85 protein-coding genes, 1 tRNA gene and 1 riboswitch are annotated in these 89,486 nt (G+C 69.6%); of the genes, 26 read left to right on the forward strand and 60 right to left on the reverse strand.

The window, feature by feature from the left end; genetic code table 11:
* Positions 1-152: 152 nt before the first annotated feature.
* The gene (locus ACWGSM_RS11420; protein ID WP_452323040.1) at positions 153-1,403 is read left to right on the forward strand and encodes a CoA transferase; all 1,251 of its coding nucleotides are present in this window, start codon (positions 153-155) and stop codon (positions 1,401-1,403) included.
* On the opposite strand, the gene ACWGSM_RS11425 is transcribed toward ACWGSM_RS11420, so the two are convergent.
* From ACWGSM_RS11425 to tyrS, 3 genes are all read right to left on the reverse strand, one after another.
* Positions 1,312-2,154 (reverse strand): DUF4184 family protein, encoded by an 843-nt coding sequence (locus tag ACWGSM_RS11425; RefSeq protein WP_452323041.1) that lies wholly within the window; start codon positions 2,152-2,154, stop codon positions 1,312-1,314. The genes ACWGSM_RS11420 and ACWGSM_RS11425 overlap by 92 nt on opposite strands.
* A gap of 23 nt (positions 2,155-2,177) precedes the next feature.
* Positions 2,178-3,713 carry an MFS transporter gene (locus ACWGSM_RS11430; protein WP_452323042.1) on the reverse strand — a complete coding sequence of 512 codons (1,536 nt, stop codon included), beginning with the start codon at positions 3,711-3,713 and terminating at the stop codon, positions 2,178-2,180.
* 94 nt (positions 3,714-3,807) lie between these two features.
* On the reverse strand, positions 3,808-5,109 hold the full coding sequence (gene tyrS, locus ACWGSM_RS11435; RefSeq protein WP_452323043.1) for a tyrosine--tRNA ligase: 1,302 nt from the start codon (positions 5,107-5,109) through the stop codon (positions 3,808-3,810).
* 74 nt (positions 5,110-5,183) lie between these two features.
* On the opposite strand from tyrS, the gene ACWGSM_RS11440 reads away from it, so the two are divergent.
* The gene (locus tag ACWGSM_RS11440) at positions 5,184-5,768 is read left to right on the forward strand and encodes a hypothetical protein (protein ID WP_452323044.1); all 585 of its coding nucleotides are present in this window, start codon (positions 5,184-5,186) and stop codon (positions 5,766-5,768) included.
* Positions 5,769-5,777: 9 nt separating this feature from the next.
* On the opposite strand, the gene ACWGSM_RS11445 is transcribed toward ACWGSM_RS11440, so the two are convergent.
* The 20 genes from ACWGSM_RS11445 to infC form a co-directional block, all read right to left on the reverse strand.
* Positions 5,778-6,419, reverse strand: coding sequence for a SatD family protein (locus ACWGSM_RS11445; RefSeq protein ID WP_452323045.1), 642 nt, complete (start codon positions 6,417-6,419; stop codon positions 5,778-5,780).
* An 82-nt stretch (positions 6,420-6,501) separates the two neighbouring features.
* Entirely contained in the window at positions 6,502-7,923 is a 1,422-nt protein-coding gene (gene argH / locus ACWGSM_RS11450; protein ID WP_452323046.1) for an argininosuccinate lyase, read from the reverse strand.
* Positions 7,920-8,855 carry an ornithine carbamoyltransferase gene (gene argF / locus ACWGSM_RS11455; protein WP_452323047.1) on the reverse strand — a complete coding sequence of 312 codons (936 nt, stop codon included), beginning with the start codon at positions 8,853-8,855 and terminating at the stop codon, positions 7,920-7,922. Before argF ends, argH begins: the two co-directional genes overlap by 4 nt.
* Positions 8,852-10,093: an acetylornithine transaminase gene (locus ACWGSM_RS11460; protein WP_452323048.1), complete on the reverse strand. Its 1,242-nt coding sequence runs from the start codon at positions 10,091-10,093 to the stop codon at positions 8,852-8,854. Before ACWGSM_RS11460 ends, argF begins: the two co-directional genes overlap by 4 nt.
* Positions 10,086-10,988 (reverse strand): acetylglutamate kinase, encoded by a 903-nt coding sequence (argB, locus tag ACWGSM_RS11465; protein ID WP_452323049.1) that lies wholly within the window; start codon positions 10,986-10,988, stop codon positions 10,086-10,088. Before argB ends, ACWGSM_RS11460 begins: the two co-directional genes overlap by 8 nt.
* Positions 10,985-12,142, reverse strand: a complete 1,158-nt coding sequence (gene argJ, locus ACWGSM_RS11470; RefSeq protein WP_452323050.1) for a bifunctional glutamate N-acetyltransferase/amino-acid acetyltransferase ArgJ — start codon at positions 12,140-12,142, stop codon at positions 10,985-10,987. The genes argB and argJ overlap by 4 nt, the downstream gene beginning before the upstream one ends.
* The gene (gene argC / locus ACWGSM_RS11475; RefSeq protein ID WP_452323051.1) at positions 12,139-13,209 is read right to left on the reverse strand and encodes an N-acetyl-gamma-glutamyl-phosphate reductase; all 1,071 of its coding nucleotides are present in this window, start codon (positions 13,207-13,209) and stop codon (positions 12,139-12,141) included. Before argC ends, argJ begins: the two co-directional genes overlap by 4 nt.
* Before the next feature lie 288 nt (positions 13,210-13,497).
* Positions 13,498-15,624 (reverse strand): bifunctional hydroxymethylpyrimidine kinase/phosphomethylpyrimidine kinase, encoded by a 2,127-nt coding sequence (locus ACWGSM_RS11480; protein ID WP_452323052.1) that lies wholly within the window; start codon positions 15,622-15,624, stop codon positions 13,498-13,500.
* Positions 15,621-16,484: a hydroxyethylthiazole kinase gene (gene thiM, locus ACWGSM_RS11485; RefSeq protein ID WP_452323053.1), complete on the reverse strand. Its 864-nt coding sequence runs from the start codon at positions 16,482-16,484 to the stop codon at positions 15,621-15,623. Before thiM ends, ACWGSM_RS11480 begins: the two co-directional genes overlap by 4 nt.
* Positions 16,476-16,569: riboswitch (TPP riboswitch) on the reverse strand. (Overlaps the previous gene by 9 nt.)
* A gap of 48 nt (positions 16,570-16,617) precedes the next feature.
* Positions 16,618-17,589, reverse strand: coding sequence for an NAD-dependent epimerase/dehydratase family protein (locus tag ACWGSM_RS11490; protein WP_452323054.1), 972 nt, complete (start codon positions 17,587-17,589; stop codon positions 16,618-16,620).
* Positions 17,590-17,716: 127 nt separating this feature from the next.
* Positions 17,717-20,215: a phenylalanine--tRNA ligase subunit beta gene (pheT, locus tag ACWGSM_RS11495; RefSeq protein WP_452323055.1), complete on the reverse strand. Its 2,499-nt coding sequence runs from the start codon at positions 20,213-20,215 to the stop codon at positions 17,717-17,719.
* Positions 20,215-21,255: a phenylalanine--tRNA ligase subunit alpha gene (gene pheS, locus ACWGSM_RS11500; RefSeq protein WP_452323056.1), complete on the reverse strand. Its 1,041-nt coding sequence runs from the start codon at positions 21,253-21,255 to the stop codon at positions 20,215-20,217. The genes pheT and pheS overlap by 1 nt, the downstream gene beginning before the upstream one ends.
* Before the next feature lie 96 nt (positions 21,256-21,351).
* Positions 21,352-22,269 carry an amino acid ABC transporter permease gene (locus tag ACWGSM_RS11505; RefSeq protein ID WP_452323057.1) on the reverse strand — a complete coding sequence of 306 codons (918 nt, stop codon included), beginning with the start codon at positions 22,267-22,269 and terminating at the stop codon, positions 21,352-21,354.
* Positions 22,266-22,922, reverse strand: a complete 657-nt coding sequence (locus ACWGSM_RS11510) for an amino acid ABC transporter permease (protein WP_452323058.1) — start codon at positions 22,920-22,922, stop codon at positions 22,266-22,268. The genes ACWGSM_RS11505 and ACWGSM_RS11510 overlap by 4 nt, the downstream gene beginning before the upstream one ends.
* 63 nt (positions 22,923-22,985) lie before the next feature.
* Positions 22,986-23,891: a glutamate ABC transporter substrate-binding protein gene (locus ACWGSM_RS11515; RefSeq protein WP_452323059.1), complete on the reverse strand. Its 906-nt coding sequence runs from the start codon at positions 23,889-23,891 to the stop codon at positions 22,986-22,988.
* A gap of 40 nt (positions 23,892-23,931) precedes the next feature.
* Positions 23,932-24,681 carry an amino acid ABC transporter ATP-binding protein gene (locus ACWGSM_RS11520; RefSeq protein WP_452323060.1) on the reverse strand — a complete coding sequence of 250 codons (750 nt, stop codon included), beginning with the start codon at positions 24,679-24,681 and terminating at the stop codon, positions 23,932-23,934.
* Between the two features lie 119 nt (positions 24,682-24,800).
* A complete protein-coding gene (locus ACWGSM_RS11525; protein ID WP_452323061.1) occupies positions 24,801-25,607 on the reverse strand; it encodes a TrmH family RNA methyltransferase in 807 nt (268 codons plus the stop codon).
* Positions 25,608-25,681: 74 nt separating this feature from the next.
* Positions 25,682-26,068 (reverse strand): 50S ribosomal protein L20, encoded by a 387-nt coding sequence (gene rplT / locus ACWGSM_RS11530; RefSeq protein ID WP_313356549.1) that lies wholly within the window; start codon positions 26,066-26,068, stop codon positions 25,682-25,684.
* Between the two features lie 36 nt (positions 26,069-26,104).
* On the reverse strand, positions 26,105-26,302 hold the full coding sequence (rpmI, locus tag ACWGSM_RS11535) for a 50S ribosomal protein L35 (protein ID WP_087133207.1): 198 nt from the start codon (positions 26,300-26,302) through the stop codon (positions 26,105-26,107).
* A 73-nt stretch (positions 26,303-26,375) separates the two neighbouring features.
* Entirely contained in the window at positions 26,376-26,993 is a 618-nt protein-coding gene (gene infC / locus ACWGSM_RS11540; RefSeq protein ID WP_452323117.1) for a translation initiation factor IF-3, read from the reverse strand.
* A 250-nt stretch (positions 26,994-27,243) separates the two neighbouring features.
* Here infC and ACWGSM_RS11545 point away from each other — a divergent pair, with 250 nt between their 5' ends.
* Positions 27,244-27,624 (forward strand): DUF1844 domain-containing protein, encoded by a 381-nt coding sequence (locus tag ACWGSM_RS11545; protein WP_452323118.1) that lies wholly within the window; start codon positions 27,244-27,246, stop codon positions 27,622-27,624.
* A gap of 46 nt (positions 27,625-27,670) precedes the next feature.
* Here ACWGSM_RS11545 and ACWGSM_RS11550 read toward each other — a convergent pair whose 3' ends face one another.
* A complete protein-coding gene (locus ACWGSM_RS11550; RefSeq protein ID WP_452323062.1) occupies positions 27,671-28,453 on the reverse strand; it encodes a FadR/GntR family transcriptional regulator in 783 nt (260 codons plus the stop codon).
* Between the two features lie 96 nt (positions 28,454-28,549).
* On the opposite strand from ACWGSM_RS11550, the gene ACWGSM_RS11555 reads away from it, so the two are divergent.
* The gene (locus ACWGSM_RS11555) at positions 28,550-29,443 is read left to right on the forward strand and encodes a proline iminopeptidase-family hydrolase (protein WP_452323063.1); all 894 of its coding nucleotides are present in this window, start codon (positions 28,550-28,552) and stop codon (positions 29,441-29,443) included.
* Between the two features lie 44 nt (positions 29,444-29,487).
* Positions 29,488-30,906, forward strand: a complete 1,419-nt coding sequence (locus tag ACWGSM_RS11560; protein ID WP_452323064.1) for an APC family permease — start codon at positions 29,488-29,490, stop codon at positions 30,904-30,906.
* Between the two features lie 69 nt (positions 30,907-30,975).
* Here the strand turns inward: ACWGSM_RS11560 and ACWGSM_RS11565 are convergent, their stop codons facing one another.
* The gene (locus ACWGSM_RS11565) at positions 30,976-31,773 is read right to left on the reverse strand and encodes an SseB family protein (protein WP_452323065.1); all 798 of its coding nucleotides are present in this window, start codon (positions 31,771-31,773) and stop codon (positions 30,976-30,978) included.
* Positions 31,757-32,503 (reverse strand): bifunctional 1-(5-phosphoribosyl)-5-((5-phosphoribosylamino)methylideneamino)imidazole-4-carboxamide isomerase/phosphoribosylanthranilate isomerase PriA, encoded by a 747-nt coding sequence (gene priA / locus ACWGSM_RS11570; protein WP_452323066.1) that lies wholly within the window; start codon positions 32,501-32,503, stop codon positions 31,757-31,759. Before priA ends, ACWGSM_RS11565 begins: the two co-directional genes overlap by 17 nt.
* Before the next feature lie 195 nt (positions 32,504-32,698).
* Here priA and ACWGSM_RS11575 point away from each other — a divergent pair, with 195 nt between their 5' ends.
* Complete coding sequence (locus ACWGSM_RS11575) at positions 32,699-33,949, forward strand: MinD/ParA family ATP-binding protein (RefSeq protein ID WP_452323067.1); 1,251 nt, start codon at positions 32,699-32,701, stop codon at positions 33,947-33,949.
* A gap of 48 nt (positions 33,950-33,997) precedes the next feature.
* Here the strand turns inward: ACWGSM_RS11575 and hisH are convergent, their stop codons facing one another.
* The 4 genes from hisH to ACWGSM_RS11595 are packed head-to-tail and all read right to left on the reverse strand — an operon-like array spanning position 33,998 to position 36,738.
* The gene (hisH, locus tag ACWGSM_RS11580) at positions 33,998-34,630 is read right to left on the reverse strand and encodes an imidazole glycerol phosphate synthase subunit HisH (protein WP_452323068.1); all 633 of its coding nucleotides are present in this window, start codon (positions 34,628-34,630) and stop codon (positions 33,998-34,000) included.
* Positions 34,627-35,229, reverse strand: coding sequence for an imidazoleglycerol-phosphate dehydratase HisB (gene hisB, locus ACWGSM_RS11585; protein WP_452323069.1), 603 nt, complete (start codon positions 35,227-35,229; stop codon positions 34,627-34,629). The genes hisH and hisB overlap by 4 nt, the downstream gene beginning before the upstream one ends.
* A complete protein-coding gene (locus ACWGSM_RS11590) occupies positions 35,226-36,317 on the reverse strand; it encodes a histidinol-phosphate transaminase (RefSeq protein WP_452323070.1) in 1,092 nt (363 codons plus the stop codon). Before ACWGSM_RS11590 ends, hisB begins: the two co-directional genes overlap by 4 nt.
* A gap of 43 nt (positions 36,318-36,360) precedes the next feature.
* A complete protein-coding gene (locus tag ACWGSM_RS11595) occupies positions 36,361-36,738 on the reverse strand; it encodes a LysM peptidoglycan-binding domain-containing protein (protein ID WP_452323071.1) in 378 nt (125 codons plus the stop codon).
* 304 nt (positions 36,739-37,042) lie between these two features.
* Between ACWGSM_RS11595 and lexA the strand changes: the two genes are divergently transcribed.
* Positions 37,043-37,729: a transcriptional repressor LexA gene (lexA, locus tag ACWGSM_RS11600; RefSeq protein ID WP_452323072.1), complete on the forward strand. Its 687-nt coding sequence runs from the start codon at positions 37,043-37,045 to the stop codon at positions 37,727-37,729.
* 70 nt (positions 37,730-37,799) lie between these two features.
* Here lexA and metE read toward each other — a convergent pair whose 3' ends face one another.
* Positions 37,800-40,112, reverse strand: coding sequence for a 5-methyltetrahydropteroyltriglutamate--homocysteine S-methyltransferase (metE, locus tag ACWGSM_RS11605; protein ID WP_452323073.1), 2,313 nt, complete (start codon positions 40,110-40,112; stop codon positions 37,800-37,802).
* Positions 40,109-41,059: a methylenetetrahydrofolate reductase gene (locus ACWGSM_RS11610; protein WP_452323074.1), complete on the reverse strand. Its 951-nt coding sequence runs from the start codon at positions 41,057-41,059 to the stop codon at positions 40,109-40,111. Before ACWGSM_RS11610 ends, metE begins: the two co-directional genes overlap by 4 nt.
* A 117-nt stretch (positions 41,060-41,176) precedes the next feature.
* On the opposite strand from ACWGSM_RS11610, the gene ACWGSM_RS11615 reads away from it, so the two are divergent.
* Positions 41,177-43,030, forward strand: coding sequence for a prolyl oligopeptidase family serine peptidase (locus tag ACWGSM_RS11615; protein ID WP_452323075.1), 1,854 nt, complete (start codon positions 41,177-41,179; stop codon positions 43,028-43,030).
* A 3-nt stretch (positions 43,031-43,033) separates the two neighbouring features.
* Here ACWGSM_RS11615 and smpB read toward each other — a convergent pair whose 3' ends face one another.
* Genes smpB through ftsE form a run of 3 tightly spaced genes read right to left on the reverse strand, consistent with a single transcriptional unit; the run spans position 43,034 to position 45,508 of the window.
* The gene (gene smpB, locus ACWGSM_RS11620) at positions 43,034-43,510 is read right to left on the reverse strand and encodes an SsrA-binding protein SmpB (RefSeq protein ID WP_313357028.1); all 477 of its coding nucleotides are present in this window, start codon (positions 43,508-43,510) and stop codon (positions 43,034-43,036) included.
* Positions 43,511-43,550: 40 nt separating this feature from the next.
* Positions 43,551-44,465 (reverse strand): permease-like cell division protein FtsX, encoded by a 915-nt coding sequence (ftsX, locus tag ACWGSM_RS11625; protein WP_452323076.1) that lies wholly within the window; start codon positions 44,463-44,465, stop codon positions 43,551-43,553.
* Positions 44,462-45,508 carry a cell division ATP-binding protein FtsE gene (gene ftsE / locus ACWGSM_RS11630; RefSeq protein WP_452323077.1) on the reverse strand — a complete coding sequence of 349 codons (1,047 nt, stop codon included), beginning with the start codon at positions 45,506-45,508 and terminating at the stop codon, positions 44,462-44,464. Before ftsE ends, ftsX begins: the two co-directional genes overlap by 4 nt.
* Before the next feature lie 160 nt (positions 45,509-45,668).
* Between ftsE and ACWGSM_RS11635 the strand changes: the two genes are divergently transcribed.
* Positions 45,669-46,715 carry a DUF2510 domain-containing protein gene (locus ACWGSM_RS11635; RefSeq protein ID WP_452323078.1) on the forward strand — a complete coding sequence of 349 codons (1,047 nt, stop codon included), beginning with the start codon at positions 45,669-45,671 and terminating at the stop codon, positions 46,713-46,715.
* Between the two features lie 80 nt (positions 46,716-46,795).
* On the opposite strand, the gene prfB is transcribed toward ACWGSM_RS11635, so the two are convergent.
* Positions 46,796-47,905: a peptide chain release factor 2 gene (gene prfB, locus ACWGSM_RS11640; protein WP_452323079.1), complete on the reverse strand. Its 1,110-nt coding sequence runs from the start codon at positions 47,903-47,905 to the stop codon at positions 46,796-46,798.
* A 134-nt stretch (positions 47,906-48,039) separates the two neighbouring features.
* Between prfB and ACWGSM_RS11645 the strand changes: the two genes are divergently transcribed.
* Entirely contained in the window at positions 48,040-49,263 is a 1,224-nt protein-coding gene (locus tag ACWGSM_RS11645) for an MFS transporter (RefSeq protein WP_452323119.1), read from the forward strand.
* Positions 49,264-49,271: 8 nt separating this feature from the next.
* Here the strand turns inward: ACWGSM_RS11645 and ACWGSM_RS11650 are convergent, their stop codons facing one another.
* From ACWGSM_RS11650 to ACWGSM_RS11680, 7 genes are read right to left on the reverse strand one after another with little or no spacing between them, the layout of a single operon-like run.
* On the reverse strand, positions 49,272-49,706 hold the full coding sequence (locus ACWGSM_RS11650; RefSeq protein ID WP_452323080.1) for a pilus assembly protein TadG-related protein: 435 nt from the start codon (positions 49,704-49,706) through the stop codon (positions 49,272-49,274).
* Positions 49,703-50,176, reverse strand: a complete 474-nt coding sequence (locus ACWGSM_RS11655; RefSeq protein WP_452323081.1) for a TadE family protein — start codon at positions 50,174-50,176, stop codon at positions 49,703-49,705. The genes ACWGSM_RS11650 and ACWGSM_RS11655 overlap by 4 nt, the downstream gene beginning before the upstream one ends.
* Positions 50,145-50,546, reverse strand: coding sequence for a TadE/TadG family type IV pilus assembly protein (locus tag ACWGSM_RS11660; protein WP_452323082.1), 402 nt, complete (start codon positions 50,544-50,546; stop codon positions 50,145-50,147). The genes ACWGSM_RS11655 and ACWGSM_RS11660 overlap by 32 nt, the downstream gene beginning before the upstream one ends.
* 11 nt (positions 50,547-50,557) lie before the next feature.
* Positions 50,558-50,743 carry a hypothetical protein gene (locus ACWGSM_RS11665; protein WP_452323083.1) on the reverse strand — a complete coding sequence of 62 codons (186 nt, stop codon included), beginning with the start codon at positions 50,741-50,743 and terminating at the stop codon, positions 50,558-50,560.
* Between the two features lie 30 nt (positions 50,744-50,773).
* Positions 50,774-51,712 (reverse strand): type II secretion system F family protein, encoded by a 939-nt coding sequence (locus ACWGSM_RS11670; RefSeq protein WP_452323084.1) that lies wholly within the window; start codon positions 51,710-51,712, stop codon positions 50,774-50,776.
* The gene (locus ACWGSM_RS11675; RefSeq protein ID WP_452323085.1) at positions 51,709-52,569 is read right to left on the reverse strand and encodes a type II secretion system F family protein; all 861 of its coding nucleotides are present in this window, start codon (positions 52,567-52,569) and stop codon (positions 51,709-51,711) included. Before ACWGSM_RS11675 ends, ACWGSM_RS11670 begins: the two co-directional genes overlap by 4 nt.
* Complete coding sequence (locus ACWGSM_RS11680; RefSeq protein WP_452323086.1) at positions 52,566-53,708, reverse strand: CpaF family protein; 1,143 nt, start codon at positions 53,706-53,708, stop codon at positions 52,566-52,568. The genes ACWGSM_RS11675 and ACWGSM_RS11680 overlap by 4 nt, the downstream gene beginning before the upstream one ends.
* A 120-nt stretch (positions 53,709-53,828) precedes the next feature.
* Here ACWGSM_RS11680 and ACWGSM_RS11685 point away from each other — a divergent pair.
* Positions 53,829-53,910: transfer RNA gene (locus ACWGSM_RS11685), tRNA-Leu, on the forward strand.
* A 58-nt stretch (positions 53,911-53,968) separates the two neighbouring features.
* Entirely contained in the window at positions 53,969-54,733 is a 765-nt protein-coding gene (locus ACWGSM_RS11690; RefSeq protein ID WP_452323087.1) for a DedA family protein, read from the forward strand.
* Positions 54,734-54,746: 13 nt separating this feature from the next.
* On the opposite strand, the gene ku is transcribed toward ACWGSM_RS11690, so the two are convergent.
* The gene (ku, locus tag ACWGSM_RS11695) at positions 54,747-55,670 is read right to left on the reverse strand and encodes a non-homologous end joining protein Ku (RefSeq protein WP_452323088.1); all 924 of its coding nucleotides are present in this window, start codon (positions 55,668-55,670) and stop codon (positions 54,747-54,749) included.
* 67 nt (positions 55,671-55,737) lie between these two features.
* Between ku and ACWGSM_RS11700 the strand changes: the two genes are divergently transcribed.
* A complete protein-coding gene (locus tag ACWGSM_RS11700) occupies positions 55,738-58,254 on the forward strand; it encodes an ATP-dependent DNA ligase (protein ID WP_452323089.1) in 2,517 nt (838 codons plus the stop codon).
* A 6-nt stretch (positions 58,255-58,260) separates the two neighbouring features.
* Here the strand turns inward: ACWGSM_RS11700 and ACWGSM_RS11705 are convergent, their stop codons facing one another.
* The 5 genes from ACWGSM_RS11705 to ACWGSM_RS11725 form a co-directional block, all read right to left on the reverse strand.
* Positions 58,261-59,181, reverse strand: coding sequence for a cation diffusion facilitator family transporter (locus ACWGSM_RS11705; protein ID WP_452323090.1), 921 nt, complete (start codon positions 59,179-59,181; stop codon positions 58,261-58,263).
* Between the two features lie 90 nt (positions 59,182-59,271).
* Complete coding sequence (gene rdgB, locus ACWGSM_RS11710) at positions 59,272-59,862, reverse strand: RdgB/HAM1 family non-canonical purine NTP pyrophosphatase (RefSeq protein ID WP_452323091.1); 591 nt, start codon at positions 59,860-59,862, stop codon at positions 59,272-59,274.
* Complete coding sequence (gene rph, locus ACWGSM_RS11715) at positions 59,859-60,677, reverse strand: ribonuclease PH (RefSeq protein WP_452323092.1); 819 nt, start codon at positions 60,675-60,677, stop codon at positions 59,859-59,861. The genes rdgB and rph overlap by 4 nt, the downstream gene beginning before the upstream one ends.
* Before the next feature lie 84 nt (positions 60,678-60,761).
* Complete coding sequence (gene murI / locus ACWGSM_RS11720; protein WP_452323093.1) at positions 60,762-61,631, reverse strand: glutamate racemase; 870 nt, start codon at positions 61,629-61,631, stop codon at positions 60,762-60,764.
* Between the two features lie 25 nt (positions 61,632-61,656).
* Positions 61,657-63,117, reverse strand: a complete 1,461-nt coding sequence (locus ACWGSM_RS11725) for a glycoside hydrolase family 3 protein (RefSeq protein WP_452323094.1) — start codon at positions 63,115-63,117, stop codon at positions 61,657-61,659.
* Positions 63,118-63,200: 83 nt separating this feature from the next.
* Here ACWGSM_RS11725 and ACWGSM_RS11730 point away from each other — a divergent pair, with 83 nt between their 5' ends.
* Positions 63,201-64,520: a nicotinate phosphoribosyltransferase gene (locus ACWGSM_RS11730; RefSeq protein WP_452323095.1), complete on the forward strand. Its 1,320-nt coding sequence runs from the start codon at positions 63,201-63,203 to the stop codon at positions 64,518-64,520.
* 73 nt (positions 64,521-64,593) lie between these two features.
* Here the strand turns inward: ACWGSM_RS11730 and ACWGSM_RS11735 are convergent, their stop codons facing one another.
* The 3 genes from ACWGSM_RS11735 to ACWGSM_RS11745 are packed head-to-tail and all read right to left on the reverse strand — an operon-like array spanning position 64,594 to position 68,492.
* The gene (locus ACWGSM_RS11735; RefSeq protein ID WP_071640714.1) at positions 64,594-64,860 is read right to left on the reverse strand and encodes a DUF3039 domain-containing protein; all 267 of its coding nucleotides are present in this window, start codon (positions 64,858-64,860) and stop codon (positions 64,594-64,596) included.
* A 33-nt stretch (positions 64,861-64,893) separates the two neighbouring features.
* Positions 64,894-66,459: a hypothetical protein gene (locus ACWGSM_RS11740; RefSeq protein WP_452323096.1), complete on the reverse strand. Its 1,566-nt coding sequence runs from the start codon at positions 66,457-66,459 to the stop codon at positions 64,894-64,896.
* Complete coding sequence (locus ACWGSM_RS11745; protein ID WP_452323097.1) at positions 66,435-68,492, reverse strand: ATP-binding cassette domain-containing protein; 2,058 nt, start codon at positions 68,490-68,492, stop codon at positions 66,435-66,437. The genes ACWGSM_RS11740 and ACWGSM_RS11745 overlap by 25 nt, the downstream gene beginning before the upstream one ends.
* Before the next feature lie 231 nt (positions 68,493-68,723).
* Between ACWGSM_RS11745 and ACWGSM_RS11750 the strand changes: the two genes are divergently transcribed.
* The 3 genes from ACWGSM_RS11750 to ACWGSM_RS11760 all read left to right on the forward strand — a co-directional run bounded on the left by ACWGSM_RS11750 (position 68,724) and on the right by ACWGSM_RS11760 (position 70,768).
* Positions 68,724-69,416 carry a phosphocholine cytidylyltransferase family protein gene (locus ACWGSM_RS11750; RefSeq protein WP_452323098.1) on the forward strand — a complete coding sequence of 231 codons (693 nt, stop codon included), beginning with the start codon at positions 68,724-68,726 and terminating at the stop codon, positions 69,414-69,416.
* Between the two features lie 87 nt (positions 69,417-69,503).
* Positions 69,504-70,385, forward strand: a complete 882-nt coding sequence (locus tag ACWGSM_RS11755) for a hypothetical protein (RefSeq protein WP_452323099.1) — start codon at positions 69,504-69,506, stop codon at positions 70,383-70,385.
* Positions 70,386-70,462: 77 nt separating this feature from the next.
* Positions 70,463-70,768 (forward strand): hypothetical protein, encoded by a 306-nt coding sequence (locus ACWGSM_RS11760; RefSeq protein WP_452323100.1) that lies wholly within the window; start codon positions 70,463-70,465, stop codon positions 70,766-70,768.
* Between the two features lie 17 nt (positions 70,769-70,785).
* Here ACWGSM_RS11760 and ACWGSM_RS11765 read toward each other — a convergent pair whose 3' ends face one another.
* The gene (locus ACWGSM_RS11765) at positions 70,786-71,097 is read right to left on the reverse strand and encodes a helix-turn-helix domain-containing protein (protein WP_452323101.1); all 312 of its coding nucleotides are present in this window, start codon (positions 71,095-71,097) and stop codon (positions 70,786-70,788) included.
* An 86-nt stretch (positions 71,098-71,183) separates the two neighbouring features.
* Between ACWGSM_RS11765 and ACWGSM_RS11770 the strand changes: the two genes are divergently transcribed.
* The 4 genes from ACWGSM_RS11770 (at position 71,184) to ACWGSM_RS11785 (ending at position 75,010) form a co-directional block, all read left to right on the forward strand.
* Positions 71,184-72,941, forward strand: a complete 1,758-nt coding sequence (locus tag ACWGSM_RS11770) for a type I restriction-modification system subunit M (protein WP_452323102.1) — start codon at positions 71,184-71,186, stop codon at positions 72,939-72,941.
* Positions 72,938-74,098 (forward strand): restriction endonuclease subunit S, encoded by a 1,161-nt coding sequence (locus ACWGSM_RS11775; RefSeq protein WP_452323103.1) that lies wholly within the window; start codon positions 72,938-72,940, stop codon positions 74,096-74,098. The genes ACWGSM_RS11770 and ACWGSM_RS11775 overlap by 4 nt, the downstream gene beginning before the upstream one ends.
* Before the next feature lie 325 nt (positions 74,099-74,423).
* Complete coding sequence (locus tag ACWGSM_RS11780; RefSeq protein ID WP_452323104.1) at positions 74,424-74,702, forward strand: type II toxin-antitoxin system RelE/ParE family toxin; 279 nt, start codon at positions 74,424-74,426, stop codon at positions 74,700-74,702.
* A complete protein-coding gene (locus ACWGSM_RS11785) occupies positions 74,636-75,010 on the forward strand; it encodes a HigA family addiction module antitoxin (RefSeq protein ID WP_452323120.1) in 375 nt (124 codons plus the stop codon). The genes ACWGSM_RS11780 and ACWGSM_RS11785 overlap by 67 nt, the downstream gene beginning before the upstream one ends.
* Before the next feature lie 5 nt (positions 75,011-75,015).
* On the opposite strand, the gene ACWGSM_RS11790 is transcribed toward ACWGSM_RS11785, so the two are convergent.
* From ACWGSM_RS11790 to ACWGSM_RS11800, 3 genes are read right to left on the reverse strand one after another with little or no spacing between them, the layout of a single operon-like run.
* Positions 75,016-75,381: a DUF5615 family PIN-like protein gene (locus ACWGSM_RS11790; RefSeq protein ID WP_452323105.1), complete on the reverse strand. Its 366-nt coding sequence runs from the start codon at positions 75,379-75,381 to the stop codon at positions 75,016-75,018.
* The gene (locus ACWGSM_RS11795) at positions 75,378-75,800 is read right to left on the reverse strand and encodes a hypothetical protein (RefSeq protein ID WP_452323106.1); all 423 of its coding nucleotides are present in this window, start codon (positions 75,798-75,800) and stop codon (positions 75,378-75,380) included. Before ACWGSM_RS11795 ends, ACWGSM_RS11790 begins: the two co-directional genes overlap by 4 nt.
* Before the next feature lie 33 nt (positions 75,801-75,833).
* Entirely contained in the window at positions 75,834-77,252 is a 1,419-nt protein-coding gene (locus tag ACWGSM_RS11800; RefSeq protein WP_452323107.1) for a DUF222 domain-containing protein, read from the reverse strand.
* Positions 77,253-77,425: 173 nt separating this feature from the next.
* On the opposite strand from ACWGSM_RS11800, the gene ACWGSM_RS11805 reads away from it, so the two are divergent.
* From ACWGSM_RS11805 to ACWGSM_RS11815, 3 genes are all read left to right on the forward strand, one after another.
* Positions 77,426-80,554 (forward strand): type I restriction endonuclease subunit R, encoded by a 3,129-nt coding sequence (locus tag ACWGSM_RS11805; RefSeq protein WP_452323108.1) that lies wholly within the window; start codon positions 77,426-77,428, stop codon positions 80,552-80,554.
* 189 nt (positions 80,555-80,743) lie between these two features.
* On the forward strand, positions 80,744-82,342 hold the full coding sequence (locus ACWGSM_RS11810; protein ID WP_452323109.1) for an acyl-CoA carboxylase subunit beta: 1,599 nt from the start codon (positions 80,744-80,746) through the stop codon (positions 82,340-82,342).
* Complete coding sequence (locus tag ACWGSM_RS11815; RefSeq protein ID WP_452323110.1) at positions 82,339-82,557, forward strand: acyl-CoA carboxylase subunit epsilon; 219 nt, start codon at positions 82,339-82,341, stop codon at positions 82,555-82,557. The genes ACWGSM_RS11810 and ACWGSM_RS11815 overlap by 4 nt, the downstream gene beginning before the upstream one ends.
* Before the next feature lie 245 nt (positions 82,558-82,802).
* On the opposite strand, the gene ACWGSM_RS11820 is transcribed toward ACWGSM_RS11815, so the two are convergent.
* From ACWGSM_RS11820 to ACWGSM_RS11835, 4 genes are read right to left on the reverse strand one after another with little or no spacing between them, the layout of a single operon-like run.
* Positions 82,803-83,798, reverse strand: a complete 996-nt coding sequence (locus ACWGSM_RS11820; RefSeq protein ID WP_452323111.1) for a hypothetical protein — start codon at positions 83,796-83,798, stop codon at positions 82,803-82,805.
* Positions 83,795-85,033, reverse strand: coding sequence for a sensor histidine kinase (locus ACWGSM_RS11825; RefSeq protein ID WP_452323112.1), 1,239 nt, complete (start codon positions 85,031-85,033; stop codon positions 83,795-83,797). Before ACWGSM_RS11825 ends, ACWGSM_RS11820 begins: the two co-directional genes overlap by 4 nt.
* A complete protein-coding gene (locus ACWGSM_RS11830; protein WP_452323113.1) occupies positions 85,023-85,685 on the reverse strand; it encodes a response regulator in 663 nt (220 codons plus the stop codon). Before ACWGSM_RS11830 ends, ACWGSM_RS11825 begins: the two co-directional genes overlap by 11 nt.
* A 46-nt stretch (positions 85,686-85,731) precedes the next feature.
* Positions 85,732-86,931, reverse strand: a complete 1,200-nt coding sequence (locus ACWGSM_RS11835) for a class I SAM-dependent RNA methyltransferase (RefSeq protein WP_452323114.1) — start codon at positions 86,929-86,931, stop codon at positions 85,732-85,734.
* Positions 86,932-86,981: 50 nt separating this feature from the next.
* Here ACWGSM_RS11835 and ACWGSM_RS11840 point away from each other — a divergent pair, with 50 nt between their 5' ends.
* Both ACWGSM_RS11840 and ACWGSM_RS11845 read left to right on the forward strand, forming a co-directional pair.
* Positions 86,982-87,629 carry a Maf family protein gene (locus ACWGSM_RS11840; protein WP_452323115.1) on the forward strand — a complete coding sequence of 216 codons (648 nt, stop codon included), beginning with the start codon at positions 86,982-86,984 and terminating at the stop codon, positions 87,627-87,629.
* Between the two features lie 67 nt (positions 87,630-87,696).
* The gene (locus tag ACWGSM_RS11845) at positions 87,697-89,466 is read left to right on the forward strand and encodes an acetyl/propionyl/methylcrotonyl-CoA carboxylase subunit alpha (protein ID WP_452323116.1); all 1,770 of its coding nucleotides are present in this window, start codon (positions 87,697-87,699) and stop codon (positions 89,464-89,466) included.
* Positions 89,467-89,486 lie beyond the last annotated feature (20 nt).

The following is an 89,486-nucleotide window of genomic DNA, read 5'->3' on the forward strand; positions in this document are numbered from 1 at the left end:
GCCTTCCGCTCAACCGCTTGGGGCGAACAAGTAATAAGTTACGCCGATCCCACGCATCCGGCAAATCACCACCCACCCCCGGGCGTGTCGCACCGCACCCGACCAACCGGATCGCCCGTGTTCGCCGGGATTTCCGGGCGTAGTGTCGGCCTATGCAGCAGATGGCACCCCGGCATCCCGTGCCGCTGTCCTCCCGGCTGGCGGCGGCTGAGCTCGCGTGGCGGAGTGTCTGCGCCGTGGGCGCGGCGCTCTCCCCCGATGACGTCGCCCCGCCCGACCCCGACAGGATCGCGGCCGCCTATCGCAGCGACCGGCACCTGCTCGTCGACGGCGAGGCGCCCGACGTGTGGTCGCCTCTGTCGCGGTTCTGGCGCACGGCCGATGGCTGGGTCCGCACCCACGGCAACTATCCTCATCACGCATCCGCGCTCCGGGCCGGCCTCGGGCTGCCGCCGGACGCCTCGCCGGAGGATGTCTCCACCAGGCTGGCGACCATGGCGGCCCACGAAGCCGGCCGAGACATCATCGGGGCGGGCGGACTGTGCGTGGTCGTGCACCGCGAGGATCCGCAGCGTGACTCGATGCTTCGAGAGCATCCGCTCGTGCAGGTGCGTCGCATCGCGGACTCCCCCGCGCGTCTACTGCCGTCCGACTCGATGACCGCTCCCCTGGCCGGTGTGCGCGTGCTCGACCTCACGCGGGTGATCGCCGGCCCCGTCGCCACCCGCACGCTCGCCTTCGCGGGAGCGGACGTGCTGCGTCTCGATCCGCCACGCATTCCCGAACCCGACTGGCAGCACTTCGACACCGGGCACGGCAAGCGCTCCGCGCTGCTCGACGGGGTGCTGGAAGCGTCCCGCCTCCACCGGCTGCTCGCCGATGCCGACGTCGTCGTGCTCGGCTACCGGCCGACGGCGATGCGCCGGCTCGGTCTGTCAGCCGAGCTGCTCGCCGAACGGCATCCGCACCTCGTCATCGCCCAGCTGAGCGCGTGGCCGGGTGAGGACTCACCGCGCGGTTTCGACAGTCTGGTGCAGGCCGAATCCGGCATCTCGTGGCTCGAATCGGCCGACGGATCCACGCCCGGCGCCCTGCCCGCTCAGGTGCTGGATCATTCCGCCGGCTATCTGCTCGCCGCCGCGATCGTCGACGCCCTGCATCGGCGCGCACGGAGAGGCGGCGGCTGGCACGTGGGCACTTCTCTGCGGCGAGTGGCAGCGGAGCTGCTCGGAATGCCGCGCGGCGAGCATCCGATGGTGCCGGCGCCCCCCGCGGTGCTCACGCAGGACTTCGATGTGGCCGGCCACGTCGTCACCACTGTCGCTCCGGCGGTGCGCTGGCCCGGGTCGCCGGAGTGGTTCGCGCCCCCTCGGCCGTGGGGCGGAGACCTCGCCGAATGGTGACGACCAGAACGCACAGTCCGAGTGTCAGCGCTCCCCACAGCCCGGATGCGGCAGGCAGGGTGCGATAGGCCAGCTGCTGCAGCGTGACGTCGGGCCCGGATGCCGCCGACCCGAGCATCCACGCGACGCCGAGCAGGGCGGGCAGCGCCAGCATCCACAGCCACCGCAGCCACCCGGGGGCGCGGTGCGGCAGCGGTCTCGCCGGGCGCTTGCGCAGCCACTGCAGCGCGAACCCGGCGAGCAGCAGCAGCCCGATGACGCTCGAGCCGTGCTGCAGCCACTTGTATCCCGGCATCGGTCCCCACATCTGCTGCAGCGCGGGGAGCGCCTCGACGCCCCAGCGCCCGTCGTGGGTGAACAGGTCCCAGCCGATGTGCGAGAGCACTCCGAGCACGAGTGACGCCGCGAGCAGCCACGGCCCGGCCCGGCCCCCGCGCCCGCGGAGCGCATCCCGTGCTGTCGCCGGCCCGGAGAGCGCCCACTCCGCCGGCAGGCGCCGCGCGAGGACGGCCGGTGCGAGGGCGACGAGCCCTGGCCGCAGCACCACCCGCCAGATCAGCAGCAGCACGAGCGCGAGCAGCGCGGTGTACGCGACGTTCGCCGCCGAGTGCGTGAACAGGTATCCCGGGCCGAGGCCGCGGGTGAACAGCGGCAGGTCGGGTGTCATCGCCCCGATCGCGAGGGCGGCCGGCACCAGCCGTGTGCGCAGCAGCGGCAGCGCCACGACGGCGTGACTGGGCGTGAACGGCATGCGGCCTCCGGTCGGGGCGTGGCTCAGACGTCGATCGGCCGCTCGCGTGCGTCGGCGCCGTCGGTCTCGGCGCCGACCACGGCGAGGGGCATCGTGCGGGTGTCGATGAACGGGTTCTCGTCCTGCCCCGCCACGAGCTCCTCCGCCTCCGCCACGCTCTCGACCGTCGGCACCGAACCCAGCAGCGGCCGCTGCGCGGTCTCGCGCATGCTCAGCAGCGCGATGCCGCCCAGTGCCGCGAAGAACATGATGTAGAACGCGGGCATGTACACGTTCCCGGTCAGCTCGATCAGCGCCTGACTGAACAGCGGCGTCGTGCCGCCGAACAGCGACACGGCGAGGTTGTACGCGATGGCCATCGCGCCGAACCGCGACGCCGTCGGGAAGAGCGCCGGCAGCGCAGAGGCCGAGATCGCCACATAGAACGCCACCGGGATGGCGACCATGGCGAGTGCGATCATGACGGCCCACTCCTCGCCGATCTGCATGACCGCGAACGCGGGCACCATGAGCAGGATCGTCGACCCGACGGCGATGCCGTACACCGGCCGTCGGCCGATGCGGTCGGACAGTCGCCCGATCAACGGCAGGCACGCGCTCATCACGACGAGCACCGGCACGGTGGCGAGCGCGGCCATGAGGTTCGACACGCCCACTTCCTTCTCGAGGTACGTCGGCATGTAGCTGGTGAGGGCGTACCCGGCGGTGTTCGTCGCCGAGACGAGGGCGACGCCGATGAGGATCTGACGCCAGTAGTGGCGGAAGATGCCCGCGATCCCCTGGCGCGCCAACGGGTCGTCGGCGTCGGTGCGGGTGAGCCCGGCGCTCTCCTCCGCTTCGTAGGCAGGGGTCTCGGGAATGCGCAGCCGGAACCAGATCGCGACCGCACCGAGCGGGATGGCGATGAGGAACGGAATGCGCCAGCCGTACTCGGTCATGGCGTCGGGGCCGGACAGGCTCTCGGTGATCCAGGTGGTCAGCGCCACGACGCTGGCTCCGGCCGCGAAGCCGACGTATGAGCCGACGTCCAGGAACGACGACCAGTAACCGCGGCTGCGGTCGGGTGAGAACTCCGAGACGTAGGTGGTCGCACCGGCGTACTCGCCTCCGGTCGAGAAGCCCTGCACCATCTTCAGCAGGTACAGCGGGATGATCGCCCACAGCCCGATCTGCGCCGAGGTGGGCAGCACGCCGATGAGACCGGTCGCCGCCGCCATCATCGCCATCGTGACGAACAGCACGCGCTGACGGCCGATCCGATCGCCCAGCGGCCCGAGCACGAGCCCGCCCAGCGGTCGCACGAGGAACGAGATCGCGAAGCCGAGCAGGGTGATCAGCAGCCCCCACGCGCCCGGCAGGTCGCCGGTGAAGACGACGGCGAGCGTGACGGCGAGGTAGCCGTAGACCCCGAAGTCGAACCACTCCATGAAGTTGCCGACGACGGTACCGGAGATCGCCGTTCTCAGACGGCTCTTGCGGACGACCAGAACGTCATCGACCTGCAGCCGGCGGGTGGCGCGGCGCGGGACGGTACGGCGGACATGTGCTTCCTTGGGCAAGGGGACCAGCTCCTCGAGTGCTTGCGGACAGCGTCAGCTGTCCGATGCTACTGCAGGCCCCCGCCGCCGAGCTGGGTCACCACGCCGAACGGGCTCAGTTCACGAAGACGCCCGCGAGGGTCTTCTTTCCGCGGCGCAGCACCGAGACGCCGCCGGGCAGCGTGCCCTGGACGACGGTCTCGTCGTCGACGACCTTCGCGCCGTCGAGCATGACGCCGCCCTGCGAGATGGCGCGTCTCGCCTCGGACGCACTGGCGACCAGACCGGTCGCGACGAGCGCCTCGACCACGGATGCTCCGGCCGGCACGGTCGCGTTCGGCAGCTCGCCGAGAGCCGTGCGCAGGGTCGCCGGATCGAGCTGGCTCAGGTCGCCCTGCCCGAACAGCGCCTCCGACGCCGCGATCACCGCGGCCGTCGCCTCGATGCCGTGCACCGTGACGCACACCTCGAGGGCGAGACGCTTCTGCGCCGCTCGGCGGAACGGCTCGCTCTCGACGAGAGCGGCGTACTCCTCGATCTCGGCGCGAGTCAGGAACGTGAAGACCTTGAGCCGCTCGATCACGTCTGCGTCGGCGGTGCCGAGCCAGAACTGGTACATCCGGTATGGGCTGCACATGTCGGCGTCGAGCCAGACCGCGTTGCCCTCGCTCTTGCCGAACTTCGTGCCGTCGCTGTTGGTGATCAGCGGCGTGCCGATGGCGTGCGCCGAGACGCCCTCGACACGGTGGATGAGGTCGGTTCCGCTGGTGAGGTTGCCCCACTGGTCGCTGCCACCGGTCTGCAGCACGCAGTCGTACGAGCGGTACAGCTCGAGGAAGTCCATGCCCTGCAGGATCTGGTAGCTGAACTCGGTGTAGCTGATGCCGGCATCCGAGTTCAGCCGCGCTGCCACGGCGTCCTTCTTGAGCATCGTGCCGACGCGGTAGTGCTTGCCGATCTCGCGCAGGAAGTCGATGGCGCTCATCGGCGCCGTCCAGTCGAGGTTGTTCACCATGCGGGCGGCGTTCTCGCCCTCGAAGCTGAGGAAGCGCTCGACCTGCGCGCGCAGCCGCTGCACCCACTCCTCGACCGTCTCACGCGTGTTGAGCGTGCGCTCGGCCGTGGGTCGCGGGTCGCCGATCAGCCCCGTCGAGCCGCCGACGAGACCGAGCGGCTTGTGGCCGGCGAGCTGGATGCGGCGCAGGGTGAGCAGCTGCACCAGGTTGCCCAGGTGCAGGCTCGGCGCCGTCGGGTCGAATCCGCAGTAATAGGTGATCGGGTCCCCGGCGAGAAGGTCGCGCAGCGCCTCCTGATCGGTGGACACGTGGACGAGGCCGCGCCACAGCAGCTCGTCCCACACGTTCTCAAAGGTGGGGTCGAGCGCCACGGGGGCGGTCGTCAGAGCGGGATTCGACACGCGTTCCAGGCTATCAGCGCACGACACGCGCCCCGACCCCGCCGGGTGTCGGACGCCCGTGCGATGCTGTCGACATGTCGCCGGTCGATCCCCTCACCTCCACCGTGCTCTCGGCGATGATCGTCGTCGTGCTGCTCGTCGTGCTCGTGTTCTCGGTGCTCGGCGTGCGCAGGCCGTCGACGGCGACGATGGTGCTGTGCGCCGTGCTGCTCGTGGCTGCGGTGACCACCGTCATCGTCATCCGCCCGATCGCGCTGCCCGCGATCGGTATGCCGATGACGGTGGTCGGCATCGGCGCCGCGACCCTCGGAGGCAACCCGTTCACTCGGCGGGCGCTGGACATCGCCACGGGCAAGCGTGTGCGGGAGACCGAAGACGGCGGCATCCTCATCATCGCGGCGCAGCACGCTGATCCTGCCCACGCGCGGACGCTCATGCGCGGGGGCACGGTGATCGGCTACCTCGAGCGGATCTGCACCGTGCTCGCCATCGCCGTCGGGTTCCCCGAGGCGATCGCGGCGATCATCGCGGTGAAGGGCATCGGCCGCTTCCCCGAGCTGGCCGAGGCCGAGGCCCGGGAGCGATTCATCATCGGCACCCTCGCCAGCCTGCTCTGGGCGGGCGCGATCGGACTGATCCTGCGCCTCAGCCTGGGCTGAGCCCGCCCGTCAGTCGATATCGAGCAGCCGGAATCCCTCCACCACGGCTGCCGACCCGGCGGCCGTCAGCGCCTGCGACACCGCGGACTGCGTGATCCCCTCCTGCTCGGCGAGCTCACGCTGGGTGCGGCCGAGGCAGCGGCCGTAGGTCAGCCGGCGCAGGCGCTCCCGCATCGCGCCGACGAGTTCGTCCCGTGCCAGCAGGTAGGCGTTCGCCCACCGCACCTGCTCCGGAGGCATCCGCGCGCTCTCATGCACGACGATCCAGCTGCGCGCTTCGGGCGCCGCGCGCCTCTGCAGCGCCTGCACGTGCTCGATGGCGCTGCGCGCGGCCCACCAGCCCGGCCCGTCGGAGATGCCCTCGCGCGACGCGGTCGAAGGGATGCGCCCCACATCGCCGACGCCCAGCCCGAAACGGAACTCGACGCCGTCCGGCAGCGCGAGACGGATCAGCAGCAGTGCGGCCAGGGCCGCATCCAGCGTGGGATACACGCCCTGCTGCTCATCGCCGACCGTGGGCCGGAGCGGCTGCGCGGTCAGAGGAAGATCGCGCTGCACGCGAGCGATCGCCGCGTCGAAGTGCCGCTGCGCCCCGACGCGGTCATCGAGCTGCCGGGATCCGATGATGTCGGCCGTGACTGCGATCACCATGGCATAAGGTTATCACTGATATCCCGAAGTAATAAGTCAATTGCTGATGTTCTCGGTTCATCAGCATCGAAGATGCCGAAGGTCAGAGGCCGAGGGCGTGCGCGGCGGCCTGCGCCCGCGCGACGAGCTCGGCGCGCTGCTCGGTCACGCGGTCCGGAGCCGTGCCGCCGACACCCGAGCGCGATGCCACCGATCCCTCGATCGACAGCACCTCGCGCACCTCGGCAGTCAGGTGACCGGACACCGAGCGCAGCAGCTCCTCATCCGCATCCTCGAGGCCGATGCCCCGCTCCTCGCACGCGCGCACCAGCGCACCCGAGATCTCGTGGGCGTCCCGGAACGGCACCCGGCGCTTGACCAGCCATTCCGCGACATCCGTCGCGAGCGAGAAGCCCTGGGGCGCGAGGGCCGCCATCCGCTCGGCGTCGAAACGCAGCGTGGCGATCATGCCGGCGAACGCGGGCAGCACCACCTCGAGCGTCTGCACCGAGTCGAAGACCGGCTCCTTGTCCTCCTGCAGGTCGCGGTTGTACGCGAGCGGCAGGCCCTTGAGCGTCGCCAGCAGCCCGGACAGGTTGCCGATCAGCCGGCCCGACTTGCCCCGGGCGAGCTCGGCGATGTCGGGGTTCTTCTTCTGCGGCATGATGCTCGACCCGGTCGAGTACGCGTCATCGAGCGTGACGAAGCCGAACTCGCGGGTGTTCCAGAGGATGATCTCCTCGCTGAGCCTGGACAGGTCGATGCCGGTCATCGCGGCGATGAAGGCGAACTCCGCCACGACATCGCGGGCCGAGGTGCCGTCGAGCGAGTTCTCAGCCGGACGGTCGAGCCCGAGCTCACGTGCCACGAGAGCCGGATCGAGGCCCAGTGTCGAGCCCGCGAGCGCTCCGCCACCGTACGGCGAGACTCCGGCGCGACGCCGCCAGTCGACGAGCCGCTCGAGCTCGCGCACGAGGGGCCAGGCGTGCGCCTGCAGGTGATGGGCCAGCAGCACCGGCTGCGCGTGCTGCAGGTGCGTGCGCCCCGGCAGGATCGCGCCGGGATGCGCTTCGGCCTGAGCGACCAGCGCGTCGATCACGCGCAGCAGGTGCCTCGCGATGATCCGGGCATGGTCGATGAGGTACATGCGCACGAGCGACGCGATCTGATCGTTGCGACTGCGACCGGCGCGCAGACGCCCGCCGATCTCGGCGCCGACCTCGGCGATGAGCGCCTTCTCGAGGGCGCCGTGCACGTCTTCGTCACCCGGGTCGGGCAGCAGCGTGCCGTCGGCGATCCGCGCGGCGAGGGCATCGAGTCCCTCGTGCATGATGCGGGCCTCGTCGGCCTCGAGGTATCCCGCGGCCTCCAGAGCCGTGGCGTGCGCGTGCGAGCCGGCGATGTCGTACGGGGCGAGGATCCAGTCGAAGTGCGTCGACCTGCTCAGCTCGGCGAGCTCCGGCGAGGGACCCCCGGCGAAGCGTGCACCCCAGAGTGCGCCGTCGTTCGTGCCGTTGCCGCTCATGCCGCTGCCTCCTGCTTGCCGAGCAGCCACACGAGCAGAGCCTTCTGGGCGTGCAGACGGTTCTCCGCCTCATCCCAGACGACGCTCTGCGGGCCGTCGATCACCTCGGAGTCGACCTCGTAGCCGCGGTCGGCAGGCAGGCAGTGGATGAAGATGGCATCCGGTGCCGCCTGCGCCATGATCTCGGTGGTGACCTTGTACCCGCCGAGATCGCGCAGCCGCTCGATCTTCTCCTCCTCCTTGCCCATCGACACCCAGGTGTCGGTGACGACCACGTCGGCGCCGACGGCGGCCTCGCGCGGGTCGGAGACCAGACTGAGGGAGCCGCCGCTCTGCGCCGCGCGGGCCTCGGCCGCAGCGACCACGTCGGCGCGAGGGGCGTAGGCCTCGGGCGAAGCGATGCGCACGTGCATCCCTGCGGTCACCCCGGCGAGCACGTACGAGTGCGCCATGTTGCTGCGCCCGTCGCCGAAGAACGACAGGGTGAGCCCCTTCAGGTCGCCCTTGTGCTCCCGGATCGTGAGCAGGTCGGCCAGCAGCTGACAGGGGTGGAAGTCGTCGGACAGCGCGTTGATGACCGGCACCCGGGTGCCGCGCGCCATCGCCTCCAGGCCTGCCTGGGCGTAGGTGCGCCACACGATGGCCGCGACCTGGCGCTCGAGCACGCGCGCGGTGTCGGCGGGTGTCTCCTTGCCGCCGAGCTGGCTGTTCGCCGTGGAGATGATCAGCGGCGATCCGCCCAGGTCGGCGATGCCCACCGCGAACGAGACGCGGGTGCGAGTCGACGACTTGTCGAAGATCACCGCGACCGTCTGCGGGCCGGCGAGCGCCTTGTTCGCCCAGCGGTCCTTCTTGAGCTCGAGAGCCAGGTCGAGGATCTCCGCCTGCTCGGCGGGGGTCAGGTCGTCGTCACGCAGCAGGTGGCGGGTCATGCGGAAGCCTCCGTGGGGGTCGTTGCGGTGTGTGCCTGAACCGTCTCGGCGACGGCCGCGAGCGCGGCGGTGAAGCGCGTGACGAACGCGACGACCTCGTCATCGCCGATCGTGTAGGCGGGGGCGATGCGGATGACGTCGGCCGTGGGCGCGTTCACGATGAGTCCGCGCTCGTGCGCCGCCGCGCGGACCTCGGCGGCGACCGGTGCGGTGAGCCGGATGCCGATGAGCAGTCCCGCCCCCGTGGTGCCGGCGACCAGGGGCAGCGAGGACACAGCGTCGCGCAGCTCGGCTCCGCGCGCGGTGACGTTCTCGAGCAGGTTCTCGCTCTCGATGTGTCCGAGCACGGCATTGGCCACGGCGCTCGCGAGCGGGTTGCCGCCGAAGGTCGAGTTGTGAGTGCCGGGGTAGAACAGGTCGCTGGCCCCGCCGAATGTGATGAGCGCGCCGAGCGGGAACCCCGCCCCGATGCTCTTGGCCACGGTCACGGCATCCGGCGTGATGCCCTCGCGCTGGAACGCGAACCACTCTCCGGTGCGGCCCGAGCCGGTCTGCACCTCGTCGAGGATCAGCAGCGCGTCGTTCTCGGTGGCGAGCGCGCGGGCACGGGCGAGGAAACCCGTCGGCAGCTCGACGACGCCGGCTTCGCCCTGGATGGGCTCGACGATCATCGCCGCGACGGCGTGCGACGAGAACGCCGACTCGAGGCTCTCTATGGAGCGCTCGATGGTCACCACATCGGGGATCGCGGGCTGGAACGGGTCGCGATACGCGGCCTTCGGCGTCAGCGACAGCGTGCCCATCGTGCGCCCGTGGAAGGCGCCCTCGACCACGAGGATGGTCGTGCGGGCCCTGCCCTCGGTCTCGGTGAAGCGCGCGCCGTGCAGTCGCGACAGCTTGATGGCCGTCTCGTTCGCCTCGGCGCCGGAGTTGGCGAGGTACACCCGCCCCTGCTCGCCGGTGCCGGCGAGACGCTTCAGCCGGGCGGCGATCTCCAGCTGAGCCGGTGACGCGAAGTAGTTCGACACGTGCGACAGCGTCGCCGCCTGCCGTGAGACGGCGTCGACGAAGACCGGGTGCGCGTGCCCGAGGCAGTTCACCGCGATGCCGCCGAGGAAGTCCAGGTAGCGGTTCTCATCGGCATCCCACACCCACGAGCCCTCACCTCGGGTCAGCAGCGCGAGGCGCCCGCCCAGGCTCATCAGATCGCGTGCGGCGTCATCGTTCCAGTCAGACATCCTTGACCACCTCCGTGCCGATTCCCTTGCTCGTGAACAGCTCGACGAGCACCGAGTGCGGCACCCGGCCGTCGATGATCGCGGCGGCGTCGACGCCGCCCTCGACGGCGTCGAGGCACGCCCGCATCTTCGGGATCATTCCGGACTCGAGCGTCGGCAGCATGTCGGCCAGCGCGCTCGAGGTGAGGTGCGAGACGAGGGAGTCGCGGTTCGGCCAGTCCGCGTAGAGACCCGGCACGTCGGTGAGGATCACCAGCTTGCGGGCGTCGAGCGCGACGGCCAGGGCGGATGCCGCGGCATCCGCGTTCACGTTCAGCGACTGGCCGGGGTGGTCGAGATCGGGGGCGATCGACGAGACGACCGGGATGCGCCCGGCGGAGAGATGATCCAGGACGGGCGTGGGATCGACCTGCACGACGTCGCCGACGCGGCCGAGGTCGACCTCTTCGCCGTCGATCATGACGCCACGACGACGACCGCCGAACAGACCGGCGTCCTCGCCGCTGAGCCCGGTGGCGATCGGCCCGTGCGAGTTGATCTTCGCGACGAGCTGCGGGTTCACCTGCCCGGTGAGCACCATGCGCACCACGCTGATCGCCTCGGTGTTGGTGACCCGGTAGCCGCCCTTGAACTCACTCGGGATGGCGAGCCGATCGAGCATGTTCGAGATCTGCGGGCCGCCGCCGTGCACGACGACGGGCTGTACACCGACGTAGCGCAGGTAGGCGATGTCCTGCGCGAATGCCTCCTGCAGCTCGTCGGAGACCATCGCGTTGCCGCCGTATTTCACGACGACGATCTGATCGCGGAACTTCTTCAGCCACGGCAGCGACTCGATGAGCGTGGCGGCCTTGACGGCCGCCTCTTCGGGCGGGGTGTCCTGGATGTCTGTCATGAGGCGTAGGCGCTGTTCTCGTGCACGTAGTCGTGCGTCAGGTCGTTGGTGAGGATGGTGGCCGTGGCGTCGCCCACCTTCAGGTCGATCTCGATGTGCACCTCGCGTGGCGTCAGGTCGACCTCCTCGCGGGGGCGATCCGGGCCGCCCGCGGTGCACACGCGCACGCCGTTCATCGACACGTCGACGTCGTACGGGTCGAACTGGGCGGAGGTGGTGCCGATCGCGGCGAGCACCCGACCCCAGTTCGGGTCGTTGCCGAAGATCGCCGCTTTGAACAGGTTGTTCCGCGCGACCGACCGGCCGACCTCGACGGCCTCGGTCTCGGTGACGGCGTTCTTCACCTCGATCGCGATGCTGTGGCTCGCGCCTTCGGCGTCGGCCTGCAGCTGCCCGGCGAGATCGCGGCACAGCTCGGTGAGCGCGGCGGCGAACCCATCAAGATCGGGACGGATGCCGCTGGCGGCGTTCGCGAGCAGCGTGACCTGATCGTTGGTCGACATGCATCCGTCCGAGTCGAGGCGGTCGAAGCTGACGGCGGTGGCCCTGCGCAGCGCTGCGTCGGCCTCGGATGCCTCGAGGTCGGCGTCGGTGGTGAGCACGACGAGCATGGTCGCGAGTCCCGGTGCGAGCATGCCCGCGCCCTTGGCCATGCCGCCGATGGTCCAGCCGTCGCGGGTGACCACGGCGGTCTTCGGCACGCTGTCGGTCGTCATGATGGCCGCCGCCGCATCGTCGCCGCCGTCGGCGGTGAGCGCCTCGATTCCGCGCTCGACGCCGTCGAGCACTTTCCCGCGGAACACCTCGTCGCCGGTGCCGATGAGGCCGGTCGAGCACACGAGCACGTCGCCCGCGCTGACTCCGAGCAGCTCGGCTGTCTTCTCGGCGGTGAGGTGGGTGGTCTGGAAGCCGAAGGCGCCGGTGAAGCAGTTGGCCCCGCCGGAGTTGAGCACGACGGCCTCGACCACGCGATCGGCGATGACCTGCTGCGACCAGATGATCGGGTTCGCCTTCGCCCGGTTGGTGGTGAAGACGGCGGCGCCGATCTTGCGGGGGCCGCGGTTGACGACCACGGCGACGTCGGGCTTGCCGGTGCTTTTCAGGCCTGCGGCAACTCCGGATGCTTCGAATCCCTGGGGGGCGGTGACGCTCACGGCGCGACTCCGTTCACGGTGAGGGCGCGGCCTTCGGGCAGACCGAGCGCGATGTTCATGGACTGCACGGCGGCGCCGGCCGTGCCCTTGATGAGGTTGTCGACGGCGGTGACGACGGTCACCCGGTTCGCCGCGCGGTCGATGGCGAGGCCCATCAGCGCGGTGTTCGCGCCGATGACGTCGCCGGTGCGGGGGAAGCGGCCTTCGGGAAGCAGCTGCACGAACGTCTCATCGCCGTACGCGCTCTGCCACGCGTCGCGGATCTGAGCATCGGTGGCGGTCGCGATGATCGGCGCGGTGGAGGTGGCGAGGATGCCCCTGGCCATCGGCACGATCACGGGAGTGAACGAGATGCGGATGTGCTCGGCCTGCGCCCCATCGGGCCCCTGAGCCTGCCGAAGGGCGGCCAGCGCCTGACGGATCTCGGGGATGTGCCGGTGCGTGCCGCCGACTGCGTACGGGTTCGCCGTGCCGAGGATCTCACTGCCCAGCAGATTGGTCTTCAGGCTCTTCCCCGCACCGGACGGACCGACGGCGAGCACGCTGACGATGTCGGACGGGTCGATCACTCCGGCCGCGACGCCGGGCGCGAGGCTGAGGCTCACCGTGGAGGCGTTGCAGCCCGGCGCGGCGATCCGGCGGGCGCCGCGCAGGTTCTCGCGCTGCTTGCCGGCGGCGGTGAGCAGCTCGGGAACACCGTAGGCCCACGGCTCGTGGAAGGTACCACCGTAGAAGGCATCCCATGCGTTCTGCGAGGTCAGCCGGTGGTCGGCGCCGGCGTCGATGATGAGGGGCGCGTCGCCCAGGGCATCCGTGTACTGCCCCGACTGACCGTGCGGCAGGGCGAGGAAGACGACGTCGTGTCCGGAGAGGATCTCGGGTGTGGTGTCCTGCAGCGTCAGATGCGCGAGGGAGCGCAGGTGCGGCTGGTGATCGATGAGGGGCTGACCGGCGTTGGAGTGCGCGGTCACGGTGCGGATCTCGATGTCGGGATGGGCGGCGAGAAGCCGCAGGATCTCGCCTCCCGCATAGCCGGATGCGCCGGAGACGGCGACGGAGTACGTCATGCTTCTACCTTAACGGTCGGTGCTCGGTCGGCCCCGACGATGGCGCGGGTTGCGAGCGCTGGGTGGGCCGGGGCGGCGACACCGGCTCTCTCCCGATATGGGCCCCTGAGCCTGTCGAAGGGCGGAGAGCGCGGGGGTCGCCTAGAGTCGGCGGCCGTCGCGGCGGCGTCGTCGCGCAGGAGCGACGCTGAAGACGAGCGTCTGCGAGGGCTGTGCGACCGGGGGCATGCGGCGAAGGTATCGCCGAGGGCTCGGCATCCGCAAATCCGCGCCCTCGGCGACCCGTCGTCAGCGGATGTCGAAGAACGCCCGCTCGTGCTCCGACGAGACGACGAACGCACGGTGCATGCGCTGGCTGAGTCGGTCGTCGGCACTCGCCGCCGCGGCGGTGACGAAGCCGATGGCGCGCTCGTTCGCTTCGGCGAAGCCGGGGTCGGCGTAGGTCGCCAGCCATGACGCGTACGGATGCCGGGGATCGAGCGCCTGCGAGCCGAGCTCCCCCGCGTGCAGCCGCGTGCCGAGGTCGGTGTACAGCCAGAAGCAGGGAAGCACCGCGGCGATCAGGGTCGCGTAGTCGCCCGAGAACGCCGCCGCGCGCAGGTGGTCGAGGTAGGCGGTGGTCACCGCACTGGGCTCGGCGGCGAACGTCTGCGCGCTGACGCCGGTGCGGGGCGTCAGCCACGACGCGTGCAGCTCGAGCTCGCCGACGATGCACCCCTGGGCCGAGGCCGCCCAGAACGCCTGCTCGGCCGGCGTGGGCGCCAGACGGGCGGCTTCTGCGAGCACGCGGGAGTACTCCCGCAGGTACAGGGCGTCCTGCGCGAGGTAGACGACGAACCGTTCGCGATCGAGCGAGCCGTCGGCGAGCGCGCAGATGAACGGCAGCGAGTCGATGCCCTGTCGAACCGTGGCGACGCTGCGCCACCAGTCGTCGCGGATCTCCTCGGCTGTCGGGCGGGTGCCCAGACCGCCGCGCTGCCACAGTCCGGCAAAGTGATTCACGGGTCCGTGTCCGCGCCCCACCACCAGGGTGTCGGCCGCGCGCAGCGATTCCCGCAGCCAGGCGCGAGCCTCGCGCAGGGCATCCGGCCAGTCCCGCCCCGTCGCGTGCAGAGCGGCGAGCGCCGACGAGAGCGAGCATCCGGTGCCGTGCGTGCTGGTCGTGTCGATGCGGGGACCATCGAACGCGGCGATGATCCCGTCGGGCCCGACGAGGGCGTCCGGCGCCGTCGGGCCGCCGAGGTGACCGCCCTTCGCGAGCACGAGTGCTCCCGTCTCGGTCGACAGCTGCTGCGCGGCGTCGAGTGCATCGTCCCAGCCGCGGATCCCCCGCCCGGCCAGCATGGCGAGCTCGTCGAGATTCGGCGTGATCACGTCTGCAAGGGCGGCGAGTCCGCGCAGTGCGGTCTCGGCCCGCGCGTCGAGCAGACGGTCCCCGCTGGTGGCGACCATCACGGGGTCGAGCACGACCGTCGCGGGGCGGTGCGCCTGCAGCCAGTCGGCGACGGTATCGATGATCTCGGCATCCGCCAGCATCCCGATCTTCACCGCGTCGATCGCGATGTCGTCCGAGAGGGCGTTCAGCTGCGCGCGCAGGAACGCGGCCGGCGGCACGTGCACATCGTGCACGCCGCGGGTGTTCTGCACGGTCAGGGCGGTCACTGCGGCCATCCCGTATCCGCCGTGCGCGGCGATCGATTTGAGATCGGCCTGGATCCCCGCACCGCCGGACGGGTCGCTGCCCGCGATGCTGAGCACACGCGGGGTGGTGCGCGCCGCCCAGTGACGCCGGAAGTCCCGCGCCGCCCGGCGGGCATCGGGTGCGGCGCAGATGGCGGAGACGACCGCGATCCCTGCGGCCCCCGCCTCGCGCAGCGCCGCGGCGTCGTCGATCCGGATGCCTCCGATCGCGACGACCGGCACCGGGCTCTCGGCGGCGAGCGCGCGCAATCCGTCGATTCCGAGAGCGGGCGGGTGATTCGCCTTGGTGCTGGTGGGCCGGATCACTCCGATGCCGACGTAGTCGACGGTGCCGTTCGGCAGGGCGCGCACGGCGTCGAGGTGGGCCGGTGTGTTCGCGGTGAGGCCGATCAGGGCGTCGGGTCCGAGCAGGCGCCGGGCCTCGGCGACCGGCATGTCCGACTGCCCGACGTGCACTCCATCGACTCGCGCGCCGCGCCGCCGCGCCTCGAGCGCGACCTCGACGCGATCGTCGACGACGAGCAGCGCCCGCCCGGCGAGCACGTCGCTGAGAACGACGAGCTGCTCGACGACCGATTCATCCGAGGCGTTCTTGTCGCGCAGCTGGACGACGCTCACCCCGCCCGCGACGGCCTCGCGGACGGTGTCGACGACGCCGCGGTCGCCGCACAGCTCGGGATCGGTGACCAGGTGGATCGACAGATCGCGGTTCATCTTGCGCCCTCCTCGACAGGCGCGCCCTGCTCGTCGACACGTGCCTCGGCGGTGATGTCGGTCTGGTCGATCCCGGCGAGGGCGTCGAGCAGTCCCACGGCGAAGCTTCCGGGGCCGTCGGCGACACGGGCGGCGTGCTCGGCCGCGAGCGTGTACACGAGGGTCGCCCCGGCCACTGCGTCCAGCGCATCCGCGTCGGTGTGGCGGGCGGCGCCGAGGAAGGCGGCCATGAGCGCGCCCAGGGCGCAGCCGCCGCCGGTCACCCTGGTGAGGAGGGCGTCGCCGTTCGCGATGCGGATCACGCGCTCGCCGTCGGTGAGCAGATCCACCGGTCCGGATACGGCGACCACCGCACCGGATCGCGCGGCCAGGGCGCGAGCCGCGTCGAGCGCGGCATCCGGAGCATCCACGGCATCCACCCCTCGCCCGCCCGCACCGGCGCCGGCCAGCGCGAGGATCTCGCTGGCGTTGCCGCGCACCGCCGTCGGGCGCATGCCCACCAGCTCGACCGCGAGTGCGGTGCGCACCGGGAGGGCGCCGACGGCGACCGGGTCGAGGACCCACGGCGTGCCTGCGTCGGTCGCGCCGGCGACGGCTTCGAGGCTCGCCGCACGCTGCTCGGGCGACGGAGTGCCGAGATTGATCAGCAGCCCCGAGGCGATTCGGACGAACATCCCGGCCTCTCCGACGATGTCGACCATTGCGGGCGACGCGCCGGTGGCGAGGAGGACATTCGCCGTGAATCCGGTGACGACCGCATTCGTGACGCAGTGCGTGAGCGGCGGAGCGTGCCGCACGCGGGCGAGCAGCGCGGCGGCGGCCGCCGGGATACGGGTGGATGGGCAGAGGCGATCGCTCATGGGCGACATCCCTTCGCTAGTACGAACTAGATCAGGTTCGACGGGTGTGTTCTCAGCCGCGGATGCGGCACCCCGTGTCACTGCGGGAGAGTCTAGCGAGGCGGTCGGCCGGCGCCGCTCATCCCGCCCCGTGTCAGGAAGACGTCAGCCGGTCGATGAGCGCGAGTTCGTCGTCGCGACGGAGCCCCGCGCGCCGCTCGCGCTCGAGTCCGCGGGCGCGCTCATCATCGAGCACAACGCGGATCGTCTTCTCCAGCGGGCGGAACGATCCGCCTGCCGCGCGGTACGCGCTGTTGTCGCGGCGCATGAACCCGGTCATGTCAGCGGGCAGCCAGAGCGGCAGCGACCGCTCCCCCATCCAGTACTGCACGCCGTGCGCCTCGAGCCACTCGTCGCTCGCCTCGAGCAGCTCCCCGGAGTGGCCGGCGGCGGCGCGGATGCCGCTGAGCAGCTCGACGAGGGGATGCACGTCTCCGATCGCGTTGACGATGCCGTGGCGCAGCCCGGCGGTGAGGAAGGCGGCGAGGTCGTCGACGTCGATGACCTGAGCGGAGCGTCCGGCCAGCTCGGGCACGAGCACGGGTTCGATGCCCGCTCGCGCGAACGCGGTCGCCCAGTACCCGAAGCGGTCGCTGGGATCGCCCGCGCCGACGATGAGTCCGGGGCGCACGATGAGCGCCCGCTCGGCGATCGTGATCACCGCGTCCTCAGCCGCGACCTTCTGGGCCGCGTAGTCGTACTCGTCACCGGGCTGGGCGGGCGTGTGCCTGGCGCCCGACTCGTCGAGCCCCTCGGTGACGTCGTCGGAGTACACCGACATCGACGACACGTACGTCCAGTGCGCGGCGCGGTCGCCCAGCGCGTCGACGGCCATCGCTGTGTGGTCGGCGCGGGAGGAGATGTCGACGACCTCGTCCCACTCCCGGCCGTGCAGCTCGTCGAACACATGCGGGTCGTCGCGATCACCGTGGAGCAGGGTGGTGCCCTCGGGCGCCGGTCGCGCGCCCCGTGCCAGACAGGTCACGTCGGCGCCGGCATCCCGCCACCGTCGCGCGATCCGCCCCGAGAGCCACCCTGTTCCACCGAGCACGAGCACCTGAGTCATGCGGCCATGACAGCACTGTCATCCGATGAGGGGAAGCGATTCCGCTCAGAGCAGACCGGACGCCGCGCAGACGAGAACGGAGCAGCCCTCCTGAGCCGATCGGCTCAGGAGGGCTGCGGCAGCAAGATCAGTCGCGGATGCTCGCACCGAACCGCTCGGCCGCGACGGCGACACCGGCGAGCTTCGCCTCGGTCGCCTCAGCCGCGGTGAGGGTGCGGTCGGATGCCCGGAACCGCAGCGCGAAGCTGAGGCTCTTCCGCCCCTCGGCCAGCCCGTCACCGCGGTAGTCGTCGACGAGTCGTGCGGACTCGAGCAGAGCGCCGGCGCCCTCGACGAGCGCGGCGCGGACCTCGGCGGCCGGGACCTCGACGCCGACCACGAGAGAGACGTCCTGCGTCGCGGCGGGGAACGTCGACAGCGACTCGGCCACGACGCGGTGACCGGCGAGAGTCAGCACCCGGTCGAGATCGAGCTCGAGCACGTACGCGCGCCCGGGCAGATCAGCGTCGGCCGACACCTGCGGATGCAGCTCGCCGACGTACCCGATCTGCTCGCCGCCCACGCTCAGCGCACCGGCGCGGCCCGGGTGCAGTGCTGCACGCTCGGTCTGGGCGACGTCGATCTCGACGCCCGCGGCGACCGCGATCACGCGGACCGCGTCGAGTGCATCGGACAGATCGACGTGCTCGGCGGCGCGACCCGGCTGCCGAGAGGTGATGTTCCCCGTCAGCACAGCCGAGACCAGGCGCGGCTGCGGCGGGATCGACGCGTTGAGCTCGGCGAGCGTCTCGTCGGAGGGGCGCTCTCCCAGCGGCGGGATGACCTCGGTGCCGTACGTGACGCCCTCCTCGGGCGCGAACACCGAGCCGACCTCGAACAGCGCCAGGTCGACGAGTCCGCGCGAGATGTTGCGGTGCGCGGTCTGCAGCAGGCCCGGCACCAGCGAGCGGCGCAGGAACGGCGCCTGACCGTCGAGCGGGTTGGCGAGGCGGATGCTGGGAAGGTGCGCTCCGGTGGCCGAGCCGTGCAAGTCGTTGTACTCTTCGGTCGTGAACGGGAACGAGGGGGTCTCGACGAAACCTGCCGCGGCGAGGGCGTCCGCCACCCGCTTGCGGCCCTGCTGCAGCGCCGTGTACCCGCGGCCGGACGGCGGGGTCGGCAGGATCGACGGGATGCGGTCCAGCCCGTGGATCCGCGCGATCTCCTCGACGAGCGTCCACTTGTCGGTCAGGTCGCGTCGCCAGCTCGGTGGGATGACGAACCATCCGCCGTCGGCCTCCGCGACCTCGGCGCCGATCATCTCGAGCGCGCCGACGATCTCCTCATCGGTGTAGTCGACGCCGACGACGCCCTGCGTGAAGCCGCGGGGCAGGTCGATGCCCGCGATCTCGACCTCGGTGTAGAGGGCGCCGCCCTCGTCGGTCAGCCGTCCCCCGGCGAGCTCGACCATCAGGTCGGCCACGCGGCGGGCGGCCACGAACGGGATCAGCGGGTCGACGCCGCGCTCGAAGCGCTTCGACGCCTCGCTGGGCAGCTTGTGCCGGCGAGCCGTACGGGCGATGGTGACCGGGTCGAAGGTGGCCGCCTCGATGAGCACGTTGCGGGTCGCCTCGCTCATCTCGGTGGCGCCGCCGCCCATCACGCCGGCGAGACCGATCGGCCCGGAGCCGTCGGTGATCAGCAGATCCTCGACGTGCAGGGCACGGTCCTGGCCGTCGAGCGTGGTCATCCGCTCGCCGTCGGTCGCACGTCGCACGACGATGCCGCCCTGCAGCTTGTCGAGGTCGTACCCGTGGATCGGGTTGCCGAGTTCGAGCATCACGTAGTTGGTGATGTCGATGAGGATGCCCAGCGTGCGCATGCCGGCGAGCGCCAGCCGCGCGATCATCCACGGCGGAGTGGGGCGCGACGGGTCGACATCGCGAACGACACGCGCGACGAACTCCGCGGCTCCCACAGCTCCGCGGATGGGTGCCGCGTCGTCCACGCGGATCTCGAACCCTGATCCGGGCTGCAGCTCTGCGAAGTCGCGCTCGGCCGGATCCCGGAACTCTCCGCCGGTGGCGTGCGAATACTCGCGGGCGAGGCCACGCAGCGAGAACGCGTAGCCGCGGTCGGGCGTGACGTTGACGTCGACGGCGAAGTCGTCGAGGTGCAGCAGAGCGATGGCATCCGTCCCGACCTCAGGGTCGAGACCGAGCGTCGAGAGCACGATGATGCCGTCGTGCTCGTCACCGAGACCCAGCTCGCGGGCCGAGGCGATCATGCCGTCGGAGACGTGGCCGTAGGTCTTGCGCGCCGAGATCGGGAAGGGCCCGGGCAGCACGGCGCCGGGGAGGCTCACCACGACCTTGTCGCCGACGACGAAGTTGTGCGCACCGCAGACGATGCCGCGCGGCTCGGCCTCGCCGACGTCGACCTGGCACCAGTTGATCGTCTTGCCGTTCTTCTGCGGCTCGGGCTCGACCGAGAGCACCTGCCCGACGACGACGGGGCCTGAGATCTCGAAGTGGTGGATGTCCTCCTCTTCGAAGCCGACCGACACGAACGAGGCCAGAACGTCCTCAGCCGTGGCCTCCGGTGCCACATCGACGTACTCGCGCAGCCACGAGATCGGAACGCGCATCACACCACCATCCCGAACTGCTCGCTGAAGCGCACATCGCCCTCTGCCATGTCGCGCATGTCCTTCACGTCGCTGCGGAACATCAGGGCCCGCTCGACGCCGATGCCGAATGCGAACCCGCTGTACACCTCGGGGTCGATCCCCGCCGCCCGCAGCACGTTCGGGTTGACCATGCCGCAGCCGCCCCATTCGATCCAGCGCGCGCCGCCCGTGAAGGTCGGGTGCCACAGGTCGAATTCCGCGGAGGGCTCGGTGAACGGGAAGTAGTTGGTGCGCAGACGCGTCTTCGCCTCAGCGCCGAACAGCTGCTTCGCCAGGTGGTCGAGCGTGCCCTTCAGGTGCGCCATCGTGATGCCCTTGTCGACGACGAGACCCTCGACCTGGGTGAACACCGGCAGGTGGGTCGCGTCGAACTCGTCGGTGCGGTAGACCCGGCCGGGACACAGCACGTAGATGGGGACCTCGCGGTCGAGCATCGAGCGCACCTGCACGGGGCTGGTGTGCGTGCGCATCACGAGGTGGCGCGAGGTCGGGTCGACGTAGAAGGTGTCCTGCTCCTGGCGGGCGGGGTGATCCTCGTCGAAGTTCAGCGCGTCGAAGTTGAACCACTCGTGCTCGAGCTCGGGTCCCTCTGCGACCTCCCACCCCATGCCGACGAAGATGTCGCTGATCTGCTCCTGCATGAGCGGCAGCGGGTGTCGCGCACCGACGCGGGAGCGCGACGCGATGGCGGTGATGTCGACGCGCTCGGCCTCGAGGCGAGCAGCGGTCTCGGCCTCGGCGAGTTCGGTCTCCTTCGCGGCGAGAGCCTGGGTCACGCGGCCCCGGCCCTGCCCGATGAGCTTGCCGAACGTCGCCTTGTGCTCGGGAGCGACCTGACGCATCGACGCGTTCAGGACGGCCAGCGGCGAGCCCTCGGCGACGTGGTCGTGGCGGGCCTGCTTCAGCGCGGCGGTGTCGGCGGAAGCGGCGATCGCGGCCAGCGCCGCCTCGACCGCGGCCTCGACCGCTTCGGGAGTGATTTCAGGAGACTCTGACACGAGAGAAGAGTCTACCGGCGCCCCAGCGGCCGACCCGTCCGCGGGGAACGAGGAAGGCGCCCCCGATCGGGGACGCCTTCGTCGATGAGGCGGGTGTCAGATCTGCGTCGAATCGAAGCGCCCTGCGCCCTTCTGCATGGCGATGACCTCGGTCACCGTCGACTCGTCGCGCATGCGGGGGTCGTCACCGGCATCCGGGGTGTAGCCCTTCAGCTTCGGCGAGTGCCGGGTCTTGACCTCGACCCACTTCGCCACGCCGGCGAGGATGAGGCAGAGCAGGATGTAGATGCCGCCGATGACGAACGCGGACTGCAGGATGGGCCGGCCCTGCTGCGAGCTGAGCAGCTTCGCGTAGTACAGCAGCTCGGGGTAGGTGATGATGAAGCCGAGCGCGGTGTCCTTGAGGGTGACGACCAGCTGCGCGACGATCACCGGGAGCATGGCTCGCACCGCCTGCGGCAGCAGGATGAGGCGCATGACGCCGCTCTTGCGCAGGCCGATCGCGTAGCCGGCCTCCTTCTGCCCCTTGGGCAGCGACTCGATGCCGGCGCGCAGCGCCTCGGCCAGCACGGACCCGTTGTAGACCGTGAGGCCGATGACGACCGCCCAGTACGGGTCCATGTCGACGCCGATGACGGGCAGGCCGTAGTACAGCAGCATCATGAACACGAGCACCGGCACGGCGCGGAACAGCTCGATGATCACACCCACCGGGATGCGCACCCAGGCGTGGTCGGAGAGGCGGCCGATGGCGAGCACGAAGCCGAGGATGAGACTCAGCACGGCTGCGAGCGCGAAGGCGCCGAGTGTCTTGCCCAGGGCTCCGAAGATGCCGTTCCAGACGTTGGCGAAGGTGAAGACGTACCACTTCTGCGGCTCGAACTGGCCGGTCGTGTACATCCGGAAGACGACGAAGCCGATCGCGGCCAGCACGACGAGGATGGTGATGACGGCGAGGATGCGGTTGCGAACGATCGCCCGGGGGCCGGGGACGTCGTAGAGCACTGAGGTCATCGTGCGATCCTCCACTTGTTCTCGAGGTGGCGCTGCACCGCGCTCATCGCGAGCACGAGCGCCACGAACACGACGGCGACCCAGAGCAGGACCTCCATCGGGTTACCCGGACGCCCCGGCGCGTCGTTGATGGTGGCGCGCAGCGCCGCGAGCTCGGCGATCGAGAAGCCGGCGGCGACGGTGGTGTTCTTGAGCAGCGCGATGAAGACGCTCATCATGGGCGGGACCACCGAGCGGAACGCCTGCGGAAGCACGATCAGCGTCATGACCTGCCCGAACGGGAGCCCGATCGCGCGTGCGGCCTCGGCTTGGCCGACCGGCACGGTGTTGATACCGGCTCGAAGCACCTCGGCGACATAGGTGGCGGTGTAGATGCCGATGGCCAGGATGCCGAGCACGGTGTTCGACAGGTCGGGAAGCCCGAGCTGCGGGTAGCCGAACACGAAGAAGAAGAAGACCAGCGTGAGCGGGGTGTTGCGGACGATGTTCACGTACGCCGTGCCCACGCCGCGGGCGATCGGCACCGGTGAGACGCGCATCGCGCCGACGATGATGCCGAGCACGAGGGCGATCAGCCCGCCGACGAAGAACACCAGCAGCGTGTTCGCGATCGCCCCACCCCAGAGGTCGAGGTTTCCGAAGATGACGTCCACGCCGTCTTCCCTTCTCAGGATGTGTGCGGGGCGGCCCTGCATTCAGGGCCGCCCCGAAGGTGATCAGTACGCGTCGACCTCAGGCTGCTCGACCTTGATCCCCGAGTCGCCGAGGTTCTTGTCGAAGATGGCCTGCCAGATGTCGTTGTTGTCGGTGAACAGGTCGTTGATGTGCGTGCGCAGCACGTCATCGCCCTTGGCGAGACCGACGCCGTAGCGCTCCTCGGTGAACAGTCCGCCGGTGACCTTGACCTCGTCCGGGTACTGGGCTGCGTAGCCGATCAGGATCGCCTGGTCGGTGGTCACCGCGTCGACCTTGCCGTCGATCAGGTCCTGCACGCAGGCGGAGTACAGGTCGTACTCCTGCGTCTTGATCTCGGGGAAGTTCGCCTTGATGTTCTGGATCGGGGTGGAGCCGGTCGCCGAGCAGACGGTCTTGCCGTTGAAGTCCTCGAGCTTGTCGGCTTCCGGTGCGTCCTTCGCGACGAGCAGGCCCTGGCCGGTGATGAAGTAGGGACCGGCGAAGTCGATCTGCTCCTTGCGCTTGTCATTGATCGAATAGGTGCCGACGTAGTAGTCGATGTCGCCGTTCACGATCGCCTGCTCGCGGTTCGCGGACGCGATCGGCTTGAACTCGATCTTCTCCTCGCCGTAGCCGAGCGAGGCGGCGATCCAGCGCGCGATGTCGACGTCGAAGCCGGTGCGCTCACCGGTCGTCGCGTCGAGGTAGCCGAGACCGGGCTGGTCCTCCTTGACGCCGATGGTGACCTTGCCGGCCTTCTCGATCTTGTCGAACGTGGGGCTGCCGTCGAGCTTGACGTCCTTCGCGACCTCGAACAGCGGCTTGTCGCCGCCGTCACCGGCGTCGGTGCCGCCCGGGTTGCTGGGGCTGCCGCTGTTGCAGCCGGTGAGGGCCAGCAGCGCCGCCGTGGCGATTCCGATCCCTGCGAGAGCTCGTGTGCGTCGCATGTGCGTCTCCTTCTGTGCTGTGATTGCGTATCGATGCGGGTCAGTGGGTGAGGAGTTTGGAGAGGAAGTCCTTGGCGCGGTTGCTCTTCGGGTTCGTGAAGAACTCTTCGGGCGCCGCCTCTTCGACGATCTGCCCGTCGGCCATGAAGACGACGCGGTTGGCGGCCTTGCGGGCGAAGCCCATCTCGTGCGTGACCACGATCATGGTCATGCCGTCCTTGGCGAGGCCCACCATGACGTCGAGGACCTCGTTGATCATCTCGGGGTCGAGGGCGCTGGTCGGCTCGTCGAAGAGCATCACCTTCGGGTGCATGGCGAGGGCGCGCGCGATCGCGACGCGCTGCTGCTGGCCGCCGGACAGCTGAGCGGGAAGCTTGGATGCCTGCTGCGCGACGCCGACGCGTTCGAGCAGCGCCATGGCCTCCTTCTCGGCCTCGGCCTTGCTCTTGCCGAGCACCTTGATCGGGCCGAGGGTGACGTTCTCGAGGATGGTGAGGTGCGCGAAGAGGTTGAACGACTGGAATACCATGCCGACCTCGGCACGCAGCTTCGCGAGGCCCTTGCCCTCGGCGGGTAGCGTCTTGCCGTCGATCCGGATCTCGCCGCTCGTGATCGTCTCGAGACGGTTGATCGTGCGGCACAGAGTGGATTTGCCCGACCCGGAGGGACCGATGACCACGACCACCTCGCCACGGTCGACCGTCAGATCGATGTCCTTGAGGGCGTGGAAATCGCCGTAGTGCTTCTGGACGTTCTCGACAACCACGAGGGCGTCAGTGCGCTCTGCCATGAGCTACAGACTAGGCCAGAGCAGGGTCGCGCCGCCGCCGTCCCACGCGGGTTTACCGATTCGTGATCGGTGCCCGGTCCCGGTCGGATGCCCGGTCCCGGTCGGATGCCGGCGGCCGCTCAGTCGGTCGCGCGCTGCGCGAACGCCGACTCGTAGAGGCAGACGCTCGCAGCAGTGGCGAGGTTGAGGGATTCGGCGCGGCCGAAGATCGGCAGGCGCAGCGCTCGATCGGCCTGCGACAGCGCATCGTCCTCGAGTCCGCGCGCCTCGTTGCCGAACAGCCAGGCTGTGGGCTGCGCGAGCAGGCCGGCTGCGCGAGCGGCGAGCAGGTCGTCGCCCTTCACGTCTGCGGCCACGACGTTCATCCCGGCGGCTTGCGCCCGGCGGATCACATCGTCGAGGTCTCCCCCGACCGAGACCGGCAGATGGAACAGGGAGCCGGTTGTCGAGCGCACGACCTTCGGGTTGTACGGGTCGACGGTGCGGCCGGTGAGCACCACGGCATCCGCCCCGGCCGCATCCGCGGCGCGGATGATGGTGCCGAGGTTGCCCGGGTCGCGCACCTCCTCGCAGATCGCGATGAGCTTCGGCCCGGCGGCGAAGATGTCCTTGATCGAGGTCGGGGTCTGGCGCGTGACGGCGACGAGACCCTGCGGGGTCACGGTGTCGGCCATGGCGGCGAGCACCGCCTCGGTGACGTACTCGACCTCGACATCGTGCTCGTCGGCGAGAGCGCGCACGTCGGCGTGCTTCTCCCACGCGGTGGGGGTCGCGAACAGCTCCACGATCGCGTCGGGCAGATACTGCAGCGCTTCGCGCACGGACTGCGGACCCTCGAGCAGGAACATCCCCGTCTCGACCCTGGCGCTGCGCTTGGTCAGCTTGGCGACGGCACGGACGCGGGGAGAGCGGGGGTTCTCGAGCACGAGCCCAGTCTATCGGGGCCGGAAATGCCGAAACGGGCGCCTCCCAGGGGAGACGCCCGTTCACATCACTCGGATCAGGCAGCGGCCTTCGGCGCGTTGACGTCAGAGGGCAGAGCCTTCTTGGCGACCTCGACGAGGGCGGTGAACGCACCGGCGTCGGTCACGGCCAGGTCCGCCAGCATGCGGCGGTCGACCTGCACACCCGCGAGGCCGAGCCCCTGGATGAAACGGTTGTACGTGATGCCGTTCTGGCGGGCAGCGGCGTTGATGCGCTGGATCCACAGACGACGGAAGTCGCCCTTGCGCTTGCGACGGTCGCGGTACGCGTAGACGAGCGAGTGGGTGACCTGCTCCTTGGCCTTGCGGTACAGGCGCGAACGCTGGCCACGGTAACCGGACGCGCGCTCGAGGATGACGCGACGCTTCTTGTGCGCGTTGACTGCGCGCTTGACTCTTGCCATTTTCGTGTGTTCCTATTCCTACGTTCAGTCCGGCGATCAGCCGCGACCGAGAAGCTTGTTCGCGACCTTGGTGTCGGCCTTGGAGAGGACCTGGTCCTGGTTGAGGCGACGGGTGCGCCGGCTCGACTTGTGCTCGAGGTTGTGGCGCATGCCGGCCTGCTGCTTCTTCAGCTTTCCGCTGCCGGTGATCTTGAAGCGCTTCTTCGCACCCGAGTGGGTCTTCTGCTTCGGCATCTTCTCTTCCTTCGTGTGGCGCCCTGGCGGGCGACGGTGGGTACCCGCTCGGAAGCGGGAGCGTGGGGGCGGCTTACGCCGCGGGCTCGTCGGACGGGTCGGAGTCCGTGCCGCTCTTGGCCTCGCGCGCGGCCTGCTTGTTCGCGGTGCGGACCGCGTTCTGCTCTGCCTTCGCCTCGGACTTGTTCTTCAGCGGAGCCACGACCATGACCATGTTGCGGCCGTCGATCGTGGGGTTCGACTCGACGGTGCCGAACTCGGCGACGTCCTCGGCGAACTTGCGCAGCAGACGCACGCCCTGATCAGGACGCGACTGCTCGCGGCCGCGGAACAGGATCATCGCCTTGACCTTGTCACCGGCCTTGAGGAAGCCCTCGGCGCGCTTGAGCTTGGTCGTGTAGTCGTGAGCCTCGATCTTCAGGCGGAAGCGCACCTCTTTGAGGATGGTGTTCGCCTGGTTGCGGCGTGCTTCCTTGGCCTTCTGCGCGGCCTCGTACTTGAACTTGCCGTAGTCCATGATCTTGACCACGGGCGGCTTGGAGTTGGGGGCCACCTCGACGAGATCGAGGTCCGCCTCCTGGGCAAGACGCAGCGCTGCCTCGATGCGGACAACGCCGATCTGCTCACCCGCGGGACCGACGAGGCGGACCTCGGGGACGCGGATGCGCTCATTGGTACGGGGATCGCTGATGCGGAGCTCCTAAGACGTGGGTTCTCGGCCACCGGGACGCGGGTCGCATCTCGGGCGAAATCGGAGTTCTCCCCACCCGCCGGCGTGATCAGACACACCGGCTTGTGACACCCTTTCCACCGGAACCGGCGGGGTGCTGAACCCGGTAGCCTGGAACGGCAAGCGCGGGTGGGATGAGAATCCTCTTTCGTATCGGAGCATGACACTCCGAAGCCCGCAGAAGTCTACCAGAAAGCATCTCGAAGTGACGATTCCTGCTGAGCACCACGATGACCGCCACGAGCGCTGGGAGCAGCAGGAGCAGGCGGCGAGCTCCGCGACGCGCGACATCGCGGATGTTCCCGCCGTCGAGGTGATCACGACGACCGCCGTGCACCTGATGAGCGCCGCGGCCGTGAAGGTCGGCCTGGCCGACTCCCCCGAGGAGCAGACCGACCTCGACGAGGCGCGCAAGCTCATCAACGCCCTCGCCGGTCTCATCACCGCGGGAGCACCCGAGATCAGCGACATGCACGCCCGCTCGCTGCGCGACGGTCTGCGCTCGCTTCAGCTGGCCTTCCGCGAGGCGTCGGTGATCCCCGACCCGATCGGCAAGGGTCCCGGCGAGAAGTGGACCGGTCCGGTCAACTAGGGCTCGGTCCGCTCGTGCGGAGCCGCACGAGGCAGCAGGCGGTGGGTCAGTGCGGACGCTCACCCCGCGCTCTCCGCCGAGCGTTCTCCAGCAGCTCCATATTGATCCGGGCGTGTCGGCGACCGACCTCGTGCGCCTCGGCGACATCGCGGGCGAGGATCGCAGCGATGAGTCGTTCGTGGTCCTGCAGGGACCTCGCCTCGAGCTCCGGCCACCCGGACGACTGCCCCCAGGGGTGTGCTGGCGCCGTGATGTGCATCTTCCGTTCGAGCGACAGCAGCACGTCGGAGAGGGTGGATGTGTGCGCGGCGGCCGCGATGGCGAGATGCAGCAGTCCGTCGGCCTCCCGCGCCGGTGCGCCGGAAGCAGCGGTGCGATACGCTTCCAGACGCTCCGAGAGGGTTCGGGCGTCGGTCGCGGTATGACGTTCCGCTGCCGCGGCGGCGATGGCCCCGTGCAACCAGCACTCGGCTTCATGCTGATCCAGCAGCCGGTTCCACGCCTGCGTCAGTGCGTGGTCGACCACGCGCCGCGCGCTCGGCGACTCGGGTTCGACGACGAATGTGCCGCCGCCTCGTCCTCGCTGCGAACGCAGCAGGCCGAGCTCGACGAGATTCGCGATCGCGGCCCGTACGGTCACGCGACCGACCCCCAGCGTCGCGGCGAGCTCACGCTCTGAAGGGAATCGCTCGCCGGGCGCGTACTCGCCTATCGCCACGGCTGTGACCAGCCGATCGAGGACGTCGTCGCGCAGCGGCTGCGCGACTCTGCCGTCGCGACGAGCCGGCGGGGTCGGATCGTCGGGCGCAGGGGCGGGTTCGGCTGACATGGAACCATTTAGACACATTCTCAAAGGTCTATGATCGAACCTTATGTGGCATGCTGGCGTGATCGTGCCGAAGACGAGGAGAGGTGCAGTTCTCGGATGACTGCTAATGACGACGCTCACGCTGGCGACATCATCGAGTCGGAGTGCCTGATTCCGACATCACACGGGCGCGTGTGGGCGCACAGCCGCAGACCAGCAACGGCCGCAGGTGTGCCGCTGGTCATCGTGCACGGCGGACCCGGTTTTCCGAGCGACTACCTGCAACCCCTCGACGCGCTCGCAGACGAGCGCCCCGTGATCCGCTATGACCAGATCTCGGCCGGGCGATCTGATCCGGCGTCAGACCGGTCCGCGTGGACGGTGGAAGCCCATGTGGAGCATCTGGAGCAGGTGCGCGACCACTTCGGCTTCACCGGATTCCACCTTCTCGGTCACTCCTGGGGCGGCTTTCTCGCGCTGAGCTACATCGACGCTCACCCTGACCGCGTGGCGTCCGTCACCCTCTCGAGCCCGCTGGTCGATTCCGACCGATGGATGCGAGATGCGGCGGTCCTGATCGAGCGTCTGCCGGATGCCGACCGCAGAAGCCTCATCGCCGGGCCGACCGATCCTGGTTACGCGGCCGCGGAAGCGGAGTACTATCGCCGGCACTTCTGCAGCATCGAGCCGTGGCCGTCACCGTTGCAGCGTGCGGCGGACAGTCAGGACACCGCCTCCTACCACGCCATGTGGGGACCCAACGAGTTCACCAACACGGGCGTGCTGCGCGGACAGAGCCGCGTGGATGTCGTACGAGACCTGACAGTGCCCAGTCTGTGGATCACCGGCGCCGATGACGAAGCCCGCCCGGAGACGATCAGGGAGATGGCATCGCTGACCACGAGAAGTGAAGTGCGCGTTCTGCCAGGCACGCACTGCACCCATCTCGAGAACCCCTCGACCTATGAGTCCACTCTCCGGAGCTTCCTGCACGTCGCAGATCGCGACTGACCCGCATACGGATCTCCCATACCCGAAAGGAACGTGCTGCGAAGATGCATCACACTCAGCAGAACGACGCGGAAACGCAGAACAACGCGGAATCGGCCTCCGAGCAGCTCGAGGATCTCGGCTACGAGCAGCAGCTGCGCAGGTCGATGTCGTTGACCGATGTCGTCGTCTACGGCCTGATCTACATGGTTCCCATGGCACCGATGGCCGTGTTCGGCATCATCTTCAACTTCTCCGAGGGCATGCCCGCTCTTGTCTACCTGGTAGCCGCATTCGCAATGGTCTTCAGCGCACTGAGCTACAAGGAGATGGCCAAGCGGTTTCCGGTTGCAGGCTCGGTCTACTCGTACGTCCGGCTCGGCCTGAACCGTGCCGTCGGCTTCGTCGCCGGATGGGCCATCCTGCTGGACTACCTTCTGCTTCCCGCGCTGCTTTCGGTCTTCGCGGCGGCGGCGATGACGAGCATCGTTCCCGCAGTGCCTGAGTTCGTGTGGGTGATCCTGTTCGTCGTCCTCGCCGCGGCGATCAATCTGCGCGGCATCAGACTGACATCGGGAATGAACAAGATCTTCCTCGCGACCCAGCTGATCGTGCTGGCCGTCTTCGTGGCCGGTGCGATCATCGCGGTGTGTCAGGGACGAGCGGAGCTGTCTCTGGCACCGGTGTTCGATTCGAGCAACTTCTCCTGGGGCATCGTCTTCGGCGCGATACCGATCGCTGCTCTCAGCTTCATCGGCTTCGACGCGATCTCCACGCTGAACGAGGAGGCGAAAGGCGGAGGTGCGGCGGTTTCCCGCGCCACCATGATCGTTCTGTTCGTCGTCACCCTCCTGTTCGTGGCGCAGGTATACCTGGCCGCGGTCTTCGTTCCGACCGGGACTCGATTCGCCGAAGGCGACGCGACCAACAACGCGTTCTACTACATCGCGGGCGACATCGTCGGACCGTGGTTCCAGGTGGTCATCACGCTCACGTCCGCGCTCATCGCGATCTTCGCAAACTCCATCGCATCGCAGGCGACATCCAGCCGGCTGGTGTTCAGCATGGCGCGCGACCGGCAGCTGCCGCGCTTTCTCGCCTTCGTCGACGGGCGCCAGGTCCCTCGAAACGCGATGCTCCTGATCGCCGCTCTGTCCCTGGTCGTCGGCATCACCGGCACAGCACAGCAGGAGCTGTTGACGACGCTCGTCACATTCGGCGCGCTGACCGCATACATCCTGCTCAACGTCGCCGTCATCGTGCACTTCGGCGTTCGCGGTCGGAGCAGACGGTTCTTCCTGCACTGGATCTCACCCGTCGTCGGAACGGCTGTCCTCGCTTACGCGCTGGCGAACGCCAACCCGCATGCGCAGATCCTGGGCGCGGCGTGGCTGTTGATCGGCGCGGCGATCTCCGCGTACTGGTGGTGGCGACGACCGTCCCGGTCGGTTCCGGATCGTCGGGCCGCCACCACGACGAGGTGATCCTTCCCCCGCCCCTCCCTGAGCGGGGAGAGCATCGGGGAAGCGATCCGGCGCAGCCGGGCCGGATCGTCAGCCCTCCGAGCGTGTCAGCTTCACCGTCAGGGAGTCGACGAGCACGGCCATCCGGTCGTCGGCCGCCCAGCGCTGCGCGAGCCGTGCGAGCACAGCGTCCAGGGTCTCGCGTTCCAGGCCGTCGACCAGTTCGAGCGTGACGATGAGCTCGGGGCCGCGCATCCTGGCATCCGGATCCCCCGCGGCGACCGACACGTCGATCACCGCCAGCTCGTGCGCGATGCTCTCACGCAGGGCGGTGAAGACCTCGGGCGAAAGGTGGCTGGGCTCCCAGCGCTGCGCCTGAGCGATCGCCCAGACCGCGGGACGGCGGACGACGAACTCGGTGTCGGATGCCGGGTCGAGCACGATCAGGTCGGTCTGCTCGCTCGACGCCGACAGCGCCACGCGGATCGCCTCGACGGGGATCGGACGCGCGGCGGCATCCCAGCGGCGCATCGTGTCGACGGATGAGAACACCGGCTGCACCCGACGACCGTCGGGAGCGGCCACCGTGACGATCGAGAGCTCCTGCGTCTTGTCCACCGTCAGGCCGGTCGGCCCCACACCCTCATCGCCCCTCTCGGCGATGAGCGGCACGAGCACGCGCGCGTCGCGGAAGGCATCGACCACCTCGACCTGCGAGCCCTCACCACGGCGGAATCGCAGCAGTGCGGCCAGCAGTGCGGGATCGGCCGAGCCGTCGTCGGCGGCGTGCGGGTTCGCCTGGAAGCTGCGCCCCTCCCACGGCATGCCGGCCGAGTCGCCTGAGTTCTCGTGCCCGTGGTCGCAGGCGTCGTCAGTCGCCGGCGACATCCAGCGCCTCGGCGAGGGTGAACTGCCCGGCATACAGCGCCTTGCCCACGATGGCGCCCTCGACGCCCAGTGGCACGAGCTCGCGCAGCGCCGCGATGTCGTCCAGACTCGCGACACCACCGGAGGCGATCACCGGCTTCGGCGTGCGCGAGGTGATCTCGCGCAGCAGGTCGAGGTTCGGACCGCGCAGAGTGCCGTCCTTCGTGACGTCGGTGACGACGTAGCGGCTGCAGCCCGCCTCTTCGAGACGCTCGAGCACCTCCCAGATGTCGCCGCCCTCCTTCGTCCAGCCGCGGGCGGCGAGCGTCGTGCCGCGCACGTCGAGACCGACGGCGATCGCCTCGCCGTAGCGGCTGATGACGTCGGCCGACCACTCCGGGTTCTCAAGCGCTGCAGTGCCGAGGTTGATGCGCGTCGCGCCCGCCTCCAGAGCGGCGTCCAGGCTCGCGTCGTCGCGGATGCCGCCCGAGAGCTCGATGTTCACGCCACGGTACTGCTTGATGACCTTGCGCAGGATCGCGGTGTTGCTGCCACGCCCGAAGGCCGCGTCGAGGTCGACGAGGTGGATCCACTGGGCGCCGGCGTCGACGAACTCGCCTGCTGCGTCGACAGGGTCGCCGTAGTTCGTCTCGGTGCCCGCCTCGCCCTGCGTCAGGCGCACCGCCTTGCCGCCGGCCACATCGACCGCGGGCAGCAGGATCAGCGAGGGGGACTGTGCGAAGTCGTTCATGTCGTCCTTCGAAAGGGGTGGAGGCGGCCCGAGCGGGCACGAGAGATCAGCGTAGCCGGGGAGGGAGACCGTCTCAAACGACGTGACGCCGGGCCACGGGCCACCGGGTATCTCGCAGGCCCCCGACGGTACGATCGGATGCGCACGAGCGGGGCATCTTCGCCCGTGTGCCATCGACACGGAGGGACGTGAGGCATGACCGACGCGTACAACGGCAGCGGCGCAGGTCCGCTGCGCCGGCGGACGGGCGCGACGCGCCGGTCATCGGCCGAGTCGGAGCCGCTGGTCTCGGAAGTGCCACTGACGCCGCCCGACGGGCCCGCCGAGGCGCCCCGGTATCACCGCGCGTCCAGCGCTCCGGAGCCGGCATCCTCGGCGGCTCCTGCAGCTCCAACAGTCCCGGCACCGGCATCCGTCCCCGATGCCGCATCCGTGCCTGCAACCGCGACGCCCGCACCCGCTCCGGCGTCGGCCTCCCCGTCCGTCGCGACCCCGGCATCCCCGGCGTCCGCATCGCGACGTGAACAGCGCGAGCGGCCGTCCTTCCTGCAGCACGAGCCCCACGAGGAGCCGGCCAAGACGGGCGCCCGCGGCATGCTGAACCGGATCGGGTTCTCGCTCGCCCCCGGCGCAGCGGAGCGCGCAGTGCGCGACAACGAGCTGCTTGTCAGCCAGCACTGGCCTGGTCCGCGCACGATCGCCGTGGTGAACGGCAAGGGCGGCGCGGGCAAGACTCCCTCGACGGTTCTGCTCTCCGCCGTCTTCGCGCGGTTCGGCGGGGCAGGAGTGCTCGCCTGGGACAACAATCAGACCCGTGGCACCCTGGGCTGGCGCACCGACACCGGCCCGCACGATCACACGCTGTTCGAGCTGCTCCCCGAGACCGATCGCCTGCTGGGCGCGGGAGCCCAGTCGGCCGACCTCGCCCGCTACGTGCATCACCAGGCGCGTGAGAAGTACGACGTGCTGCGTTCGAAGCCCATGCGGCTCGCGCAGGAGAACCGTCTGCGCTCGGAGGACATCGATGCGATCCACGCCGTGGCGGCGAAGTACTACCGTCTGATCATCATCGACTCCGGCAACGACGAGTCCGACCCGATGTGGCTGCGCATGATCGACCACGCCGATCAGCTCGTCGTGGCGACCACGACTCGCGACGATCACGCCGAGGCCGGTGCTCTGCTGCTCGAGGCGCTCGAGGACCGTGACGAGCGGTCGGCGCGGCTCGCCCGCCGATCGGTGGTCGTCGTCACTCAGGCCGACCCCAAGGCCACGGCGGCCGATGTCGACCAGGTGGTGTCCGGCTACCGCGACCTGGCACGAGAGGTGGTCGCGATTCCGTTCGACCACGAGATGGTCGACGGCCATCTGAGGCTGGGCGCCCTCGCGCCGGCGACGCAGTCGGCCTGGCTGGCGGCGGGCGCCGCCGTCGCACGCGGGCTCTGATCACGGGGACGAGCGCCCTTCGGTGCGCTCGTCACACCCGCGGTCCGATCAGAGCGATCCGATCCAGTTGCGCAGCAGCCGGATGCCCGCTTCCCCCGACTTCTCGGGGTGGAACTGCGTCGCCGAGAGCGGACCGTTCTCGACGGCGGCGATGAAGCGCTCACCGTGAGTCGCCCACGTCACGGCCGGCTGCGGGAACGGCGCGATGACGTCGAGCTCCCACGCGGTGGCGGCGTACGAGTGCAGGAAGTAGAAGCGCTCGTCCTCGATACCGTCGAAGAGCACGCTGCCCTCCCCCGGCTCGACCGTGTTCCAGCCCATGTGCGGCAGCACGGGGGCGTCCAGCTCGGCCACCGTGCCCGGCCACTCACCCAGCCCCTCGGCGGGCTGGCCGCGCTCGACGCCGCGCTCGAACATCACCTGCATGCCGACGCAGATGCCGAGCACCGGGCGTCCGCCGGCCAGGCGCCGGTCGATGATCTCGTCACCGCCGTGTGCGACCAGCGCGTCGCGAACCGCGGCGAAGGCGCCCACGCCGGGCACGAGCAGTCCGTCCGCCTCGAGGGCCCGGCTGCGATCACGCGTGAGCTCGACCTCGGCCCCCGCTGCGGCCAGAGCCTTCACGGCGGAGTGCACGTTGCCGGAGTCGTAGTCGAAGACGACGACACGACGCTCGGTCACAGCGCGCCCTTGGTCGAGGGGATGCCGTCGACGAGCGGGTCGACGGCCTTTGCCTGACGGAACGCGCGGGCGAACGCCTTGAATTCGGCTTCGGCGATGTGGTGCGGGTCGCGGCCCCCGAGGAGGCGCACGTGCACGGTCAGGCCGGCGTTGAGGGTGATCGCCTCGAACACGTGGCGCACCAGCGATCCGGTGAAGTGACCGCCGATGAGGTGGAACTCGAAGCCCGCGGGCTCACCGTCGTGCACGAGGAACGGGCGGCCCGAGATGTCGACCACGGCCTGAGCGAGAGCCTCGTCGAGGGGCACCAGCGCATCGCCGTAGCGCGAGATGCCCGCCTTGTCGCCGAGCGCTTCGCGGATCGCCTGGCCGAGCACGATCGAGATGTCCTCGACCGTGTGGTGCGCGTCGATGTGCGTGTCGCCGGTGGCGCGCACCGTGAGGTCGGTGAGCGAGTGCTTCGCGAACGCCGTGAGCATGTGGTCGAAGAACGGAACGCTCGTGTCGATGTCGCTGCGTCCCGTGCCGTCGAGGTCGATGACGACCTCGACGGTCGACTCGGAGGTGCTGCGGGTTCGGCGGGCGGTGCGGGTGGTCATGCGGGCGATCCAATCGACGCGAGGGCTTCCAGGAATGCGGTGGTCTCGGCTTCGGTGCCGGCGGAGACACGCAGGTGATGCGGGATTCCGACGTCGCGGATGAGCACTCCGCGGTCGTACAGTGCACGCCAGAGGGCCTGCGGGTCGTCGACTCCGCCGAACAGCACGAAGTTCGACCACGAGGCGTGCGGCCGGTATCCGAGGGCCTCGAGCGTGGCCGAGATGCGCTCACGCTGCTCGACGATCTCGTCGACCATCTGCAGCATGGTCGACGAGTTGCGCAGCGCCGCAACGGCTGCGGCCTGCGTGAGAGCACTGAGGTGGTAGGGAAGGCGCACGAGCCGCAGCGCATCGATGAACGCCGGGTCGGCGGCCAGATAGCCCACCCGGGCGCCGGCGAAGGCGAAGGCCTTGCTCATCGTGCGCGAGACGGCGAGCCGCGGCCGGCCGGCCAGCAGGCTCAGCGCCGAGGGGGCGTCGTGCGGGGCGAACTCCTGGTAGGCCTCATCGACGATCACGACGCCGCGCGTCGCGTCGTAGACGGCCTCGATGACGTCGAGTCCCAGCGGGGTGCCGGTGGGGTTGTTCGGGGTGCACAGGATGACGACGTCGGGGTCTGCCTCGGCGACCTGCCGCGCGGCATCATCGGGGTCGAGCGTGAAGTCGTCGTGCCGGGCGCCCGCGAGCCACTGCGCGCCCGTGCCCTGCGTGATCAGCGGGTACATCGAGTAGGTGGGCGCGAACCCGAAGGCGGTGCGGCCCGGGCCGGCGAACGCCTGCATGATGTGCTGCAGCACCTCGTTCGAGCCGTTGCCCGCCCAGATCTGCTCGGCCGTCAGCCCGTGACCGAGGTACGCGGCGAACGCCTCTCGCAGCTGCGTGAACTCACGGTCGGGGTAGCGGTTGACGTCGCGCAGCGCGAGGGCGATGTCGTCGAGGATGTCGCTGGCGACCTCGTCGGGAACCCGATGCGTGTTCTCGTTGACGTTCAGAGCGACCGGGAGCGGCGCCTGCGGGGCACCGTACGGCGTGAGCCCGCGCAGGTCGGCGCGGAGGGGCAGCTCATCGAGGGATGTCACATGCTCCATCGTAGGCCGCGCATCGCGCGCGCCGCCGCGGATGACGGCGCGCTCACCCGGAGTAGGCCGTCGGGATCGCGATCGACGTGCCTACCTGGATCATGCCGGTGGTGAGGTCGTTGAGACGCTTGATGTCGTCGATGACGTCGCGCGGATCGGAGGCGGGTGCTGCCTCGGCTGCGATAGACCACAGCGTGTCACCGGGCAGAACCGTCACGGTCTCGAAGGCGACCGGCTCACTCTCACCGGACGCGACAGCCGAGCCGCCGGCCAGAAGGGAGACGGCGATGCCTGCGATGACCGGTGCGGCGGCGAGGGCGGCGAGCAGACGACGACCGCGCGCCGTGAGGCGCAGCCGGGTCGAGACAGAACGCCGTGCAGCGGCCGTGACCGTGAAGGTCTCGGGGGCCTGGATGCTGGTGGTGCTCATGTGATGCTCCTCTTCGCTCTCCTCCGCCCTTCGGGCGGAAGGGGTGCAGCTTTCGCATCCGGCATCCGGCCGGGGATGCCGGATGCGAAGCTACGTTCCGAATGTATCTTCGATATCGAACATCTGTCAAGAATTCTTCGAATACCGTGCCGTCACTTCTGCGACACGCTCGAACAGATCTTCCGTTATCCGGGCGAACTCGGATACGGTTTCGATGAAGTCAGCCCACCATGGGCCACCGACATTCGAACCGGATCCCCGCGACGACGCGGATCCGACCGTGTGAGGGTATGAAGGAGCATCCATGAGCGACACCCCCGAGACCGCAGCCGAGGCTCCCCGCACGCGACGCCGCAAGAGCCTGAGCCCCAAGCAGATGGCGATCCTCGAGGTGATCCAGACCTCGATCGCCCGCCACGGCTACCCGCCGAGCATGCGCGAGATCGGCGACGCGGTGGGGCTGAAGTCGCTCTCGAGCGTCACTCACCAGCTCGGGCAGCTCGAGCTGAGCGGCTACCTGCGCCGCGACCCGGGCAAGACCCGCGCGATGGAGGTGCTGATCGACCTTCCCGGCAGCGGTACCGAGAACCCCGCCGACACCGCCCCGTCCGTAGGGGACGCCGCGCTGGTGCCCCTCGTCGGCCAGATCGCCGCGGGAGTGCCGATCACGGCCGACCAGCAGGTGGAGGAGATCTTCCCGCTGCCGAGGCAGCTGGTGGGCAAGGGCGATCTGTTCATGCTGAAAGTCAACGGCGAGTCGATGATCGACGCGGCGATCTGCGACGGCGACTGGGTCGTCGTGCGCACGCAGAACAATGCCGAGAACGGCGAGATCGTCGCCGCCATGATCGATGGGGAGGCGACGGTGAAGACCTTCCGCCGGCGAGACGGGCACACCTGGCTGCTGCCCCGCAACTCGGCGTTCGAGCCCATCCTCGGCGACGAGGCGGTCGTGCTCGGCAAGGTCGTCGCGGTGCTCCGCTCGGTCTGATCGCGCGCCTGCGACGGAGAGAGGCGCCGCTTCCCGGTCGGGAAGGGGCGCCTCTCTTGCTGGACGGGCGTCAGACGGCGACCGCGACGTCCTCACGGACGCGCCGGGTGGCCTCGACGATGTTGCGCAGCGACTCGACGGTCTCCTCGTAGGCGCGGGTCTTCAGACCGCAGTCGGGGTTCACCCACAGCTGCCGCAGCGGCAGCTCGTCGACGGCGCGGCGCAGCAGAGCCTCGATCTCGTCGACGCTGGGCACCCGCGGCGAGTGGATGTCGTACACGCCGGGGCCGACCCCGTGATCGAAGCCGAAGCGCGCGATGTCGGCGACGACCTCCATGCGGCTGCGCGCGGCCTCGATCGAGGTCACATCGGCGTCGAGGGCGCGGATCGCATCGATCACCACGCCGAACTCCGAGTAGCAGAGGTGCGTGTGGATCTGCGTCGCCGCAGCGGCACCGGCGGTCGCGAGGCGGAACGAGCGCACCGACCAGTCGAGGTAGTCGGCCTGATCCGCCGCCTTCAGCGGCAGCAGCTCGCGCAGCGCCGGCTCGTCGACCTGGATGATCGCGATACCGGCGGCCTCGAGGTCGGTGATCTCGTCTCGCAGGGCGAGGGCGACCTGATCGGCGGTCTCGCCGAGCGGCTGGTCGTCGCGTACGAACGACCACGCGAGAATCGTCACGGGACCGGTGAGCATGCCCTTGACCGGCTTCGCGCTGAGCGACTGGGCGTACGCGGCCCACGAGACGGTGATCGGCGCCGGGCGCGACACGTCTCCCCAGAGGATCGAGGGCCGGGTGGCGCGCGAGCCGTAGGACTGCACCCAGCCGTGCTGGGTGACGGCGAACCCGTCGAGGTGCTCGGCGAAGTACTGCACCATGTCGTTGCGCTCGGGCTCGCCGTGCACGAGCACGTCGAGGCCGAGCTCCTCCTGCAGGGCGACGACCTGGTCGATCTCGCGGCGCAGGAAGTCGTCGTAGTCGTCGGCGGGCAGCTCGCCGCGCAGGAACTGGGCGCGGGCCCTGCGGATGTCGCCGGTCTGCGGGAACGAGCCGATCGTCGTCAGGGGCAGTGCGGGCAGGTTCAGCGCCCGCTGCGCGCTCTCGCGCTCGGCATACGAGACGCGCGAGAACTCCGCCTCGGCGACCTCGTGCCCGCGCACCGCCCCGTCGCGCACGCCGGGGGCGGCATGCCGGTCGGCGAGGGCTGCGGATGCCGCATCCAGCGCGTCGGCGATGGCCTCCCGGCCCCGGCCCAGCCCCCGCGCGAGGGTGACGACCTGGCCGACCTTCTGGTCGGCGAAGGCGAGCCACGAGACCAGACGCGGATCGAGTGCCGTCTCGTCGTCGACGTCGTGCGGCACGTGCAGCAGCGAGGTCGAGGTGGATGCCGACACCGCGGCCGCGCCGAGCGCGCGCAGCGACTCGAGCTTCGCGAACGCCGCGTCGAGGTCGCCGCGCCAGATGTTGTGTCCGTCGACCACGCCGCCGACGAGGGTCTTCCCTTCGAGCGTGGGCAGTGCGGCGGGCACCTCGCCGCGGACGAGGTCGACGCCGATCGCCTCGACGGGCGCGGCGGCCAGCACGTCGAGCGTCGCGCCGAGCGCGGCGTACGGGGCTGCCACGAAGATCTGCGGGCGCGCGCTCGCGCCGCCGAGCACCGCGAGGGCGCGGGCTGCGGCATCCGCCAGGGTCGCGGTGTCGACCGGCAGCGACTCGCTGACCAGCGCCGGCTCGTCGAGCTGCACCCACTGGGCGCCGCCTGCCTTCAGCTTGGCCAGCAGCTCGGCGTAGACCGGCAGCAGGTCATCGAGTCGGCTGAGCGGCTCGAAGCCCTCCGGTGCGTCATCCGACGCCTTCGCCAGGGCGAGCAGGGTGACCGGTCCGACGATCACCGGGCGGGTGACGTACCCGGCGGCCGCAGCCTCGGCGACCTGCTGCACGAGATGCTCGCTGGCGAGGGAGAAGGCCGTCTCGGGGCCGATCTCCGGCACGAGGTAGTGGTAGTTCGAGTTGAACCACTTGGTCATCTCGAGCGGTGCGCGCTCGCCCTCGCCGCGGGCGACCGTGAAGTACGCATCCAGTCCGATGGTGCCGTCGGCATCGCGAAGATCGTCGAAGCGGGTCGGGATGGCGCCGACGGTGACCGCGGCGTCGAGCACCTGGTCGTAGAACGAGAACGACTCGGGGATCGACGAGTCATCGCGGCCGAGGCCGAGCTCGGCGAGACGGGCGCGCGTCGTCGCACGCAGCTCGGCGGCGGTGCGCTCGAGCTCGGCCTGGTCGGCGCGGCCGGCCCAGAATGCCTCGACGGCCTTCTTCAGCTCGCGACGGCGGCCGATGCGCGGGTAGCCGAGGATCGTCCCTGCGGGGAAAGCGGTCATGGTGTTCCTTTCGATGCTGCGGAGAGCTGGCGCGCGGGGATGACCCCGGCGGACTGGAGGACGTCGAGCACGGTCTCGTGCTGGTTGAACGCGTACAGGTGCACACCGGGCGCCCCGCCGTCGACGACGGCACGGATGAGGTCGGCGGCCCAGCGGATGCCGATCTGCCGGCGCCCCTCGGTGGTCGGCTCGACCTCGAGCTCGATCGCGAGCTCGCTCGGCAGCTCTTCGCCGGTCAGCTCGAGCACGCGCGCCAGGCGCGCGGGCGAGGTGATCGGCATGATGCCGGGAAGGATCGGGATCGTGACACCGGCGCGGCGCGCACGTTCGACGAACGCGAGGTAGTGGTCGGAGTGGAAGAAGAGCTGCGTGATCGCGACGGTCGCCCCAGCGGCCTGCTTCGCGAGCAGCGCGTCGACGTGCTGGCTGCTGTACGCCGAGCGGGGGTGGCCGTTGGGAAAGGCTGCGACGGCGATGTTCACCTTGCGGCGCGGCGCGACCCGCACGGCACCCGGGTTGCCGCGCACCGGCGACTCCTCGTACGGCGCCCGCTCGGCCTGCACGCGGTCGATCAGCTGCACGAGCTGCGCCGAGCTCTCGAGGTCGCCGAGGAACACGTCGTCCTCGCTCCGGCCCGCCGGCGGGTCGCCGCGCAGCGCGAGGAAGCTCAGGACCCCGGCATCCAGGAACTCGCGGATCAGACGGGCGGCGCCCGCATAGGTGTTGCCCACACACGTGAGATGCGCGAGCGGCTCGGTGTCGGTGTGCGTGCGGATGTATCGCAGCACGTCGAGCGAGCGGCCGCCGGTCGAGCCTCCCGCGCCGTAGGTGACCGAGATGAACTCCGGCCCTGCGTCGGCGAGGCGGTCGATCGTGTCGCGCAGGGCGCGCGTGCTCTCAGCCGTGCGCGGCGGATACAGCTCGAAGGAGAACGGGATGCTGCTCATGGCGATTCTCCTTCGGGACCGGTGCGGCGGGGTGTCCTCAGACGGTAGGACAGCCGATCGGCACGGCGCACATGTGTGACGCCGTGTGTCACCTGCGGGTCTGGCTAGGCTCGGATCATGACCGCACCGTTCGGCTCGTGGCCCTCACCGTTCACCGCGCAGATGATCGCGCAGGCATCCCCCCGCATCGACGGAGCCCGCTTCGTCGGCGACGAGGTGTGGTGGGGCGAATCCGTTCCCGCCGAGGGCGGCCGGGTGACGGTGCGCGGTTCGGGCGGCGACGAGATCCTGCCGGCGCCGTGGAGCGCGCGTTCGCGCGTGCACGAGTACGGCGGCGGAGCGTGGACAGCCGATGCCGAGGGCACGCTGTACTTCGTGCACGGCGGCGACCAGCGCATCCGCCGGATGCCACGCGGCGGGGCCCCCGAGCCGCTGACCGCTGCCGGCCCCTCGTACGGCGGCCTGCGGCTGCAGCACGGCCGGCTGCTCGCGGTGCGCGAGGATCTCCGGCCCGAGCAGCATCTGCGCGCCATCGTCGAGATCCCGCTGGACGGCACGGCGGCCGACGACGAGTCCGCCGTGCGGACGCTCGTCTCGGCGAGCGGCTTCGTCGCACATCCTGCGCTCTCTCCCGACGGGAAGCGGCTGGCGTGGGTGCAGTGGAGCACCGTCCGGATGCCCTGGGAGCAGGCGCTGCTGCACGTCGCGCCGGTTCACGGCGACGAGATCGAGTCGACACCCACGCGTGCGGCCCTGCAGCCCGAATGGATGAACGACGACGAGCTGCTGTACCTGGATGACCCGTCTGGGCGCTGGAATCTGCAGCGGCTGCGGTCGGGGGGCGCCACGACCGCGTTCGCCGCCGCCGACGCCGACACCGGCGGCGGGCTCTGGGTGCTCGGCAACCGCTGGTACCAGCCTCTCGACGACGGCCGCATCGTCGCCGTGCGCACGAACGGATCCGACGAGATCGTGCTCATCTCGCCCGACGGCGAGGTCGTCGAGCTGCTCACCCTGCCGATCACGGCCGGCGCGAGCATCGACGACGCGCAGGGATCGCGGGTGCTCATCTCGGGCGCGGGCCGGACGGTCGGGGCGGGGCTGTGGTGCGTCGACCTCGACGACGGCACGATCACGACGGTGACCGGCGGTGCCGAGGCCGATGCCCGCTGGGTTCCCCGTGCCCGCCCGGTGACCTTCGACGGCCCGCACGGACCGGTGCACGCATTCGACTACCCGCCCACCAGCCCCGACGTCTCAGCGCCCGAAGGCGAGCTGCCGCCGTACCTCGTCATGGTGCACGGCGGCCCCACCGCGCACGTCTCGGGGGCGGCATCCACCGCGTACGCGTACTGGACCAGCCGCGGCATCGGCGTGCTCGACGTGAACTACGGCGGATCGACCGGCTACGGCCGCGCCTACCGCGAGCGTCTGGACGGGCAGTGGGGCGTGGTCGACGTCGACGACGTGATCGCCGCCGCGCGCGGCATGGCCGACGCCGGACTCGCAGACCCCTCCCGCCTCGCGATCCGCGGCGGATCGGCCGGCGGCTGGACGGTGCTGTGCGCGCTGGTGCGCGGCGGGACGTTCACCGCCGGCATCTCGCGATACGGCGTGGCGGATCTGCGGATGCTGGCCGCCGAGACCCACGACTTCGAGGCGCACTACATCGACGGCCTGGTCGGACCGCTGCCCGAGGCGGAGAGCGTGTACATCGAGCGGTCGCCGCTCTCGCACGCCGACCGGATCGACGTGCCGGTGCTGCTGCAGCAGGGGTCGGATGACCGGGTCGTGCCGCCGTCGCAGTCAGAGGCGATCCGCGACGCGCTGGCTGCCCGCGGCGTGCCGCACGAGTACCTGCTGTTCGAGGGCGAGGGGCACGGCTTCCGCTCGGCGGAGACGATCATCGCATCACTGGAAGCCGAACTGCGCTTCCTGGGTCGCACGTTCGGCTTCGACGCCGCGCTGTAGCCGCTACTCCCCCACGCGGTTGCGCAGACGCATGGCGCGCGCGGCCTCGCGGGTGTCCTGGCGCTCGCGCAGGGTCTGCCGCTTGTCGTACTCCTTCTTGCCCTTCGCCAGCGCGATCTCGACCTTGGCGCGGCCGTCCGAGAAGTACAGCTTCAGCGGGATGAGGGTGTAGCCGCCGGCGGAGACGGCGTGCTCGAGCTTGCGGATCTCGTCCTTGTGCAGCAGCAGCTTGCGGATGCGCTTGGCGGAGTGGTTGGTCCAGTGCCCCTGGGAGTACTCGGGGATGTGCACGGCGTCGAGGTACGCCTCGCCGCCCTTCACGTACGCGTAGCCGTCGCTGAGGTTCGCGCGCCCCTGGCGCAGCGACTTGACCTCGGTGCCGGTGAGCACGAGGCCCGCCTCGTACGACTTCTCGAGGTTGTAGTCGTGACGCGCGCGACGGTTGGTCGCGATGACCTTCTCCCCGCGTTCCCTGGGCATGTTCTTCTCCTGACGATGGACAGCCCCTCAGCCTACCGGGTCAGGTGCGCAGCCAGCGCCGGATCGCGAAGCCGGCAGACAGGGCCGCCAGCACGACGCCGATGCCGATCAGCACGGGCACGACGAACACGGCATCCTGCATGTCGACCAGGGGACGCATGAACGGGACCCGCTCGGCGAGATATCCTTCGACGCCGAACTTCACCCCGGCCAGCACGGCCGTGCTGGCGAACACCGATCCGAGGAACGCGGCGAACACGCCCTCGAGCACGAACGGCGTCTGGATCGAGCGGTTCGACGCGCCCACCAGACGCATGATGCCGATCTCCTTGCGGCGCGCATACGCCGACAGCCGGATGGTCGTGGCGATCAGCAGCACGGCCGCGATGAGCATGAGAGCCGCGACGCCGACGGCGATGTACGTCGCCACGGTGAGCGCCGAGAAGAGCGGATCGAGCAGACGGCGCTGATCCTGCACCTCGTCGACGCCGGCGACTCCCGAGAACGCCTCGGTGAGCACGCGCGACTGCTGCGGATCCTTCATGGTGACGCGGAATGCGACACCCATGTTCTCGACGCCGAACGCGTTCGCCTGCTCCTCGCCGAAGCGCTCGATCCAGTTCTGGTAGGTCGTCTCCTTGTCGTCGAAGGCGACCTCGCTGATCAGCGGCTTGAGCGCGGGACCGGCGAGGTCGTCCTTGACGGTCGTGATCTGCTCTTCGGTCGCCTCGTCTGACGTGCAGTTCTGCGACGTCGACAGCGGCGAGCACATGTAGATCGTGACCTCGGCCTTCTCGCCCCAGTAGCCGCGCATCGTCTGGATCTGCGTCTGCATGAGGATGGCCGCGCCGACGAACGTCAGCGAGACGAAGGTGACGAGCACCACCGAGATGACCATGGAGATGTTGCGGCGGAGGCCGATCAGCGCCTCGCCGACGATGAGTCCGAAGTTCATGAGGTCGGGCCCACTTCCTCGTCGTCGTCACGCGAGAGGCCGAGCCGGTCGGCCATGCCGAGCTCGGCGACCTCCACCTCCGGGATCACGATCGGGGTGGTTCGCGGAGCGGCGACCTCCGCCTGCTCCTCGGGCGGTGTGGCGACCGCGGGCGGGCGCTGCGCGCCCTGTGCGGTCGGCTGCACGGCATCCGGGTCCGACGTCGTGCGGGAGGCCGGATGCGGGGCTGCCGACTGCTCGACGGGCGGCGTCGAGACGACGCCGGTGATCGTCTCGCGCTGGATCTCCTGCACCGCGGTGAGCGCCGCGGCCACGGCGGCGCCGGGCACCGCCTCCGGCATGAGCCGCGGGATGCTGGAGGTGTCGCCGTAGCCGCCGCCGACCTCGTCGCGCACCATCTCGCCGCCCTTGAGCTCGATCACGCGGCGCTGCATCTGGTCGACGAACGCCGCCTCGTGCGTGGCCATCACGACCGTCGTGCCTCCCGCGTTGATGCGGGTGAGCAGCTGCATGATGCCAACCGACGTCGCAGGGTCGAGGTTTCCGGTGGGCTCGTCGGCGAGCAGCACCTTGGGCCGGTTGACGATGGCGCGCGCGATCGCGACGCGCTGCTGTTCGCCGCCCGAGAGCTCGTGCGGCATCCGCTTGGCCTTGCCGTCGAGGCCGACGAGCGCGAGGGCCTCGGGCACCGCCTGCTGGATGAATCCGCGCGACGAGCCGATGACCTGCAGCGAGAAGGCGACGTTCTGCGCGACGGTCTTCGACGGCAGCAGACGGAAGTCCTGGAAGACCGAGCCGATGTGCCGGCGGAAGTACGGCACCTTGCGGTTGGCGAGTGAGCGGAGGTCGCGGCCGAGCACGGCGACGCGGCCGGTGGTGGGGACATCCTCACGGAGGACCAGCCGCAGGCACGTCGACTTGCCGGAGCCCGAAGCTCCGACCAGGAAGACGAACTCCCCTGCTTCGACGTTGAAGTCGACCTCTGACAGTGCGGGGCGTTTCGTGCCGCGATAGCGCTTAGTGACGTTCTCGAACCGGATCATGGCCATTCGAGCCTAGGCGCGGACCGAGCCGGGGCAGCCAGCGACACTCCCCCGAGGCGTTCCCGTCGACCGCGACTGGTATACACGTAGAGGCGCGCATGCGCCACGAGGGCAGGCCGCGGCTCGAGCCGACGGCGCAGACGGAGACGAGGAGAAGGCCATGAGCGTTCCCGCAGGATGGTACGACGACGGATCGGGACGCCAGCGCTGGTGGGACGGCGAGCAGTGGACCGAGCACTACGCACCCGAGAGCGCTGCCGCTGAGCCCGCGGAGCCGACCGCGGACGCGGAAGCGGTGCCGGATGCCGGGGCATCCGCCGATCCGTACGGCGAGTACACCCCGCCGGTCGCGCCCGGTGCCGGGGACACCGCCGAGCCGACCGAGGTCTACCCGGCTGTCACGCCGGACGGCTATCCGCAGAGCGGCTACGGCGAGGCGCCCTACGGACAGGCCGCGTACGGAGAGCCCGACTACGGCCAGCAGGGCTACCCAGGCACCGCGAACGTCGACCCGCAGAACCCGTACGGTGCGCCCGCACCCTACGGCGGCGCCCCGGCATACGCCGGCGCCTACCCGGCATCCGATGCCGGACCGCGCAAGACCCCGGTGCTCGGATACGTCGGGCTCGGGCTCGCCGTCGTGGGCGGCATCATCGCGTGCATCCCGAACTTCGTCACGTTCGGCATCGGCTCGTTCCTGCTCTTCGCCGCGTTCGTCGTGTCGATCATCGCGCTGTTCATCAAGAACACCGCGAAGTGGCCCGGCATCGTCGGTCTGATCCTGTCGATCGTGATGGGCATCGTCGCCACGATCGTGCTCAGCATCACCCTGTTCGCGACCATCGCCGACAGCTCATGGGAGTCGTCCCCCGACCCGTACGCCTCGGAGGAGCCCTACGCCTCGGAGTCGCCGTACGCCGACGAGTCGGCCGCGCCCGAGGAGTCGGCCGCGCCCGACGCGACCGGCGAGCGTCCCACCGCCGACGAGGTCGCGCTGGGACTCGAGCAGATCATGCTCCAGCAGCAGGACATGGAGTACCCCGAGGGCATGCTGCTGTGCCTCGGCGAGGAGCTCGTCGCATCGGACATGAGCGACGCCTCGCTGCAGCAGATCGCCGACGGCGACCTGGCGCTGACCGACCCCGATGACGCGATGGAGTTCGGCTCGACCCTCACCGACGCGGCCTCGACGTGCGCGATGCAGTGACCCGGCGCCCCTCGACATCGGCGTAGACGAAGAACGGCCCCGAGCTCGAGCTCGGGGCCGTTCTTCGTGGTCGGTGAGGATCAGTCCTCGTCCTTGCGCTTGCGCCAGCGGATGCCCGCCGAGATGAAGTCGTCGAGGTCGCCGTCGAAGACGCTCGCGGGGTTGCCCGACTCGTGTCCGGTGCGCAGGTCCTTGACCAGCTGCTGGCCGTAGAGGAAGTACGAGCGCATCTGGTCGCCCCAGCTGGCCGTGATCGTGCCGGCGAGCTCTTTCTTCTTCGCCGCCTCCTGCTCCTTCTGCAGCAGCAGCAGACGGGTCTGCAGCAGCCGCATCGCCGCGGCACGGTTCTGGATCTGCGACTTCTCGTTCTGCATCGAGATGACGATCCCGGTGGGCAGGTGGGTGAGGCGCACCGCGGAGTCGGTGGTGTTCACCGACTGTCCGCCCGGGCCCGACGAGCGGAACACGTCGACGCGGATGTCGTTCTCCGGGATCTCGACCTCGGTGGCCTCTTCCATCAGCGGGATGACCTCGACCGCGGCGAACGAGGTCTGGCGCTTGTCGGCCGAGCCGAACGGGCTGATCCGGGCGAGGCGGTGGGTGCCGGCCTCGACCGACAGCGTGCCGAACGCGTAGGGTGCGGTGATCTCGAAGGTGGCCGACTTGATGCCGGCACCCTCGGCGTACGAGGTGTCCATCACCTTCACCGGATAGCCGTGATGCTCTGCCCAGCGCAGGTACATGCGCATGAGCATCTCGGCGAAGTCGGTGGCGTCGTCGCCGCCGGCGCCCGAGCGGATCGTGATGATCGCGTTGCGGTCGTCGTACTCGCCGTCGAGCAGCGTCTGCACCTCGAGCTGGTTGATGGTCTGCGTGAGCGACTCGAGTTCGGCGCGCGCCTCGGCGGCCGAGTCCTCGTCCTGCATCTCGTTCGCCAGCTCGATGAGCACGTCGAGATCGTCGAGGCGGCGCTCGACCTCGGTGACGCGCTTGAGGTCGGCCTGCTTGTGGCTGAGCGCGCTGGTCACCTTCTGCGCCTGCTCAGGGTCGTCCCAGAGGTCGGGGGCGCCCGCTTCCTCGCTGAGTCGCGCGATGTCCTCGCGCAGGGCGGTGACGTCGACGACCTCGCGGATGTCGCCGAAGGTGTGTCGCAGGGCCTGTATGTCGGCGGAGAGATCGAGTTCGAACATGGCAGTCCACCCTATCGCGCCAGGTGCCGGTCTCCCTGACCGCGGTATGTCCCTGCGTCGGTCGACGTGCGGGCGCGGCTAGCGTGAACGTCGTGACTGACAGTGCCGCGAGTGTCCTGAGGCGGTTCGGACCGATGGTCTACGCACCGACCGTGCTCTTCTCGCTGGGCGAGGGCGCGGTCATCCCCCTCATCCCCGTGATCGCCACCCGGCTCGGCGCCGACGTGTCGCTCGCCGCGCTGGTGGCCGCCGCGCTGGTGATCGGGCAGCTGTGCGGAAACCTGCCCGCCGGTGCGCTGGTCGCAAAGCTCGGCGAACGGTTCACGATGGTCGTCGCCGGCACGCTGTCGATCGCGGCCGGTGCCGGGATGCTGCTCGCCGAGGACCTCACGCTGTTCGCCGCCTCGGTGTTCGTTCTCGGCTTCTGCGCGGCGGCATTCGGGCTCGCCAGGCACGCGTTCATGACGACGCGCGTGCCGCCCCGGTTCCGCGCCCGGGCACTGTCGCTGCTGGGCGGCAGCTTCCGCTTCGGCGTCTTCATCGGGCCCTTCGTCGCGGCCGCGCTGATCGGGCTGACCGGGTCGGAGCAGTCCACGATCTGGGCGCTGATCGCGTGCTGCGCGGCGATCGTTCCGCTCGTGCTGTTCGGGCCCGACCCCGAGAAGTCCAGTCCGGTGCTGCTCAAGCCCACCGGTGCCGCCGTCGCCGAAGACACCGGCGAGGTCGTGACCGGGTCGATCCCGACCCGCGACCGGTACGGCGTGTTCGAGACGATCTCGTACTACCGCGGCGTGCTGATGCGCCTGGGCCTGTCGGCCGCCGCGCTGTCGGCGGTGCGCTCAGCCCGTCAGGTGATCGTGCCGCTGTGGGGCGTATCTCTCGGCCTCGACGCCAGCACGATCGCGATCGTGGTGGGCGTCTCGGGTGCCATCGACTTCGCGCTGTTCTATGCGAGCGGCCAGGTGATGGACCGCTTCGGGCGCATCTGGGCGGCGCTGCCCGCCATGCTGCTCATGGGCGCAGGCCTCATCGCCCTCTCCGTCACGCACGACCTCGATCGAGCGACGATGTGGTTCGTGCTGATGGCCGCCGTGCTCGGCCTCGGAAACGGCCTCTCCAGCGGCATCCTGCTCACCTACGGCGCCGACCTCGCCCCCGAGCGGGATCCGGCGACCTTCCTGGGCGCGTGGCGGACGCTGACGGATGCCGGCGGTGCGGCCGCCCCGGTCGTGGTCGCGTCGATCGTCGCGCTCGCCTCGCTCCCCCTCGCGACCGGCGTGATGGGCGGCGTGGCACTGCTGGGGGCGACGGGCTTCGCCGTGTGGACGCCGAAGTTCCTGCCGCGGCACGAGCGTTGACGGCACCGTCAGCGCAACGCGGTGCGACTGGTCGCGGTCGCCTCGAGCGGGACGCCGTCGGGCACGAAGGGCGAGAAGAGCGGCGGATGCCAGGCCGCGGCGACCGTGACGCGCGCGGACACCCCGTCGGGCGTTCCCGCCGAGACGAGCTCGGAGTCGCCGTCGACGGCGCTGATCACGGCCGCCGCCTGCTCGCGCACGCCGTCGTCGGTGAGCTGGGCCCGTACCCCGTCACCCTCGGCCCGCAGGGTGAACCCGTCTGATCCGGCGAGCGCCGCAGCGTCGGCGAGCGAGTCGAGGCGCTTCTGCGCGATGTACAGGTCGGTGGCGCACACGCACACGAAGATCACCGCGATGGCGAGCAGCACGTAGCCGAGCACCAGCGGCAGCACGCTGCCGTCGTCATCGGCGAGCGCGGCGCGAAGCCGGGTGCGCAGGCTCATCCGCTGCCCCACAGCCTCGAGATCTTCTGTGCCGCCTGCGCCTCGACGGGAATGGCGGCCAGCTCATCGAGTCCGAAGATCGGCGGCATGAGTGGCAGCGTCACCTCGGAGCGCACCGTGACGATCACCGTCGCCCCCGCACTCGGGCACGCGGCCGATGCCGGGCGGCAGGTGATCCCCACGTCGACCGCGCCCCCGTCCATCCCGTACTCGCGGATCACCCCCGCGAGCACGGCATCGCCTCGTTCGGCGGCGGCCTCGGCATCCGGCGCCTGACCGATCACCCGCGCGGTGTGGCGCGCGGCGGCCTCGGCGCCGAGCGTCTGCTCCTGCACGGCGCCCAGCACGAGCACCAGGTACACGAGTGGGACGAGCAGCAGCACTCCGGCGACGATGAACTCCAGCGCAGCGGAGCCGGACTCGTCGTCGAGCAGCGACTCAGTCGTCTCCGAACGATTCGACGGGCGCACGAGCCTCCACCTCCAATCCGAACGGGACCCCGAGCAGGCCGAGCACGGGCAGCGTGGTGCGCACCCGCACGAGCACACTGGGATGGCCCAGGCTCGTGTCCTCCCCGATCGCGACGTCGCCGGCGTACTCCGACCCGACGGCCCGGGTGATCACGGCCTCCGCGCGCGCGGCACCCTCGCCGAGCGTCGTGTCGGCGAGCGCCGCGTGATGTGCGCCTTCGACGGCCGCGTCGTGCACGACGTTACGCACGTACATCGCGAGCGCGATCTGCAGCACGGCGAGGGTGAGCGCCGTCAGCAGCGCACCGACGAGCACGAACTCGACGGGACTCGAACCCCGCTCATCGGCGAGCAGCGAGCGCGCACGCATCTCAAGCGCGATCAGATGCCCGAGACGCGCGAGATCGCCTGCTCGAACAGGTCGACCAGCGCGGGGCCGGCGACCGCCCAGATGACCACGACGAGCGCCGCGGTCATCAGCGTGACCAGCACCCAGCCCGGCACGTCGCCCCGGTCATCCTCCGCCAGATCGCGGCCGGCCGCGAACCAGTTCTGCAGTGTCTTCATGTCTCTTCCCTCCGGATCGTCGATCTCGTCTCAGCCGAGCCCCAGTCGCAGGATGAACAGGCCCGGATACACCGCGAAGAGCACGCTCAGCGGCAGGATCAGGAACACGAGCGGCAGCAGCATGAGGATCTCCTTCTGCCCTGCCTGCTCGATGAGCACGCGCTTCGCCTCGTCGCGCGCATCGGCGGCCTGCGAATGCAGCACCGCGGCGAGCGGGGCACCGTGCTCGAGCGCGGCGATGATCTGGTCGGTCGCGCGCGAGAGGCCGGGCAGCTGCAGCCGCGTGGCGGTCTCGCCGAGCGCATCGGCCAGCGGCGAGCCGGTGTGCACCGCGAGCACGGTCTGGCGAAGCTCTCCGGTCAACTCTCCCGTGCCGATCGCCGACACGCGGCGCAGCGCGTCGAGCAGCGACTCGCCCGCCGAGAGGCACAGCGCGAGGAACTCGAGCGTGGTGGGCAGCTCGTCGGCGAGACGGGTCCGACGGGCGCGCGCTCGCGCCGTGAGCTGCATGTCGTACGTGATCGCGGCGCCGGCCGCGGCGATGACGGGCAGCAGCGCGGCCGGCGGACTCATGCGGCCCGAGACCGCGATGATCACCACGGCTACCGCGCCGACCAGAAGACCTGCCACTCCCCACGCGAGCTGACGCCCGCGGAAGGTCGCCGGTGTCTGGGCGGCGCCGGCCTGCGCGAGCCGCAGGCGCAACGTGCCGCCGCCGCCGAGCATCCGGTCGAGCATCTCGCGCAGCCTGTCCCAGAGCCGTCGGCCGTGCACAGGCATGATGCTGACCGCCGGGAGGGCGCCCGACGGCAGAACCTCATCGTCGACCACATCGCGCACGTAGGGCGCGATCCGCCGATCCAGCGAGGGCGCACCCCAGCGTGGAAGGGCCGAGAGCACACCGAGCAGGCCGAGCGCGAGCGACCCGCCCAGCAGCACGGCGATCGCCGCATCGGTCACGACCGTCATCCGAACCACCGCTCCGGCTCGGGCAGACGACCGATGCGCAGCATGATGCGGAAGGCCACCACCGACACGACCGCGCCGACGAGGATCACGATCACTCCCTCGGGGCTGCCGTACGCATCGCGTCCCTCCGGGCGCATCGCGAGCAGGCCCAGGATCACCCACGGGGCGACCGCTCCGAGCACGGCGGCCCCACGGATCCACGACTGCCGCGCCTCGACCTCTCCGCGCAGCGCGGCGTCGGCGCGGACCGACGACGACAGCGCACGCAGCACACCGGTCAGCTCGGTTCCGCCGACCTGGCGGGCCATGCGCAGGGTCTCGACGATGCGGTCGGCGATCGGATCGGCAAGGGTCGCCTTCAGCCGGTCGAGGCTCGACTCGAAGCGTCCGGTCGACTGCAGGTCGCGGGCGAAGACGGCGAACGCCGCGCGCACAGCGGGCGGGGCCGATTCGGCGAGGCTCGCCACCGCGTCCGGCAGCGAGAGCCCGACGCGGATCGCCGCGACCAGCAGATCGCAGACGTCGGGCCACATCTGCCGGCGTGCTTTGCGCAGCCGCAGCCGGCGGCCGCGCAGGAACATCACCGGCGCCGCGGCGCCCGCGAGCGCGGCGAGCCCGGCCAGCACCGGGATGCCCGTGAGCAGCCACGCGAGAGCGGCCGAGACCGCGGCGATCGCGACCATGACCGCGGTGATCGTCCGCGTCGGCGTGCGCGCGTACCCCGCCTCGTCGAGGAGCCGCCTCAGGCGGCTGCTGCGCGGTTCGCGAGCGGGTCGGTCCAGCTGCGGCGGCCAGAGCCACGGCGATGCGCACAGGAGCATGCCCGCACCGAGCAGCGCGCCGACGAGCAGAGTCATGTCGTGCCCTCCGCCCGGTAGACCGACGTGCTGACGATCCTGCCGTCGACGACCTCGCCCGTCGGGGAGATCACCTCGACGACGCGACGCGACCCGTCGGCCTCGCGACGACAGTGCACGACGAACGAGATCGACGACGCCAGGGCGGGCGCGATGAAGGCGCGGTCGATGTTGCGCCCGGCGAGCAGCGGCAGCAGCGCGAGCTTCTCGAGGGCCTCGGCTGCGGAGTTCGCGTGCACCGTCCCCGCACCGGGCACACCGGTGTTCAGCGCGAGCACGAGATCGAGCGCCTCGGCATCGCGGACCTCGCCGACGACGAGGCGATCGGGTCGCATGCGCAGCGCTTCCTTCACGAGCCGCCGCAGGGTGATCTCGCCGGTGCCCTCCAGGCTGGCCTGACGTCCCTGCAGCGCCACGACGTCGGGGCCGTCGACGGCGAGCTCGAACGTCTCCTCGACCGTGATGATGCGCTGGTCGGCCGCGCAGGCGGCCAGCAGAGCACCGAGCAGCGTGGTCTTGCCCGCGTGCGTGGCACCCGAGACGATGATGCTGCGGCCGTCGCGCAGCCCGGCGAGCAGCAGGTCGGCGACCTGCTGCGGCACCGAGCCCTGCGCGATCAGCGCGTCGAGGGTGCGATGCCGGGTGAGGAACTTGCGGATGTTCACCGCCCACGATCCGCGCACCACATCGGCGATCGCGACGTGCAGCCGCGATCCGTCGGGCAGCGAGGCGTCGACGAACGGCTGGCTCACATCGACCCGCCGGCCCGTGGTCTGCAGCATCCGCTCGACGAGATCGCGGATCAGGGCATCCGTCAGCTGCAGGTCGACGCGATGGGTGGCCCCGCCCTTCGCGACGAAGACGCGGTCGGGGCCGTTCAGCCAGATCTCCTCGATCTCAGGGTCATCGAGAAGCGGCTGCAGGGCGCCGAAACCCGAAACGGATGCCAGCACGTCACGCACGAGAGCCGCTTCGTCATCGACCATCGTCTCCCCGCGCTGCAGGGCGAGGTCGTTGTGCCGCCGCACCTCGACCTGGGCGATGCGTCGCGCCTCGTCGGGCTGCGCCGCCGGGTCGGTGTTCTCCAGGCGCAGACGCCGACGCACTCTCTCGGCGACGGCGGCGGACGGATGACTCACGCCCGGCATCCTGACAGAGATCGCTCATCCGGCGCGGAAGTTATCCACAGCACCGGTTGCCGCTGCTGTCGGCAGATCTACGGAAAACCCGACCGACCCGATCGCTAGACTCGAGACCGCGCGGAAGTGGTGGAATCGGTAGACACGCAGGATTTAGGTTCCTGTGCCCCCGGGCGTGTGGGTTCAAGTCCCATCTTCCGCACAGCATCCCCCAAGCACTCCGCCGATATCGAACGACGGGAACACTCTTGCTCCACACCATGCTCCAGGCTCCGACGTCGCTGATCCCGTGGCTCGACCCCGCGAACATCATCGAGGGCGCCGGTGCCTGGGCGCTCGCGGTGGTCTGCTTCATCGTGTTCGCCGAGACCGGTCTGCTCGTGGGCTTCCTGCTGCCCGGTGACACGCTGCTCGTGATCTCGGGACTGCTCACGCACACCAGCGACATCTTCGGTGTGAACATCTGGGCGGTGTCGCTGCTGATCGCCCTCGCCGCGTTCGTCGGCGGTGAGGTCGGCTACCTGATCGGCCACAAGGGCGGTCCCGCCGTGTTCGAGCGCAAGGAATCCGGTCTGTTCAGCGTGAAGAACGTCGAGCGCACCAACGCGTTCTTCGAGCGCTTCGGCGGCCTCACCATCGTGCTCGCCCGGTTCGTGCCGATCGTGCGCACCTTCGCCCCGGTCGCCGCCGGCGTGGGTCACATGCCGTGGAAGCGGTACTCGCTGTTCAACCTGATCGGCGCGCTGCTGTGGGGGTTCGGCCTGACGATGTTCGGCTACGTGATCGCCTACATCCCGTGGATCCGCGACCTCGTCGTGGACTACATCGACGTCATCCTGCTGCTCGCCGTCGGCGGCACCGCGATCGTGACCCTCTGGCACTACCTCGTCGAGCGGCACAAGGCCAAGAAGGCCGCCGCTGCCGGCGAGGACGTCGACACCGACGCGGCCGAGGCGAACGCCCTTCGGCTCGATCCCGAGGTGTTCGACCGCGCACCCGACCTCGACGGCGACGGCACGCACTGACGCTCCGGTGGGCTCAGCCCGCCTTCTTCTTGGACGCAGCCCTCTTCGGCGCGGACTTCCTCGGCGCCGCGTTCTTCCGCGTCGGCGCCGGCTTGTCGTCGGCGTCGACAACGTCGCCATCCTTCGCCGCCGTCTTGCCGCCCTTCCTGGCCGCCTTGGTGCGCTCGACGCTCGCGCGCAGCGCCTCCATGAGGTCGATGACCTCGCCGCCCTTCTCGGGCTTGCCCTCGTCGCCGAAGGTCTCCGTGACATCGAACCCCTCGCCCGCCTCGATCTTCGCCTCGATGAGGGTACGCAGCTCTTTCTGGTACTCGTCGACGTACTCTTCGGGGTCGAAGTCGCTCGAGTAGCTCTCGACGAGCGCGGCTGACATCTCGAGCTCCTTCTTGCTGATCCTCACGTCCTCATCGAGGGCGGGGAACGCGGCTTCGCGCACCTCGTCCGACCACAGCAGCGTCTGCAGCACGAGCACGTCGCCGCGCACACGCAGAGCCGCGAGCCGCGTCTTCTGCCGCAGGGTGAAGCGCACGATCGCGGTGCGGTCGGTCTGCTCGAGGGTCTTGCGCAGCAGCACGTACGCCTTCGGCGACTTCGAGTCGGGCTCCAGGTAGTACGCCTTGTCGAGGGTCAGCAGGTCGACCTGCTCGCTGGGCACGAATTCGACGACGTCGATCTCGCGGCTCCTCTCGGCCGGGAGGGAGGCCAGGTCGTCTTTGGTGAGCACGATCGTCTGCCCGTCATCGACGTAGGCGCGGTCGATGTCGGCATACTCGACCGGCTGACCGTCGATCTCGCAGACCCGTTGGTAGCGGATGCGTCCGCCGTCCACGTGATGCACCTGATGCAGCGGCACGTCGTGGTCCTCGGTCGCGGAGTACACCTTCACCGGGACGTTCACGAGACCGAACGTCAGGGCGCCCTTCCAGATGCTTCTCATGCCCCCAGTGAACACCAGGCCGTGCTCCTGCGGCGAGGGGCTTGCGGATGCCCAGTAACCTGACCCCATGGCATCCGGGGAGCAGGTCGTTCAGATCGACGGCCGTCGCCTGCGCATCACCAACCTCGACAAGGTCATCTACCCCGAGACGGGCACGACCAAGGGCGAGGTGATCGCGTACTACTCGCAGATCGCACCGCTCATGCTGCCGCACATGCGCGGCCGCCCCGTCACGCGCAAGCGGTGGGTCGACGGCGTCGGCACGGCCGACGCGCCCGGCGAGAGCTTCTTCACCAAGCAGCTCGAGCGCGGCGCCCCCGACTGGATCAGGCGGATGCCGATCGAGCACTCGGACGGGCCCAAGGAGTACCCGCTCGCCGACGATGTCGCCGCGCTGGTGTGGTTCGCGCAGATCGCCGCTCTCGAGCTGCACGTCCCCCAGTGGCGGTTCACGCACTCCGGGGGGCGCGGGATGCCGGACCGGCTCGTACTCGACCTCGACCCGGGCCCCGGTGTCGGGCTCGCCCAGTGCGCCGAGATCGCGCGGATCGCCCGCGGCATCCTGGGCGGGATGGGCTTGGAGCCGATGCCGGTCACGAGCGGCAGCAAGGGCATCCACCTCTACGCCCGCCTGCCGACCACCGACGACGGCACCGGGCTGCAGTCCAGCGACGACGTCTCGGCGGTGGCCAAGGAACTCGCGCGGCTGATCGAGGCCGACCATCCCGACCTCGCCACCCACGTCATGGCGAAGTCGCAACGCGGCGGCAAGGTGTTCATCGACTGGAGTCAGAACAGCGCCTCGAAGACGACCGTCGCGCCGTACTCGCTGCGCGGTCGCGCGCGCCCCTGGGTGGCGACTCCGCGCACCTGGGACGAGCTCGACGACCCGGATCTGCAGCACCTCGAACTGCATGAGGTCCTCGAGCGGATGGAGGCGGGCATCGATCCGCTCGCAGCCCTCGCGCCGGCCAGCACGGCGCTCACCTCGTACCTCGCGAAGCGCGATGCGAACAAGACGCCGGAGCCCATGCCACGGACGGCATATGCGAGCTCGGCCGACGCGCCGCGGTTCGTGATCCAGGAGCATCATGCCAGCCGGCTGCACTACGACCTTCGGATCGAGCGCGACGGCGTGCTCATCAGCTGGGCCGTGCCGAAGGGCGTGCCCGAGACCGCCGATCGCAACCACCTCGCCGTGATGACCGAGCCCCACCCGCTCGAGTACCTCACCTTCGAGGGCGAGATCCCGACCGGCGAGTACGGCGCCGGCTCCATGACGGTGTGGGACACCGGCACGGTCTCCCTGGAGAAGTGGCGCGACGACGAGGTGATCGGCACCTTCACCGGTCAGCCCGGCGGCCGGCTCGGTTCGGCACGGCTCGCGCTGATCCGCACCAACGGCGAGGGCGAGAAGTCGCAGTGGCTCCTGCACCGCATGAAGGATGCGGACTCGCATCCTGACTCCGGTCACCGCTCCGCTCGTGGGGCAGAGAAGCCATCTCGCCCTGAGAACCCGTCTCGCCCCGAGAACCCATCTCGCTCTGCGCAGGCATCTCACTCCGCGCAGAACGAGAGCGCCGAAGCCGCCCCGCTCCCGTCGTTCATTCCGCCGATGCTCTCCGAATCCGGCACGCCGGGCCTCGCCCGTTCGCTCAGCAGCCCGTCGTGGGCCGAGATCAAGTGGGACGGCATCCGCGCCGTCGGCACCTGGCAGCGCGGCGAAGACGGCACGGGCCGGTTCAGCCTGCGCGCGCGCAGCGGCACCGACATCACCGCACGCTATCCCGAGCTCACGGCCGACGGCGCCCCGCACCTGCCGGCCGCTGAGGCGGTGGTCGACGGCGAGATCGTCGCCTTCGACGGCGACGGCCGTCCGAGCTTCGCGCGCCTGCAGAACCGGATGCATCTCACCAAGGGCCGCGAGATCGAGCGGGAGGTCGTGCGAACGCCGATCGTCTACATGCTCTTCGATCTGCTGCGCCTCGACGGACACGACCTCACCGGCATGCCGCTTCGTCAACGGCGCGAGCTGCTCGAGCATCTCGCCGCCGACCTCGACGCACCGGTGCAGGTGCCGCCCGTCTTCGACGACCTCGAGGCGGCGCTCGATGCCAGCCGGGAGTTCGGCCTGGAGGGCGTCGTCGCCAAAGACCCGGAATCCCGGTACCGACCGGGGCGGCGGTCGGGATCCTGGCTGAAGCTCAAGCAGACGCACGCACAGGAGGTCGTGATCGTGGGCATCCGCCCCGGCCAGGGAAACCGCCGCAGCGGCATCGGCTCGCTGCTGCTCGCCGTCCCCTCACCGGAGTCGGAAGGCGGACTGCGCTACGTCGGCCGGGTGGGCACCGGATTCACCGACCGGATGCTGCGCGACCTGGCCGCGCAGCTCGAGCCGCTGCGCGTGAAGAAGGCCGCGCTGCAGGTTCCCTCCCCCGATGTCTCCGACGCGCTGTGGGTGCGGCCCGAGCTGGTCGGTGAGGTCGAGTTCGCGAACTGGTCGCCGGGTGGCATCCTGCGTCACTCCCGCTGGCGAGGGCTGCGACCGGACAAGTCCGCGGATGAGGTGCGTGTGGAGGGCTGACCGCGCTCAGGCGTGCGCGGCCTCGCACTCATCGTGATCGGCGGGTTCGAGCTGGAAGGTGGAGTGCTCGACGTCGAAGTGGTGTGCGAGGCAGCCCTGCAGATCCTGCAGCAGACGCGACGCCCCGCCGGACGCGAGCACGGCCGGATCCACTTTCACGTGCGCGGTGAACACGGGGGCTCCGCGGGTCAGCTGCCACACGTGCACGTCGTGCACGTCGACGACGCCCGAGTACACCATGAGATGTTCGCGGATCTCGCTGACCGCCATGCCCTGCGGCGCCGACTCGGCGAGCACCGAGAACACCTCGCGCAGCAGAGAGATCGCGCGCGGCAGGATGAGCACCGCGATCAGCAGCGACGCGATCGCGTCGGCGGGCATCCACCCGGTGGTCACGATCACGATGGCGGCGACGATCACCATCGCCGAACCGATCAGGTCGCCCATCACCTCGAGGTACGCACCGCGCACGTTGATGCTCGTCTTCTGCGCGCGGCTGAGCACCCACAGCGCGATGGCGTTGGCGACCATGCCGATGACCGCGACGGTGAGCATGAGCGGGCCCGCCACCTCTGTCTCGCCCGGCTCGAGCAGCCGCTGGATGCCCTGCACGGCGACCACGACCATCAGGATGATGAGGATGATGGCGTTGATCAGCGCACCGAACACCTCCGCGCGCTGGTAGCCGAACGTGCGCCGGTCATCGGCGGGCCGGGCCGCGACCGCGGTCGCGATCAGGGCGATCACGAGGGCCGACGAGTCGGTGAACATGTGCGCGGCGTCGGCGAGCAGCGCCAGCGAGCCCGACAGGATCGCGCCGATCACCTGCACCACCATGACGGTGGCGGTGAGCGTCAGCGAGATCGCCAGCAGGCGCCGGTGGCCGGCGTCGCGGATTCCCCCTGCAGCGGGTGCGTGGTCGTGCATGCTTCCAGGCTAGGCCGGGTCGTCACCACCCGAGGCGTGTTCCCGCTAGTCGGGAACGGTAACGCTTCTCAATTGCCGGAGACCGCGGCTCTACAGCGCGGCGAGCAGCGGGATCAGGGCCTGGAAGGCGCGGGCCCGGTGCGACTGCGCCTGTTTCTCGGCATCGGTGAACTCGCCGACCGAGCGCTCAGCCGCCGGGTCCTGCCCATCGGGGATGAAGATCGGGTCGTAGCCGAATCCGCCGTTTCCGGATGCCCGATGCGCCAGGCGCCCCGGCCAGATCCCCTCGACGGTGCGCTCGCCGTCGGCGGTGACCAGCGCGATGGTGGAGTGGAACTGCGCGCTGCGGTGCGGGTCGGCGACGTCGCGAAGCTGATCGAGCAGCAACTCGAGGTTCGCCGTGGCATCCTTCTTCTGCCCCGCCCAGTAGGCCGAGAACACGCCGGGAGATCCGCCGAGCACGTCGACGCAGATGCCGGAGTCGTCGGCGAGAGCCGGCAGCCCGGTGTGCGCGAACGCCGCGCGCGCTTTGATCAGCGCGTTCTCCGCGAAGGTCACGCCGTCCTCGACCGGCTCGGGCCCGTCGTAGCCGATCACCTCGAGCTCGGGACGGGTGCTGGCTGTGATCTGCTGGAACTCCGCGACCTTGTGCGCGTTGTGCGTGGCGAGGACGACCCTCACTGCGGGGTCCCTGCGCCGTCCGGGGTCCCTGAGCCGTCCTGGCCCCCTGAGCTCCTCTGGGCCCCTGAGCCTGCCGAGGGGCCCTCGCCCAGCGCCGCGAGCTGGTGCTGCTGCAGCGCCGCGCAGCCCGAGACGCCGAGGTCGAGCAGCGCGTCGAGCTCGCGCTTGTCGAAGGGCGCGCCCTCGGCGGTGCCCTGCACCTCGACGAACAGCCCACGGCCGGTGACGACGATGTTCATGTCGGTCTCGGCACGCACGTCCTCGACGTAGGCGAGGTCGAGCATCGGCTCGCCGTCGATGATGCCCACCGACACGGCTGCGACGGTGTCGAGCAGCGGCTTCGCGTTGCGGCCGATGAACCTCTTCTCGCGGCCCCACTCGATGGCGTCGGCGAGCGCGACGTACGCACCGGTGATCGCCGCGGTGCGGGTGCCGCCGTCGGCCTGCAGCACGTCGCAGTCGATGACGATCGTGTTCTCGCCCAGCGCCTTCGTGTCGACCACGGCGCGCAGTGCGCGCCCGATGAGCCGCGAGATCTCGTGGGTGCGGCCGCCGATGCGGCCCTTCACGCTCTCGCGGTCGTTGCGTGAGTTGGTGGCGCGGGGCAGCATCGCGTACTCGGCGGTCACCCATCCCTTGCCCTTGCCGGTCAGCCAGCGCGGCACGCCGTTGGTGAACGATGCGGTGCACAGCACCTTGGTGCCGCCGAAGCTGATCAGCGCCGAGCCCTCGGCGTGGGCCGACCAGCCGCGTTCGATCGTGATCTCGCGGAGCTGGTCGGTGCTGCGCCCGTCGGCGCGGACGATGTCGGTCATGGTGTCCTCTCGGAGCGGTACGGCTCAGTGATGCGGGCGGAGCTGTTCAGGAGTGAACGGTTCAGGGTGGTCGGGGCGACCGGTTCAGGGGCGGCCGACGCCGTCGCGACCGACCTCTTCGGCCTCGACGTCGAGCAGGTAGGGCAGGTCGATCACACCGGTCTGCACGAGCTGCACGTCGCGCACCTCGTGACCCATCAGGCGGTTCGCGAGGGCCGTGAAATCCTCCGCCGAGTCGCCGGTCGCCTCGTACACGTAGCTGGCGACGGCGCCCTGCGAGGCGAGCTGGCCGTGCCTCACGAGCTGACGGTAGACGTCGGCGGCGGTCTCGTCGTCGCTCGAGACGAGCGAGACGCCCTGGCCCATCACATAGCTGATCGCACCGCGCAGGAACGGGTAGTGCGTGCATCCGAGCACGAGGGTGTCGACCTGGGCATCCCGCAGCGGCGCGAGGTACTCCTCCGCCACGGCCAGCACCTCGGGTGAGCCGGTGATGCCCGCCTCGACGAACTCGACGAACCGCGGGCAGGCGGCGGTGAACACCTCGAGCCGCTCGTTCACCTCGAGCATGTCCTGGTACGCGCGCGACGCGATCGTGCCGACCGTGCCGATCACTCCGACGCGTCCGTTGCGCGTCGTCGAGACGGCGCGGCGCACGGCCGGGCCGATGACCTCGACGACGGGTACGTCGTATCGTTCGCGGGCGTCGCGCAGCACGGCGGCGGATGCCGTGTTACACGCGATCACGAGCATCTTCACGCCCTGCTCGACGAGCGTGTCGAGCACTTCGATGCTGTACCGCCTGACGTCTGCGATCGGCTTCGGCCCGTACGGCGAGTGCGCTGTGTCGCCGATGTACACGAGCGATTCCTGCGGCAGCTGCGCGCGGATCGCCCTGGCCACCGTGAGTCCCCCGACGCCGGAGTCGAAGATGCCGATGGGCGCGTCGTTCATGGTGCCCAAGCCTACTCGGCGCGACTCAGCGTCTCAGCATGGCGCGGCGGGCGGCTCGGGCGGCGAGCAGGCTCGCGGCCGGCGAGGAGATCAGAGCCCCTCCCCACTCGGCGGGCAGGCCGACGTTGACTGCGACGACGCCCGGTGCGGCAGAGCGGATGCCGTCGAGCGCCGCTCGCTGCGGGGAGCCGGGCTCGATGCTGTCGACGAGCACGACGCTCTGTCCGTCGCTCGCCCGGCGAGCGGCGTCGGCGACCTGCTCTCGGCCGGCGGAGGCCGCATCGAGGCGCACCGTCTCGCCGCCCGCGGCGAGCGCGAGGGCGACGTGCGACGCGGCGCTGTCGACCGCCAGGCTCGATGCTCGGCGCAGGTCGATCACGGTCGTGGGCACGTCGGTGAAGACGGGGAGCTCACCCTGCACGCGGACGGCGCGATCGGCGATGCCGTCAGCATCGAACGGCACCGCGCGTGCTGCCGAGCGCTGCCGCACGGCATCCGCCATCAGCGCCACGCGACGCGCGGCGTCCTCCACACGCTCGCGCGGAAGCTCGCCGCTTCGGATCGCCGCGACGATCGCGTCACGCGCCTCCCGGTAGTCGCGCTCGTCCTGGTCGGGCAGCATCGCGGCGCCGGGGTTGGTCGGATTGCCGATGCACAGCAGATCGGCCCCCGCGGCGAGCGCCCGCACGGCTCCCCCGCCGATGCCGACCCGCTCGCGGATCGCAGCCATGTCGAGGGCGTCGGTGATGATCACGCCGTCGAACCCGTCGCGACGCAGCCGGCCGAGCACCCCGGAATTGAGCGTGGCGGGCTGCTCGCCCCACTGCGGGGCGCTGATGTGCGCGGTCATGATCGAGCGCACCCCGGCTCGGATCGCCGCGGTGAACGGAGGGAGGTGCCGCTCGTCGATCTCGCGCTGCGAGAGGGTCAGCATCGGAAGGCCGTGGTGCGAGTCGGTGTGCGTGTCGCCGTGCCCCGGATAGTGCTTGGCGCACGCGGCGACACCCGCCCGCTGGATGCCGCGCACCGCGGCGGCCGTGTGCCGGGAGACGAGGTCGGTGCTCCCGCCGAAGGAACGCACGCCGATCACGGGGTTGCGCGGGTCGGTGTTCACATCCGCGACCGGACCGATGGCCACGTCGCATCCGACAGCGTCGACACGTCGACCGATCTCGTATCCGGTCGCCTCGGTGGCATCCACGTCGTCCACGGCCCCCAGCTGCGCCGCCCCCGGGACGCTCGATCCGGTCTCGGTCTCGAGGCGGGTGACGCTGCCGCCCTCCTCGTCGATGCCGATCAGCGCATGCGGCGCGCGGCGATGGATGTCGGCGCTCAGCGCGGCTGTGTCGCCGACGAGGTTCTGCGCGAAGTAGACCACTCCGGCCAGTCCCTCGTCGAGAGCCGTGCCGAGCCAGGCCGGCACCTGGGATCCGAGGAAGCCGGGCCACAGCACCCCGTTCACGAGGCGGTTCAGCTCGTCGCGCATGCCGGAGTCCTCCGTGGTCGGTCGGGGGCGGATCGGGTCCGCTGATCAGTATCCCGGATCCGGCGCCTGGATACACTGGCCGGATGAGCTCTGCGTTCCTCACCGACCGCTACGAACTGACCATGCTCGCGGCGTCGCTGCGGGACGGCACCGCATCACGGCCGAGCGTGTTCGAACTGTTCTCGCGCCGCCTCTCCGGCGGTCGCCGCTTCGGTGTCGTGGCCGGCACCGGGCGCCTGCTGACGCTGCTGCGCGATTTCCGCTTCGGCGACGACGAGCTGCGGTACCTGCGCGACAACGAAGTGGTGGATGCCGAGGCCATGGCATACCTCGAGAACTACCGCTTCACGGGCACGATCCGCGGCTACCGCGAGGGCGAGCTGTACTTCCCCGGCTCCCCCATCCTCACCGTCGAGGGCACGTTCGCCGACGCGGTCGTGCTCGAGACGCTCGCGCTGAGCGTGCTGAACCATGACTCCGCGGTCGCCACGGCGGCCTCGCGCATGAGCATCGCCGCCGGCGAGCGTCCGATCGCCGAGATGGGCTCGCGCCGCGCCGCCGAGCAGTCGGCGGTCGCGGCAGCCCGTGCCGCGTACATCGCAGGTTTCGCGTCGACGAGCAACCTGGAGGCCGGGCGGCAGTGGGGCATCCCGACGATGGGCACCGCGGCGCACTCCTGGACCCTGCTGCACGACTCGGAGGAGGACGCGTTCCGCTCGCAGATCGCCAGCCTGGGTACCGGCACCACGCTTCTCGTCGACACCTACGACATCCGGAAGGGCGTCGAGACGGCGATCCGCGTCGCGGGTACGGGCCTCGGCGGCGTGCGCCTCGACTCGGGCGACCTGCCGCTGGTCGCGGCGGCGGTGCGGCAGCAGCTCGATGAGCTCGGCGCGACCGAGACGAGGATCACCGTGACGAGCGACCTCGACGAATACGCGATCGCCGCTCTCGCGGCATCCCCCGTCGACTTCTACGGGGTCGGCACGTCCGTGGTCACCGGCTCGGGATATCCGACGGCGAGCATGGTCTACAAGCTCGTCGCCCGGCAGGACTCGTCAGGCGGCTGGGTCGCGGTGGCCAAGGCGTCCACCGACAAGGGCTCCAAGGGCGGACGCAAAGCCGCGTTCCGCGCCCTCTCCGACGGCGTCGCGGTCGCCGAGACCGTGTCGGTCGCCGACGGATTCGAGCAGGTCGACACGCCCGCAGAGCACCCTGACGCCCGCGCGCTGCAGGTGGTTCTCGTCGACGCCGGCGAGATCGATACGGTGCACGAGGGCGTGGCGGGAACGGCATCCGCTCGGGAGCATCATCTGCGGGTGCGCGAGGAGCTGCCGGTGCGGGCGCTGGCGCTCAGCAAGTCGGATCCCGCGATCCCGACACTATTCGTCGATGCGCTGTAGCGGCCGTCCGGTTCTGAGCGAGGAGCGCAGCGACGAGTCGAAGAATGTCGATGCGTCCTGACGCGACGTCGCGTCAGGAGACCATGCTCTCGTAGATCTCCTTGCAGGTCGGGCAGATCGGGAACTTCTCCGGGTCGCGACCCGGAGTCCACTTCTTGCCGCAGAGCGCGCGAACCGGCTTGCCGGTGATCGCCGATTCGAGGATCTTGTCCTTCTTGACGTAGTGCGAGAAGCGCTCGTGGTCCCCCGGCTCGAGATGCTCTTCCTGCAGCAGCTCTTCGAGTTCGCGATCGAGCGTTGCCACGCCACCCTGATCGGGGCTGTCCAGCGGAGTACTCATGCCGAGATTCTATCCGCGTCTGCGGCGCCCGGGTCAGGTCGCCTCGACGAACTCCATCAGCCGCTCGCCGCTGCGTTCGAAGATCACGGCGCCGACCACCGCACCGCCGAAGAGCACGACGGTGCCGCTGATCAGCCCGACCCAGAACGTCGTCGGCGCGTGCTGATCGCCTTCGAGAATGGTCAGTGCGAACAGCCAGATCGTGGGTGCGCTCGCGAGCAGGGCGCCCACGAACGTCAGCGCGGCGCCGTACGAGCCGTGCGCCGCCGACCGCTGCGGCTGCTGGAACGGGCTGTCGCCGGGCCGTGAGACGGCGTACGGCCAGGTGACCGACGCGATGCTCGACATGCCCAGCGCGGTGAGCAGCAGCGCAGCCGTCACGCCGATCAGCGGCAGCATGAGATGCCAGTCCGCGATGACGGCGAGGGTGACGGAGATGCCGATCGCGAGCACGGGAAGCGCGACGAGCAGCACGGGCACGAGTCGACCGAGCCGATCGGGCAGTCCGCGCACGCCGCTGGCGATGTGCATCCACAGTGCCGTCGAATCGTAGGCCGCATCGTTGTGCGGCAGCCAGCCGAAGAACAGCGCCATGAGCGGAACGGGAACGAGCGCGGCGAGCCACAGCGGCACTCCGGCCACGAGCAGCGGGAACACGGTGAGCACGCCGGCGATCGGCACGACGATCATGTTCACGATGTAGCGCCGGTCTCGCAGCCAGTACACGAGACTGCGCGCGGCGATGGCGCCGAATGCGTTGGCGGGCAGCGATCCGAACCATCCCAGTCCCGACCGCTCGCGTGTCGCGTACGGACGCTCGGATGCGGTGAGGAGTCGCCTGACCAGCAGGTGCCACAGCAGCAGCATCCCCCCGATCGTCGCCGCGGCGACCAGCCCGCTCGCCCACGCCGCCCTGGACTCGCCCGAGGCGAGGTGAAAGAGGAACGCCTGCGGGGCCGCGAGCGGCGAGAACCCGACGATGGTGGTGGCGGTGTGCACGGCGGGGGGAACCTGCCCGTCCCATCGCAGGGAGGCGAAGTACGCCGCGACGGGGAAGGCGATCACGATGACCGGCAGCGCGAACAGGACGGTCAGCTCGCGCGAGCGACGCTCGGGCAGCAGGATCGCGCTGATCGCCATTCCGACCCGCGCTGCGAGTGAGATCGCGAGCACACCGATGACGCCGAAGAGCACCGCGGCCGCCCACGGCACCCCGACCTGGACGACGACGATCACGACGCACACGGTGACGGCGATCAGGGCGAGACTGGGCACGCTGATCAGCGAGGCCAGCACCAGGGTCCAGCCGAGCCGGCGCTCGTCGAGGCCGAACGGCCAGAAGCGCCGTGGATCGAGCTGATCGGGGGTGCCCGTGAGCATGGGCCCGACGAAGAATGCCAGCATCAGCGCCGCAGCGCCGAGCACGATGACGGTCTGAGCGGTCGCCAGCGGCGCCGCCCTGAGGCCGAGGATGGCGTTGCAGACCACGATGGTCGCGGCGAGGGATGCCACGAGCGCGACCGCGGCGCGAACCCTGCGTTCTCCGCGCAGCGCACCGACGAGCAGCGCGAGCCTCAGTCGGAGAACGTGTGCAGCCACTCGAGCCCCTCCACTTCGCCGCCGGTGCCCGAGAGCTCGATGAACCGCTCGGTGAGCGTCCGCCCCGCGCGCACCTCGTCGATGGTGCCCTCGGCGAGCACCTCTCCCCCCACGATCACGGCCACGCGCGAGCACACCCGCTCGACCAGATCCATGCCGTGACTGGAGAGGATGACCGTTCCGCCGTGGGCGACGTACGACCGCAGGATGTCGAGGATCACACTCGACGAGACCGGATCGACGGCCTCGAACGGCTCGTCGAGCACGAGCACGCGCGGCGAGTGGATCAGGGCGCCGGCGAGCATCACCTTCTTGGTCATGCCGGCCGAGTAGTCCGACACGACGCGGCTCAGCGCCGCGTTGAGGTCGAACGCGCGGGCGAGGTCGGCGGTGCGCTTCTCGATGACGGCGCGATCGAGTCCGCGCAGCTGACCGTAGTAGTGCAGCAGCTGGCGTCCGGTGAGCCGGTCGAAGGTGCGCAGCCGGTCGGGCAGCACGCCCATGACGCGTTTCGCCTCGAGGGGCTTCTCGCGCTGATCGATTCCGCTGATGTGCACGGTGCCCGCGTCGGGCCGCAGCAGGCCCGCGATGATCGACAGCGTCGTGGTCTTGCCCGCGCCGTTCGGGCCGACGAGACCGTAGAACGACCCGGCAGGAACGGTCAGGTCGACATCGTCGACGGCGTTGTTGTCGCCGAAGCGCTTCACCAGACCGCGGATGCGGATCGCGTCGCGGGCCGGCGCGTCCGAAGCGGGGCCCTCGGGCGAGGTCACCTCGTCCGGTGCCGGAGCATCCGTCACCGGAGCATCCGTCACCGGAGCATCGGTCGGGGACGTGGCAGGCGCTGACGCGCCTGGTTCGACGACGACAGCAGAACCCGTGTCTCCGCTGCGCGGGGGCCGCGCTTCGGCCAGATCTGCGCTGTTCGACGCGGCGACCATCCGGCGCACCGGTTCGGAGTCGAGTGCGAGGACCGCGTCCGTCGTGATCTCGGGTGTCAGCGGGATGATCCCTGCGACCTCGTCCCCTGCCGCGGGCGCCAGCACGGATGCCGTCTTCGATGCGGTCTTCGTCACCGGGGTCTTCACGGCGGACGTAGACGCGTCGGCCGGGGAGGGCTCCGACGGCGGGGCTTTCGTGCTGGACGTCCTGGCCGTCTTCGTCGATGGGGTCTTCGCTGCAGTGGTCTTCGCGCCGGTGGTCTTCGCCGCAGCAGCGATCGGGTCAGCAGCCTTCGTCGCGATGGTCTTTGCAGCGGTGGACTTCTTCGCGGCAGTGGTCTTCGCGGCAGTCGTCTTCGCCGCAGTGGTCTTCGCGGCACTGGTCTTCGCAGCACTGGTTTTCGCGGCAGTCGTCTTCGCGGCAGTGGTGTTCGCGGCAGTCGTCTTCGCGGCGGCCTTCTTCGTGCCTGCAGACGTCGCTGACGCCTTCGCTGCGGTGGCCTTCGGTTCAGCAGCAGCCTTCGCAGCGGTGGACTCCGCCGCAGCAGCCTTGGTCGCGGTGGTCTCTGCCGGAGCAGTCTTCTTCGCCGGAGCAGTCTTCTTCGCAGGAATCGTGGTGCTCTCCTCGAGCGTCACGCCCTGCTCCTCGACGGGGGAATCGGCTGCCGACGCCTTCTTGGCTGCGGCCGACGCCTTCTTGGCGGTCTCAGCTCGCTTCGCCGCTGTGGTCTTGGCCGCTGTGGTCCGAGCGGCGGTCGTGCGATTGGCCGTCTTCGTCGCAGCGCCCGTGGCGGATGCCTTCTTCACAGCCGCCGCGCGGCCGGCATCCGCCTCTGCCGCCTTCTTCGCCGCCGCTGACTTCGAGGCCGCCGACGTCGCCGCCGCCTTCTTCACTGCCGCCGTCTTGGCAGCACCGGCGCTCGAGCCTGCGCCGCCGGCTGTCTTCCGCGGAGACCGTGCAGGCTTCTTCTCGGCCGACGGCGTGGGCGCAGGGTCGCTCGACTTCGGCTGGGACGACGGTTCGGACGTGGCCTCGCTCGGGCTCGCCGTGTCGTCGATACGGGCATCCTCAGGCTCAAGCGCAGCTGTCACCCGTCTACGGTACCAACCGCCGCTGACAGACCCTGGCGGGCGAAACCGGGCGACATCGCGAATGCAACCCCCTTGCCGGACGCTGGGAGAAACGTGTGCAATCGGTCACGAAAGGACAACGGGACCGCCTTCCCCCGTCGTCATGCAGCAGCTGTCGGTAACATTGCGGAGGCACGAAGAGGTGTCCCGTCGGTGAACCGACAGTGAACACAGTTCTTATTAGGAGAAATCGTGACTCTTCAGACCGTCATCCTCGCAGCCGGCATGGGCTCGCGCCTGGGCCGCGCCCTGCCGAAGCCGCTCACCGAGCTGAGCGACGGCCGCACGATCATGGGCCAGCAGCACGACAACATCCGCGCCGCCTTCGGCAAGAGCGCTCGCATCACCACCGTCGTCGGCTACCGCGCCGAGACGATCATCGAGGCCTTCCCCACCGCGAACTACGTGCACAACGAGCGCTACGACGTGACCAACACGTCGAAGAGCCTGCTGCGCGCATTGAGCGCCACCGGAAAGGGCGGCGTGCTCTGGATGAACGGCGATGTCGTGTTCGACCCGCGCATCCTCGGCCGTGCCATCGAGTTCATCGAGCGCGACCAGTCGTTCGTCACCGTCAACACCTCGAAGGTGAGCGACGAAGAGGTCAAGTACACCGTCACCGCTGAGGGCTACATCAACGAGCTGTCGAAGACGGTCAAGGGTGGCCTCGGCGAAGCGGTCGGCATCAACTACATCTCGTCGCGCGACAAGAAGGCGTTCATGCGTCAGCTGCAGCGCGTCGAGGACCAGGACTACTTCGAGCGCGGTCTCGAGCTCGCCATCGTCGAAGACGGTCTGCTGCTCGAGCCGATGGACGTCTCCGACCTGTACGCGGTCGAGATCGACTTCGCAGAGGACCTGGAGCGCGCGAACCTCTTCGTGTGACCCGTCCTGAGAAAGCCGTGAGCCCCGCCCTGTCAAGGGGGTCGGGGCTCACGGCTTTCTCGCGGCCGTGGTGCATAGGATCGCCCCATGCGTGAGAAGGTCCACAAGATCCACTCGCTCCCCGAGGACTCCCCCTGGGACAAGCCCGTCCCACCGGTCGGCTCGACAGAGCATCCACTCAGTGTGCGCAGCCTCGATCGGGTGATGGGCGTGCAGCGCCCGCTGGTCGTGGCGCACATCCGCAGCATCCGTCGCCGCCATCCCGACGCGACCCCCGAGCAGATCGTGCGCGCCCTCGAGGCGCGCTATCTCGCCGCCGTCACGGCCGGAGGGGCGGCGGTCGGCGCCACGGCGGTCGTCCCGGGCATCGGCACCGGCATCACGCTGGCACTGTCGGGCGTCGAGACGATCGGATTCATGGAGTCGACCGCGCTGTTCGCCCAGTCGGTCGCCGAGGTGCACGGCATCGCGGTCGACAATCCCGAGCGGGCGCGGGCGCTCGTGATGATGCTCATGCTCGGCAAGGAGGGCGTCGATCTCGTCTCGCAGCTCGCCCGACAGGCGGCGGGCACCGGCGGCACGCGCTCGTCGTACTGGGGCGAGATGGTGACGAAGTCGCTGCCGCGCGCGGCGATGGGCCCGATCGTCGATCGCCTGAAGTCGGCGTTCATCCGCCAGTTCGCCAAGCGCGGCGGGGCGTCCATCCTCGGCAAGGCGCTGCCGTTCGGCGTGGGGGCGGTCGTCGGCGGTGCCGGCAACCACCTGCTCGGACGGCGCGTGCTCACCACGTCGCGCCGTGCGTTCGGGGCTCCGCCCGCGACGCTGCCGGCAGAACTCGAGCCGTCGCCGGGAAGCGAGAAGCTCGAGATCCGGATGCTGAACGGCGCCCGGTTCATCCGATCGAAACTCCGCCGCGCGCCACAGGCGGTCGAGTCATCCTCTGAGACCTCCTCCACATCCAGGGAGTGACACGGAGTTCTCCACGGATCGGGAATCGTCGTCGGCTGCCGCCGGATGAGGTCTGAGCTCGCTCCTACCGTGACGGGATGCTGCATCCCCTCGATCCTGACGAGCCCACGCCACCCGTCGCATACTGCGTGCCGTGGGTGATCACCCGACGCGACTGCGCGCACCCTGTGGTGCTCAACGCCGGCCGTGATGCGGTCGACTTCGTGCGCGTCTTCCGCGACGACGTCGACCATCACCAGGTGGTCGACCTGTGGGGCCAGGTGCTGCCCGGCGAGACCGTCGAACTGTGCCTGTGCGCCTCAGACCCGGAAGAGGTGGTCGTGACGCTGGCGTGGTTCCGTCAGGCCGACGGGCTGGAGTACGTGTGGCGGTTCGTGGTGTGAGGGAGAGCAGCGCGCCATCAGCGCGACTCGGCGTCGCGGCTGCGCAGCTCGCGCCGGTAGTCGGCTTCTGAGTAGGGCTTGAGGTCGTCGGGCAGGTCCTTCGCGGTCAGACCCTTGACGAATGTCATCGGCGACACCTCCAGCGCCGTGGCCAGCTGGATCAGCACGAAGAGGGTCGGATTGCCGGTTCCGCTCTCGATGCGGGCGAGGTGCGAAACGTCCATGTCGGCACGGTTCGCCAGCTTCGCGCGACTCATCGTCTGCTTGTCGCGCAGTTCGCGAACACGAAGCCCCACCTTGAGGCTGGCCTGCGAACGAACGGCTTTCATCAATCCAGCATCCGGGCGAAGCGCTCTGTGTCTGTACGCCTGCATGCCATGGTTTTATGCCTGTGCTTTCATGCCATGGTTAAGCAGTGAGTAGCCTCGGAACCTTCGTGTGGTCGATTGCGGATCAGCTTCGGGGCCCGTTCAAGCCGCATCAGTACGGCGACGTCATCCTGCCGATGACGATCCTGCGCCGGCTCGACGGCATCCTGGAATCCCACCGTGATGCGATCGCCGAGGTGCTGGCGAGCACCGATAACGACGATCTGCGAGACATCCGCATCAAGCAGAAGACCGGTCTCGGCTTCTACAACGCCACCGATTGGACCTTCCCTCGCCTGCTCGGCGACCCGCAGGGGCTGCAGGCGAACCTGATCGACTACATTTCGGGCTTCTCGCGGAACATCGACGTGTTCGACCGGTTCAAGTTCGAAGACCAGATCGAGGCACTGGGCGAGAGCAACCGGCTGCTCATCGTGATGCAGCGCTTCGCCGACGTCGACCTCTCCCCCGCGGCCCTTCCCAACGCCGCGATGGGCGACCTCTTCGAAGAGCTGATCCGCAAGTTCGCCGAAGCGTCGAACGAGACGGCTGGTGAGCACTTCACCCCGCGCGATGCGATCCGCCTGATCGTCGAGCTGCTGTTCGCCGGCGATGACGCGGCGCTGGCAGAGCCCGGCATCGTCCGCTCGATCTACGACCCCACGGCCGGCACGGGCGGCATGCTTTCGGTCGCCGAGGAGCACCTGGTCGGCACGAGCGAGCACGCCGGACTGAACCCGGATGCGCGACTGCGCCTGTACGGGCAGGAGATCAACCCGCAGTCGTACGCGATCTGCAAGAGCGACATGATCGCGAAGGGGCAGGACGCCACGAACATCCGGCTCGGCAACACCCTCTCTGATGACCTGTTCGCCGGGCAGACGTTCGACTACTGCCTGTCGAACCCGCCGTACGGGGTCGACTGGAAGGCGTCGCAGGCCGCGGTGAAGGCGCATGTTCAGGATGCTGGAGAGCGCAGCCGCTTCCCCGGCGGGCTGCCGCCGATCAGCGACGGGCAGATGCTGTTCCTGCAGCACCTGGCCACGAAGATGCGGCCGGTGCATGAGGGCGGCGGTCGGGCGGGCATCGTGCTGAACGGGTCACCGCTGTTCACCGGTGCGGCGGAGTCGGGCCCGAGCCAGATCCGCCGGTGGCTGCTCGAGCACGACCTCGTGGATGCCATCGTCGCCCTGCCGACGAACATGTTCTACAACACGGGCATCGCGACCTACGTGTGGCTGCTCGACAACAACAAGCCGGCCGATCGCATCGGCACCGTGCAGCTGATCGACGGCACGAGCTTCTGGACGAAGCTGCGCAAGAACCTCGGACAGAAGAACCGCGAGGTCGGCAAGGACGACCGCGCCGAGATCGTGCGCTTGTACGACGAGCACGTCGAGCAGAAGCACTCGAAGATCTTCCCGACCTCCGCGTTCGGATACTGGACGATCACCGTCGAGCGTCCGCTGCGCGATCAGCAGGACGAGATCGTGCGCGATCGCAAAGGCAACCCGAAGCCGGATGCCAAGCTGCGCGACACCGAGAACGTGCCGTTCAGCTGGGGAGGCAACGAGGCGGGAGCGGATGCCCGCGACGAGGTCATCCAGGCCTACTTCGAAGCGGAGGTGCTGCCGCACGTGCCGGATGCCTGGGTCGATGCTGCCAAGACCAAGGTCGGCTATGAGATCCCGTTCACGCGGCACTTCTACGAATACGTGCCGCCGAGGCCGCTGGAGGAGATCGACGCCGAACTGAACCAGCTCGTCGGCGAGATCATGGAGCTCCTGAGGGAAGTGGAGCGGTGACGTGGCGCGAGTACCGAGTCAAAGACGCCGCTGGCATCACGAATGGTCATCCCTTTGACGCGACCCAATTCTCCGAACGGGGTGAGCTCGCTCTCGTTCGAATCCGAGACTTGGTCGCACCAGCCTTCACGACGTACGTGCCTCGCGACAGCGCGCCAGAAGGCGTGTTGCTGAACGACGGCGACATCGTCATCGGGATGGATGGAGACTTCAACGCCGTCTTGTGGCGCCGTGGCGAGGCTGCGCTGAATCAGCGTCTCTGCGCACTCCGGACGAACCCGAGTTTTGACCGGCGCTTCCTCGCGTACCTTTTGCCCGCGCCGCTCAAGGCCATCAACGACTTGACCTACTCGACGACGGTCAAACACCTGTCGTCCAAGCAGATCGCGGACATCCGCTTCTTGGCGCCAGACGCTGTTCAGCAGGGGCGTATCGCCGACTACCTCGACCGCGAGACCGCCCAGATCGACGCGCTCATCGCGAAGCAGGAGCGGCTCATCGCCACCCTCCGCGAGCGGCGGAACAACGCACTTGAGTCCTTACTCACGCAGTATGTCGCGCGCGGCACGCGCCTCAAGTGGTCACTTCACGAAATCGACGAACGAGCGAGGAACTCCGGTGGCCAGTGGCCGCTGTTGTCCGTTTCAATCACCTGGGGTGTCCGAGAACGCGTCTCAGCAAGAAGTCATGACACTGCGATCGACCTCAGCAACTACAAGCGCGTGCGCGCCGGTCAACTCGTGATCAACCGCATGCGCGCATTTCAGGGTGCGCTTGGCGTGGCGATGATCGACGGCGTGGTCAGCCCCGACTACGCCGTGCTCGCACCCGAGAGCACGGTCAACCCAGAATGGCTCGCGGCGACGATGAAGACGCCTGCGTTCGTCGGCGAGATGACCTCCCGTTTGAAGGGCATTGGCACAACAGAAGGCGGCAACGTCCGGACGCCGCGAATCAACGTCAGTGACCTGTTTGAGATTCGACTGGACATCCCGAGCAGACACATACAGGACGCGCAGGCCGCCGCAGTCACGAACCTGAACCGGAAGGTCGATGCCCTCGTCGCCAAGGCCGAGCGGTTTATCGAGCTGTCGAAGGAGCGGCGCGCGGCGTTGATCACCGCGGCCGTCACCGGGCAGTTGGAGATCCCCGGCTGAGGGGCACCCCGCTTCGACTCGCTCCGCTCGCTCAATGACCGGAAGAAGTAGGTCAGCGCATTTGGACTCGCTCCGCTCGCTCGATGACCGGAAGAAGCGGATCGGCGCATTTCGACTCGCTGCGCTCGCTCAATGACCGGGAAGTGTAGACCCTGCATTTCGAGTCGTTGCGTTCGCTCCGACCGGAGAGGGCGGAAGGGTCGTCGCGGAGCGAGCATCGGGAAGGAGCGCAGCGGAGGGCCCCGCTCTGCGAGTGAAGCGACGAGCCCGCCGCCCGGCGAACCGACCTATTGATTCGCGTTGCGCAACGCGCTACGATGCGAAAATGATCAAGTCCTTCCGACACAAGGGCTTGAGGGTGCTGTTCGAGACCGGAAAGACGACCGGCGTTCAACCGCAGCACGCGCGACGATTGCGGGCGCAGTTGACCGCGCTCCACACAGCCAGTTCAGTTGAAGACATGAATATCCCCGGGTATCGGCTGCATCCTTTACGTGGCCAGCAGAATGGACGCTGGTCCATCTGGGTCAACGGGAACTGGCGAATCACCTTCGAGTTCGACGATGGCAACGCCTACGTCCTGGATTACGAGGACTACCACTGATGAACGACGACCTCTCCCCCATGTACGACCCGCTGCACCCGGGCGAGTTCATCGCCGAGACCTATCTCGCAGAGTGGGGCATGAGTGCGCGAGAGCTGGCAGCGCAACTGCGTGTCGCACCGTCAACGCTCAGTCGCGTCCTCAACGGCACGGCCCGCGTCACGCCGGAGATGGCTCTGCGACTGGCAAAAGCACTCGGGCGTTCCGCCGAGAGCTGGCTCGCGATGCAGCAGGCCTATGACCTGTGGCACGTGCGCCAGACCCTCGACCTCGACGACGTGCACCGCATCGAACACCCGGCGGCGTGACGAGGTCACACGAGCCAGTCCTCTACCGGCCTGGAGCCGGCATCCGCACCCTCCAGCCAGGCGGCGAGCGCGGCGGTGATCGCCGCTGCCCGGTCGCAGGAACCGCGCGGAAAGCGGGGCGGGGACACCAGCAGCAGCAAAGCGAACGCCTCGCCCCGACCCAGGGCCGCGACCAGCAGCGGACGGAAGTCTTTGATGTTCTCCGTCACGACACGGCGCCCCTCGGCTGCCGCCGACGCGAACACGACAGCATCCGATGCAGCGCGCAGCGCATCGTCGGCGACCACCGAGACCACGTCGTGGCCGAGCTCGCGCAGCGTCACGGCGATCGCCTCGCCATACTGCTCGTCGAGCAGCAGTCGTTCCGTCACGAGACGAGGCGCTGCTGGGCTTCCCAGGACTTCAGCGCCTCGTCTGCCGCGCGGTCGTTCTCCGCGATCTCCGCATCGATCTCGTCGGCGTAGGTGCCGTAGTACGTCAGCGCCAGTCGCACGGTCACGGGCGACAGGCTGAGATCCAGCGCGACGGCGTCGATGGCAGCATCCCCCCGCTCGTCGGCATTGCGCAGCGCAGCGGCCACCTCCCACACATCCGGCCCGACCGCGAGCGCCGCGCGACGCCCCGACGGCCCATCGCGGAAGACGATCCCGGGGAAGTCCTGCATGCGCAGCGACTCTTCCACGTACCGCTGGATCAGGCTCGACGCGGAGGTGTCGAGCGCCGCCGCAGAGCGCCGCACGCGGTCGAGCAGAGCGTCGTCGAAACGGACCGACACAGGAGTGGAAGACACGCACTACATCGTAGTGCGCCAACGCGACAGCGACTAGGTGAACGCGAAATCGGGCAACGACAGGCGCGGGGTGCGCCAGCGCTGGAGGGGATCCCACCAGGCGGGTCCGCGGATCTCGGGGAGGCCGTCGTTCATCCGGATCTCCCATCCGGAGTAGTCCAGGGATCGGTGGTGCCACCAGCACAGGGGCACGCCGTTGTCGGTGCTGGTCGGCCCGCCCCGTGCGTGTTCGGTCACGTGATGGATCTCGCACCAGGATGCCGGCACGTGGCATCCGGGAATCAGGCATTCTTTGTCGCGCAGGGTGATGGCGCGGCGCTGGTAGACGGTGAAGACGCGGTCGGTGACCGTGATCCCGACGATCCGCCCGCTGTCGCTGAAGACCCGCTGGATCGCACCGGTGCAGCCGGTGTGGCGGGCGGCCGCTGCGCTCACCGGCGCTTCGACGCCGGGGATCATGGCCCACGAGTCGTCCGAGAGGTCGAGGTGCACGACGAGGGTCGGTGCCGCGCCGCCGAGCGAGGGCATGTCCTCATGCCGGGCCGCGATGCCCAGGGCCGCGGCGAGCGCGTCGTGCTGCTTCTGCCCGCGGGTGCGGTAGTCGAGCACGCTGCGCGGATCGCTGTTGAACTCGTCCTGGTCGGCGGTGTCGCTGTCGTCGTCGTCGGAGGACCGGAAGGCCACCCCCTCGGGAATCGGTGGGCCGTCGGCCTTCGGGTTCAGCTGGGCGTCCAGCAGCAGCTGCAGCTGCGCATACGTCTCGGGCAGCAGGTTTCCCCGCAGCGGGTACACACCGTCCTTCATCCGCCCGATCGACAGGTACCGCCGAGTCATTGCGCGGTGCTCGACCGGCTCGGCGCCGTCCGGATCGAGCTGCGCGGCGATCGCGTGCGCGACGATCTTCAGGTCGTCGGCCGTCGCCGGCGGCGCCGCATCGGCCACCGCATCCGGATCAGACGCGGCGGCATACCCGCGCGCGACTTCGGCCAGCATCGCATCGGCCTTCCACCGATCCGCGGTGCCGATCCGGTCGCCGGCCGCTTCGATCGGCGCGGTCGCCGCCAGCAGACCGCCGACGCCGACCGCACCGTCGAGCATGGCCTGCCGCAGCGCCGGCCAGCGCGCCGGCAGCGGCTCCCCCGACGTGAGGTCGAGCTCGCGGTGCACGACCCTGCCCGCCTTGACGAACTGCGCCGCGGCACGGGAGTCGACCCGCAGCGTGCGCTGCAGCAGCTCGTTCATGTTCCGGCAGCCGGCAACGTTCGGAAGATCCACCGGATCCGTCGTCGCAACCGTCTCGACGATGGTCGCCTCCACGCGCCGAAGAGCATCACCGGCAGCGTTCAGCACCCGCATCCGCTCCGCCTCGGTCAGCGTCGAAAGCGCGTCAGCACTCAGAAGCCGATCGAGGTCAGCGACGACCCGATCGAGGAGAGCTACGGTGCTGTTCATATCTCCATTCAACAGGGGGCCACCGACATTGAGACCGGTGGAATCCGGCCGATCAGAGAAACTTTCTGAAGAAGCCTGCGCACACCGGACCACAGGTCTCCGAGACCCCCGATTGCCGACGCCGAACGCTGCGCTTTCCACACTCATCGCTTATATGCACCATGCTTACACGCATGGGAATCCAGTACGAGCAGGCGTTCGAAGACGAGATCTGCGAGCACCTCGCGGCCAACGGCTGGATCCACGAGCCCGAGAACACGCACGGGTACGACAAGGTGCGTGCGCTGTTCCCCGACGACGTCTTCGCCTGGCTCCAGCAGACCCAGCCCGACGAGTGGGCGAAGATCGTCAAGCCGTCGGCGTCCGATGCCGAGCAGACCAAGGCGAAAGAGCAGCTGCTCGATCGCCTCGTGAAGGCGCTGGACGCACCGGCGGATGCCGGCGGCGGTACGCTCAACGTGCTGCGCCGCGGCGTCAAGAAGACCCCGGCGACCTTCAGGATGTGCGAGTTCATGCCGGCGACCACGCGCAATGCGAAGTCGCTGCAGGAGTACGACGCCGTGCGCCTGCGGGTCGCGCGCCAGGTGCACTACTCGACCAAGCACGCCGGTTCCCTCGACCTCGTGCTGTTCGTCAACGGCATCCCCGTCGCCACGCTCGAGTTGAAGACCGACAACACGCAGACCATCGACGACGCCATCACCCAGTACCGTCACGACCGCGACCCGAAGGGCGAGCCGCTGCTCGGCTTCGCCAACCGGGCGCTGGTTCATTTCGCGGTCTCGACCGACGAGGTCGCGATGACCACGCGTCTGGCCAGCAGATCCACCCGCTTCCTGCCGTTCAACCTCGGAGCCGATCAGGGCAGGGGCAATCCGGTCAACCCGCAGGGCGCCGCGTCATCGTACCTGTGGGAGCGCGTGCTGCAGCGCGACGCCTGGCTCAACATCATCGGCCGGCTGCTGCACATCGAGAAGTCGACCTCGACCGATCCCATCACGGGTGAGGTCACCATGCGCACGAATCTGCTCTTCCCGCGTTTCCACCAGTGGGAGCTCGTCACCGAGCTGCTCGCGACGGTGCGCGAGGAGGGCCCGGGCAACCGCTACCTGGTGCAGCACTCGGCGGGATCCGGCAAGACCAACTCCATCGCCTGGCTCGCGCACGGCCTGTCGAACCTGCACGATGAGGCGAACCGGAAGGTCTTCGACTCGGTCATCGTCATCACCGACCGCACGGTGCTCGATGACCAGCTGCAGAAGGCGATCAAGCAGATCGAGGGTGTCGACGGCACCGTCGCCACCATCAACCCGGACGAGGTGCGTAAGGCCGGCGAGGCGTCGAAGTCGGCACTGCTCGCACAGGCGCTGCTGTCAGGCAAGCACATCGTCATCGTCACCCTGCAGACGTTCCCGTTCGCGCTCAAGGCCATTCAGGAGAACGCCGGGCTCGCCGGTCGCAGCTTCGCGATCATCGCCGACGAGGCGCATTCGTCGCAGACCGGCGAAGCCTCGAAGAAGCTGCGTGAGGTGCTCACGTCCGACGAGCAGGCGGCGCTCGACGACGGCGGAGAAGTGGATGCCGAAGCACTTCTCGCCGCGCAGATGACCGCCCGCGCCGACTCCCCCAACCTCTCGTTCTTCGCGTTCACGGCGACGCCGAAGCCGAAGACCCTCGAGCTGTTCGGGAGACCGGATGCCGACGGCGTCCCGCAGCCGTTCCACGTGTACTCCATGCGGCAGGCGATCGAAGAGGGGTACATCCTCGACGTGCTGCGCAACTACACCACCTACTCGACGGCATTCCAGCTCGCCGAGCGGACCCGCCGCCACCTGCAGCTCGTCGACGAGGTCGACGAGGCCGAGGCCACCAAGGGACTCATGCGCTGGGTGTCGCTGCATCCGACGAACATCGCCCAGAAGGTGCAGATCATCGTCGAGCACTACCGGGCCAACGTGCGGCACCTGCTCGACGGACACGCGAAGGCCATGGTCGTCACCTCGTCGCGCGAGCACGCCATCCGCTACAAGCAGGCGATCGACGCGTACATCACCGAGAAGCGCTACCGGCTCGCGACACTCGTCGCCTTCTCGGGCACGATGACCGCGGATCAGGTGCCCGGCGTGGCCTTCGCCGGCGTCGAGCCGCCGTACTCCGAGGCGAATCTCAACTCGGAGCTGCGCGGCCGCGGCATCCCCACCGCCTTCGCGTCAGACGACTTCCAGATCCTCATCGTCGCGAACAAGTACCAGACCGGTTTCGATCAGCCGCTGCTGTGCGCGATGTACGTCGACAAGCGGCTCGACGGCGTCACGGCCGTGCAGACGCTGTCGCGGCTGAACCGCACCTATCCGGCCGGAGGCAAGGACACCACGTACATCCTGGACTTCGTCAACGATCCGACCGAGATCCTCGAGACGTTCCGCCGGTACCACCGCACCGCCGAGCTCAGCGCGACCACCGACCCCGACACGGTGCACGACCTGCAGAACAAGCTCGACGCCGCGTCGATCTACACCGCCGCCGACATCGACGCGTTCGCCGCCGCGTACCTCGCCACCGCCACCCCGCCGAAGCACGGCGCGCACACGGCACCGCTGAAGGCCGCCGCCGACCGGTTCAACGCCCGGTACGCCGCGGCCGTGGCATCCGGATCCACAGCAGAGCAGGACGAGCTTGATCTGTTCCGCAAGGACGTCGGAACGTTCATCCGGCTGTACGACTTCCTCTCGCAGATCTTCGACTACGCCGACACGGGGCTCGAGAAGCGATCACTGTACCTGCGACTGCTGCTGCCCCGGCTCACCGGCCGCGTCACGACCGACCCCATCGACTTCTCGACGGTCGAGCTGACGCACATCAAGCAGACCCGCAGCGGCGACCACGCGCTCGATCTCGACGCGGGAACGGCCGAGGCCATGCAACCCGGCGGTGCCGGCGGCACGGGCGCCGCGCGCGACCCGAAGTTCGCGCGTCTCGCCGAGATCCTGGGGCGCATCAACGAGCTCTTCGCCGACGAGGACTTCAGCGAGTCCGGGGTGCAGAGCTGGGTCGAGGGTGTGGTCACGGTGCTCGTCGAGAACCCGCAGCTGCGCACGCAGGCCGCGGCCAACACCCGCAAGCAGTTCGTCGAGTCGCCCGATCTGAACGACGCGGTGACGGATGCTGTGCTGAGCAATCACGACACCAACAACCGCATCGTGGAGTACTACCTCGCGCGCCCCGAGAAGCGCGGACAGCTCGTGCAGCTGCTCGGCGCGCTGGTGCACGAGAACGTGCAGGCCGAGGAGAAGATGGCGTGATGGCTCCCGCCACCACCGTCATCTCGTCGTAGCGGAATCCGTCGGCGCCAGCACCCGCAGTCCGGCCCGCCGCGCAGCATCCGCCACCTCCACTCGTCCGTTCGCTCCCTCACCTGAAACGCATCCGCCAAAGGATCCGCTCGCCCGTTGTGCCGAGCATCCAACAGCGTGCACGGCCCCGGCGCTAGGGTGGAATCCGTGACGGACACGCCAGACCTCTCGACCACGGCCGCCAAGATCGCGGACCTCCGCTCGCGCTTCACCGACGCGGTTCTCGAGCCCGAGAAGATCGCCCAGCAGAAGCAGCACGCCAAGGGCAAGATGACCGCCCGCGAGCGCATCGAGCTGCTGGTCGACAACGGCAGCTTCGTCGAGTTCGACGAGTACGTGCGCCACCGCACCACCGCCTTCGGCATGGACCGCAATCGTCCGTACGGCGACTCCGTCGTCACCGGCGTCGCGACCATCCACGGCCGCACCGTCGCGGTGTACTCCCAGGACTTCACCACCTTCGGCGGCTCGCTCGGCGAGGTCGCCGGCGACAAGATCATCAAGATCATGCAGTTCGCGCTGCAGGGCGGCATGCCTATCATCGGCATCCTCGACTCGGGCGGCGCACGCATCCAGGAGGGCGTGCTCGCGCTCAGCAAGTACGGCGAGATCTTCCGCCACAACACCCGCTCGTCGGGCGTCATCCCGCAGATCTCGATCATCATGGGGCCGGCGGCCGGCGGCGCCGTGTATGGCCCCGCGCTCACCGACTTCGTCATCATGGTCGACAAGACCAGCCAGATGTTCGTCACCGGGCCCGACGTGATCAAGACGGTCACCGGCGAGGACGTCGGCATGGAAGAGCTCGGCGGCGCGCTCACCCACAACACCCGCTCGGGTGTGGCGCACTACCTCGCCGAGGACGAGGACGACGCGCTCGACTACGCGCGCACCCTGCTCAGTTACCTTCCCGACAACAACATGGCCGAGATCCCCGCCTACGACTCGCTCTTCGAGTGGGAGACGACGGATGCCGATCAGACACTGAACAGGATCATCCCCGACTCCCCCAACCAGCCGTACGACATCCACACCGTCATCGAGCATGTGGTGGATGCGGGCGAGTTCCTCGAGGTGCAGCCGCTGTTCGCACCGAACATCGTGATCGGCTTCGGCCGCGTCGAGGGACGCTCGGTGGGCATCATCGCCAACCAGCCGTCGCAGATGGCGGGCACGCTGAACATCGAGGCGGGCGAGAAGGCCAGCCGCTTCGTGCGCTTCTGCGACGCGTTCTCGATTCCGATCGTGACCCTGGTCGACGTGCCCGGCTACCTGCCCGGAACCGATCAGGAGTGGACGGGCGTCATCCGCCGCGGCGCGAAGCTCATCTACGCGTACGCCGAGGCGACCGTGCCGATGGTGACCGTGATCCTCCGCAAGGCCTACGGCGGTGCGTACATCGTGATGGGCTCCAAGCAACTCGGCGCCGACGTGAACCTCGCGTGGCCGACCGCCGAGATCGCCGTCATGGGCGGCCAGGGGGCCGTCAACATCCTCTACCGCGGCGAGATCAAGAAGGCCGAGGAGGCCGGAGAAGACGTCGCGGCCGTGCGCACGCGCCTGGCCAACGAGTACACCTACAGCGTGACCAGCCCGTTCCTCGCCGCCGAGCGCGGCGAGATCGACGGCGTCATCGAGCCGTCGGCCACTCGCGTCGCCATCGCGAAGGCGCTGCGCTCCCTGCGCGGCAAGCGCGCTGAGCTGCCGCCCAAGAAGCACGGGAACATCCCGCTGTGACCGAGCCCGACGAGACCCCGCGCATGCAGGTCGTGCGCGGCAACCCCACAGACGACGAGCTCGCCGCTCTCATGGCGGTCGTCGCCGAGGCCTATTCGCACGAGGCCGACGAGGCCGTCGCCGACGAGCCGCACCCCTCGGCGTGGCAGCGCACGCAGCGTGCCATCCGGCGTCCGCTGCGGCGCGACATCCCCTGGGGCAGGTTCTCGGGCTGAATCGGCGCCCCAGCCGACCGACACCTCCGCGTGCCGGAATCTTGTCCCCCGAAATACCTACAGACAGGCCGCTTGCTGCCCGAGACACTGATAGGGACGCTTCGCGTTAGGCGGCTGCTCTGTCCCCAGGGTAGACAGACGCAGTACCGCCCACCCGCGGACAGTTTTCGGGTAGCTGTTCCGCACCTGGCGAGGGGCCGGCACACCTGCCGCCCCTCGCCTTTCTCGTCCCGCTGCGCGGCAGCTCATTCCGCCACGCGGCGGATCTCGTGCCAGAGGTCGACGGCATCCTCATCCGTCGCGCCGCCGGCGGTGCGCCCGACCACGGTCACGGCGGTCGTCTCATCGCGCCCGGCGCGGATGATGAGACGATGCGAGTGCGCACGCTGCAGCACGCCGGCGAGCTCGGCCCGGATCTGCTCGATCCGCGCCTCGCCGATCCCGTCCAGACCGCCCTCGTCGAACACCGTCACGGTCGCGCCGCCCCGGCGAGCCTCCGTGATGGCATCCCGCACGGCGGCGTTCATCAGATTCCCTCCGCGCAGCTCGTCGCGCAGGGTGCCCTCGGCGAGCCGCGCCTGCAGGCGCTCGTCCTCGGTGAGCTGCCCTCTCGTCGCGACCGTGCGGCTCAGCACCGGGCCGGCGATGGCGAGCGCACGCTGCGCGCGCACGCGGCGCTCGCGCTGGCGCACGAGCTGTGTGGCGTGCCACGCCGACACCGCTCGCTGAACATCGGCGAGCCGCTCGGTGTCTCGCACCGCGCGGTCCCAGAAAAGCACCAGCAGCTGGGCGACGAGCACCCAGGTGACCGAGCCGACGAGCCCCAGCGTGAATGCCGTGCCGACGCCCATGAACACCGACGCCATCGTGATCAGCACACCGAGCATCACCCAGCCGAAGACGGGCCGCCTGCGCACGATGCACACGACGGCGAGCAGGCCGGTCGCGCCGATGTACCACGTCGCGAACGGCGCTCCGCGCACCGACGGCTGCAGCGCGAGGCTCACGAGCGCAGGCACCGCGGCGCTGGCCACCAGCGCCAGGACGGCCGCCGCCAGCGGCATTCGCACCTCCTGCTGCGCCAGCACCGCCGTCAGCGTCGCAGCGAGATACAGCGCGATGGCGCCGATGATGAGCAGCGGCGCATCGGGCTGCACGGTCCACGCGATCGCGCGCGCGGCGAAGTACAGCGCGAACCCGAGAGCCAGCGACGTGGTGATGCTGCGCACCGAGCGTCTCATGACGGCTCCCAGGTGAGCACGACCGTCGTGCCGTCGGCATCCGAGACGATCCTCGACGTGCCGGCCACCGCCGCCATCCGCGCGACGATGGATGCCCGGATGCCCAGCCGGTCCTCGCCGATCTCCTCCGGGTCGAACCCCGGTCCGGCGTCGAGCACCATGACCCGCAGCCGGTCGGCCGACGCCGACTCGGCGATGATGTGCAGCCCGTGGCCACCCGCGTGCGCGAGAGCGTTGCCGATCGCCTGACGCGCGGCGAGCACCATCGCGCGCGCGACCTTTCCGGGCACCTCGGCCGACACGGTGCCCCGTTCCTCGACCACCGCGTCGACCCCCTGCTCCGACAATGTGCGACGCAGCTCGGCGACGATCTGCTCCCGCGAGACCGGGGCGTCGCTGCCCTCCTGGGCGATCGAGGCCTCGGTGTTCGCCAGCCGGGTGAGCGCTTCTCGTGCCATCGCGACGGCCAACGCCCGCTCGCGCTCACCGACGGCGCGCTCCGCGGCGATCAGCGCGGCAAGCACGCTGTCGTGCATGAGGGCCGCCATCGCGACGCGCTCCTCCTCCGCTGCGGATGCGGCGGCGGCCGACGCGTAGCCCTCCACCGCCTGCGAACGCGCCTCGTCGACGCCGGCTGCGACCTGACGGAACATCCAGGCCAGTGCGATGATCACCATGCCGAGGATGATCGTGAACGTCACGTCGAAGGCGGTGGTGATCCACCAGCTCTGCTCGAAGTCGCCCTGCACCAGCCGCACCCACCCGTACAGGATCGGCAGCAGAAGGGCCCAGAACAGCTGGATGCGCGGGCGGAAGGCCAGCATCGCCGCGACGACGGCGACGTTGACGAGGAAGAAGATCCACGGCTGGCTCGACGGTTCGCGCACCGAGCGGTCGACGACGACCGGCCACAGCAGCAGAGCGAGCGCATAGGCGACGGTGAACGTGCCGGCAGCAGGCCTGACGCCCTTGCCGACCAGGCACGCGATGATCATCCACAGCAGCGGGCCGAAGACGAGCACCATCATTCCCAGCCGCGGTGCGTCGGGTGCCGACGTCCGGGTCAGAGCCTCCAGCATGGCCTGCGCGCCCAACGCGGCCGACCCGATCGCCGCGACCGTCGAGAGGATGCGCTCCATCCGCTGCCCGGTGAACCGCTCCAGTCCGATGCCGACCTCGCGCTGCGAGGGGATGCTGCTCCAGGCGGCCTTCAGACTGCGATCGTCAGCCGTCACTCGGCGCACCGTCCGATTCGACGATGCCGTCCTCCATGGCGCGACGCAGCAGGTCGACTTTCGTGGGCGCGGGGCGGCCGACCTCGACGTACTTCACCCGGATGCGCGTGATGTTCTCCTTGGCGGTCGAGTACGCGACGCCGAGACGCTCGGCGACGGCCTTCAGCGGCAGCCCGGCGGCGTACAGCCGCAGCACCTCGCGCTCCCTGGTCGACAGCTGCGCGTCGGCGAACTCGCGGTCGCCGTCGACGGCACTCGCCCACTCGACGTTGTTCAGCGCCTCGCCGCGCGCGACCGTGCGGATCGCGTCGAGCACGTCGCCGAGCGCCGACGACTTGCTGACCACTCCGGCGGCTCCCGCTGCGAGAGCCGCGCGAACCGAGGCGGGACGGTCGGCGACGCTGTGGATGACGACACTCGCACCGTCGGCGACCAGTGTCGCGACGTTCTCGGTCACGGTCGTGCCGTCGCCGAGGGTGAGATCCAGCACGACCACGTCGACGGGTGGCTCGGCCGACGTCGCCCGCCAGGTCAGGTACTCCTTGACCGTCGCTCCCGAGAACACGACGCGCTCGTCGCCCTCGCGCAGACATGCGGCCTCCAGGCCGAGGCGGACGGACTCGTGATCGTCGATCAGGGCCACGGTGCTCATCCGGCCAGCCTAGCGAGTGCACGGCCGTACGCCGTGCCCGAGCCGGTCAGCGGCTCAGCAGCGCGACGGACTCGACGTGGTGCGAGTGCGGGAAGAGGTCGAAGGCGCGCAGCGACGAGACGTCCCAGCCCAGCTCACGGAACGTGCCGAGATCGCGGGCGAGCGCGACCGGGTCGCAGGCGACGTACACGACGGCCTCGGGGTCGAGTGCGCTGACCGCCTCGACGACGCCGCGTCCCGCTCCCGCGCGCGGCGGGTCGAGCACGACGGCGCCCGCGCGGGCACCGTCCGGGATGCCCGTGAGGAAGCGATCGACGCGTGCGGTGACGGCGTGCACGTCGACGTCGGCGAGGTTCGCCGCGGCGTGCTCGGTCGCCCGGCGGTCCGACTCGACGGTGACGATGTCGTTCGCCCCGTGCTCGGCGAGCGTGGCCGCGAACAGCCCGACGCCTCCGTAGAGGTCGAAGTGCGTGGCATCCGGATCCACCCGCCCGGCGAGAGCCTGTCCGACGGCGTCGTGCAGCGCCTCCGCGGCGCGCGGGTGCACCTGCCAGAATCCTGCCGCGTCGAGCTGGAACCGGCGTCCGCCCACCTGCTCGAACACCACCTCGGAGCGCCCGCGACGTGCGCCGTCGGGTCGGGGGAGCACGTGCACGCGCCCGTCGCCCGCCTCCACCAGGTCGACCCGGCCCGGCTTCTGCGAGCGCAGCCCGAAGGCCGCCGCCTCGACGGCGGGGCGGGCCAGTGGCAGGGTGGCGACGTCGATCACGCGGTGGCTGCGCGCCGCGTACGGGCCCACACGGCCCTCGTCGTCGACGTGCAGCGAGACGCGGGTGCGCCACCGGGTGCCGTCGCCCTGATCGACCGGATCCACAGTCGGCGCGGCGAGTCCGGCGCCGGCGAACTTGTCGAGGGCCTCCTGCAGCACCTGTCGCTTCAGCACGCGCTGGTGGGCCAGATCGATGTGCCCGAGATCGGCGCCGCCCACCCGCTCCGTGGGAGCACGGGAGATGTCGGCCTCGGCCCACACGTGGTCGCGGCGATGCGGCGACGCTTCGAGCACCTCGCGCGTCTCGGCGCGCCAGAACCGCTTGCCGTGGTCCCCCTCGGTCACCTCCGCGCGCACGCGCTCTCCGGGAATGGCGTCGGGCACGAACACGACCCGCCCCTCGTGGCGGGCGATGAAGGTGCCGCCGTGCGCGATGCCGGTGATGTCGAGGTCGAGCGTGCGGGCCGAAGAGGTCATCCCTCCAGGATCCCACACACCGCTCCGAGCCCACGGGATAGCGTGGAGGGATGCGCGTGTGCCTGGCATCCACCTCCCCTGCCCGTCTGATGCTGCTGCGGCAGGCGGGCATCGAACCGCTCATCGTGGCGCCCGCGGTCGACGAGGACGCCGTCGCGCAGGACGCGACCGCGGAGCGGCGTACGCCGCTCGCACCGGACGAGCTGGTGCTGCTGCTGGCGCGGACGAAGGCCGCCGACGTCGCCGGGCGCATCCACGCCGAGCATCCGCGCTTCGACGGAATCGTGATCGGCGGCGACTCGATGTTCGAGATCGGCGGGCAGGTGCACGGCAAGCCGTACACGCCCGAGGCGGCGCGCGAGCGCTGGCAGCAGATGCGCGGCGCCACCGGCATCCTGCATTCGGGGCACTCGGTCTTCCGAGTCGGTCCCCACCTCGACCCGGTCGAGGCGACGGCGGTCGCCGAGGCGGCCGTCACCTTCGCCGCCGATGTGACGGATGCCGAACTCGAGGCGTACATCGGCAGCGGCGAGCCGCTGCACGTGGCGGGCGCGTTCACCGTCGACAGTCTCGGCGGGCCGTTCATCACGCGCGTGGAGGGCGATCCGTCCACGGTGGTGGGCATGTCGCTCTCGACGCTGCGCCGACTCGCCGCCGAACTCGGGGTGGTCTGGACGGATTTGTGGGCCCAGTCCTAACAGATGGCGGTATTTCTTGTGGAGAGTCGTCAAAACCATCGACGCTGATCTCGCTAGGCTGAAGCCCATGCCTGATATCGCCAAGGTGCTCATCGCCAACCGCGGCGAGATCGCCGTACGCATCATCCGCGCCGCCCGCGACTCCGGAATCTCCTCCGTCGCCGTGTACGCCGACCAGGATCGCGACGCCATGCACGCGCGTCTCGCCGATGAGGCCTACAGCCTCGACGGGTCGACGAGCGCCACGACCTACCTGCAGATCGACAAGATCCTCTCCGTGGCGCGTCGCGCCGGTGCCGACGCCGTGCACCCCGGGTACGGATTCCTGGCCGAGAACGCCGACTTCGCGCGCGCCGTGATCGGCGCGGGCATGATCTGGATCGGTCCCCCACCCGAGGCCATCGAGGCGCTCGGCGACAAGGTGACCGCCCGTCACGTCGCCGAGAAGGTGGGCGCACCGCTCGCACCGGGCACGCCGGGACCCGTCGAGGGCGCCGACGAGGTCATCACGTTCGCGAAGGAGCACGGCCTGCCGATCGCCATCAAGGCGGCATACGGCGGCGGCGGACGCGGCCTCAAGGTCGCGCGTGAACTCGACGAGATCGCCGAGCTGTTCGAGTCCGCCACCCGCGAGGCGGTCGCCGCCTTCGGCCGCGGCGAGTGCTTCGTCGAGAAGTACCTCGACAAGCCCCGCCACGTCGAGACGCAGTGCCTCGCGGACGCCCAGGGCAACGTCGTCATCATCTCCACTCGCGACTGCTCGCTGCAGCGACGTCACCAGAAGCTCGTCGAGGAGGCGCCCGCGCCGTTCCTCTCCGACGAGCAGAACGAGCTGCTGTACTCGGCGTCGAAGGCGATCCTCAAGGAGGTCGGCTACGTCGGCGCCGGCACCTGCGAGTTCCTCATCGGCGCCGACGGGACGGTGTCGTTCCTCGAGGTGAACACGCGCCTGCAGGTCGAGCACCCGGTGTCGGAGGAGATCACCGGGATCGACCTCGTGCGCGAGCAGTTCCGCATCGCCGCCGGCGGCACCATCGACTACGACGACCCGGCCCCGCAGGGCCACTCCTTCGAGTTCCGCATCAACGGCGAGGACCCGGGTCGTGGATTCCTCCCCCAGCCCGGGCCGATCAACGTCTTCAAGACGTTCGGCGGCCCCGGCATCCGCCTCGACTCCGGCGTCACGGCCGGCGACACCATCTCGGGCGCCTTCGACTCGCTGCTGGCGAAGATCATCGTCACCGGACGCGACCGCGCCGAAGCTCTCGAGCGCTCGCGTCGTGCCCTCGACGAGTTCGAGGTGGCGGGCATGCCGACCGTGCTGCCCTTCCACCGCAAGGTCGTCTGCGACCCGGCGTTCGTCGCCGCCGACGGCGAGTTCGGCGTGTACACACGCTGGATCGAGACCGAGTTCGTCAACGACATCCCCGCGTGGGACGGCGAGCTCGATGAGCCGGCCCCCGCACCCGGCCGGCACACCGTCGTCGTCGAGGTCGCCGGCAAGCGCCTCGAGGTGAGCCTGCCCGACCGTGTCGTCCCCGCGGTCGCCGGCACCGCCGGTCGTCCGGCCGCCGTGCCGCCGTCGCGACGCAGCCACACCGCCACGGCCAACGCCGGCGCGTCGGGCGACGCCGTCAAGTCGCCCATGCAGGCCACCGTCGTCAAGCTCGCCGTCGAAGAGGGCCAGCAGGTCGTCAAGGGCGACCTCGTGGTGGTGCTCGAGGCGATGAAGATGGAGCAGCCGCTGCAGGCGCACAAGGACGGCGTCGTCGGCAGCGTCGACGCCACCCCCGGTGCGACGGTGGCCGCCGGGCACCAGCTGCTGACCATCAGCTGACCGCATCCGTCACGCGGCTG

The organism is Microbacterium sp. NPDC055521, assembly GCF_053619695.1.

Bases quoted from the DNA above. Each gene is read 5' to 3' on its own strand.
- ACWGSM_RS11420 (WP_452323040.1), top strand. From the start codon at position 153: ATGCAGCAGATGGCACCCCGGCATCCCGTGCCGCTGTCCTCCCGGCTG.
- ACWGSM_RS11425 (WP_452323041.1), bottom strand. From the start codon at position 2,154: ATGCCGTTCACGCCCAGTCACGCCGTCGTGGCGCTGCCGCTGCTGCGC.
- ACWGSM_RS11440 (WP_452323044.1), top strand. From the start codon at position 5,184: ATGTCGCCGGTCGATCCCCTCACCTCCACCGTGCTCTCGGCGATGATC.
- ACWGSM_RS11445 (WP_452323045.1), bottom strand. From the start codon at position 6,419: ATGGTGATCGCAGTCACGGCCGACATCATCGGATCCCGGCAGCTCGAT.
- argH (WP_452323046.1), bottom strand. From the start codon at position 7,923: ATGAGCGGCAACGGCACGAACGACGGCGCACTCTGGGGTGCACGCTTC.
- argF (WP_452323047.1), bottom strand. From the start codon at position 8,855: ATGACCCGCCACCTGCTGCGTGACGACGACCTGACCCCCGCCGAGCAG.
- ACWGSM_RS11460 (WP_452323048.1), bottom strand. From the start codon at position 10,093: ATGTCTGACTGGAACGATGACGCCGCACGCGATCTGATGAGCCTGGGC.
- argB (WP_452323049.1), bottom strand. From the start codon at position 10,988: ATGACAGACATCCAGGACACCCCGCCCGAAGAGGCGGCCGTCAAGGCC.
- argC (WP_452323051.1), bottom strand. From the start codon at position 13,209: ATGACGTACTCCGTCGCCGTCTCCGGCGCATCCGGCTATGCGGGAGGC.
- ACWGSM_RS11480 (WP_452323052.1), bottom strand. From the start codon at position 15,624: ATGAACCGCGATCTGTCGATCCACCTGGTCACCGATCCCGAGCTGTGC.
- thiM (WP_452323053.1), bottom strand. From the start codon at position 16,484: ATGAGCGATCGCCTCTGCCCATCCACCCGTATCCCGGCGGCCGCCGCC.
- ACWGSM_RS11490 (WP_452323054.1), bottom strand. From the start codon at position 17,589: ATGACTCAGGTGCTCGTGCTCGGTGGAACAGGGTGGCTCTCGGGGCGG.
- pheT (WP_452323055.1), bottom strand. From the start codon at position 20,215: ATGCGCGTTCCGATCTCGTGGCTGCGCGAGTACGTCGATGTGGCACCG.
- ACWGSM_RS11505 (WP_452323057.1), bottom strand. From the start codon at position 22,269: ATGACCTCAGTGCTCTACGACGTCCCCGGCCCCCGGGCGATCGTTCGC.
- ACWGSM_RS11515 (WP_452323059.1), bottom strand. From the start codon at position 23,891: ATGCGACGCACACGAGCTCTCGCAGGGATCGGAATCGCCACGGCGGCG.
- ACWGSM_RS11520 (WP_452323060.1), bottom strand. From the start codon at position 24,681: ATGGCAGAGCGCACTGACGCCCTCGTGGTTGTCGAGAACGTCCAGAAG.
- rplT (WP_313356549.1), bottom strand. From the start codon at position 26,068: ATGGCAAGAGTCAAGCGCGCAGTCAACGCGCACAAGAAGCGTCGCGTC.
- rpmI (WP_087133207.1), bottom strand. From the start codon at position 26,302: ATGCCGAAGCAGAAGACCCACTCGGGTGCGAAGAAGCGCTTCAAGATC.
- ACWGSM_RS11550 (WP_452323062.1), bottom strand. From the start codon at position 28,453: ATGTCAGCCGAACCCGCCCCTGCGCCCGACGATCCGACCCCGCCGGCT.
- ACWGSM_RS11555 (WP_452323063.1), top strand. From the start codon at position 28,550: ATGACTGCTAATGACGACGCTCACGCTGGCGACATCATCGAGTCGGAG.
- ACWGSM_RS11560 (WP_452323064.1), top strand. From the start codon at position 29,488: ATGCATCACACTCAGCAGAACGACGCGGAAACGCAGAACAACGCGGAA.
- ACWGSM_RS11565 (WP_452323065.1), bottom strand. From the start codon at position 31,773: ATGTCGCCGGCGACTGACGACGCCTGCGACCACGGGCACGAGAACTCA.
- priA (WP_452323066.1), bottom strand. From the start codon at position 32,503: ATGAACGACTTCGCACAGTCCCCCTCGCTGATCCTGCTGCCCGCGGTC.
- ACWGSM_RS11575 (WP_452323067.1), top strand. From the start codon at position 32,699: ATGACCGACGCGTACAACGGCAGCGGCGCAGGTCCGCTGCGCCGGCGG.
- hisB (WP_452323069.1), bottom strand. From the start codon at position 35,229: ATGACCACCCGCACCGCCCGCCGAACCCGCAGCACCTCCGAGTCGACC.
- ACWGSM_RS11590 (WP_452323070.1), bottom strand. From the start codon at position 36,317: ATGGAGCATGTGACATCCCTCGATGAGCTGCCCCTCCGCGCCGACCTG.
- ACWGSM_RS11595 (WP_452323071.1), bottom strand. From the start codon at position 36,738: ATGAGCACCACCAGCATCCAGGCCCCCGAGACCTTCACGGTCACGGCC.
- lexA (WP_452323072.1), top strand. From the start codon at position 37,043: ATGAGCGACACCCCCGAGACCGCAGCCGAGGCTCCCCGCACGCGACGC.
- metE (WP_452323073.1), bottom strand. From the start codon at position 40,112: ATGACCGCTTTCCCCGCAGGGACGATCCTCGGCTACCCGCGCATCGGC.
- ACWGSM_RS11610 (WP_452323074.1), bottom strand. From the start codon at position 41,059: ATGAGCAGCATCCCGTTCTCCTTCGAGCTGTATCCGCCGCGCACGGCT.
- ACWGSM_RS11615 (WP_452323075.1), top strand. From the start codon at position 41,177: ATGACCGCACCGTTCGGCTCGTGGCCCTCACCGTTCACCGCGCAGATG.
- smpB (WP_313357028.1), bottom strand. From the start codon at position 43,510: ATGCCCAGGGAACGCGGGGAGAAGGTCATCGCGACCAACCGTCGCGCG.
- ftsX (WP_452323076.1), bottom strand. From the start codon at position 44,465: ATGAACTTCGGACTCATCGTCGGCGAGGCGCTGATCGGCCTCCGCCGC.
- ftsE (WP_452323077.1), bottom strand. From the start codon at position 45,508: ATGATCCGGTTCGAGAACGTCACTAAGCGCTATCGCGGCACGAAACGC.
- ACWGSM_RS11635 (WP_452323078.1), top strand. From the start codon at position 45,669: ATGAGCGTTCCCGCAGGATGGTACGACGACGGATCGGGACGCCAGCGC.
- prfB (WP_452323079.1), bottom strand. From the start codon at position 47,905: ATGTTCGAACTCGATCTCTCCGCCGACATACAGGCCCTGCGACACACC.
- ACWGSM_RS11645 (WP_452323119.1), top strand. From the start codon at position 48,040: ATGGTCTACGCACCGACCGTGCTCTTCTCGCTGGGCGAGGGCGCGGTC.
- ACWGSM_RS11650 (WP_452323080.1), bottom strand. From the start codon at position 49,706: ATGAGCCTGCGCACCCGGCTTCGCGCCGCGCTCGCCGATGACGACGGC.
- ACWGSM_RS11660 (WP_452323082.1), bottom strand. From the start codon at position 50,546: ATGCGTGCGCGCTCGCTGCTCGCCGATGAGCGGGGTTCGAGTCCCGTC.
- ACWGSM_RS11665 (WP_452323083.1), bottom strand. From the start codon at position 50,743: ATGAAGACACTGCAGAACTGGTTCGCGGCCGGCCGCGATCTGGCGGAG.
- ACWGSM_RS11670 (WP_452323084.1), bottom strand. From the start codon at position 51,712: ATGACGGTCGTGACCGATGCGGCGATCGCCGTGCTGCTGGGCGGGTCG.
- ACWGSM_RS11675 (WP_452323085.1), bottom strand. From the start codon at position 52,569: ATGACTCTGCTCGTCGGCGCGCTGCTCGGTGCGGGCATGCTCCTGTGC.
- ACWGSM_RS11690 (WP_452323087.1), top strand. From the start codon at position 53,969: ATGCTCCAGGCTCCGACGTCGCTGATCCCGTGGCTCGACCCCGCGAAC.
- ku (WP_452323088.1), bottom strand. From the start codon at position 55,670: ATGAGAAGCATCTGGAAGGGCGCCCTGACGTTCGGTCTCGTGAACGTC.
- ACWGSM_RS11700 (WP_452323089.1), top strand. From the start codon at position 55,738: ATGGCATCCGGGGAGCAGGTCGTTCAGATCGACGGCCGTCGCCTGCGC.
- ACWGSM_RS11705 (WP_452323090.1), bottom strand. From the start codon at position 59,181: ATGCACGACCACGCACCCGCTGCAGGGGGAATCCGCGACGCCGGCCAC.
- rph (WP_452323092.1), bottom strand. From the start codon at position 60,677: ATGACCGACATCGTCCGCGCCGACGGGCGCAGCACCGACCAGCTCCGC.
- murI (WP_452323093.1), bottom strand. From the start codon at position 61,631: ATGAACGACGCGCCCATCGGCATCTTCGACTCCGGCGTCGGGGGACTC.
- ACWGSM_RS11725 (WP_452323094.1), bottom strand. From the start codon at position 63,117: ATGCGCGACGAGCTGAACCGCCTCGTGAACGGGGTGCTGTGGCCCGGC.
- ACWGSM_RS11730 (WP_452323095.1), top strand. From the start codon at position 63,201: ATGAGCTCTGCGTTCCTCACCGACCGCTACGAACTGACCATGCTCGCG.
- ACWGSM_RS11735 (WP_071640714.1), bottom strand. From the start codon at position 64,860: ATGAGTACTCCGCTGGACAGCCCCGATCAGGGTGGCGTGGCAACGCTC.
- ACWGSM_RS11755 (WP_452323099.1), top strand. From the start codon at position 69,504: ATGCGTGAGAAGGTCCACAAGATCCACTCGCTCCCCGAGGACTCCCCC.
- ACWGSM_RS11760 (WP_452323100.1), top strand. From the start codon at position 70,463: ATGCTGCATCCCCTCGATCCTGACGAGCCCACGCCACCCGTCGCATAC.
- ACWGSM_RS11765 (WP_452323101.1), bottom strand. From the start codon at position 71,097: ATGAAAGCCGTTCGTTCGCAGGCCAGCCTCAAGGTGGGGCTTCGTGTT.
- ACWGSM_RS11780 (WP_452323104.1), top strand. From the start codon at position 74,424: ATGATCAAGTCCTTCCGACACAAGGGCTTGAGGGTGCTGTTCGAGACC.
- ACWGSM_RS11800 (WP_452323107.1), bottom strand. From the start codon at position 77,252: ATGAACAGCACCGTAGCTCTCCTCGATCGGGTCGTCGCTGACCTCGAT.
- ACWGSM_RS11805 (WP_452323108.1), top strand. From the start codon at position 77,426: ATGGGAATCCAGTACGAGCAGGCGTTCGAAGACGAGATCTGCGAGCAC.
- ACWGSM_RS11820 (WP_452323111.1), bottom strand. From the start codon at position 83,798: ATGAGACGCTCGGTGCGCAGCATCACCACGTCGCTGGCTCTCGGGTTC.
- ACWGSM_RS11830 (WP_452323113.1), bottom strand. From the start codon at position 85,685: ATGAGCACCGTGGCCCTGATCGACGATCACGAGTCCGTCCGCCTCGGC.
- ACWGSM_RS11835 (WP_452323114.1), bottom strand. From the start codon at position 86,931: ATGACCTCTTCGGCCCGCACGCTCGACCTCGACATCACCGGCATCGCG.
- ACWGSM_RS11840 (WP_452323115.1), top strand. From the start codon at position 86,982: ATGCGCGTGTGCCTGGCATCCACCTCCCCTGCCCGTCTGATGCTGCTG.
- ACWGSM_RS11845 (WP_452323116.1), top strand. From the start codon at position 87,697: ATGCCTGATATCGCCAAGGTGCTCATCGCCAACCGCGGCGAGATCGCC.